Source organism: Lysinibacillus xylanilyticus (assembly GCF_001708185.1).
GTDB lineage: Bacteria > Bacillota > Bacilli > Bacillales_A > Planococcaceae > Lysinibacillus > Lysinibacillus xylanilyticus_A.
Genome location: NZ_MDDN01000001.1, coordinates 807,399 through 922,741 on the forward strand (window position 1 = coordinate 807,399; position 115,343 = coordinate 922,741).

General features: G+C 36.4%; 103 protein-coding genes and 1 riboswitch (2 of these 104 cut by a window edge). Of the genes, 28 read left to right on the plus strand and 75 right to left on the minus strand.

Translation table 11 applies throughout. The features are described from left to right. Positions 1-613, minus strand: partial view of an ATP-binding protein gene (locus BFJ97_RS03950; RefSeq protein ID WP_068983321.1) — the 5' portion only. It extends 989 nt beyond the left edge of the window; only the first 613 of its 1,602 coding nucleotides appear in the window; the start codon lies at positions 611-613; its stop codon lies off the left edge, out of view. Between the two features lie 407 nt (positions 614-1,020). Between BFJ97_RS03950 and BFJ97_RS03955 the strand changes: the two genes are divergently transcribed. Further along, complete coding sequence (locus BFJ97_RS03955; protein ID WP_068983322.1) at positions 1,021-2,283, plus strand: dicarboxylate/amino acid:cation symporter; 1,263 nt, start codon at positions 1,021-1,023, stop codon at positions 2,281-2,283. Between the two features lie 161 nt (positions 2,284-2,444). Here the strand turns inward: BFJ97_RS03955 and BFJ97_RS03960 are convergent, their stop codons facing one another. The 4 genes from BFJ97_RS03960 to BFJ97_RS03975 all read right to left on the minus strand — a co-directional run bounded on the left by BFJ97_RS03960 (position 2,445) and on the right by BFJ97_RS03975 (position 5,039). After that, the gene (locus tag BFJ97_RS03960) at positions 2,445-2,924 is read right to left on the minus strand and encodes a hypothetical protein (RefSeq protein ID WP_068983323.1); all 480 of its coding nucleotides are present in this window, start codon (positions 2,922-2,924) and stop codon (positions 2,445-2,447) included. Between the two features lie 6 nt (positions 2,925-2,930). Beyond that, entirely contained in the window at positions 2,931-3,593 is a 663-nt protein-coding gene (locus BFJ97_RS03965; protein ID WP_068983505.1) for a potassium channel family protein, read from the minus strand. A gap of 269 nt (positions 3,594-3,862) precedes the next feature. Continuing rightward, positions 3,863-4,315, minus strand: a complete 453-nt coding sequence (locus BFJ97_RS03970; protein ID WP_068983324.1) for a TlpA family protein disulfide reductase — start codon at positions 4,313-4,315, stop codon at positions 3,863-3,865. 181 nt (positions 4,316-4,496) lie between these two features. After that, positions 4,497-5,039, minus strand: a complete 543-nt coding sequence (locus BFJ97_RS03975) for a peroxiredoxin (RefSeq protein WP_068983325.1) — start codon at positions 5,037-5,039, stop codon at positions 4,497-4,499. 405 nt (positions 5,040-5,444) lie between these two features. Here BFJ97_RS03975 and BFJ97_RS03980 point away from each other — a divergent pair, with 405 nt between their 5' ends. The 7 genes from BFJ97_RS03980 to thiW all read left to right on the plus strand — a co-directional run bounded on the left by BFJ97_RS03980 (position 5,445) and on the right by thiW (position 12,842). Continuing rightward, positions 5,445-5,987: a helix-turn-helix domain-containing protein gene (locus BFJ97_RS03980; protein ID WP_068983326.1), complete on the plus strand. Its 543-nt coding sequence runs from the start codon at positions 5,445-5,447 to the stop codon at positions 5,985-5,987. 17 nt (positions 5,988-6,004) lie between these two features. Beyond that, a complete protein-coding gene (locus tag BFJ97_RS03985) occupies positions 6,005-7,111 on the plus strand; it encodes an ABC transporter ATP-binding protein (RefSeq protein ID WP_068983327.1) in 1,107 nt (368 codons plus the stop codon). After that, positions 7,101-7,910 carry an ABC transporter permease gene (locus BFJ97_RS03990; RefSeq protein WP_068983328.1) on the plus strand — a complete coding sequence of 270 codons (810 nt, stop codon included), beginning with the start codon at positions 7,101-7,103 and terminating at the stop codon, positions 7,908-7,910. Before BFJ97_RS03985 ends, BFJ97_RS03990 begins: the two co-directional genes overlap by 11 nt. Beyond that, positions 7,907-8,704 carry an ABC transporter permease gene (locus tag BFJ97_RS03995; protein WP_068983329.1) on the plus strand — a complete coding sequence of 266 codons (798 nt, stop codon included), beginning with the start codon at positions 7,907-7,909 and terminating at the stop codon, positions 8,702-8,704. Before BFJ97_RS03990 ends, BFJ97_RS03995 begins: the two co-directional genes overlap by 4 nt. Next, entirely contained in the window at positions 8,701-9,774 is a 1,074-nt protein-coding gene (locus BFJ97_RS04000; RefSeq protein WP_068983330.1) for an ABC transporter substrate-binding protein, read from the plus strand. Before BFJ97_RS03995 ends, BFJ97_RS04000 begins: the two co-directional genes overlap by 4 nt. Positions 9,775-10,285: 511 nt before the next feature. Further along, positions 10,286-11,482, plus strand: coding sequence for an MFS transporter (locus tag BFJ97_RS04005; protein ID WP_068983331.1), 1,197 nt, complete (start codon positions 10,286-10,288; stop codon positions 11,480-11,482). A 75-nt stretch (positions 11,483-11,557) separates the two neighbouring features. Continuing rightward, positions 11,558-11,665: riboswitch (TPP riboswitch) on the plus strand. 676 nt (positions 11,666-12,341) lie between these two features. Then, a complete protein-coding gene (gene thiW, locus BFJ97_RS04015) occupies positions 12,342-12,842 on the plus strand; it encodes an energy coupling factor transporter S component ThiW (protein WP_068983333.1) in 501 nt (166 codons plus the stop codon). A 70-nt stretch (positions 12,843-12,912) separates the two neighbouring features. Here thiW and BFJ97_RS04020 read toward each other — a convergent pair whose 3' ends face one another. The 19 genes from BFJ97_RS04020 to BFJ97_RS04110 form a co-directional block, all read right to left on the minus strand. Continuing rightward, positions 12,913-13,374, minus strand: coding sequence for an EVE domain-containing protein (locus BFJ97_RS04020; protein WP_068983334.1), 462 nt, complete (start codon positions 13,372-13,374; stop codon positions 12,913-12,915). 15 nt (positions 13,375-13,389) lie between these two features. Beyond that, entirely contained in the window at positions 13,390-13,818 is a 429-nt protein-coding gene (locus tag BFJ97_RS04025; protein ID WP_068983335.1) for a MarR family winged helix-turn-helix transcriptional regulator, read from the minus strand. Positions 13,819-13,999: 181 nt separating this feature from the next. Next, positions 14,000-16,597: a VWA domain-containing protein gene (locus BFJ97_RS04030; RefSeq protein ID WP_068983336.1), complete on the minus strand. Its 2,598-nt coding sequence runs from the start codon at positions 16,595-16,597 to the stop codon at positions 14,000-14,002. Next, on the minus strand, positions 16,581-18,326 hold the full coding sequence (locus BFJ97_RS04035) for a vWA domain-containing protein (RefSeq protein ID WP_068983337.1): 1,746 nt from the start codon (positions 18,324-18,326) through the stop codon (positions 16,581-16,583). The genes BFJ97_RS04030 and BFJ97_RS04035 overlap by 17 nt, the downstream gene beginning before the upstream one ends. Before the next feature lie 11 nt (positions 18,327-18,337). Then, positions 18,338-19,213, minus strand: a complete 876-nt coding sequence (locus BFJ97_RS04040) for a DUF58 domain-containing protein (protein WP_068983338.1) — start codon at positions 19,211-19,213, stop codon at positions 18,338-18,340. After that, positions 19,210-20,205, minus strand: coding sequence for an AAA family ATPase (locus BFJ97_RS04045; protein WP_068983339.1), 996 nt, complete (start codon positions 20,203-20,205; stop codon positions 19,210-19,212). The genes BFJ97_RS04040 and BFJ97_RS04045 overlap by 4 nt, the downstream gene beginning before the upstream one ends. 11 nt (positions 20,206-20,216) lie before the next feature. Continuing rightward, a complete protein-coding gene (locus tag BFJ97_RS04050; RefSeq protein ID WP_068983340.1) occupies positions 20,217-21,650 on the minus strand; it encodes a hypothetical protein in 1,434 nt (477 codons plus the stop codon). Between the two features lie 12 nt (positions 21,651-21,662). Then, on the minus strand, positions 21,663-22,505 hold the full coding sequence (locus tag BFJ97_RS04055) for an ABC transporter permease (protein WP_068983341.1): 843 nt from the start codon (positions 22,503-22,505) through the stop codon (positions 21,663-21,665). Then, positions 22,502-23,437 carry an ABC transporter ATP-binding protein gene (locus BFJ97_RS04060; RefSeq protein WP_068983342.1) on the minus strand — a complete coding sequence of 312 codons (936 nt, stop codon included), beginning with the start codon at positions 23,435-23,437 and terminating at the stop codon, positions 22,502-22,504. Before BFJ97_RS04060 ends, BFJ97_RS04055 begins: the two co-directional genes overlap by 4 nt. Beyond that, positions 23,437-25,830 (minus strand): hypothetical protein, encoded by a 2,394-nt coding sequence (locus BFJ97_RS04065; RefSeq protein WP_068983343.1) that lies wholly within the window; start codon positions 25,828-25,830, stop codon positions 23,437-23,439. The genes BFJ97_RS04060 and BFJ97_RS04065 overlap by 1 nt, the downstream gene beginning before the upstream one ends. A gap of 236 nt (positions 25,831-26,066) precedes the next feature. After that, positions 26,067-26,954: a LysR family transcriptional regulator gene (locus tag BFJ97_RS04070; protein ID WP_068983344.1), complete on the minus strand. Its 888-nt coding sequence runs from the start codon at positions 26,952-26,954 to the stop codon at positions 26,067-26,069. Between the two features lie 68 nt (positions 26,955-27,022). Then, on the minus strand, positions 27,023-27,463 hold the full coding sequence (gene cbpB, locus BFJ97_RS04075) for a cyclic-di-AMP-binding protein CbpB (RefSeq protein ID WP_068983345.1): 441 nt from the start codon (positions 27,461-27,463) through the stop codon (positions 27,023-27,025). 247 nt (positions 27,464-27,710) lie between these two features. After that, positions 27,711-27,950 (minus strand): short-chain dehydrogenase, encoded by a 240-nt coding sequence (locus BFJ97_RS04080; protein ID WP_068983346.1) that lies wholly within the window; start codon positions 27,948-27,950, stop codon positions 27,711-27,713. A 285-nt stretch (positions 27,951-28,235) separates the two neighbouring features. Beyond that, complete coding sequence (gene fadH, locus BFJ97_RS04085) at positions 28,236-29,003, minus strand: 2,4-dienoyl-CoA reductase (RefSeq protein ID WP_068983347.1); 768 nt, start codon at positions 29,001-29,003, stop codon at positions 28,236-28,238. Between the two features lie 303 nt (positions 29,004-29,306). After that, on the minus strand, positions 29,307-30,491 hold the full coding sequence (locus BFJ97_RS04090) for an iron-containing alcohol dehydrogenase (RefSeq protein ID WP_068983348.1): 1,185 nt from the start codon (positions 30,489-30,491) through the stop codon (positions 29,307-29,309). A 16-nt stretch (positions 30,492-30,507) separates the two neighbouring features. Next, a complete protein-coding gene (locus BFJ97_RS04095) occupies positions 30,508-31,269 on the minus strand; it encodes a 3-hydroxybutyrate dehydrogenase (protein WP_068983349.1) in 762 nt (253 codons plus the stop codon). A gap of 12 nt (positions 31,270-31,281) precedes the next feature. After that, complete coding sequence (locus tag BFJ97_RS04100) at positions 31,282-32,598, minus strand: GntP family permease (RefSeq protein WP_068983350.1); 1,317 nt, start codon at positions 32,596-32,598, stop codon at positions 31,282-31,284. A gap of 61 nt (positions 32,599-32,659) precedes the next feature. Then, positions 32,660-34,180, minus strand: a complete 1,521-nt coding sequence (locus BFJ97_RS04105; RefSeq protein WP_068983351.1) for a CoA-acylating methylmalonate-semialdehyde dehydrogenase — start codon at positions 34,178-34,180, stop codon at positions 32,660-32,662. 15 nt (positions 34,181-34,195) lie between these two features. Continuing rightward, positions 34,196-35,089 (minus strand): NAD(P)-dependent oxidoreductase, encoded by an 894-nt coding sequence (locus BFJ97_RS04110; protein WP_083226897.1) that lies wholly within the window; start codon positions 35,087-35,089, stop codon positions 34,196-34,198. Positions 35,090-35,312: 223 nt separating this feature from the next. On the opposite strand from BFJ97_RS04110, the gene BFJ97_RS04115 reads away from it, so the two are divergent. Then, complete coding sequence (locus BFJ97_RS04115) at positions 35,313-35,921, plus strand: TetR/AcrR family transcriptional regulator (protein ID WP_068983353.1); 609 nt, start codon at positions 35,313-35,315, stop codon at positions 35,919-35,921. 261 nt (positions 35,922-36,182) lie between these two features. On the opposite strand, the gene BFJ97_RS04120 is transcribed toward BFJ97_RS04115, so the two are convergent. The 6 genes from BFJ97_RS04120 to BFJ97_RS04145 all read right to left on the minus strand — a co-directional run bounded on the left by BFJ97_RS04120 (position 36,183) and on the right by BFJ97_RS04145 (position 45,170). After that, positions 36,183-38,189 (minus strand): GGDEF and EAL domain-containing protein, encoded by a 2,007-nt coding sequence (locus BFJ97_RS04120; RefSeq protein ID WP_068983354.1) that lies wholly within the window; start codon positions 38,187-38,189, stop codon positions 36,183-36,185. Between the two features lie 28 nt (positions 38,190-38,217). Beyond that, positions 38,218-40,374 (minus strand): RNA degradosome polyphosphate kinase, encoded by a 2,157-nt coding sequence (locus BFJ97_RS04125; protein ID WP_068983355.1) that lies wholly within the window; start codon positions 40,372-40,374, stop codon positions 38,218-38,220. After that, positions 40,364-41,917: a Ppx/GppA family phosphatase gene (locus tag BFJ97_RS04130; protein ID WP_068983356.1), complete on the minus strand. Its 1,554-nt coding sequence runs from the start codon at positions 41,915-41,917 to the stop codon at positions 40,364-40,366. The genes BFJ97_RS04125 and BFJ97_RS04130 overlap by 11 nt, the downstream gene beginning before the upstream one ends. Positions 41,918-42,298: 381 nt before the next feature. Further along, positions 42,299-43,201, minus strand: coding sequence for a chemotaxis protein (locus tag BFJ97_RS04135; RefSeq protein WP_068983357.1), 903 nt, complete (start codon positions 43,199-43,201; stop codon positions 42,299-42,301). A gap of 68 nt (positions 43,202-43,269) precedes the next feature. Then, entirely contained in the window at positions 43,270-44,592 is a 1,323-nt protein-coding gene (locus tag BFJ97_RS04140) for an MFS transporter (protein WP_068983358.1), read from the minus strand. A gap of 260 nt (positions 44,593-44,852) precedes the next feature. Next, positions 44,853-45,170, minus strand: a complete 318-nt coding sequence (locus tag BFJ97_RS04145; RefSeq protein WP_068983359.1) for a winged helix-turn-helix transcriptional regulator — start codon at positions 45,168-45,170, stop codon at positions 44,853-44,855. A 156-nt stretch (positions 45,171-45,326) separates the two neighbouring features. Here BFJ97_RS04145 and BFJ97_RS04150 point away from each other — a divergent pair, with 156 nt between their 5' ends. After that, positions 45,327-45,719, plus strand: coding sequence for a DoxX family protein (locus tag BFJ97_RS04150; RefSeq protein WP_068983360.1), 393 nt, complete (start codon positions 45,327-45,329; stop codon positions 45,717-45,719). A gap of 268 nt (positions 45,720-45,987) precedes the next feature. Here the strand turns inward: BFJ97_RS04150 and BFJ97_RS04155 are convergent, their stop codons facing one another. From BFJ97_RS04155 to BFJ97_RS04160, 3 genes are all read right to left on the minus strand, one after another. After that, on the minus strand, positions 45,988-46,854 hold the full coding sequence (locus tag BFJ97_RS04155) for an NAD(P)-dependent oxidoreductase (RefSeq protein ID WP_068983361.1): 867 nt from the start codon (positions 46,852-46,854) through the stop codon (positions 45,988-45,990). 493 nt (positions 46,855-47,347) lie between these two features. Further along, entirely contained in the window at positions 47,348-47,524 is a 177-nt protein-coding gene (locus BFJ97_RS23410) for an aspartyl-phosphate phosphatase Spo0E family protein (RefSeq protein WP_083226898.1), read from the minus strand. Positions 47,525-47,616: 92 nt separating this feature from the next. Then, entirely contained in the window at positions 47,617-47,805 is a 189-nt protein-coding gene (locus tag BFJ97_RS04160; protein ID WP_068983362.1) for a hypothetical protein, read from the minus strand. A 123-nt stretch (positions 47,806-47,928) separates the two neighbouring features. Between BFJ97_RS04160 and BFJ97_RS04165 the strand changes: the two genes are divergently transcribed. From BFJ97_RS04165 to BFJ97_RS04175, 3 genes are all read left to right on the plus strand, one after another. Continuing rightward, positions 47,929-48,117 carry a YkvS family protein gene (locus BFJ97_RS04165; RefSeq protein ID WP_053483503.1) on the plus strand — a complete coding sequence of 63 codons (189 nt, stop codon included), beginning with the start codon at positions 47,929-47,931 and terminating at the stop codon, positions 48,115-48,117. An 80-nt stretch (positions 48,118-48,197) separates the two neighbouring features. Beyond that, entirely contained in the window at positions 48,198-48,812 is a 615-nt protein-coding gene (locus BFJ97_RS04170) for a CPBP family intramembrane glutamic endopeptidase (RefSeq protein ID WP_068983363.1), read from the plus strand. A 64-nt stretch (positions 48,813-48,876) separates the two neighbouring features. Beyond that, positions 48,877-49,569 carry a hypothetical protein gene (locus BFJ97_RS04175; RefSeq protein ID WP_068983364.1) on the plus strand — a complete coding sequence of 231 codons (693 nt, stop codon included), beginning with the start codon at positions 48,877-48,879 and terminating at the stop codon, positions 49,567-49,569. A gap of 160 nt (positions 49,570-49,729) precedes the next feature. Here the strand turns inward: BFJ97_RS04175 and BFJ97_RS04180 are convergent, their stop codons facing one another. Together BFJ97_RS04180 and BFJ97_RS04185 are read right to left on the minus strand one after the other, a co-directional pair. Beyond that, positions 49,730-50,176 (minus strand): MarR family winged helix-turn-helix transcriptional regulator, encoded by a 447-nt coding sequence (locus BFJ97_RS04180; protein ID WP_068983365.1) that lies wholly within the window; start codon positions 50,174-50,176, stop codon positions 49,730-49,732. A gap of 119 nt (positions 50,177-50,295) precedes the next feature. After that, positions 50,296-51,657 (minus strand): ATP-binding protein, encoded by a 1,362-nt coding sequence (locus BFJ97_RS04185; protein ID WP_254660115.1) that lies wholly within the window; start codon positions 51,655-51,657, stop codon positions 50,296-50,298. A gap of 315 nt (positions 51,658-51,972) precedes the next feature. Here BFJ97_RS04185 and BFJ97_RS04190 point away from each other — a divergent pair, with 315 nt between their 5' ends. Beyond that, the gene (locus BFJ97_RS04190) at positions 51,973-53,712 is read left to right on the plus strand and encodes a B12-binding domain-containing radical SAM protein (RefSeq protein ID WP_068983367.1); all 1,740 of its coding nucleotides are present in this window, start codon (positions 51,973-51,975) and stop codon (positions 53,710-53,712) included. 622 nt (positions 53,713-54,334) lie between these two features. Here the strand turns inward: BFJ97_RS04190 and BFJ97_RS04195 are convergent. The 8 genes from BFJ97_RS04195 to BFJ97_RS04230 form a co-directional block, all read right to left on the minus strand. Then, positions 54,335-55,690: a TrkH family potassium uptake protein gene (locus tag BFJ97_RS04195; protein ID WP_068983368.1), complete on the minus strand. Its 1,356-nt coding sequence runs from the start codon at positions 55,688-55,690 to the stop codon at positions 54,335-54,337. 236 nt (positions 55,691-55,926) lie between these two features. Beyond that, the gene (locus BFJ97_RS04200; protein WP_068983369.1) at positions 55,927-56,691 is read right to left on the minus strand and encodes a TerC family protein; all 765 of its coding nucleotides are present in this window, start codon (positions 56,689-56,691) and stop codon (positions 55,927-55,929) included. A gap of 391 nt (positions 56,692-57,082) precedes the next feature. Next, positions 57,083-58,168, minus strand: coding sequence for an SDR family oxidoreductase (locus BFJ97_RS04205; RefSeq protein ID WP_068983370.1), 1,086 nt, complete (start codon positions 58,166-58,168; stop codon positions 57,083-57,085). 19 nt (positions 58,169-58,187) lie between these two features. Continuing rightward, a complete protein-coding gene (locus BFJ97_RS04210) occupies positions 58,188-61,241 on the minus strand; it encodes an efflux RND transporter permease subunit (RefSeq protein ID WP_068983371.1) in 3,054 nt (1,017 codons plus the stop codon). Positions 61,242-61,244: 3 nt separating this feature from the next. Further along, a complete protein-coding gene (locus BFJ97_RS04215) occupies positions 61,245-61,676 on the minus strand; it encodes a hypothetical protein (RefSeq protein ID WP_068983372.1) in 432 nt (143 codons plus the stop codon). 159 nt (positions 61,677-61,835) lie between these two features. Continuing rightward, on the minus strand, positions 61,836-63,413 hold the full coding sequence (locus tag BFJ97_RS04220) for a peptide chain release factor 3 (protein ID WP_068983373.1): 1,578 nt from the start codon (positions 63,411-63,413) through the stop codon (positions 61,836-61,838). 247 nt (positions 63,414-63,660) lie between these two features. Continuing rightward, on the minus strand, positions 63,661-65,127 hold the full coding sequence (locus BFJ97_RS04225) for a UDP-N-acetylmuramoyl-L-alanyl-D-glutamate--2,6-diaminopimelate ligase (RefSeq protein WP_068983374.1): 1,467 nt from the start codon (positions 65,125-65,127) through the stop codon (positions 63,661-63,663). Between the two features lie 335 nt (positions 65,128-65,462). Next, entirely contained in the window at positions 65,463-66,851 is a 1,389-nt protein-coding gene (locus BFJ97_RS04230; RefSeq protein WP_068983375.1) for an aldehyde dehydrogenase, read from the minus strand. Positions 66,852-67,066: 215 nt separating this feature from the next. Between BFJ97_RS04230 and BFJ97_RS24510 the strand changes: the two genes are divergently transcribed. Continuing rightward, positions 67,067-67,219 carry a hypothetical protein gene (locus BFJ97_RS24510; RefSeq protein ID WP_175401664.1) on the plus strand — a complete coding sequence of 51 codons (153 nt, stop codon included), beginning with the start codon at positions 67,067-67,069 and terminating at the stop codon, positions 67,217-67,219. 165 nt (positions 67,220-67,384) lie between these two features. On the opposite strand, the gene BFJ97_RS04235 is transcribed toward BFJ97_RS24510, so the two are convergent. From BFJ97_RS04235 to BFJ97_RS04335, 22 genes are all read right to left on the minus strand, one after another. Then, a complete protein-coding gene (locus tag BFJ97_RS04235) occupies positions 67,385-67,612 on the minus strand; it encodes an NAD(P)H-dependent oxidoreductase (protein ID WP_223552841.1) in 228 nt (75 codons plus the stop codon). Between the two features lie 21 nt (positions 67,613-67,633). Continuing rightward, positions 67,634-68,971: a dihydrolipoyl dehydrogenase gene (gene lpdA / locus BFJ97_RS04240; RefSeq protein WP_068983506.1), complete on the minus strand. Its 1,338-nt coding sequence runs from the start codon at positions 68,969-68,971 to the stop codon at positions 67,634-67,636. 401 nt (positions 68,972-69,372) lie between these two features. Continuing rightward, positions 69,373-71,454 carry a catalase gene (locus BFJ97_RS04245; protein ID WP_068983376.1) on the minus strand — a complete coding sequence of 694 codons (2,082 nt, stop codon included), beginning with the start codon at positions 71,452-71,454 and terminating at the stop codon, positions 69,373-69,375. Positions 71,455-71,780: 326 nt separating this feature from the next. After that, the gene (glpK, locus tag BFJ97_RS04250) at positions 71,781-73,277 is read right to left on the minus strand and encodes a glycerol kinase GlpK (RefSeq protein WP_068983377.1); all 1,497 of its coding nucleotides are present in this window, start codon (positions 73,275-73,277) and stop codon (positions 71,781-71,783) included. A 27-nt stretch (positions 73,278-73,304) separates the two neighbouring features. Then, a complete protein-coding gene (locus BFJ97_RS04255) occupies positions 73,305-74,108 on the minus strand; it encodes an MIP/aquaporin family protein (protein ID WP_068983378.1) in 804 nt (267 codons plus the stop codon). Between the two features lie 229 nt (positions 74,109-74,337). After that, positions 74,338-74,517 (minus strand): hypothetical protein, encoded by a 180-nt coding sequence (locus BFJ97_RS04260; RefSeq protein ID WP_068983379.1) that lies wholly within the window; start codon positions 74,515-74,517, stop codon positions 74,338-74,340. Positions 74,518-74,806: 289 nt separating this feature from the next. After that, entirely contained in the window at positions 74,807-76,450 is a 1,644-nt protein-coding gene (locus tag BFJ97_RS04265; protein ID WP_068983380.1) for a glycerol-3-phosphate dehydrogenase/oxidase, read from the minus strand. Between the two features lie 403 nt (positions 76,451-76,853). After that, complete coding sequence (locus BFJ97_RS04270; RefSeq protein WP_068983381.1) at positions 76,854-77,429, minus strand: RloB family protein; 576 nt, start codon at positions 77,427-77,429, stop codon at positions 76,854-76,856. A 233-nt stretch (positions 77,430-77,662) separates the two neighbouring features. After that, complete coding sequence (locus tag BFJ97_RS04275; protein ID WP_254660110.1) at positions 77,663-78,496, minus strand: AAA family ATPase; 834 nt, start codon at positions 78,494-78,496, stop codon at positions 77,663-77,665. Then, a complete protein-coding gene (locus tag BFJ97_RS25040; protein WP_254660111.1) occupies positions 78,466-78,945 on the minus strand; it encodes an AAA family ATPase in 480 nt (159 codons plus the stop codon). The genes BFJ97_RS04275 and BFJ97_RS25040 overlap by 31 nt, the downstream gene beginning before the upstream one ends. A gap of 339 nt (positions 78,946-79,284) precedes the next feature. Beyond that, positions 79,285-80,211 carry an NAD-dependent epimerase/dehydratase family protein gene (locus tag BFJ97_RS04280; RefSeq protein WP_068983382.1) on the minus strand — a complete coding sequence of 309 codons (927 nt, stop codon included), beginning with the start codon at positions 80,209-80,211 and terminating at the stop codon, positions 79,285-79,287. A gap of 197 nt (positions 80,212-80,408) precedes the next feature. Then, positions 80,409-80,936, minus strand: coding sequence for a YceI family protein (locus tag BFJ97_RS04285; protein WP_068983383.1), 528 nt, complete (start codon positions 80,934-80,936; stop codon positions 80,409-80,411). A 643-nt stretch (positions 80,937-81,579) separates the two neighbouring features. Beyond that, a complete protein-coding gene (locus BFJ97_RS04290; protein WP_068983384.1) occupies positions 81,580-82,149 on the minus strand; it encodes a manganese efflux pump in 570 nt (189 codons plus the stop codon). Between the two features lie 392 nt (positions 82,150-82,541). Beyond that, a complete protein-coding gene (locus BFJ97_RS04295) occupies positions 82,542-83,543 on the minus strand; it encodes an HD domain-containing phosphohydrolase (protein WP_068983385.1) in 1,002 nt (333 codons plus the stop codon). A gap of 15 nt (positions 83,544-83,558) precedes the next feature. Further along, positions 83,559-84,857 carry a globin-coupled sensor protein gene (locus BFJ97_RS04300; RefSeq protein WP_068983386.1) on the minus strand — a complete coding sequence of 433 codons (1,299 nt, stop codon included), beginning with the start codon at positions 84,855-84,857 and terminating at the stop codon, positions 83,559-83,561. 39 nt (positions 84,858-84,896) lie between these two features. Next, entirely contained in the window at positions 84,897-86,390 is a 1,494-nt protein-coding gene (locus BFJ97_RS04305; protein WP_068983387.1) for a helix-turn-helix domain-containing protein, read from the minus strand. Positions 86,391-87,676: 1,286 nt separating this feature from the next. Then, positions 87,677-89,056, minus strand: coding sequence for a sensor histidine kinase (locus BFJ97_RS04310; RefSeq protein WP_068983388.1), 1,380 nt, complete (start codon positions 89,054-89,056; stop codon positions 87,677-87,679). Further along, positions 89,057-89,770: a response regulator transcription factor gene (locus BFJ97_RS04315; protein WP_068983389.1), complete on the minus strand. Its 714-nt coding sequence runs from the start codon at positions 89,768-89,770 to the stop codon at positions 89,057-89,059. A gap of 78 nt (positions 89,771-89,848) precedes the next feature. After that, positions 89,849-90,199, minus strand: a complete 351-nt coding sequence (locus tag BFJ97_RS04320) for a YxeA family protein (protein ID WP_068983390.1) — start codon at positions 90,197-90,199, stop codon at positions 89,849-89,851. Between the two features lie 20 nt (positions 90,200-90,219). After that, positions 90,220-90,951: an ABC transporter permease gene (locus tag BFJ97_RS04325; protein WP_068983391.1), complete on the minus strand. Its 732-nt coding sequence runs from the start codon at positions 90,949-90,951 to the stop codon at positions 90,220-90,222. 12 nt (positions 90,952-90,963) lie between these two features. Further along, positions 90,964-91,716 (minus strand): ABC transporter permease, encoded by a 753-nt coding sequence (locus BFJ97_RS04330; RefSeq protein WP_068983392.1) that lies wholly within the window; start codon positions 91,714-91,716, stop codon positions 90,964-90,966. Further along, positions 91,713-92,630: an ABC transporter ATP-binding protein gene (locus BFJ97_RS04335; protein WP_068983393.1), complete on the minus strand. Its 918-nt coding sequence runs from the start codon at positions 92,628-92,630 to the stop codon at positions 91,713-91,715. The genes BFJ97_RS04330 and BFJ97_RS04335 overlap by 4 nt, the downstream gene beginning before the upstream one ends. 339 nt (positions 92,631-92,969) lie before the next feature. Between BFJ97_RS04335 and BFJ97_RS04340 the strand changes: the two genes are divergently transcribed. Beyond that, positions 92,970-93,842: a glycine betaine ABC transporter substrate-binding protein gene (locus BFJ97_RS04340; RefSeq protein WP_068983394.1), complete on the plus strand. Its 873-nt coding sequence runs from the start codon at positions 92,970-92,972 to the stop codon at positions 93,840-93,842. A 249-nt stretch (positions 93,843-94,091) separates the two neighbouring features. On the opposite strand, the gene BFJ97_RS04345 is transcribed toward BFJ97_RS04340, so the two are convergent. Beyond that, positions 94,092-94,940 (minus strand): CPBP family intramembrane glutamic endopeptidase, encoded by an 849-nt coding sequence (locus BFJ97_RS04345; protein WP_068983395.1) that lies wholly within the window; start codon positions 94,938-94,940, stop codon positions 94,092-94,094. A 756-nt stretch (positions 94,941-95,696) separates the two neighbouring features. Here BFJ97_RS04345 and BFJ97_RS04350 point away from each other — a divergent pair. The 5 genes from BFJ97_RS04350 to BFJ97_RS04370 all read left to right on the plus strand — a co-directional run bounded on the left by BFJ97_RS04350 (position 95,697) and on the right by BFJ97_RS04370 (position 99,953). Beyond that, positions 95,697-96,422, plus strand: a complete 726-nt coding sequence (locus BFJ97_RS04350) for a response regulator transcription factor (protein WP_139114372.1) — start codon at positions 95,697-95,699, stop codon at positions 96,420-96,422. Beyond that, the gene (locus tag BFJ97_RS04355) at positions 96,419-97,513 is read left to right on the plus strand and encodes a sensor histidine kinase (protein WP_068983397.1); all 1,095 of its coding nucleotides are present in this window, start codon (positions 96,419-96,421) and stop codon (positions 97,511-97,513) included. The genes BFJ97_RS04350 and BFJ97_RS04355 overlap by 4 nt, the downstream gene beginning before the upstream one ends. Positions 97,514-97,581: 68 nt before the next feature. Continuing rightward, complete coding sequence (locus BFJ97_RS04360) at positions 97,582-98,496, plus strand: ABC transporter ATP-binding protein (RefSeq protein WP_068983398.1); 915 nt, start codon at positions 97,582-97,584, stop codon at positions 98,494-98,496. Further along, the gene (locus BFJ97_RS04365; RefSeq protein WP_068983399.1) at positions 98,493-99,209 is read left to right on the plus strand and encodes an ABC transporter permease; all 717 of its coding nucleotides are present in this window, start codon (positions 98,493-98,495) and stop codon (positions 99,207-99,209) included. Before BFJ97_RS04360 ends, BFJ97_RS04365 begins: the two co-directional genes overlap by 4 nt. Positions 99,210-99,227: 18 nt before the next feature. Beyond that, positions 99,228-99,953: an ABC transporter permease gene (locus BFJ97_RS04370; RefSeq protein WP_068983400.1), complete on the plus strand. Its 726-nt coding sequence runs from the start codon at positions 99,228-99,230 to the stop codon at positions 99,951-99,953. A gap of 170 nt (positions 99,954-100,123) precedes the next feature. Here BFJ97_RS04370 and BFJ97_RS04375 read toward each other — a convergent pair whose 3' ends face one another. Genes BFJ97_RS04375 through BFJ97_RS04385 form a run of 3 tightly spaced genes read right to left on the minus strand, consistent with a single transcriptional unit; the run spans position 100,124 to position 101,667 of the window. Continuing rightward, on the minus strand, positions 100,124-100,903 hold the full coding sequence (locus tag BFJ97_RS04375) for an aminoglycoside adenylyltransferase domain-containing protein (protein ID WP_068983401.1): 780 nt from the start codon (positions 100,901-100,903) through the stop codon (positions 100,124-100,126). A gap of 15 nt (positions 100,904-100,918) precedes the next feature. Further along, entirely contained in the window at positions 100,919-101,503 is a 585-nt protein-coding gene (locus BFJ97_RS04380; RefSeq protein WP_068983402.1) for a TetR/AcrR family transcriptional regulator, read from the minus strand. Then, positions 101,470-101,667, minus strand: coding sequence for a hypothetical protein (locus tag BFJ97_RS04385; RefSeq protein ID WP_068983403.1), 198 nt, complete (start codon positions 101,665-101,667; stop codon positions 101,470-101,472). Before BFJ97_RS04385 ends, BFJ97_RS04380 begins: the two co-directional genes overlap by 34 nt. A gap of 403 nt (positions 101,668-102,070) precedes the next feature. Here BFJ97_RS04385 and BFJ97_RS04390 point away from each other — a divergent pair, with 403 nt between their 5' ends. The 5 genes from BFJ97_RS04390 to BFJ97_RS04410 all read left to right on the plus strand — a co-directional run bounded on the left by BFJ97_RS04390 (position 102,071) and on the right by BFJ97_RS04410 (position 106,686). Beyond that, positions 102,071-102,793, plus strand: coding sequence for a response regulator transcription factor (locus BFJ97_RS04390; protein ID WP_068983404.1), 723 nt, complete (start codon positions 102,071-102,073; stop codon positions 102,791-102,793). Next, positions 102,790-104,187 (plus strand): sensor histidine kinase, encoded by a 1,398-nt coding sequence (locus BFJ97_RS04395; RefSeq protein ID WP_068983405.1) that lies wholly within the window; start codon positions 102,790-102,792, stop codon positions 104,185-104,187. The genes BFJ97_RS04390 and BFJ97_RS04395 overlap by 4 nt, the downstream gene beginning before the upstream one ends. Positions 104,188-104,271: 84 nt before the next feature. Continuing rightward, positions 104,272-105,186 carry an ABC transporter ATP-binding protein gene (locus tag BFJ97_RS04400; RefSeq protein ID WP_068983406.1) on the plus strand — a complete coding sequence of 305 codons (915 nt, stop codon included), beginning with the start codon at positions 104,272-104,274 and terminating at the stop codon, positions 105,184-105,186. Beyond that, entirely contained in the window at positions 105,187-105,927 is a 741-nt protein-coding gene (locus BFJ97_RS04405) for an ABC transporter permease (RefSeq protein ID WP_068983407.1), read from the plus strand. A gap of 12 nt (positions 105,928-105,939) precedes the next feature. Then, positions 105,940-106,686 (plus strand): ABC transporter permease, encoded by a 747-nt coding sequence (locus tag BFJ97_RS04410; RefSeq protein WP_068983408.1) that lies wholly within the window; start codon positions 105,940-105,942, stop codon positions 106,684-106,686. 1,186 nt (positions 106,687-107,872) lie between these two features. On the opposite strand, the gene BFJ97_RS04420 is transcribed toward BFJ97_RS04410, so the two are convergent. From BFJ97_RS04420 to BFJ97_RS04435, 5 genes are all read right to left on the minus strand, one after another. Next, the gene (locus BFJ97_RS04420) at positions 107,873-109,561 is read right to left on the minus strand and encodes an amidohydrolase (protein ID WP_068983410.1); all 1,689 of its coding nucleotides are present in this window, start codon (positions 109,559-109,561) and stop codon (positions 107,873-107,875) included. Positions 109,562-110,082: 521 nt separating this feature from the next. Continuing rightward, complete coding sequence (locus BFJ97_RS24515; protein ID WP_175401665.1) at positions 110,083-110,238, minus strand: hypothetical protein; 156 nt, start codon at positions 110,236-110,238, stop codon at positions 110,083-110,085. Positions 110,239-110,341: 103 nt separating this feature from the next. Then, entirely contained in the window at positions 110,342-111,496 is a 1,155-nt protein-coding gene (locus BFJ97_RS04425) for a PepSY-associated TM helix domain-containing protein (RefSeq protein ID WP_317853377.1), read from the minus strand. A gap of 637 nt (positions 111,497-112,133) precedes the next feature. After that, positions 112,134-112,592 carry a hypothetical protein gene (locus BFJ97_RS04430; RefSeq protein WP_068983412.1) on the minus strand — a complete coding sequence of 153 codons (459 nt, stop codon included), beginning with the start codon at positions 112,590-112,592 and terminating at the stop codon, positions 112,134-112,136. A gap of 95 nt (positions 112,593-112,687) precedes the next feature. Then, complete coding sequence (locus tag BFJ97_RS04435; RefSeq protein ID WP_068983413.1) at positions 112,688-113,020, minus strand: hypothetical protein; 333 nt, start codon at positions 113,018-113,020, stop codon at positions 112,688-112,690. Positions 113,021-113,339: 319 nt separating this feature from the next. Between BFJ97_RS04435 and BFJ97_RS04440 the strand changes: the two genes are divergently transcribed. Together BFJ97_RS04440 and xerA are read left to right on the plus strand one after the other, a co-directional pair. Continuing rightward, on the plus strand, positions 113,340-113,891 hold the full coding sequence (locus BFJ97_RS04440; RefSeq protein WP_068983414.1) for a putative glycolipid-binding domain-containing protein: 552 nt from the start codon (positions 113,340-113,342) through the stop codon (positions 113,889-113,891). A gap of 195 nt (positions 113,892-114,086) precedes the next feature. After that, positions 114,087-114,926 carry a site-specific tyrosine recombinase/integron integrase gene (gene xerA / locus BFJ97_RS04445; RefSeq protein ID WP_068983415.1) on the plus strand — a complete coding sequence of 280 codons (840 nt, stop codon included), beginning with the start codon at positions 114,087-114,089 and terminating at the stop codon, positions 114,924-114,926. Positions 114,927-114,987: 61 nt separating this feature from the next. Here xerA and BFJ97_RS04450 read toward each other — a convergent pair whose 3' ends face one another. Continuing rightward, positions 114,988-115,343 carry the 3' portion of a GrpB family protein gene (locus tag BFJ97_RS04450; protein WP_068983416.1) on the minus strand. Its footprint extends 172 nt past the window's final position, so only the last 356 of its 528 coding nucleotides appear in the window; its start codon lies off the right edge, out of view; its stop codon occupies positions 114,988-114,990.

Sequence of the window (115,343 nt, forward strand, 5' to 3'; positions counted from 1 at the left end):
CTAGCCCAAACATTTGCTTTTTAATATGTCGACCAAGTGTGTATGCACCCCAAATACTAAAAACAAGCGATATGAGAATAGTAATACCAATGTCATGCTCATAATTTTGCAATATTTCCTTAAAAGTTGGTAGTGCATATCCTACAACAACAACGCCAACTTGTTCTTTGTGATCATCAATGACAGGGACAAAAGCTCGAATCATGACACCGGCTTCTCCTTGCGCCTTCGATACATAATAATGCTCACTAAAGGCAGCATTTAAATCCTGTGATTCACTACGTTTCCCTATTTCTTTACTGACGGGATGTGATAGTTTAATACGATCCATATTCATCACAACAATATACTCTGCTTTATTAACAACACGAATACCATCTACAATTTTATTGACATTTTTCGCCGCTTCTTTAATATTGTCATTTTTCAAATGTATACTAATCTCTGGCACATTCGATACAGTCCCTGCAACGAGCATAGCACGCTGACCATAATCCTTTTCTTGCTCAGTTAATAGATTACCAAGCACAAAAATGCCACCAAGTAAAAAGGAGAATACAATGATTAAAAATGTCACTAACAGTATTTTGCCGTTTACGGGCATTTTCATCATTTAAAGATTCCTTCCTTTCCCATCTACATTTGCACTAGCATACACACTTCTACTAATGATTGATATGCTTTTAAGATTATCTTCAAAAAATTCTTTTGACAACACTTTTAGTTGACATAAGTAAGTGAAAATCATGAACTTAATGAACAATATTACAAAAAAATGCTATAAAACAAAATTTTCTATCATTTATTTTTTTTGTATTATAACAATAATATATTATTTTAGGAGTACCATAACAGTTAAAATAATTGAGAACACTACATTTCTTTTAATTTATTGAAAAAATATACTTAATGAACGATATGTTTCTTATTTTCTAAATCTCTTTTTTTAAAAAAGATTCGCTATGATAATTCTAGTGAAAACGATATCAAAAAGAAAATTTAGAAAAGAGGTAGCATAAAATGAAATTACTGAAAAATTTGACTTTTCAAGTTATAGCTGCAATCATTTTAGGGATTATTGTCGGAGCTATCTTCCCTGAGTTTGGTGCAAGCCTTAAAATTTTAGCAGACTTATTCATTAAGTTAATAAAAATGTTAATTGCTCCAATTATCTTCTTAACAGTTGTAATCGGAATCGGTAGTATGGGAGATATGAAAAAAGTTGGGAAAATCGGAGGTAAGGCGTTGCTGTACTTCGAGATTGTCTCTACTATTGCCTTAGCGATCGGGATTGCTGTTGCAATGATTGTTAGCCCAGGTACAGGATTAGATACATCAGGTGCTGCCGAAACTGACATTTCAAAATATACTACGGCTGCCTCAGAGACTGAGCAAGGCTTAGGTGCTTTCATCTCTAGTATTATTCCTGAAAACGTAGTAGGTGCGCTTGCAACAGGACAATTACTTCCTGTGTTATTCTCCGCAATATTGTTCGGCTTAGCAGCTGCTTCTATTGGTGCACCTGCAAAACCTGTCATTACATTTTTTGAACAAGTGGCAGAAATTTTCTTCAAAATCGTAAGTATGGTAATGAAAATATCACCAATTGGTGCATTTGGCGCAATGGCCTATACGATTGGTAATTTTGGGTTGAAATCGTTAAGCAACTTAGGTCTATTAATGGCGGCAGTATATATTACAATGTTCTTATTCGTAGTCATTGTTTTAGGCACAATTGCAAAATTCTTCGGCTTTAACATTTTCAAATTCATCGCTTATATTAAAGAGGAAATTTTCTTAGTAATCGGTACATCATCATCTGAATCTGCTTTACCTTCGATGATGCGTAAATTGGAAAATTTCGGTTGTTCTAAGCAAGTAGTTGGATTAGTAGTACCAACAGGTTATTCCTTCAATCTTGATGGAACTTCCATCTATCTATCAATGGCTGCATTATTCATTGCACAAGCATACGGAATGGAATTGACATGGGTTCAAATCATTACACTTCTTGGGATATTAATGATTACATCTAAAGGTGCAGCTGGTGTAACAGGATCTGGTTTTATCACATTAGCAGCGACACTTGCTGCTTTCCCAATAATTCCAGTAGAAGGGATTGCGCTACTAATTGGTGTTGATCGCTTCATGTCAGAAGCACGTGCCGTAACAAACTTAATTGGTAACGGCGTAGCTTGTGTAGTCGTTTCAAAATCTGAAAAAGAGTTTGACGTAGAAATGCAAGAACGTGCACTTCAAGGAAAAACTACTATTGTTTCCTAGGCGCCTCACTACTTGTGCCAGTGGGATCAAGGCGCCTTCAAGGATGTAGCGTTTCAAGCCTAGACGATGCTCTAGGTTATCAACAGGTAAAAAATCTATAGTTTCCTTCACCATAAGAAAAGGTAGTGAAGACAGCTTGGTTGCTGTTCCACTACCCTTTTTTATTTTCCATATTGTTCAAGCAAGCGTTGCGTATTTGTTGATTGCTCAAGTGCTTTTTTCTCTTTTGTCCAGTATATTAAATATTGCTGATCTCCAACATTAAAAACCATCTGTTGTAATTCTTCACTTAGCTCCGAGCTAATCGCTACCTTTAAAATATCGACCTCATATAAAGGCTCACCTTTAATATCGTAGACGATATGATAGACTGGCTTTTCTTCAAATATCGCTCTTTCTTTTTTGCTTAGTTTTTTGACATGGCTTAGAGGATTTTTTTCACTATAAGCTGTTGCATCTTGACCTGTTGTCCTATATAAGGATTGCTCTCCTTTTAATAGCTCAATGGCATCAATTTCTGTTGCCTGATCTAAAATATTTGAAATAGCCTCTTCCTCATTTTTCTCACGAAACTGCAAAGTAAAAGACCCAATAAGTATAATCGCAGCAAATATGACTAATTTCCATCTTCTTTTATTCATTTTTTATTACCCATTCAATACCTTTTTGACAAAGCGATTAATATCTACATCAGCACCGATGACAAGCATAATATCTCCTAGCAAAATTTTATCACTCGCCTGCGGAGATACGATAATATCTGCACCACGCTTAATACCTACAATATTAATCCCGTACTTTGCACGAATATCTAAATCCATAACGGAGTAACCTGCAATCGTATCATTGGCCTTAATCTCCATAATTGAATGTTCATCTGAAAGCTCTAAATAATCAAGCACTGTATTGGACAACATATTATTGGCAATACGTATCCCCATATCACGCTCAGGATGAACGACAAAATCGGCACCTATTTTGCGTAGTACTTTTTCATGGTAGTCATTCTGAGCTTTTACAGTTATCTGCTGAACACCGATTTCTTTTAAAATAATGGTCGTCAAAATACTTGCCTGAATATTTTCACCAATCGCTACGATAACGTGCTCAAAATTACGAATACCTAATGAATTTAAAACCGATTCATCCGTCGAATCTGCGATAACGGCCTGTGTGGCAATTGAAGCAAACTCGTCCACCCGCTCTGAGGAATGATCGATCGCCATAACTTGTGCGCCTTGACTCATTAATTCCCGAACAATGCTTCCTCCGAAACGTCCAAGTCCAATGACAGCAAACTCTTTTTTCATCATTAAAAACCCCTCCGAAAATTACTATACCATTATTGTAACTTATTCTCTGCTATATGTATCGTCAAAGCAAACGACTATTCGTCAAGAAATGACATCTTTAACGGGATGCTCAGGTGACATCTGAATCCGATCGGCTTGATCCCTTTTTCGCTCAGATCACGCCTGGATCCGAGCGGTTCACATCACATCCATAATGGTCAGTGAAATTGTATTTTCACATAAAAAAGACGAGGAATTATTTCTCCCCGCCTCATAATCTGCTATTTTTATGCGTTGCGCATTTCATCTAAAACGCGATTCACACGTTTTTCTAGCATTTTCATACCGCTACCACCAGCTTGCATGTGACGAAGCTGACCATCTTTATCGAAAACGAAATACGCAGGTACGTATTGGTTTTCAAATGCATCTGTTAGCTTCAATTCGCTATCGACAAAGATTGGTTGTACGATATCATGCTCAGCTGCTACAGCTTTGATTGTCTCTAAATCTGTATCTTCCTCAGAGCGTGGCATATGCACAGCGATAACATTTAACTCGTCTTTATATTGATCACGGAAATTGTTCACATCTGGCATTGCTTCTTTACATAAATGGCAACTAACTGACCAAAAATGAATTAAAGTTGGTTTTTCACCTACAACGTCCGCTTTTGTTACTTCACCGTTTAGCCAAGTAGTTGCACCTACAAGTTCTGGCATTTGTTCACGAAGTTTCATAATAATATCCTCCTTTTCTGCTATGAAGTTTAAAAATCCCCACAAACTTGCTGTGGGGACTCTTTATTTTTGAATGATCAATTTCGCCAAGCCTCGAATTCAATTCAATGCCTGCCATAAAAAACTCTACATCAATTATGCCTCGGCATAATTGCGTCATTCAGTAACTGAAAGAAGTTAATTATAGAGTTGCTTGACCTGGACGCCAGTTTGCTGGGCAAAGACCACCAGTTTGTAAAGCTTGAAGTACACGTAAAGTTTCATCTACATCACGGCCGATGTTGTTATCGAATACAGTTTGGTATTTTAATTCGCCTTCTGGGTTGATGATGAATAAGCCGCGTAGTGCGATACCTTCTTCTTCAATTAATACACCATATTCCTTTGAAATTTGGTGATTTGTATCTGCTGCTAATGGATATTTTAACTCACCAAGACCATTTTTTGTGCGGTCAGTGTTAATCCAAGCTAAGTGTGTGTGGATTGTATCAGTAGAAACACCGATTACTTCTGCATCTAAGTCTTCGAACTCATCGTAACGATCGCTCATTGCAGTGATTTCTGTTGGACATACGAAAGTGAAGTCCATTGGATAGAAGAATAAAACTGTCCATTTGTCTTGTGCTTTCATGTCTTCTAATGATACTTTGCCAAAAGATTTGTCTGGAAGTACTGCTTCCATTGTAAAGTTAGGTGCTTGTTTACCTACCATGCGTTCTGCCATAATAAATCCCTCCGATTAAATATGTAGTGTATATATTCCATCCGCACCAGCGAACTCGTCTTCTACGATAGCAGAGTAATCGTAGTTTTTCAAACAAGTAAGCTTCACTAAAGTACAAGTTTGAAATTATCTGACAAATTTTCGTCAATTTCCCAAGTGGAATGGCTACTACAGCCTATTTATTAGCTATTATTAACAATTTTATTCTAGAATCAACAAAATTTTTGTACGCATCATTTATGTATAATTTCTAAAAATTTTATCTACTTTTTTTCATAAAAAACAATTGCAAATTCGTCATTATTATGTATAATTGTAATGGTTTTAGTAAACTAAAAGTTTCGTTAAAGTAAACTTCATATTTCAAAAGTTTATGATTGCTAAACTTCTTCTAGGAGGGAAAAGATGCAAATAGGAGCAAAAATTAAAGCGCTTCGTTTAAAAAAAGGTCTTACCCAAGAGGAACTTGGAGAACGTACAGATTTAAGTAAGGGGTATATTTCACAATTAGAACGTGATCTTAATTCTCCTTCCATTGAAACGCTATTTTCAATATTAGAGGTTTTAGGGTCAACACCAAAGGAATTTTTCGATGATGAAGCACCTGAACAAAAGGTTGTATATACAGAAGAAGATCAATCCACTTATACGGACGAAGAAAAAAAATATGAAATCCAATGGCTTATTCCGACATCAAACGAAAAAGAGATGGAGCCAATATTCTTGACACTTGCTGCTGATGGCGAGTTCAAACAGTTTGAGCCATCGCTCTCAGAAACATTTATTTATGTTGTGAAAGGGCGCATTCGACTCGTTTTGGGGAATGAACAGTATATAGCAAGCGAAGGCAATGCTCTCTATTTTGATGCGACAGATCATCACCAAATTTTTAACGCACATGCTGCGGAAACAAAAATTTTACTCGTCGCAACGGATTCATATTTATAGCTTAAGGAGGCGCATCTATGACAACGAATTCAATTATCCGCTTTGAAAATGTTTCAAAGTCCTATAATGACGGCACGGTCGTCTTAAAAAACATTAACTTGGAGCTAGAAAAAGGAAAATTCTACACATTACTAGGTCCTTCTGGTTGTGGTAAAACAACAATTTTACGTATTATTGCTGGTTTTACAGAACCGACGACAGGAGATATCTATTTTCACGATAAAAAAATCAACTTAGTGCCAGCAAATGAACGCCAAGTAAACACAGTTTTTCAGGATTATGCGCTGTTTCCTCATCTAAATGTTTTTGAAAATGTCGCATTTGGACTTCGCATTAAAAAACTTCCTGAAAGTGAAATTAAAGATCGTGTTGCTGAGGCATTAAAATTCGTAAACCTAGCAGGCTATGGTAATCGTGAAATTTCTGAGATGTCTGGTGGTCAACGTCAACGTGTTGCTATTGCTCGTGCGATTGTCAATGATCCTGAAGTAATTTTACTAGATGAGCCTCTTTCTGCATTAGATTTAAAGCTACGTACAGAAATGCAGTATGAGCTACGAGAATTACAGCAACGACTTGGGAAAACATTTGTGTTTGTTACACATGACCAAGAAGAAGCGCTTGCCATGAGTGATGAGATATTTGTCTTAAGCGAAGGTGAAATTCAACAATCAGGTACACCAGTAGATATTTATGATGAGCCAATTAACCGCTTCGTTGCTGATTTTATTGGAGAATCAAATATTGTTCCTGGCGTCATGATTGAAGATTTTAAAGTAGAATTTGCCGGTAAAGTTTTTGAATGTGTCGACCAAGGGATGAAACCAAACGAAAAAATTGATATTGTCATTCGCCCAGAAGATTTAGAAATGACAACAATCGAAAAAGGCAAACTTGTTGTAAAAGTTGATACTCAATTGTTCCGCGGGGTGCATTATGAATTATCCACGTACGACAAAGAAGGAAATGAGTGGCTCGTGCATTCATTGAAAAAAGCTGAAGTAGGGACAGAAATTGGCTTAGACTTTGATCCAGAAGCCATTCATGTTATGCGTTTAAATGAGACAGAAGAAGAGTTCGATAAACGTTTAGAAGCGTATGGAGACGACGAAGATGCAAACTAAGACATCTAAATCAGCTTTATTTCCATATGTTTTATGGATTGCATTGTTTGTTATCGCCCCGATTGCACTTGTTGTTTACTATTCCCTACTAGATATACATGGCAATTTCACGCTCGATAACTATAAAGCGTTCTTTACTTCAGTTTATTTAAAAATGACATTAAGCTCATTCTGGTATGCGTTTTTAATTACGTTCTTTACGTTACTTATTTCGTATCCAACAGCCTATTTTTTAACTAAAACAAAACATAAGCAGCTTTGGCTTTTACTAATTATTATTCCTTCTTGGATTAATCTTTTGTTAAAAACATATGCTTTTATCGGGATTTTCGGCTTGTACGGCCCGATCAACGCATTTATCGAAGTGTTTGGTTTTGATCCGAAGCAAATGCTATTTACTGACATTAGTTTTGTATTTGTATCGGTTTATATTTTTATTCCATTTATGATTTTACCGATTTTCAACTCATTAGATCGTTTAAATCCAACTCTTGTCTACGCGGCACGTGATTTAGGAGCATCTGCCTTTACTACATTCCGTCGTGTTGTGTTGCCTCTAACAATGGACGGTGTAAAATCAGGGATTCAAGTTGTATTTATCCCTGCATTATCACTCTTCATGATTACTCGTTTAATTGCAGGAAACCGTGTCATTACACTTGGTACAGCTATTGAACAACAATTCCTGGTTACCCAAAACTGGGGAATGGGTTCAACAATTGCCGTTTTCTTAATTTTATTCATGGTAATTATTATGTTAATTACAGGGCAAAAGGATAAAGGAGGTCGCGTACGATGAAAAAACTATCAGCATCAGCAAAAGTGTATTTAGCGATTGTTTTTATCGTCTTGTATGCACCTATCTTCTATTTAATCTTTTATTCATTCAATAGTGGCGGATCAATGAATAATTTTGAGTCCTTTACGTTAGAACATTATAAAGCTGTCTTTGAGGATTCTCGTCTACTTGTTATTCTAATTAATACAGTAATCGTGGCATTGCTTTCGGCATTGATTTCTACAATCATTGGGACGCTAGGAGCCATTGGCATTGTCACTGTTAAAAATTCAAGAATGCGTAATACATTACTTTCTTTAAACAATGTGTTAATTGTTAGCCCAGATGTTATTATTGGTGCAAGCTTTTTAATTTTATTTACAATGATTGGAGTTAAACTAGGCTTTGCTTCTGTGTTATTAGCACATGTAGCATTTAGTGTTCCAATTGTTGTATTGATGGTCTTACCTAAACTGTTAGAAATGAATAAATCATTAATCGACGCTGCATTAGATTTAGGGGCGACGAAAAAAGATGTCATGATGCGTGTTATTTTACCGTATATTAAGCCTGGTATTTTTGCAGGGTTCTTCCTTGCCTTAACGTATTCTCTAGATGATTTCGCGGTAACGTTTTTCGTGACAGGTAACGGCTTCAGCACATTATCTGTTGAAATTTACTCTATGGCTCGCGCCGGCATTTCCTTAACTATTAATGCACTTTCTGGTTTAGTATTCTTTGTTACAGTGATCGTCGTAATTGGCTATTATTTCATCACAAGCCGCGCTAGTAAAAGAACGGGGGGCCAACAATGAAGCAATTAATTCAAGCTACTATCGCTATACTTGTCGTTTCCGCCCTTTTATTTTACGCTGCCGATGCTTTGAGCGCTGGTGGTGGAAAAAGTGGAAAAAATACATTAACGATCTTTAACTGGGGAGAATATATTGATCCTGATTTGCTAAAGCAATTTGAAAAAGAAACAGGTATTCATGTCATTTACGAGACATTTGATTCCAATGAAGCGATGATGACAAAAATTAAACAAGGTGGTACGGCTTACGATATTGCAATACCTTCTGAATATATGATTGAAAAAATGAAGGAAGAAAACTTACTTATTCCTTTAGATAAAACAAAAATCCCGAATATAAAAAATATCGATCCTTATTTTTTAGACTTACCATTTGATGAAGATAACACATATTCCGTACCATATTTCTGGGGCACAGTTGGCGTTGTTTATAATCCTAAGCTTGTTGGCAATCTGGACTTCTCATCTTGGGATGACTTATGGGACCCTTCGTTAAAACGTAAAGTCTTTTTAGTAGACGGCGCACGTGAGGTAATCGGTATGGGCTTAAACAATCTTGGTTATTCACTTAATACTTTAAATGACCATGAGCTACGTGAAGCTACTGATAAACTCATTACGTTAGCACCAAATGTCAAAGCCATTATCGGGGATGAAATTACTCCGCTAATGATTAATAATGAAGCAGCTGTGGCACTCACTTGGTCTGGGCAAGCAGCCGACATGTTGTCAGAAAATGAAGAGCTAGACTTTGCTGTACCAAAGGAAGGTTCGAACTTATGGTTTGATAATATGGTCATTCCGAAAACTTCAAAAAATATTGATGGTGCACATGCCTTCATTAACTTTATGCTGAAAGCCGAAACAGGCGCTAAAAATGCTGATTTCGTAGGCTACTCTACTCCAAATATTGCAGCAATGAAATTAATGGATCCGGAAGTTGTATCTGATGAGCGTTTCTATCCTTCTGAAGAACAACGTAAAACATTAGAAGTTTATAAAAACTTAGGCCCTGATTATTTAGGTAAATACAATGAACTGTTTTTAGAATTTAAAATGAGTATTCGATAACCTCTATCAATTATGCCCCGGCATAATTGCGTTAGGAATCGGCTGGAGGCTTAACTTATTTCAGCAAATGTTTTCTGTAACGAAAGTGAAACGGCAGTTACAAATGTTTTCTGTAACGAAAGCGTAGCGATAGGTACAGATGTTTAGACACCCGCTGAAAAGTAACTTAAACCTCGTATTCATACCAACACCTATAAAAGTAGGCGACTCCTGCTGAAAGAAGTTAAAGCTGTTCTCACGTTACGAACGTTGAGAACAGCTTTTTGCTAATTTAGATGAAAATATATGCCTAACAGTCTTGCCCAAAAACTCGCTATTCCCCCATCAGTGTTTGCTTCAAAGCTTGGCAGTCAGTTGACTGTGAACGTTCAGGAAGCTACAAATACCTCCCAAGGCTAAAGTAGCGAGGGTGATCGGTAGCCAATTCCCTTATTTCAGACTTCTAGTCAATAGCAAAGGTACAAGCCTTGTGGTAGACTGTAGTATATTTGATTAAAGAAGGGGGTATTCGATGACCCAGCAGAAGTCCAATAAGGCGGCTTTGTATATTTTAATGTTTAATATGTTTATCGCAATGGGGAGTATTGGAATTATTATTCCTGTTATGCCTGAGTATTTAAAACTATTTGGTGCCGCTGGACAAATTCTTGGCATGTTGATTGCAACATTCGCCTTAGCTCAATTCGTATTTTCTCCAATTGCTGGGAATCTTTCGGATCGATATGGTCGTAAAAATCTCATTATTTTCGGTCTTATAGTAACAGGACTTGCCCAAATTGGTTTCGGGCTTTCTACAGATGTGTGGATGCTCTTCTTGGCACGCTTTTTAGGCGGCCTTGGTTCCGCATTTGTGGCACCTCCTATCATGGCATTTGTGGCAGACGTTACAACGTATGAAGAACGTGGTAAAGGAATGGGCATGTTAGGGGCATCCATGTCTCTAGGCTTTATGATCGGACCAGGGATTGGCGGATTCTTATCTCACGTTAGTTTACATTTCCCATTCTATACGGCTGGAACTGCAGCTATTTTAGCATCAATTTTATCGTTGTTTTTATTACCTTCTAAAAAGCCAAATACAACACAAAAAATGCAGAAGCAAGATAACCTTGGGAAGCAAATGGTACGTTCAGTACATATGCCTTACTTTGTAATGCTAATTATTATGATGGTATTTTCATTTGGAATTGCTAACTTCCAAACAACATTATCGTTATTTGTTACAGAAAAGTTCAATTACACACCTACAGATATCGCTATTATCTTAGTTGTAGGTGGTGCTTTTGGTGTTGTTGTACAAATGTTTGTTATTACACCACTGTTTAATCGCTTTGGCGAAATGAAAGTAGTGTTAGTCAATTTATTTATCGCAGCCATATCAATTTTCTTAATTTTATTTGTGTCTGGCTTTGCCCTTATTTTAGTTGTAGCGACAGTCTTCTCTACAGCTACGACATTGATTCGCCCAGCTGTCAACACATTGATTTCGAAGCTTGCTGAGACGGAACAAGGCTTTGCGGCTGGTCTGAACAATGCATATATGAGCCTCGGTAATATGATTGGTCCTGCATTAGCAGGTATATTATTCGATTGGAATATGAACAGTCCTTATATTTTCGGAGCTATTATTTTAATGGCCTGCTTCTTCCTTGCCCTTATCTGGACGATGAAAAAAGCACCACACCTGTTGCATCCTGATACAAAATAGACAGAAAAGTCATTGACTATTTTTGGTAGTATGCTACATTATTATGTAATAAGATAGAATTAAATTAAATTTTTTTATTACCACTAGGGGAGTCTTTAAAAGGCTGAGACGTATATGATCATATACGGACCCTTTGAACCTGATCTAGTTCATACTAGCGGAGGGAAGTGGCGACACTTGCTTTTTAATATGTAAATGCAAGGCCGCTTCCTATTGTTTTTTAGGAAGCGGCTTTTTTTGTAAGTTTACCTTAAGAATGCTCGCCAATCTAGCAACATTATATCCAAGGTTAGCGGTGGGGCTTATAGTTTTAGCGGCGCAGTTTTTCTTGATTACCGGCGCATCTCATGGTTTTAGCGGCGATGTTCTCTTGGTTACCGGCGCATTCATGGTTTTAGCGGCGCAGTTTTCTTGATTACCGGCGCATCTCGTGGTTTTAGCGGCGATGTTCTCTTGGTTACCGGCGCATCTCGTGGTTTTAGCGGCGATGTTCTCTTGGTTACCGGCGGAATTCACGGTTTTAGCGGCGCAGTTCTCTTGGTTACCGGCGCATCTCATGGTTTTAGCGGCGCAGTTCTCTTGGTTACCGGCGCATCTCATGGTTTTAGCGGCGCAGTTTTCTTGATTACCGGCGCATCTCATGGTTTTAGCGGCGCAGTTTTCTTGGTTACCGGCGCATCTCATGGTTTTAGCGGCGATGTTCTCTTGGTTACCGGCGCATCTCATGGTTTTAGCGGCGCAGTTTTCTTGATTACCAGCGCATCTCGCGGTTTTAGCGGCGCAGTTCTCTTCATTACCGGCGGAACTTCAAATTTACCGGTATTAACGATTAAATTCATATTTCAAAGGAGTGTAAATTATGTCAATTCGAAAACTAACAATCATGGCCCTACTAGTAGCAATTGCCGTAGCAGGTTCTACCTTCGTTTCAATACCAACGGGAATTGCGCGTGCCTATCCTGTACAGCATGCCATTAATGTTTTTGGCGCTATCATTCTTGGACCAGTACCTACTGTTATGGTCGCCTTTGTCACAGCAATTATTCGTATTTTAACAGGCACAGGTTCATTATTAGCTATACCTGGTAGTGTCATTGGCGCTTTGTTTGCATCTCTGGCCTATAAATATAGCGGCAAGATGTGGCTAGCTGGTGTCGGTGAAATATTCGGGACAGGAATTATTGCCTCACTCATTGCAGTGCCCTATGCACATTTATTAATGGGGACATCCGTGGCAGCATTATTTTTTATGCCAGCCTTTCTAACATCCAGTACGATTGGTGCTGTCTTAGGCATTGTCATTGCTAACAATTTACGTAAGACTGTATTGGTAACTAACCTTAACACCCTGCTTAAATAATGATTGGTTACAATTTAAAAATGTTACTTCTTAATGGCCATTAAGAAGTAACGCTTTGATCCAACTAAATTCATCCATACTTCAACGGCAATCCCATTTCATGAGCAATTAATAAGAAGTCTTTTTTGCTTATTTCAAAATGACCAAATCTGAATTTATAACCATATTTCGATTTATCTTCTACAAATTCTAAATAATCTAAGATCCTTTTTATCGGTACAGACTTTGCATCTTTATAAAAGTCTATATCTCTTCTAAAAGGAATAAAATTTTCTGTCATTTGGAACTCATATATTCGCTCGTCTTTTATTCTTCCAATTGCGGTAAAGGCTCTTACAGGTTCATTACCATCTAAACTGTTTTTAGGAGAATAATATATAATCCAGTCTCCTTTTTTCATTCGTTTCAAAGGTCTTTCTTTACCATGACACAACTGGCCGAATCCTCCCTCAACCCCTTTTTGCACATGATTAAGAGATACCACGCCAATCCAATATTTCGGTTCTCTTTCAGTCGTAGGATATAGTGACATAGCTTCCACCTCCTTTTATTTTGGCGAACGATTTTCATATACTTTTTTCAATATGTGTTTCAATTGCTCTTGTTCTTCCAATGAAAGTACGTCTAAAACATCATTCTCAGCAATTGAAAGGATCTTCAATAATTCTTCTGCCACATTTTCTCCCTGTTCTGTAAGGCATATTAGATTCTCTCTTCTATTTTCCTGATTTTTCTCTCTATAAACATATTGTCTTTCTTCTAGATCATCGATAAAAAAGCGGACACTGTTTTTGTCTATTTTTAAAATCTGCCCTATTTGAATTTGGCTAAGTTTTTTTTCTTTTACAAGAATCATTATTCCAACTTCTCTGGATTTCATTTGATATTTTTCGCTAATATATGTCTCGAGATTTTCCTCTAGAGCCTCCGCTAACTTAAAACTTAGAAAACCAAAAGAATTCATAATATTGGTCATGTCAACTCCTCCAAAATATATAATAGTATTTAAAAATGATAGTAATATTTCATTACTATCATTGATTATTACATTAAATCCCATTAATAACAAGATTAATTTTACTTTTCATGATTTTACAAGCAAAGCAAAACGAAACGATGGCTCATTGCTATAAAGCAATGAACCATCGTTTTGTTTGTTAGGATCGTTTTTTCATGCCCTTTAATAGCTGGGCAACGTTTGTATCTTCTGCCTGTATTGTTTTTTCCTCTACAATCTGCTCTTTCTTTCTTGGCCTTGTTAGGAAACTCCATCCAAAGCGTCGAATGGTAATATCGATGAAGAATAGTAGCATACCTGCTAATAGAAGCCATGTTGCAATATTTTGACGTTCCGCACCTTTTTTACTAAACTCACGGAATACTTCGTTCGGCTCTTTCAAAACGGAGCCGCCTGTTTGCTTCGTCAATTCTTCTACTAACTTATCATTCACTGGACGTAATTCATATTCAGCACTATAAGGGACACTTAGGCCCGCCTGGTAAATAGCCTTTTCTTCATCTGCAATACGGAAGAAAATCAGACCTGGTTCTGCTTGTACAACTGCTCGAACTTGTGATGCTGAAATTGTTTCAAGCTGTGTTTCAAGTTCTTCACCAGCTTCATTAACAGCAACAATATCTAAAAACGCCGCTTCATTTGTTGGATCCGTGATAACAAACGAGCCGTCTGACTCAAGACGAACATCATAGGCAACATCGTTATAGCTTGGTAGCATTTGTGAAATAAGCGTTTGCCAAAATGTGCCCCAATTCTGCCATCTTGCCCAGTCTCCTGTCCATTTTCCTGTCGAATCAGAAGTAAAGGCGAATGTTTTGCCAAGACCATATTGCCACTGTGCTAGCACCGGATCTTCCTTCTCACTTTCTGCAATAACTGTGGCTCCCTGCTTTGCTGTCGTGCCAATATAAGCATTCATTTGAGGTACACCATTCGCAAACAGCGTATTCCATCCGGATGCATTATAAATAGTTGGATAGAATGGGTTATCCTCAATATATGTGCGTGAAATCATTGCCGTTTCACGAGATAAAATAGATGGTATCGTCTGCTCATCAACAACATCGTAGAAACGTCCACTTCCCATCTCACTAAGTGCTTCCAGTAAATTAGCATCTGCATCCTGACCAATTGCAACCGTCGATAGTGTAATGCCTCTGTCTTTGCCTTCTGCAATTAAATCCTCATAATTTCCCGACTGTGACTGACCGTCTGTTAAGAGAATAATATGCTTACGTTGCAGCTTTAAATCAGCTAGGTTTTCATAGGCTTTAGCAAGTGATCCATATATTTCTGTACCACCACCTGGCGTTACAGATAAAATCGTGTCCACAGCTTCTTCCTTTTTGCCAAGTGGTCCTGTCTCAATAATTTCCCAAGGTCGGTCATCAAAAGCAATAAACCCGAGCGTATCCTCATCTCGTAGCATTTCTACTGAACGAGCGGCCGCCTCCTTAGCAAGCTCTAACTTCGCTCCAGACATACTTCCTGAGCGATCAAGCACAATCACAAGCCCTAATGATGGTAATTGCTCCTTACCTTTAATCTCCATTTCCACAGGTAGCAAAGTTTCGATTGGTGTTTTAAAATAGCCACCCAAGCCAAAGCTATTTTCACCACCGACCATTGTAAAGCCGACACCAAAGTTTTTTACCGCTTGTTCAATGACATTCATTTTCGCCTCGCCTACTAAATGCCCTGGCACATTATCAAAAATGATGGCATTGTATTGTAAATAACTAGAAAGTTCATTTGGCAAACTTTTAGCATCTACAACATCATAGTCGATTGATTGGTTGCCAAGTGCTGCAGCGATTGGTGAAGCTGTGTCATAACCATTGACAATTAATAAATGTGGTTCACTTTGCACCATTGTGACACTTGTTAATTTATTATTTTCAAAAATCGCATCTTGATCAACTTGAACCATTGCCTCATATTTCACAAGTCCTTCTCCAGTTGCCGCATGTTTATACGTAAACACGTTGGAACCTTCCGCAAGCTCTACTGCCTCACGATGAATAAGCTCATCATTTTCGTATAATAATAGCTCACCTTGCCCCGCCGCAGTTGCATTAATTTCAGTGACTAATTGCTGCTGCTCACCTACATAAGAAACTTGTGGGGTTACAAAACTTTTAAGTGATACATCGTTCGTAACAGATTTATTAAACGGCACTACATCGACACTTATATTTGACCCTTTGAACTTTGATGCAAACTCAAGGGCATCTCCTTTTGTTTCATTACCATCAGTTAAGAGTACAAGTCGTGTTGCCTTTTTCGGATCTACTATACCCGAAGCGAGTTGCAGACTTTGTTCAATATTTGTTTGGTCGGTCGCCTTTATAGCTGTAAACTTCGGCACTTCCTTTAAAGAATTAGATAAAATGGCTTCTGTTTGCAGTGTCGATGAAAAAGAATAAACCCCTGCAAGTTGTTCATCTTTTTTCGACTTCAAACTTTCGTCTATAAACTGAACCATCTCATCTTCTGTACCATTCATCGAAGCAGAACGGTCAACTAAATATACGATTTGTTCTTCCTTTACAGGTAATAAAATATAAGGTCCAGCAAGCGCAAAGACTAAGCAGAATATCGCCACAATACGAATACCTAGTACGACAATATGACTCTTTTTGAGTCGCTGACGCTCACGCCAATAGGTCCATCCAAAATACATAAGTAATGGAAGTAAAAGCAACAATACTAATGGCATATCAATTCGTAAATCCACGACGTCGTTGCACCTCCCACTCTAAAACAAGTAATACTAAAATAATAAGGATAAGCCAAGGCACCAACGAAGTTTTCGATATTTCTTCCTTACCATTATCCTGAAGCTCTCCAAGCGTATAGCTTGTCCCTTTTTCAATGACACGTTCTTGAGCTTGAAGCTGTACGATGAAGCGCTTTTCTTCATTATTTGAGCGTGCGGTATAAATTCCTGGCTTTATTGGAGCTGTTAATAAACCATTTGTAATAGACGATAAAAACTCATCATCCTGCGAATAAACACTCCAATCACCTTGCGCTAAAGCAACTGCTCGTTGCTCATTTGGTGCAAAAATACCGAGTGAACCAATTGATTCTGAAAGCTGCTGTTCAGCACTCCATAAAAATAATGGGAAAGAGGGATGTAGCGGCCAATCTGTATCAGCAATATCCGCTAAAATAACAATATCTCCTTCTGGTGAACGTTGTATAAATGGCTGATCACCAACTGATGCAATCGTTTTATAGCCCTCGAACCCTGGATATACAGCACTAATATAAATATCTTTTAGCTCACTAAAAGCAAACAATGCATCACTTGTAATTGTTACTTCTCCAGTTGCTTCAACCTTTTTAACATCATCACGTCCAAATAATACAATCGGCTTATCCATCTTTTCGAGTAGCGCCGTTTGATTTGTCACAACTGTGGCATCTTGATTGTCCGCTACTTGTAGAGATGGAACAATTTTCACTCCACTATTAATCGTTTGAAAACCTTTTTGAATGAGTTGATGCATACTTTGATCGACAACTACTTTTGAAGTGGCTGTTTGTAGCAATACAGTTTGTGAATTATCGACTACGTAATCATCATTAGCAGTTATCTTGGCAGTTAAAGTATTTTCTAACGGTAAGTCTTTAAATGTTTTCGTTACAGCTTCATTCGGCGGTAATGTGACACGCTCTGTAGTTATCTCATCCCCCTTAACAGTCTGTAGGGAAAGTGCTACCTTTTGCTCTCGATCAGTATCATTTTGTAACTGCACAAGCGCCATCGTAGATTGACCATCTGTAGTAGCAGCAAATCGTGTAATTGCGATATTTGTTAAATCCTTAGCAGACCCTTTTACTAACCACTTCACCGTATCCTTTTCCATCGGTAAATGCTTTTTATCAAGTGCATCTGTAAAAACATAAATAGATGTTGGTGTTTCACCAACAAAAGCCTGTGCCACATCAAGAGCCTTATTCATCTGATCCGTTTCATAGGTTACTTGCAACTCTTGAATAGCTTTTTCAATAACTTTGGTATTCGTTTCTTGCTGTAAAATAGCTTTCGGTGTATTTCCTGTTGTGATGAGCGTTACAGGTCTTCCATCAAGCTGATTGACCAAAGAGAGCATTTCCTCCTTATGTGTGTCAAATGTTGATTGCTCTTTCCCTGCTAACATCGTGGCAGACGTGTCCACAATGAAAATTGTTTGTGCCCCAGCAATGGTTGATTTTTTCACATAAGGATTCATTAGTGCAAGTACAAGTAAAATCAGTGCAAGCAGTTGTAAATAAAGCAGTGCATTTTTTTGTAAATGCTTTAAGTATGGTGATACACGTGTTTCTTGCATAATTTCCGACCAAAATAATGTCGAGGACACGGTTTGATCGGTATATTTTTTTCGAAAGAAATAATATAGTAGGACAATGACCGGGATGATGGCCGTCCAGCTAAAAAGTATTTGACTAAAGCCCAATACGGCTCACCTCACCTAATCCAATGTGCTTTTAATAATTGTTGAAAGATGGCATGCTGCAATCCATCCTCAACTTTAAGCTGTAATTTTCGAACACCGAAGCGCCGACAGATCGCCTCAAATTCCTCTTCATGTAATAAACGTCTTGCCAGGTATGTGTCCAGAACCTTTGAAGACATCGTAACATTCACATCTCTGCCAGTTTCACGATCGAGTAAGCGTACATCCCCAGTATATTCGGGTGATATTTCTTCCTGCGTAGCAATTTGCAAAATGCGCACATCCCCTGCAAATCGTGGTAGCCTTTTCAAGAGTTGCTCCCACTCCTCAATCGGCTCAAGCCCATCCGTGATAATAAATAGCACTGTACTATCCTTAGGCAATGCTTTTAAAGCTCCCTGTGCGAAGCTACTTGTATAAGTAGCTTCCTCAATCTCTGTTACCACCTGTAAAAAGGCACGACGATACATAGCACCTTTACGGCGAAATGGTGGCTTGACGTCATCCTGTACAAAAGAAAACGATAAACGATCATCGCGACCAAGCACCATTAGGCCAAGCGAGGCAACAATTTGCCGTGCGAAAGTCCATTTCGCTTGTTCACCCATAGATTTAGTCGTGTCTAGCAGAATGTGTACACGCATCTCTTGTTCATCTAAAAAACGTTTAATGAAGTATTTATCCGTTCTTGCAAAGACGTTCCAATCGACCTGACGCACATCATCACCTAAATGATATTCACGGAAATCTGAGAAATCGAGTGATGCTCCGAAACGTTGCGAACGGTGCGAGCCCTTATGCTGCCCACGTAATTTGGAGGCCGTCGCCACTTGGAAGCGACTGATTTTCGCTAACCAATCCTCTGGCAATAATAATTTTTGCGTCACCTGCTAACACCTTGTTGTACCTTATCTAAAATTACGTCAATCACATCGTCTGCTGTTTTACCTGAAGCCTCCCCTTCATAATTCAGCAGCATACGATGGCGTAATACTGGCTTTGCAACAGATTTAATATCTGCTACTGAAACATGGAAACGACCATTCATAAGCGCTCTTGCCTTCGCTAATTTGATTAAACTTTGTAAACCTCGAGGACCGCTACCATACATGGCATACTGTTTAACCTCGTCAATTGCATCGTCTCTATCAGGATGTGTAGCCACAACTAGATCTGTCGCAAATTCAAGCATTTCATCAGCAACAAGTATTTCCTTTACCATTTGCTGTGCTTCAATAAGTGTGTCCGTATTCATCATCTTTTGTAAATTAATTGCCATAGCACCTGTTGTACGCTTCATAATCTCCATTAGCTCACTTTTCTCTGGGTATGGTACAAGAATTTTACATAGAAAACGGTCCATTTGTGCCTCTGGTAATGGGTACGTTCCTTCCATCTCAATCGGATTTTGTGTTGCTAGCACGAAGAATGGTCTCGCCATCTTCTTTGTATCTCCCAAGATTGTTACCGTTTTTTCGCCCATAGCTTCCAGCAGTGCACTTTGTGTTTTTGGCGTTGCTCGGTTAATCTCATCCGCTAATACCATTTGGCTAAAAATCGGACCTGGCTGGAACGAAAACTGCTGTTTGCCGTCTGGTGTGCGCTCAATCATACTTGTCCCTGTAATATCCGCCGGCATTAAGTCTGGCGTAAATTGAATGCGCGAAAATGATAAATCTAGTACTTCAGAAATTGTACGAATTAACATCGTTTTCCCTAAACCCGGCAAGCCCTCTAATAATGCGTGCCCATCAGCAAGGACGGCGTACAATGTATAATCAATTGCTTCTTCTTGCCCAACGATAAAGCGATGAATTTCTTCCTTTACTTGTTGTAATTTCGTACTCATTTCAACATACTGTTGCTCTGTAAATGCCATTCCTTTTCCTCCTATTGCGACTCAATTGACGTGAAATAAGATTGCACGACATTTTGTAAATCCTTCGGTAATTGTAAACGCTCTGAGCTTTCTAAATAGCTATCTTTATAGGAGCCTATAACTTCCTCATAGGGGCGGATAGAACCTTTAGTAATCGGGCCATTTCCTTGTTGTTCCGAAATATTTGAGCCATCTCCTAATGCTCCGCCGTCAACTGAAGTCTGACTAGATCCACCAATCCTATTCGGTGTCGTTAACAAATCTCGCTTGCCCTGTCCTACGCCTGCACCTGCACCTTTACCTCCTGAAGCAGTACTTGAACTTAAACCTTTGCCATTTCCTTGCCCTTGTCCCTGACCATTGCCTTGTCCTTGTTGATTGCTTTTACTCGATCCTTGTCCCTGCCCTTTACTACTAGCCTGTTGTTGGGAACCATTTTGGGAATTATTTTGTCCTTGCTGTCCTGTTTGAGCTTGCTGATTGCTTTGCGATGAATTCCCCGAGGAATTTTGATTCGAATTCGTATTCGTATTGTTTTGCTGATTGTTTTTTGTACTATTGGCACTGGCAATAGCGTTTTGTAGTGTATTACTTGCGGGTTTTCCAAGCTTGCTCATAGCTGTTTGAGTAGCATTTGCATTTTGTGTTAGCTCCTCTTGCATTTGGGCAAGCTCCTTTAACTTCTCCGCTTCTTCCTTCGATAAGCCCGTCTCTTCACTAGCGCCATCCTTACTAGCAGTTTGCTTATCTTTTAATTGCTGTTCCTTTAAGGCCAGCTCCTTTTGCTTTTTCACAACTTCGCGTAATGCCTCCTCAGCTGTTTCTGCCTCTTTTAACGTATTTTGCAATTCCTTTAATTGCTCTTTCACTTCTTTTGTTTCTGCTTTTTTCTCTAGTTTAGCAACTTCCTTCTTTACGTCTTCAATAACAGCTTTTTCTTTTTCCACCTCAATAGCTTCAATTTGTGTAGCCGCTGGAAACATATAAAGTATTGCTAATACAACAGCTGTTACAAATAGACCAGCCAACGCCTTTGGCTGCAACAAATTTTTCTGTCGAGCCTTAAAATTAGCAAACGCAGATTCGACGCTTTGTATCGCTTTATTTAACAAAGATTGAACAAGTGGATCCTTATCGTCCTCAAACGATAAGGCTGTCACCAGTTCATTGTGAGAAAAATAATCATCCAGTGTATGCAACGCTTCCTTTTCTTTTACACGCTTCCACCACATAAAAAGTACCGTTGCTAGTATGACAGCGATAAAGGCAACAAGAGCTGTTTGGCGATAATAAGGCCATACAAACAATCTAGAGACGAGGACAAGTGAAGCACTCGAAAGCAATGCAAAAAACAAGCCGTACTGTGCAATTGGAATGCTTCTTTCTATTGTTAAACTCGTCTTTGCACGTTGAATATATTTTCGTAATTGCTTACGACGCCCCATAAAATTTCCTCCTCATCGGTTACTTTTCATATTGGCACGTAATTTTTTAATGGCAATTGTTAAACAAAGAACAATAATTAATGAATAAGCTATTAAATACGTAATCCATACAGGTAATTCTACTCCCGATAATCTCACTAATTCGTCTCCCAATTCTGGCGAAATCAGCGTAAGCATTAATGCACCTGGGTTAATAGAAGCCCAAAAATAAGACATAAAGGAAGTGCTACTAATGTTATTGCCCATCTGGTGGAAGGCCATCGTTAAAAAGAAGAAAAATGCCGTAATACCACCTAAAAAGATGATCGATCCGTACGTAGAAATCATTGCGACAATTGTGCGCTTTGTAATAGTTGAAAACATCACACCAATACTACCAATTGCTACAACTGTTAATAAGTAAAATAAAAATATTGAAATTAATTGAGACGGCGATACACCACCAAATAAAAATACTAAGCTATATAATGGCAGCCCAGCGATTAGCATTAATACTAAAAATGCTACCGAAGATAATAATTTTCCAATTATAATCTGTGTAGAGCTTTGTGTTGTTGTTAGTAAAATATTTAATGTTTGCTTTTCCCTTTCGCTACTTATTGCACCAGCCGTTAAGCTTGGTGTGATAAAAAGGACAAGAGCCATTTGTAATATTGTTAATACCGCAAACATCATGAAGCTTGTATCTGGTCTAAAGAATCCCTTGCCTGTGAATTCAGTTGTTAATAGTAAAAACCCTGCGATGAATAGACAAATAACCGCTAAATAAAACATTAAACCTGAAAAGCTTTTAAAAGAACGGAAGCGTAACTTCAATTCTTTTACGAGTACCGGATTATAAAATCGTTCCATCATTGATTGTCCGCTCCCTTCGTAATGGCCATAAAGACATCCTCTAAATCTTTTTCCTCTTCACTTAATGCATAAATAGGTAAATTTGCAAGTATCGCTTTCTTCAACAGCGCCACCTGATCAGCATTTGTTCCACGATAATTAAAGGCTATTTCTAAGCGATTATCCATCAAATCTATAGAAGATATTAGTGGATCTTCCTCTAAGAATGCACGCACCTCGTTTAACTGATCTGTTACCTTTATCACAATACGCTTTTCCCCCTGTAGCTGTGCTTGAATGGAAGCTACGTTGCCATGAGCGATTAATTTACCATTATCAATCACACCAATTTCATCACACATTTCTGCAAGCTCAGGCAAAATGTGTGAGGAGATTAAAATCGTTTTACCCATGGATTTTAAATTTCGTAAAATATCACGCATTTCTACACGTGCACGTGGGTCTAAACCTGATGCAGGCTCATCTAAAATTAATACCTTTGGATCATGGATAAGGGCACGAGCTAAACAAAGGCGCTGCTTCATTCCACGTGACAGTAAATCTACATAGTCATAACGTTTATGCGTTAAATTCACAAGCTCTAGTAATTGAGGAATCAATACTTTACGATCAGCCGCACCAATGCCATAACTTGCACCATAAAAATCTAAATATTCATCTACTTTTAACTGATCATATACACCAAAGAAATCGGGCATATAACCAATTTGCTTACGTACTTCTTTTGGTTCTTTAATAACGCTTTTTCCATTAATAAGCGCATCACCAGAGGTTGGAGACAGTAGAGTTGCTAATATTGAAAATGTAGTCGATTTACCAGCCCCATTAGCACCTACAAAACCAAATACAACCCCTTCCTCCAATGATAGATTTAATTGATCTAGTGCTGTAAAGGAGCCATATCTTTTTGTTAAATCACGAATTTCAATCATTATTTCGCCACTCCCTTCAGCTCTACATCTGGTAATTTTGTTGGCTCACCTGTTTGATCCGGTCCGAATTTAATTTCAATAAGTAACGCATCATTTTCATTGAAATATTTTGTAATGTTATCTGTAAACACCTGTTTTGTATCTACCAATGGCTCAAATTTTTTCGTTTCGTTATTCCAAATCGATAGCTCCATACGGTTAACGTCCTTATTTGAAATTGTTAGTTCGTTTAATGTTTGCACTGACTGCTTAAAATTATCTGGCAATGCAATTGATACTTCATATAAACCGTCAGACAAGGACCAATTGTTTAACTGCTCATCAATTATTTCGAAATGCGAATTAGGAGATAGTGGGTTTAGTGAATACGTAAAATTGTTACGTTTCATCGTAAACGGACCTGTTAGCTCTACTTTCCCGTCAAATGGCTGAACAAAATATGAAATAGGTGACAAATTGGCACTTGTATCTAGCTCAACCTTAGCAATTGCTTGGTCTGCCCAAGCAGTAATAACAGGTTTCTTTTCATTTTCTACAAGCGGTAGTGCCAAAGTTTTCATACGCTCGATACGTTGAGGGTCCACTTCTTCCTTCTTCGATGGATAATTATAATTGTAATTAGTAAACGTCGATGGCTTTTGAAGAACTGTTGCTATTAGCTCCTTGTCGACTTTAAGTATTCCATTCGCTTCAATGTCGCCAAGTTGAACTTCTTTAATGCCAGAGATTAACGTAACATCCTTTAAGGCAAATGGAAAATTGTTCTTAATTGTCCCAGTTAGCTTTTCATTTTTTAACGTAATATCGATATCCATCTTGCCAATATTTTGTGCCGCTGTCTTCCCCGCAAAGGATTGCACAGACCAATAGCTTAAGTCACGTAGTGTTAACGTCGATCCATTTGCATTTTCTTTAATATAGGATGACTCATGTAAGTCTCCTATTGTCCCTGAGAAGTTATTGTTACTTCGCAAAGCAATTGCACTAGTATCCTTATCTGCATTCACAACAAAATCACCGCTACGGTTTGTTAAAATAGACTCTACATAATAACCATTTAAGCTACTATCGTCATTGATTTTATAAAATGCCGATTGCTGTATTTGCGGTTGTACAATTCTATCTTTAGCACCAAAAATAAATAGAACAATAGAAAGCACAACTGATATTGCAGGAATAAGCCACCACGCATGTTCACGCTTGTCTATTTTCTTTAAGATAAAATACAAAATAGGCCCGATGATTAAAATATATAAAATGATAACAATGAGCATATAACTAACAGATACTTCAAACGAAGGGAATAATTCATTTACATTACGAAGTTCATACGAAAGTTGATCCATCATTGGCTGGCCATTTGCCATCATCCCCTGTTGCGAAAAGCTTTGAATATTCAGTATTTTCGAAATTAACGCTGCGTAGCCATCCATAGATGCAAGTGGTTGATCCCCTAAAGAAAACGCTGTTTGAATAATTTCCCCGCTGCCCACTTTTTTCTTAGACGCTAGTATTGTATTGCCATCTCTTAATACAGAAATACTTCCTCGGTTTTCAGTTGCTGTATAAACTGAAATTGGTTGTGTAAAAATTCCACCGCCTGCTAATTTCGATAGACTATCTGCAGAAACTGATGTCATTTGCTGAGATAATGCGAGTGGTAAATAATCTTTGAAAATACCTGCTGTTGCATTTACTTGATCAGCAGCACCCAACAATAATGTTCCGCCATCCTGTACCCATTTTAGTAAAGATTCTTGTTGCTTTTGCGATAAATCAGCAATAGCAATTTCATCAATGGCGATAACATCCGCCATTGCGTATCCTTGAGCATCCTCTGGTAATGTATAATCCTTGATTTGATTTAAATTGAAAACTTCAACATTACTTTGAGGAGCAGATTGAGATAAACGCAAAAATGCTGATAAACGATCACTTTTATCCGTTAATGTATAGATAAAAACAGATGAAGGATCTAAAAAATTACCTTGTAGCTGCTTTGTTCCTTTATAAGCAACCTTTTTCCCTTGTTCGATACTTCCTTCATAAAATGCAAACACATCTGCATTCGAATAATTATAGTCAGCTAAACCATCGAGATAAAAATCAAATGTCTTTTCTTCTCCTGCCGCTATATCGATTGGAAGCACTCGTGCTGATGCAGCCTCATAGGAACCTGAAGCATTTATGACCATATCTCCAGAAAAATCTGCACCATTATTTTTTACTGTTACTTGCAGTGGCACAACGGATTGGTATTTAGCTTTACCATTAATCCCTACCTTAGCTTGTACCTCTATAGTAGCCGCTGCACTTGCTTGCTCTACTGGTAGAATAAAGCTAATAACAAGTATGCATAATAGTATGAGTGCCGTTATATTCGTTTTTTTCAAAAGCTCAACCCCTTTTTTTGTAAATTAATCGTATAATTAATTATACGATTAATTTTGCATTTTGTTCCATTTCTTATGACATCTTCATGAATATTCATAAACTCTTAAGAATTAGCAAATTACTAAAGTGTGGCTTTGATCTCCGTTCCGATTGGGCGCTTTCCTAGGGGCGTCCCAATCCAGCGATAAAAAAAGCAGTCCCTAGTGAATCACTTGGGACTGCCTTCATATTATTCTTATTTCGTATAATCAAACAAACATCGCGCATGGTCTTGCACAACTTCTACAAAAGCCTCTACTTGTCGTAATTCAAATGAGGATTCATAGCCTATTAACCAAGTATCACGAGTCAAACCAAATTCTTTTTCATTATTTGTAAGCGCTATTTTATTAATACCATCATGGTCATTTAAAGTGATTGAAGGTAAAATAGCATAACCGATACCGTTCAATGCCATTTGCTTACAAATTTCAATCTGATCTACTAAAATTTGTTTACTCGGATTTGAAGCGAAATGCTGCTGCCACCATTGTTGAATTTCCTGATAATAGTTAGAATCACTTTTAAATTGAATAAAAGGTCGTTCTGTCGTGAGTACATCTTCAATCGTTTTTAGCTCTTTATCTACTAAATAAAGGGTGTCACGAAACAGGTGAATCTTTTCCCCTTTCCAATCAACTTGCCCACGTACAATTCCTACATGAGCCTCTCCCTCATATAGTGCTTTTACAATTTCAGAGCTCCAGCCGGTCATTAGAGAAATTTTTGCCTCAGGATATTTTGTTACAAAATCCTTTAAAATTTTAGGAAGCCAATTTTGACCAACAATGGATGCACAAGCAATTTTCAATGTCCCATTAACTTTCGTCGTTAATGATTGGATCGTTTCAAAAATCTCTTCTTTTTTGCTCAGCATTTCAGTTGCATAGGCAATAACTTGCTCTCCAGCAGGTGTCGCTGTCAGTCCTTTTTGAGAACGAATAAATAACTGTGCACCCCAGTCTTTTTCAATCGTTTGCAACCGTTGAGAAAGCGCGGGTTGAGATAAAAATAGTCGTTCTGCCGCTTTTCTCATATTGCGTTCCTCAGCAAGTACTTTTAAAATTTCTGCCTCTGTTGCCATCAATCAGTAAACCTCCGTTACAAGCAAAGAGGACCTCATGATTTTCATCCGAGTCCCCTCTTAAACTACTACTCTTTTTGATAAATATATTTTTTCAATTGCTTTAAAATAACACGTCTCGTTAAAATCCCAGCAAATGTTCCATCTTCATCCACAACGCATAAAAAGGCGTGGTTAATCACTAAGTCGAGAGCCCGCTGAAAAGTATCCGTCAACTTTAATACAGCGATGTCTTTCTCCATTATTGTATCTACTTTAATATCGGGTAGTTTTTCATATTCAATATGTTCGAGTCCAAGAATGGATTCGGTAATCATTTTCATGCTTAGTAAACCTTGAAGTCGATATTTCAAATCTAAAACAGGGATTGACGAATACCCTGTACGAGTAAGTACAAGGAGTGCATGTTCAGCACTATTTCCACTTTGTACATGTGCAACTTTTTCAGATGAAATAATAAAATCACTAATTGGCATTGCTAATAAGTCTTTGCTGTTAGTTGAAATCATGAACTTCTTCTCCTTTTCTGTCCTCGCTATGCAGAACAGGATGCTTCCCTTTTATCATATCATAACTATTCCTTTTATGACCACGACAAGGTCGAGAAGAGTTTTTTAAACGAAACGAATTATTTTAGGATTTTGAAGAAAACTAAGTATCGGAAACAGCATAAATAGGGGACATGTTGAGGTTTATCGAAGTGTCCTCATTCAGGCATATTTATGCAAATATGAACTGAATGAAGACAATATTTATTTAATAACCAGTTTTACTCCAGTAATAAAAAATCATTATACCTAAAAACAACAAAAAAATTCCATATACCCAAATGATTGGGTTTAACATAGTTGCATATTCTTCAACGGTTTCTGAAATTGGCGTATCTTTTTCTGACTCCCGTTCAGACGTCATTTTGGCAATTCTCAGCGTTGACACAAGCGAAATGGCAGCAATAATTGTAATGGCAATAAGAGCCGGTATTAACCACATACCCATAGGCAAAACTCCTTTCTTTACCCTTAGTATGCGCCAACCCAGCCCCCTGCTATGCAAAGATTTTTGTTATCAATTATGCCTCGGCATAATTGCGTCCTGAATCGAATTTGTGCTTAGGCTTGCAGATGTTTTTTATGCGAAAGCGCAGCGTCAGCAACACGGTTTTATCTGTGCGAAAGCGCAGCAACAACACGATGTTGGTCACCCAGACGTTTTCACAGGATGTGAAGTTCTTAGCCTGAGTTCTTCTATTTCAGCAGATGTTTGTACACCCGCTGAAATAAGTTAGAATGGATACTGATTTAACCATTGCCCGCCATCAAGTGTCACACATTCACCGTTCATGTACTTTGCCTTATCAGACATCATAAATGTTGCTAAATCAGCTATTTCTTCAGGAGTACCTGTACGGCCTAACGGGACAGAGTCTAACGTTCGAGCAGCAGCAGCCTCTGATTCCCAGAGCTTCTCTGCACCACCTGTACGTTCAATAGGACCAGGAGCAATTGCATTTACTCGAATGCCATATTGTTTTCCCCATTCAACAGCTAACGTTCTAGTCATTGACAATACACCTGCTTTCGCTGCTGCAGAATGAATCACACCAGCACCTGCATTCCATGCATAAGTAGCAACCATATTAAGAATAGATCCTTTAATATTTTGTTGAATCCAATACTTACCGACTGCTGAAGAACAGTAGAATGTCCCATTTAAAACAATATCAACAACAGCCTTCCAACCATTTGGTGATAAATCCTCCGCACGCACAATAAAATTACCAGCAGCATTATTCACTAGCCCATCAACCTGTCCAAACTTTTCAACAGCAAAGGCTAGCATCGCCTCTGCATGCTCGGGCACTCGAACATCCATTTGGAATGTTTCAATCGTTTGTCCAGCCTCTAAAATAAAGGCTTTCGCCTCTGCCAATCGCTCTTCGTTACGACCTGTAATAACTACATTTGCCCCTTCAGCAACAAATTGCTTTGCCATATAAAGCCCCATCCCATTCGATCCACCAGTAATAATAATTGTTTTCCCCTTCAACATACGATTTCCCCCTCCGCAAAAATGAATGATGATTCATATAAAATATTACTATATTTTCTCGCATATGTCATATTGATTCTATAAAAATCATCGAATTTATTTTTAAGCTAACTAAAAAAAGTGAAGTTTTTTGCGAGGGTATTCACCTGCTCCGCTCGAGTGTTTGCTCTTCCGCGGATATTCTCCCTGCTCGCCCCCACAAGTTTTAGTAGTGAGCCAAATACATTGAATTAATCAATAAAAATAGAGTTACAAAACAATTACGCTTTGTAACTCCATTTTAGACAGTTTCTTCTCAAATTCCTAAAACTCATAATGATAAGCAATTTTATAAAGCTCCATTAGTTCTTCCTGTGTTGGCACCTTAGGGTTATTTCCTGGGCTACCGCTGGCAGTTGCATCCGTTGCCATTTTAGGTATGGCTGCATAATAGGCTTCCTCATCAATTCCCCATTGTTTTAAATTACCAATATCCATTCTTTTGCACATTTCCTTAATCGAAACAATCGCTAAATCGGCAAGCTCTTCTTGCGATAACAGCTCTCGATCCTTATTAAAAAATTCTCCTATATCTGCTAGCCGGTCGATACAAGCATCCTTTGAAAATTCTAATACCGCTGGCAAGAGCATGGCATTAGAAATACCATGCGGCACATGGAATAGCGCGCCTATTGGACGAGACATGCCATGCACTAAAGCAACAGATGCGTTTGAAAATGCAAGACCTGCTTGCATTGAGCCAAGCGACATCGCTTCTCGAGCATCAATATCATTACCTTGTTCATAAACTTTTAAAATATTATGAACGATTAAATCCATTGCTGATAAGGCAAGTACATTCGAGTATGGGTGTGCTAAACGCGATAAATAGCTTTCAATAGCATGACTCAATGCATCAATACCCGTTGCCGCAGTAATGGCGGGAGGAGATGTAACCGTTAAAATTGGGTCGACGATCGCGATAGTTGGCATAAATGCAGGCTGCTTAATCATCATTTTCACTTCATTTGTCGAGTTTGTAATAACTGTTGCATCCGTTGCTTCTGAGCCAGTGCCTGCTGTCGTAGGTATCGCAATATGCGGAATCGGTGTGTGCTCAGCTATCTTTGCCATTTTCATATAATCACCAATGTAGCCACCATTTGTTGCAACTACCGCGATTGCTTTTCCTGTATCGATACAGCTCCCACCACCAACGGAAATGATGATATCACAGCCCTCAGATTGTAAAACATGAAGCCCCTCTGCTACATACCTATCGACTGGTTCTGTCGTTACCCCTAAATATGAAACCGCTTCCAATCCATAGGTTTTTAATAAAGTGCTACATTGATGAACAAAGCCTAAGCTATCCATTATCGGATCACTAATGATAAGAGCCTTAGCCCCTAACTTCTTAGCATATACACCTACTTCTTCAAAAGAATCTCGCCCATAAACGATAGTTCCTGGTGAATGAACTGTGAAGATTGTTTTAGTTTGAATCATATTTCAACCTCCTAAGCTATTGTGCTGTATAACCGCCATCCAAAATAACTGCTTGACCTGTTAAACCCTTTGCCATATCACTTGCTAAATAAAGCGCAAGTCCTGTAATTTCTGATACATCTAGTAAGCGTTTTTGAGGAACGAGTGGATAAAGCACTTGCTCAAGTACTTCCTCTACTTGAATCCCTCTTGTCTTTGCCAAATCCGTAAACTGATTACGCACTAATTCTGTATCGACATATCCCGGGCAAATTGCATTCACAGTGATCCCCTCATTCGCGACCTCCAATGCCGCCACTTTTGTTAAACCAATAACACCATGCTTGGCTGCATTATATCCGGCCTTCCCCGCAAACCCAATAACTCCGTTAATAGATGCCATATTAATAATGCGTCCAAACTTATTTTTCTTCATATGTGGTAACGCATATTTCATTGCGATAAAAGGTGCAACTAACATAACCTTTTGCATCGATTCGAAAATTTCTGTCGCAAAATCATCGATTAGAGAAACATGCTGAAACCCTGCGTTATTGATTAAAATATCGATTGTCTTAAACTTTTCAATAGTACAGTCAATAGCATCACCTATTGCCTGTTCATCCGTAACATCACATGTGTATGCAGTTAATTGAGGATTGTTTTGAATTGCCTCCGCTAAAAGCTGTTCATTTATATCTGTTATAACTACATTCGCACCCTGCTCAGCAAATGCTTGTGCCATAGAGAGACCGATACCTCGAGCTGCACCCGTAATGAAAACTGTTTTTCCTTTCACGCAATACCCCTCCTACATTCCTAGTGAAAATAATATGATTGCAATAATTGTACCTATGATAGGTATAATGACGGTTAAAGCACCAAATGGCATATAAGCATCTTTATGTTTTTCATTACATACCGAATTGATGGTTGTTACTACATAACCACCGTGTGGCAATGAATCGAGAGAACCTGATGCAATAGCAATTGTCCGGTGCAATGCCTCAGTATCTACTCCCATGTCAATATAGTGTGGAGCAAGTAAAGGTAATGCAATTGTTTGACCGCCCGAAGCCGAGCCTGTTAAACCTGCTATTACAGCGATGGCTAATGCACCGCCAATTAACGGACTTCCAGGAATATTAGTCATAACGTCAACAGTTGCCACAAATGACGGAGTAGCTTTTACCACACCTCCGAAGCCAACCACTGCTGCCGTATTCGCAATAGCTACAATGGCTCCCATAGCACCAGCTGCTAACGTCGCACCGACAGATTTTGAATATTTATAGCTCACCAAATATGCCGTAATACATCCACTCGTTAATGCCACGATTAAAGCTGAAGTTCCAAGAGAATCGTGGAACGCGAAGGAAATGCCTAAAACAACTAATAATGGTACAACACTTAAAATGGGACTTGGCAGCTTACGAGATTCATCAACAACCGGATCAGTAGACCGTTCAATAAAAACCTCCCCGTTTTTCACTGCACGTTTAATCATCCAATTTAGCCACAGTGATCCACCAATAGCCATAAAAATTGCAACAACTATACTCACTTCCCACCCTGCATATGGCGATGTATTAAGAAACGAAATAGGAATCCAGTTTTGTATTTCAGGTGAACCTGCCGAGGTCATCGTAAAGGTTACAGAACCTAAACCAAGTGCTGCAGGAATAAAGCGACGAGGAAAATTCGCTTGCTTGAATAAACTAATAGCCATTGGGTAAACCGAGAAAGCTACGATAAACACTGAAACCCCGCCATACGTTAGGACCGCTGCTTCAGCTACTATCGCATAAGCTGCATATTTGACTCCTATTTTTTCTACAATCCATTTAGAAACGCTATCAGCCGCGCCAGTATCCTCCATTACCTTTCCAAAAATTGCACCTGCCATGAACATTAAATACCATGAACCAACGAATCCCGTGAACCCATCCATATAGCTTGTTAAGAAGTTCGCTTGGTTCTCATCAGCAGTCTGTGGGAAAAATGCTAGGCCATTTGTTATGGCTGCGATCAAGGCAGTCAAAGGCGCAGAAATAAGTAAATTAACACCCCTCATCGTCAAATAAACAAGTAATGCTAAACTACCAAAAAGTCCAATGTATTCTACCATTCACTTGCCCCCTTTTATTTTTTAGAAAAAAGAGCTGTAAAAAAACAGCTCTCCGTTTGTATTAGTCGTTATTACTAGGGAATGCAAATGTAGATGCTGTCGATGCTTGTGCTTCCATCCAACGCTCTGATATTGTTTTTGTTTTTGTGAAGAAGCGTGCCTGATCCGGTCCAAACATATGCCCTTCACCAAAACGAGAACCTTTAAATCCAGCGAAATTATGGTATCCAACCGGAATTGGAATCGGCACATTGACACCTACCATGCCAACATCTATTTCTGTTGTGAATTTACGAGCTGCTAGGCCATCATTCGTAAAAATTGTGACACCATTCCCAAGTTCATGCTTATTAATAAGTTGGATTGCTTCATCCAATGAATCAACACGCACAACATTACGAGCTGGACCGAATATTTCTTGCTCATAAACTTCCATGCCTGGTTTTACGTTATCAAGCAATGTTGGTCCTACAAAAAATCCTTTTGATTCTTTCACAATATCAAGTTCACGTCCATCACAAATAACAGTTGCCCCTTCAGACTCACCTCGCTCGATAGCAGCAATAATCGCGTCCTTCGATTGCTGTGAAATGACAGGACCAAAATCAGTCTCTGGATTTGTATATGAACCTACCTTTAAGTTAGCAATTTTCTCCTTTAAAATTCCAACTAGACGATCTGCAGTCTCCTTACCAACAGGCATAATCGTAGAAATGGCCATACAACGTTGAGAGGCCGCGCCATACGCTGCACCAATGAAGGCGTTTGCTACCTGCTCAAGGTCTGCGTCAGGCATGACAACCATATTATTTTTTCCTCCACCAAGTGCAGTAACACGTTTGCCGTATTTTGAACCTGTTTCATAAATGTATTTAGCTACTGGTGTCGACCCTACAAATGAAATCGCTTCTACTATTGAGTTTTCTAAAAGTTCATTGACAGCATCTTTATCACCATTTACCACCGTCCAAATACCATCCGGCAATCCAGCCTTTTTCCAAAGCTCACTAACATATAAGGCTGTCATAGGAACACGTTCAGATGCTTTTAAAATAACAGCATTGCCGACAGCAATTGCCATACTCGTTTGCGCTAACGGCACCATAATCGGGAAGTTAAATGGCGAAATAGCCGCTACTACACCTAATGGATATTTTGCAGAATACGCATTAATTTGACCGCCAACATTAACTGAATATTCCCCTTTCATTAAGTGCGGGGCACCGATTGCTAGATCAACAGATTCTATTCCACGTGTAATTTCACCTTTTGCATCCTCAATTGTTTTACCGCTTTCTGTACAAATAATTTGTAAAAGTTCCTCCATATTTTCAGTAATAAGATTACGGAACTTTAATACAATCTCTGAACGTTTAGCCACTGATGTATCGCGCCATTTCGGAAATGCTGCCTGTGCCTTATTTATAGCCTCTCGAGTTTCTTCTACAGATGCAAGTGGCACTTTGGCAATAACCTCGCCCGTCGTTGGGTTGAATACTGAACCAAAACGATTGCTTTTCCCTTCAACTAATTCCCCACCAATAAAATGCGTTAAAGTTTTAACCTCTTGTGCTGTTGTCATATTTCTTGTCCTCCTTTAAATTTGTTCTATTTTACATTTTTCTTTTAAACTTAAATAAGCGGCAGACATATCATTTTCTCCATAACCCTGTTGAGAAATATCACTGTAAAGATCCACTAATTTTTCCCCGATTCGAAGTGGTACCCCTGCTTCCTCAGCCATATTTTTTGCTAGTTTCAAATCTTTTAATAAGAGATTTGTTGAAAAACCTGGCTGATAGTTTTCATTTTTCATATATTCTACGTAATTACGTTCATAAATACGACTTTGACCATAGCTATTTTTTAAAACTTCATATAGCATATCTGCATGGATGCCCATCTTTTCCCCAAGCACGATTGTTTCAGCGACTGCCTCTGTATAAAAACCAATCATTAAATTATTGAGTAATTTAATACGTGTACCTACACTTGGTGACGTGCCAAGGTGATAAATGTTCTTTCCGACTATTCCGAATATTTTAGACCCTTTTTGATAATCTGCCTCTTCACCACCGACCATTATCGTAAGAGTCGCATGAATTGCTCCAATGACGCCCCCACTAACAGGTGCTCCTAAATAACGTAATCCCAATGATTGTGCTACTTTATGTAAGGAGTCATTTAATTCAGGATTTACAGTACTAAAGTCTATTAATAAACTTCCTTTCTTAGCATGGTGAATGATCCCCTGTTCAGAGTGATATACTTGTTCCACTATTTGTGGTGTCGGTAAACTCGTCATAATGATATCACCTTGTTCAGCAACTTCCTTTGCTGTTGCAAGCCCGACTCCACCTTGGGCTATAAATTGTTCTATTGCCTGTGAATTAGTGTCAAAGCCATAAACCTTATAGCCTGCTTTTAATAAATTGATCGACATGGGTAACCCCATATTGCCTAATCCAATAAAACCCAGATTCTCCATCATTTTAACCTCCCCTGTTTCATGAAAATTCGATGAACACTAGCCAACTCTATTCTTTTGTCGTAACATTAATAACAAGATTCATTAATTGACCGTGGTCATTGACCTCGGTCAATTAAATCATAATAAAATCAAATCCATCTCGTCAATTAAAAATTTTATATTTTCAGAATAGTTTTCACAAAAAATATCCTGAAATATTTAAATTCGGAGGAATAATCGAAATATGAATTCATTAACTAGTCGACAAAAAAAAGCTTTAGAAACACGAGAAAAATTACTAAAAACATCATTAGAGCTATTTAATAAGCATGGATTTGAATATGTGTCTGTTGAACAAATTACTAAAGCATGTAACGTATCGAAGGGAACATTTTACACCCATTTCCCATCTAAATACGATGTTATTTTAGAAAAATTTAAAGAGCTTGATAGTTTTTATAGCACGGTGGAAAAAAATATTGATCGTACCTTACCAGCAAGTGAAAAAATTCTATTACTTTATCAAGAACAAATGAAGTACTTAACCAATGTTGTAGGAAAAGATTTATTGAGAACAATGTATACTGCCGCGATGACAAATCAAGTGGAACAAGATCATTATTTAATTAGTCCACAGCGAAAAATTTTCCAAATCATGGATAATTATATCGAGGAAGGTATTGAACTAGGGGAATTCCGTCAAGATTTGAAGGTTACTCAAATGCAAACAATTATTCGACGTTGTATGCGTGCAAATGTTTATGATTGGTTAATTCATAATGAAGACTTCGATTTAGCTACTGAAATGGCGCAATTTACAACTATTGTTTTAGATGGATTGAAAGTAAAATAAATAGCTATAGTAAAAGGGGTTGCATAGGTGGAAACTGCATGCGCTCTGGTAAAGCCATTATTCGATTGGGTAGCCGGGAAATATGATCCGGTTATGCCCTTTTTTGATCAGTTTGCCCGGAGATGTGATCTGGGTTAGTCCTTTTCCGATCGGGTGGGCACTTTAAGCTCTATTCTGCTCGAGTCCTTCCAGCTTTCCAAGCGTTACAAAAAAGTAGCACTTCATCCAATCCAAAATGAAGTGCTACTTAATCAATTTTCATTAGCTAACAAAATATTTCTCAACAACGGTTTCTACGGGTAGTGGTTTATTATATAAATAGCCTTGCCCTTTTTGACATCGATGGCGTTTTAGAAAATCAACTTGTGATGCTTCCTCAACCCCTTCAGCAACGACCTCTAATCCTAAATTATGAGACATAGAAATAATGGCCTTGATAATGGCTTCATTTTTATCATCTTTTGCAATATCAGCAATAAATGATTGATCAATTTTTATAATGTCTATTGGATAACGCTTTAAATAGCTCAAAGATGAATAGCCAGTTCCAAAATCATCAACCGATACATAAACACCTAGCTGCTTTAACTCAGTTAATATCGAAAAAGTTTCATGAACATTGGTCATAGAGCTTTCGGTAATTTCCACCTCTAATAATTCAGGTGGGACATTATACTTTTTCAAGGCAGTTTTTATTTTTCGAGCAAAGTTTTCTTTTCTAAATTGTTTTGGTGATATATTGATGGCAATTCGTACTGGTCGATAGCCCTTTAGCTGCCACTCTTTTTGATAGCGACACACCTCGTCAATAATCCAATCACCAATTTCAATTATTAAACCGGATGCCTCTGCAATAGGTATAAACTGCGCAGGTGACACAAAGCCAAATATACGATTTTTCCATCGTAATAATGCCTCAAAACTATTTATGCTGTTATTCGTTAAATCCATTTGTGGCTGTAAATGAATACTTAGCTCATTAAATTCGATGGCGCGGCGTAAATGTGCTTCCATTAATGCCTCATTTGGAAAAATAGTTGTCATGTCTTCACGATAGTAACGGTAATGTGAACGACCATGCTCTTTTACAGAAAATAATGCTTTATCTGCCTTGAGTACAAGTGTTTCTAAATCCTTGCCATCTGCTGGACTAAGTGAAATACCGATCGACACGCTAATAAAATACTCCTGCCCATCAATTATGAATGGCTGTTTTAATGCGTCTAAAATAGCGTTAGCAGTATGTTCAATATTATTGAAGGTTGCATCTTTTAAAACAAATATAAACTCATCACTATTATATCGATATAGCGAGCATGTAGAGCAACAGAGCTCACGAAGTCTATGACTAAACATCCGCATAAGTTCATCTCCCTTACTTTCACCAAGGGATTCATTAAACTTTTTAAAACGATCAATATCCACTAAAATAAGAGCTGTTTGCTTATTTTCATGCTCTTTATCATTTAAATGATGTAGCCAATGCTCCTTAAAAGCTTTACGATTCCAAATACCCGTTAATTCATCCATTAACGCTAGATAATAAAAGCCCTCATGATCATTCATAAATGAACTCGCGTCTTTCACAAATAGATGTACACCAATAATTTCACCATTAAAGTAGGTTGGATGCGCTCTTAAATAAAATGGTTCCTTACTTAGCAGTTTTCCCTTAAACAAGCATTTCGGCATACCAAATGCTGAACCCTCAATAGTTTTTGCAAATAGTAATTTAAATTCATCGAAATATTTACTGTCTAATAATGAAAAAATATTTTGTCCTATCAAGCACTGATATTCATTTGACAATAGAGAAGTGGCAACAGCGTTTTGATGAATAATACAACCTTGTAAATCAGTTGTTAATACCGGACTTACATGCTGTTTTACAAATTGCAAATACGGCTCCACTTCATTCTGTTTCTCACGCAGAATAACTGCTACAACTGATTCTTCTAAGTGTTGCACATGAACAATAAATGTTTTTACTTTGTGCTCCGTACATATCTCTAGCCTTTGGTCCATCTTCAATACTTGTTGCAATATATTCAATAATTGCAGCCAGCATTGCTCCGTAAAAAATTGTTCTGCGTTAGTAGCTTTCACATCCTGTAGCTCAATAAATGACGGTAGTTTATCGTTAAAGTTCATGACTTCAAACGTTTTTGTATCAACTTTTCTCAAACATACAACTGCATCGAATGGATTAAGTTGCATGACTTGATGATAGTCTGCAAATTGCGCTACGCTCTCTTTATTTTTTTCCATTGTATCCCTCACTAAATAGCGTGTTCCTTTATTCTTCGTCTAGCGTAGGCTTTAGTGAATCCTTTAGGAAAATTTCCTGACTATTAATTGGATCTTCACTACGATCAAACTCTTTATAATGATATTTTCCATTAGAGTCTTGAATACGTGCTTTTGCTGTATCCTCAAGTTGTTTATTCATGATGTCAATGATACGAGCTTTTGCTTCGGTTGCATATACAGGGAATAAAATTTCTACACGTTTAATCATATTACGAGTCATCATATCTGCAGAAGATAAGTATACTTTATTTTCCCCATTATGATGGAACCAATAAATACGAGAATGCTCAAGGAAACGACCAACAATACTAGTTACTGTTATGTTTTCACTAATTCCAGGGACGCCTGGTCTAAGACAACAAATACCTCGAATGATCAGCTCTACTTTGACACCTGCAATGGACGCCTCATACAGTTTCATCATTAAGTCTTTGTCTGTTAGTGAATTCATTTTAGCTCGAATAAAACCATTTCCATACTTCTTATGACAAGCAATTTCCTCATCCATTAACTTGATAAATTCATCTCGAATATCAAACGGTGCTACGACTAAATGATTGAATGTTGGTTTCTCTGTATAACCGCTTAAATAGTTAAAGAAGTTAGTGGCATCAATGCCAAATTCCTTATCTGTCGTTATGATCCCCATATCTGTATAAATTTTCGCAGTGGCATCATTATAATTTCCTGTTCCAAGATGTACAAAACGCTCAATTTTTCCATTTCGACGACTTACAACAAGCGTTATTTTCGAGTGTGTTTTTAAATTATTCATACCGTAAATAACAAGGCAGCCAGCTTGCTCAAGTTGCTTTGCCCAATGCACATTATTTTCTTCATCAAAACGTGCTTTCAATTCAACTAAAACCGTTACCTGTTTACCATTTTCCGCTGCGAACTTTAATGCTTGTATAATTGGTGAATTGCCACTTACTCGATATAATGTTTGTTTAATAGCTAAAACGTTCGGATTAACGGCTGCTTCCGAGATAAAATCTACGATTGGAACAAACGACTCATATGGGTGATGGAAAAAAATATCTTGTTGCAGAGCTTTTTCAAAAATATTTTCATCCGATTGCAAATCTAAAGGTGGCTGTGGAATAAAGCTTTCATATTCTAAATGTTCTCGACCAACAGATATGCCTTTTACAAACGAGAACATAAATGTTAAATCTAACGGTCCATCAATATGAAAGACATCTGTTTCTTCAATTTCAAATTCATCAAGTAAGTATTTAAGAACTTCCTCGCTCATCTCACCCTCACGAACTTCTAGACGACTGCCTACTCCCCATTTACGTTTTTTCAGCTCTTTTTCGATTTCTACAAGTAAATCCCTTGCGCCTTCCTCGTGAATTGTTAAATCAGCATTACGTGTTAAACGGAAAGCCTGTGCTGACTTAACACTGTAACCATAAAAGAGCTTTTCTATATGCGCTACAATCACGTCTTCTAATAAGACGATCACGGTCTCTCCGTCCGCTGATGGTACTTTAATGTAACGATCTAAAACAGATGGTACTTGGACAATGGCGACCTTTTCACGATTCTCTAAGTCTGCTTCATCTTGCTCTAATAAAACAAGTAAATTTAATGTTTTACCAAACAAAGTTGGGAAAGGACGATAAGCATCTACAGCTACGGGTGTTAAAACAGGGAAGATGGTTTCTGCAAACATTTCATTGACAAATGCTTTTTGTTTACTATTTAAGTCTTTGATGTCAGCAATATGTACATTATGTTGTGGCAATAAATCATATATTAAATGTCTGTATACTTCAGTTTGTCGGCGTACTAATGCCTGAGTTCGCTCTGCAATTTTCGCTAATTGCTCTTTTGGTGTTAAGCCTGACTTGTTTTCAGGTTTATGGAATCCTGCGCGCACTTGATCCTGTAGACCTGCAACACGCACCATGAAAAACTCATCTAAATTCGAACTGAATATTGCTAAAAATTTCAGACGTTCTAACAGAGGATTATTGACATCCTCTGCTTCCTCTAAAACCCGTTCATTAAAGGCTAGCCAGCTTAATTCACGATTATTATAGTATTGCGGCTTAGCAATTTCCTCTAGCAATCGACCTTGTATTTCTGTTAGTTCCTCTTTTTTTAACTGGTTGTTAGTAACTTCAGTTGTCATTATTATTCAACCCTTCTTCAATAAAGTTTATTTTTATAGGTATCTTTAGTGCACGTTCTAGATGTTTTTTATGTCGATTTGCTTGATATTTTTCAGCAGCAGCATTATTTTTCACGTAAATGCTAAGCTGCACATAATCTTCTTCTGTCTGTATCTCAATGGCATGTACAATCTTTCTTTTGGATACATTTAATGCATAGACAAATTTTAAAAGTGCGCCAAAGTCTCTTATTTTACGATACTCCTCACGACTCATCCATTCTGTAAACGGAGCAGCAAATCGTTGATAATAATCTTTATTTTTATACGAGGCTAACAGTGCTAATTTCACACGCTCCTTATGATTTAGCCCATCAATAGATTGATTTGCAATTAAATAAAAGGTATGCTGGCTAGCAGAACTTAACTCAATATACTCTCCAATATTAAAAACTTTCGACGCTCTCGTTAATAATTCCAAATCTTTTTGATTATATTGTGAATAGCCAAGATGGCAACATTCACGGTACAATTGATCCGTTAAATTCATCAAATAGTCCACTTCATCTTCAGTTCTACCATACTGACGAGCCAATCTTCTAGCGTTTCCCTCAAACACATTGTACTTATCAAATGCACTTTCATCTGTTTGTAAAATTCGCTGTATAATAAGTCCCTCACGCAATCCGTTCTTTGTTATCTGGAACGACTCACCGCCAACAACCTCCATTAATACACTGAACACCTCTAATGCAGGGACAATGATATCAGCACGATCCGCCGAAAGCCCATCTAACTGTTTCAATTCATTAAAGCTTAAATTACCTAAAAATATACTGAGCTCCTCTAAATTTTCCTTAGTCATTTCGTAACCATGTACACTTGCGATTGGATATGCATGCTTTTGTTGATGAATTTGAGCAACATTTCGGGCACTACCACCAATAGCGATAATTGGTAAACCGATATCCTGAATCCAAGGAAGTGATTGAAACTGCTCTTTTATAAATGCAATGAGTTCCTTTTTTTCACTGCCATTTATAATATCGCCCTTTACAAAACGTTGCTTTAAAGAAACTGTCCCAAAAGGAAAACTATGAGATGTCTGTAGTTCCTTATTTTTAAAAAGCGTTATTTCGGTACTACCACCACCGATATCAATCGTTACAGCAGACTTTGTGCCTATTGAATGTGCCACAGCAACAAAGCCATAATATGCCTCTTCTTCTTCAGTTAAAAGCTCTACTTGAATGCCTGTCCGTTCCTTCATTAAGGTAATAATTTCTGCTCTATTAGTTGCCTGGCGGATTGCAGCCGTTGCAGCGGCTTTCACATCAGTTACTTCAAAATCATCAAGCATTGCTTTAAAAGTCAATAACGTTTCTGTCAATACTTGTATACCTTCTTCAGACATTTCACCAGAGGGCTGTAAATATGTACGTAAACGTGCAACTGTTTTAATATTTCCAATCTCACGAAGTCCCTCTTCTTTATCGTATTGATACATTACTAATCGAATGGTATTTGAGCCAATATCAATGATAGCTGTTTTTAATTCGTTCAAATAATCACTTCCTTAATGTACATGCATATTATTATTGGTTCTACATCAAATGTTGAGGAGAAGTACAATATTTAGATCCCAAAACATTCCGGTAACTATCCATCCCTTCTACCGACTGACTGCCAAGCCTCCTCGATTTGTGACACAAATGATGTAGGTACTTGGCTAGCCAGTTTTTCTGCAGGAGAGTCGGAGTATTCATTCCATGTTAAATTATTTAGATACCCTTTATTTTACTCGTAGCACCAATATCTATACAAAAAAAGTCGGACCTACTATAGGTATCCGACTTTCTTAAAATTATTAATATACTTTCAGGATACCCATTATTATTATTGTGAAGTATCTTTTCTAACTTTTCCTATTCACGAGTTCGCCTTTTTATAGGATAAGCTGGTCTACTCGTAAAATAAGTTCTGCAATTTCTGGCTTACTAATTTGATCTTCTGCACCTACTTGGTCGCCTTTATGGCGAAGATCATCGGTAATTAAGCTTGAGAAAATAATGACAGGAAGCTTTTGGAGATCTGGATGCTCCTTGATTTTACGCGTTAAATGATGCCCATCCATTTGTGGCATTTCAATGTCCGTCACGACTAATTGAATATGCTCGGATACATCGCTACCAGCTTTAGTGATCGATTCTAAGTATTCATAAGCATCACGACCGTTTTCAAAGAATTCTACATTTTCGTAACCTGCTTCATTCATTGTATCGAATAATAGCTTACGTAATAATGGTGAATCTTCAGCAATTAAAATTCGTTTTTCAGAGCGCTCACGTTTCCCAAGCTTTTTAACAGCTTCTACACTAATACCTGAATCTGGATTAATGTCTACCATAATTCTTTCGAAATCTAGCAATAAAATCATTTGCTCATTTTGCTTAATAACACCAATTACTTGTGATGTTCCTCCTTGATACATATCAGAAGGTTTCTCGATTTGATCCCATGAAATACGATGAATCTGTGTAACGTTATCGACATGGAAGACTACCCGCTGTTTATTAAACTCAGCTACAATATATTTTTGTTGAGGATTACGCTCTGTACTTTGTATGCCTAAAACTCGAAGCATATCAACTACTGGTAAAACCTCACCTCGTAATTGAATAATCCCTTCTACATGCGGGTGCGCGTGTGGAATAAATGTTACTGGAATCGGTTGAATAATTTCTTTCACTTTAATAACGTTAATCCCGAATTTATTGTTAGCTACTTCAAATTCAACAATCTCTAGCTCATTTGTGCCACTTTCTAATAATATACCTTTATGTTCCAAAGCAACCCCGCTCCTTTCTTTTCATCTTCTATTTATAATTCAATTGTATCATAGGCAATACATTTCTCCTACTTGCTATTACCATTTTTATCATGAACTTTTAGATGTATCAATAGACCAATTACCGTCATCACAATTAATGTCGATAACGCAACACGACTTGCTAGCGTTCCGTAATCCTTCATCCATAATGTAACCGTTCCATAAACTGCTGGCCCAATTATGGATGATACTTTACCCGAAAATGCAAACATGCCAAAAAATTGACCACGTTTTTCTTCAGGAGACAACTCAATAATATATGTTCTCGATGTTACCCACATGGATCCTAATGATATACCAAACATACTACCAGCAATCCAGAACATCCATTGCTCTGTAGCAAAGACAGCAAATGCCAAAGCGATAATCATTAAAAGTGCTACCATCGTAATCGCACGTTTAGCTCCGACTGCTTTTGTAATATAGCCAAACGCAATCGAGCCAATAATTGTTGATACAGTAGACACTAAATACAGAACGATAAACTGACCTGAAGTAAAGCCTACAATCGTTGTAGCATATACGGCCATCATCGCAATCGTTGTTGCAATAGCATCATTTAAAAAGAAATAAGCAATCATAAAGGTGAAAATCGCTTTATACTGCTTCATATCCTTAAAGGTTTGAATGATTTCTTTATAGCCATCTAGAAACTTAGTAGATTTGCGTTGAGCCTTAGGAATCGGATGATCTTTATTAATAAAAAATAATGGCAATGAAAATAATAAATATAAAATAGCAGTTGGAATAAAAGCTCGATGAAAATCACTGTTTCCTACATACAAATAAACAAGTAGCCCAAAGAGTGTGCCTAAATAACCAATTGCTACTCCATAACCTGAAATAAGTGGCATTTCCTCTTTTGTCCCTAAATCACCCATCATCGAATCATAGAATACTAGACTTGAATTAAAGAAAAATTTCGCAATGACAAAACTAGCGACAACTAAAAATAAACTAAGTGGGACACCTGAATAATTCGTTGACGTCTGTAGATTCGCAAAAATACCCATAAGGAAGGTAAAAACTATTGAAATAGAGGCAAACCAAACAATAAATTTCTTTTTATAGCCCGTATTATCAATCCATACACCAAAAAGTGGAGAAAAAACGACAAGTAAAAAACTTGCAATGGCATTTGCATACGAGATAAAAGTGCTCGCCACCTGCTGCATGACCTCATTCTTTCCTAAAACCTCATCCATATAAAATGGGAAAAATATCGTATTAATATTTGAAGAAAATATTGTATTCGCAAAATCATAAAATGCCCACGATATAATTGGCAGTGATAAATAAAGAGCTAACTGACTTCGATGCTGTACATCTACTGCAGAACTTTTTTTCATAAAACCCTCCTCCCCATTCTCTATACTATTAAATTAATTTCTTCCTGCATTAAAATAGACCTGATGTTTAAAGAAAATTAATGTTATTTACAATATACACGCAATTCCACTTGACTAACACTTTAAAATGAACGATTCTTCTCCCCTTTTGTAAACTACAAAAGATTTATATGAATACTCATTAAATGATGACTATGGAACTTAGTGACTTTAGTCATCATAAAAAATATCCAAGCCCCCTCGCTTGGATATCCATTGTGCTATTCTTCCGTATTCACCCACACGGAAGACCATTGTTCAATTGCTTTTAGGACTGGTGCCAGTGCATGTCCTTTTTCTGTCAGCTCGTACTCAATCACGACTGGCGTTGATGGAATAACTGTACGTGCCACAATGTGCTCACTCTCTAATTCTTTTAATCTTTCCGTTAACACACGACTGCTAATCCCCAACTGATTTTTAATTGTTGAGTATCGCTGAGGACCTTCCAATAACTGATAAATAAGCAAGGTATTCCAACGATGATTTAATATTTTTAACGCCTTTTCAAATCGTGGACAAATATTTTTTTGCTCCAATTTACCTGCCTCCATAGTATTTCATTCTTATTTAACAGTATATCATTTTTTCGAAAAAACAGTTTTATAAATAAAATTTAGTTACTTGACAAAAGTTATTTTTAAAAATAAACTAAGTTACGAAATGTAAGTTAAAAACAAAAGGAGTTATTAATTATGCAAAATATTGGTTCAACTATTTTACGTGTCGTTCTTGGCTTTACCTTTGCCGTTCATGGTTTTCAAAAGTTTCAAAGTGGTATAAGCTATACAGCTGATTTTTTTAACGCTATTGGTATTCCAGGCTTTATGGCTTATATTGTTGCTATTATCGAACTAGTTGGAGGAATAGCAATTATTTTAGGCTTAGGTACAAGACTATTTGGGGCTTTATTGGCCGTGACAATGATTGTTGCCATTTTTACAGCGAAGCTTAGCGTTGGCTTTATCGGCGCAAATGGCTTAGCTGGATATGAACTAGATTTAGCTTTAGCTGCAATGGCTCTATACTTTGCACTCGCAGGGGCATCTAGCTTTTCTTTAGATGCCAAACTTTTTGCTAAAAAGTAATGCTTCGCAACTTGCTATCTTCTGTATGGTAGTGGGCAGCTAGATCAATCTCACATTGGCGTAATTGCGTCCGGAAGCTTTAGGCCAACAAATGTTTTTTGCGCGAAAGCGAAGCGTCAGCGGCAAATGTTTTTTGCGCGAATGTGCGGTGGGAGTCCTCTACTGAATGAAGATATATAAAAACCTGAAGTATCAATCCTTCCAAATGATACTTCAGGTCCCCTTAATTCTTTTTCAGTTTTCTGTAATGTGAAGCAACTTCTACTATTTATTTATAAGCCTTTAAAAGTGCCTGTGTACCATTTTCACCATAGCCCTCTTCAATAAGCTTTTCATACATTTCATAAGCAAGTGCTAAACCTGGTAATGTAATCCCCATTTTTGTAGATTCATCTAAAGCAATTTTCATGTCTTTTACAAAATGCTTAATATAAAAACCCGGGGCATAATCATTTTTAATCATACGGGGTGCTAAATTACTTAACGACCAAGAACCCGCTGCACCTGAAGAAATAGATTGCAATACCGTTGATAAATCAAGCCCTGCCTTTAAACCGTAAGCCAGTGACTCGCATACACCAATCATACCTGAAGCAATAACGATCTGATTACACATTTTAGCGTGCTGTCCTGCACCAGCTTCACCTTGATAAACAATATTTTCACCGAAATGATTCATGACGGGTAGGACTTTATTGAATGTAGCTCGATTGCCTCCCACCATAATTGATAATGTACCATTTTGAGCACCGATATCTCCTCCAGAAACAGGTGCATCTAACGCTTCTACTCCAAGTCTTTGGGCATGATCAGAAATTTTCTTTGCCAATGTTGGCTCTGAAGTAGTCATATCAATAACGGTATTGCCAGATTCAGCCGTTTGAAATAATCCGTTATCTCCAAAATAAACCTCCTCTACATCTGCAGGGTATCCAACCATTGTAAAGGCTATTTCCTTATTTTTAAATGCTTCTGCTGGTGAACTTGCCCAGGTTGCACCTAGTGCCATAAGTGGCTCTGCTTTCTCCTTTGTACGTGTATAAACGCTTACTTCATGACCATTTTCTAATAAATGCTTGATAATGCTAGCGCCCATAACACCTGTGCCGATAAATGCAATTCGCTCTTTTTTCATATGTAAAATACTCCTTTGTGTTATAAAGGCTATTGATTGATTCTTTGTACCATTGACAGCCGCCAGAGGCTTTAGGCCAGCACGATGCTGGTCACTTAAGCGTTTTCACAGGATGTGAAGTACTTAGCCTGAGTCCCTCTTTTCAGCGGATATTTGAAACCTGCTGAAATAGTTTAGTAACCAATCATTAGCTCTTATTTTATCTTTTAGTGTAGTTGAATAAGTGTGGTAATTCAAACTTCTCTAATTAACTTGTACTAAAAACCTTATGCGCTACATATATACGAGTAAAGCAATTCCACTTTAGCGTAATTGCGTCCGGAGGCTTTAACTTCCTTCAATAGAATGAAGATAAAAAAAAGAGCAGTTGATGGGGTATCACTGCTCTAAAGGGGGAAATGAGAATGTTGCTGTGTTCAAATTAAGTATCCCCTATAGAATACTTTTTAAACATTTATTTAAAAGTTTATACTCTGAATATCGGAACATTCTTTCAACCTCTTTGATTTTCTTCTTCTTCAAATGTCGTCTGTCTATAATAAGTATTCATTAACTGATCTAATCTGCGACTCAGTTGAATGGTTTTCGCATTTTGCAACCCGTTTTCTACACCTGAGCGAATCATCATCTCACGAGTTCGTTCCATTTGTTTCAAGAGTAGATTGACCATTCATACAACCCTCCACACACAAATAATCATACCATTATTATACATTTATATTTCATTTCTTACAGCATTAACTTACGACAATGTTCGACAAATTAACTTCTAGGAATTTCCTGATACGTGTAAATAACTCGTCCATTTTGTTTGGCCTCACCTCTAATATGTTTAAATAAAGGATGTTTTACAAGTACTTCTCGAAACTCATAAAATTGTTCCTTTTCTATTTCTATACTGCTTATTTCCCCGTTTTGTAATTGTTTAATCATATTTTCGTATTTTTCCATGTATTCTATCCCTTTCTTTTATCATTTTGTGTATTAAATTATGAATTATTCAAAAAAGGCTTTACGTTTCCCTTTTTTTCATGCAAACTGTATATTATTAGTCGATGAAGGAGCTGACTGTCTGTGAAAATAGCTGAGGTTGGAAATATTATCGAGTTTAAAGATGGCTTACAAGGTATAGTCGAAAAAGTAAATGAAAATTCGGTGATCGTTGATTTAACATATATGGAGAATTTTGATTCCCTTGAAATTGAAGAGAAAACGGTCGTCAACCATAAACGTTACAAAATTTTATATACAAATGAAGCTTAATAGTCTGAATAGTCCCTATTTGTCTTTATAGATGATATGGGACTTTTTTTTTGTTAAAATTAAAGTATGGAGGTTTAATTATGCTTACAAATTCGAAACAAACAATAATATTTCTCCTTTCTTTATTATTCGTTTATGGCATGCTAGCTTTTACCTTTGCTAACCAAGCTGTATTTTGGTACCTATATTCATTTACATTGCTTGTATGTATTGCAATTGCACTTATGGCTGGTGAAATTGAAGATCAGTTACCTACCTGGCAATTTTTACTCTTCGGCATTGGCTACGGTACAATAACATACGGTATTATACGCTTTGGCTATTGGCTTGCACCATTCATTAATGATTCTTTAGTACAAACAGTACAAAATTTCTTAAAAAACTATGGACCACACAATATTTGGCACTATATTTTACTGGTGTTCATTATAGCTATCGGTGAAGAGCTATTTTGGCGAGGCTATATTCAACAACAGTTGAAACGCTTTATGCGTCCTACTTTCGCTGTTATTGTAACAGCGGTTTTATGTGCAATCTCCATTGCACTAAGTGGTTTTATACTTGGTGTAATCGCTGCATTTATAACTGGCCTTATTTGGGGCTTTTTATATGAATGGCGTAAAAGTATGCCACTAATTATTGTAACCCATGTAGTTTTTGTACTATTATTATTTTTAGTGTTACCTTTACCATGATAACATTAAATTTTGGAAACATTTTATCTTTACCAACGTTTAATTAAGAAAAGGAGGGCTTTTCATGCAAAAAATGTTTTTTTCTCTATCCGCATTACTTCTAACAGCCGTTTTAGTCGCAGGATGTACTTCTGATAAAACAGAGGAATCTGATACTCAAAAAAATGAGCCATCAAATACACCGACTGAACAACAACAACAACCAGCAACTGAGGATAAAGCTGTAGATGAATCGCAAGAAACCCCTGCATCAAACGAAACAAATAAAGACAACACAGACACTTCAGCTAAGACAGAACAAGAAGTTAAATACAAACAAAAAGGCGAAGACAAAACTGAAAAAGCAACTGAATCTAAAAGTGTTGATCAAGGCTATAAAATGCAACAGCTACCTGGATTTACACTTTCTCCAGAAGAGCCAGGTAAAGACATGTTAGTTTCTAATGAAAATTCAGAAGTATTTATGCGTGTCGAAACAGTTGATGCATCACAATCAAGTTATGCTGATGCAAAAACATCTATGCAAGATCATATGAATGCTGTTGGTGCACCAGTAGCCTTATCTTCTGAGGAACTAGCTGCATTTAAAGATGCTAAAAACGTTGAGGGTTATGTTGTAGACTTTGATACTGAAAAAGTAGTCGGCGTTGTTTTTGAAAAAGACGGTTTAATTACAAAACTAACAATTCACGATAACGACGAACTAGATTTAACAGATGCTATGCTTAAAATGGCGTCAACTATTTCTAAAAAATAATTTTCAAAAAGACTGTAGACAAACTTGATTGCGCTACAGTCTTTTTATGTTTTTAAAAGCTTTCCTTGTGCTAATAGAAACAAAGGTGACGGATAGAACATCAAAATGGGAGGTTCTTACATTAAAAAAAGTTGCCTCAAATGCATTGAGACAACTCTTTTTAATAAGACAGATCCTTTATAGACAGCCCTAATTTTTTTAATAAAGTAATAGCTTGGTCTTTTTCTTCAAGCGACAGCACACTCATCAATTCATGTAATTGACGTTCATGTTCAGGAAATAGTTCTCCCATGAATTCTTCACCTTTATCTGTAATTTCCGCATAGGTAACACGGCGATCTGATGGGCAGGAGACACGTAATAAGTATCCTCTTTTTTCAAGCTTGTCAATGACATACGTAATAGACCCACTAGCCAGCAAAATTTTATTGCCAATTTGCTGTAATGGCTGTCTTCCTTTATGATAAAGAAGCTCTAATACAGCAAATTCAGTTGGGTTTAATCCATTCTCTTGAAAAAATTGATGTGTCGTTTCATTAATTGCTTTATGCGCACGTGACAATACAATATATAGTTTTAAAGATTGCTTTAAATCTTCTGACGTCATATCCTTTTCCTCTCATTCGCTCTCTATACAGCCATTATAGCGATTTTAGAAAAGCATTGTCAAAAGCAATATTTAATTTTGTCCAATCATGGAGATTTATGCAACCAGTATGACTCCTTTTATGTTACTAAATAAGCAGAATCTTTCGTGGATACATCCATTTTATCTATCTGGTTGAATGTGTAAATTGGGAATTGTAAGTGGAAGCATGTCCCCTTCTGTAATTCGCTATTCACACCTATTACACCCTCATGCTCTTCAATCACCTTTTTCACGAAAGCAAGGCCTAGTCCTGTCCCTGTTGATTTCGTCGTGTAAAAAGGTTGGAATAAGTTTTGAAGGGTAGTGCTATCCATGCCGGCACCTTCGTCTTTAATCATTAGTTCTACAATCGCACAGTCAATAACATTCATTTCTACTGTGATCGTTCCACCATTATTCATGGATTCCATCGCATTTTTAATAAGATTCATGAATACTTGCTTTAAGCGATTCTCATTGCCTCCAATATACACTTGGCTAGAAGGAGAGATATATTGAATCATAATATTTTTCATAAGCGCATCTGGTAGCATAAACTCAATCACTTGCTTCACAATGCTGTCTATCTCTAATAATTCCACCTTCATACTTGTAGGCTTGGACAATACTAAAAGCTCGGATAAAATTTGTTCCATCCTTTGGAGTTCACTATCGATAACAGATAAATACATGCGTGACTCTTCATCAGCTTTTAGCTTTAATAATTCGGTAAAGCCCTTTAAAGAAGTTAATGGATTACGAATCTCATGGGCAATACTCGCGGCCATTTGTCCGACAACATTTAAAGCTTGCTGATGTTCTACTTTATGTTGAAGTTGTTTCTTTTCTGTTTCATCGTTAATGACTGTGACAATAATATTGTTATATTCATCAAAAATACTCGATATTTCATAATAGCAAGTTCTGCTAACTTGAGTTTCATCAACTACATGAATGCTTGCATGTTTTTCACCCATCAGTTTAGAAAGGTATGTTGTAATTTGACCATTATTCAACGTAAATGTATCAAATATGTGTTGATGTGCCTTATGAAGTAGCTGTGATTTTTCTAGTTTTAAATACATTTCAGCATACTTATTTAGCCCAAGAATTATACCGCTAGCGTCACTTACAATAACAGCATATGGTAAGTAATCATAAGCATTGAAAAATTGTGATTTCTCTTGCTCTTGGCTAACATACAATTCATGAGCTATGTCATTATTTAACGTTGAAATTTGCGCAACAATTTCTTCTGTGTTCGGATCATAAAAACATTTGAAGGACATCATTTCGTATCCATTACTAGCTGTTTGAATATTGAAGATTTCTTCTGATCTCAAATCACTTTGTAATTGTTTGATGAACTTCGCCCAATTTAAATTTGATGGCTCGTCCATAGCTAAGTAGCCAATATATGTTGAATTAAGGTTAAAAAGTTTAATAGCAGCCTCATTCATGTTCAAAATTTTTCCTGCTTTATTAAGAATAAGTGTTGGTGACGAAGTACTTTTCATAAGATTTCCAAAACATTGATTAATATCATTTTGCTTCAACTTTCTCACCGAACCTTTCAAAAGAGTAAAAAACCTCTTAATCGAATTTTGAGCCTTTCTATACTTTATGACTGTACGATTCTATTATTACAAAATTTAGTAAATTTAAGTATTTAAAATTATTTCACGAACTGTTCACAAAATAAATAGGTAAAAAGAATTATATTGTACGACAGCTACTTGACTGTTACAATAAGAAATTGAAGGGAAGATTATTGCATGAATACTATTTTAACTACGTTAAACGCAAAGTATATTCACACAAATTTAGCTTTGCGTTATTTAAAAGGTGCTGCTTTACCAGAATTTAATCCAGTCATTGCAGAATATACTATTAAAGATCCTGCTTTTAATATTGTATCAGATTTGTTTCAAAAAAAACCTGATATTGTAGGATTTAGTTGCTACATTTGGAATATTGAAGAAACTATTCACGTTATTAAAATGTTAAAAATTGTCTGCCCAAATGTTAAAATTTTGCTCGGGGGTCCAGAAGTTTCTTACGATTCCCACCACTGGTTACGCAGAATTGAAGAGGTTGATTTCATTGTTATGGGCGAAGGAGAAACTTCCTTTAAACAATTACTACGCTATTTACATGGAGAAATTCCATTGGAGGATGTTCCAGGGATTTGCTACTTAGAGGATGGTAAAGTACGGATTCACGCACAGGCGCCAAAAATAGATTTGCGTGAGTTGCCAAGTCCATTTCGTTTTGAGGAGGACCTCCCTCATCTAAGCAAACGAATTCAATATATTGAAACAAGTCGAGGCTGTCCATTTAGCTGTCAATTTTGTTTATCTTCTATTGAAGTAGGCGTTCGTTATTTTAACCGAGAAAAAATAAAAGAAGATATTCGATTCTTAATGGACAACGGTGCGCGTACTATTAAATTTGTTGACCGTACATTTAATATAAGTCGCAGCTATGCCATGGAAATGTTCCAGTTTTTAATCGATGAACATAAGCCAGGCGTTGTATTCCAATTTGAAATTACCGCAGATATTATGCGTCCTGAGGTTATCCAGTTTTTAAATGATAACGCACCAAAAGGTCTTTTCCGTTTTGAAATAGGTGTTCAGTCAACGAATGATTTAACAAATACGCTTGTACAGCGCCGTCAAAACTTTGAAAAACTAACGCGTACAGTGACGATGGTCAAAGAAGGCGGAAAGATTGATCAGCATTTAGATTTAATTGCTGGTTTACCAGAGGAAGATTATACAAGCTTCCGTCAAACCTTTAATGATGTTTTCGCAATGCGACCAGAGGAATTACAGCTTGGATTCCTAAAACTTCTGCGTGGTACAGGCCTTCGTCTAGAGGCTGAAAAATTCGGCTATACGTATGTGGACCAATCTCCTTACGAGATTTTCTCAAACAATGTCTTAACATTTGATGATATAGTACGCATTAAACATGCAGAGGATGTACTGGAGAAATATTGGAACGATCACCGTATGGATTATACGATTGAATACTTAGTAACTGAAGTGTTTGAAACACCATTTGATTTCTTCCAAAATTTCGGTACTTATTGGGAAACAAAAGGTTGGTCGCGTATCGGTCATCAGCTCGAGGATTTATTCCGTCGTTTATTAATGTTTTTAGAAACTGTAGAAGGTGCCGATTTAACTATCATTCAAAGCCTAATGCAACTAGATTATTTAACGGCTCAGCAGTTCCAACCACGTAAATTATGGTGGAAAGAGCGCCCTACAGAGGAGCAACAAAAAGCACTTTATAATGCTTTACGTGAAAACCCTGCAATTGCAGGTGAGGAATTCGCCAGCTTCAATCTATCCGAAAAAGAGTTGTTTAAACATACGCTCATTATTCCACATCACGTTGATTACCAAAATTTCTCAAATGGCAAAATTGTACAAAAAAATGGTTATCTCTTAACTTACTTCCGTCACGGTCAAGCACCATACTTTGCATCAATCCACTCTATATAATAAGAAACGCTAGTCCATTAATAAATAGTTGGACTAGCGTTTTTGCATTCATAAAAAATTCTTAAATTTCTTAGTAACCTTAAAATGAAACTTAACAATTACTTTTTAATGCCCTCATTTTCAAGAAAAGCCATACTTTCTTATGGTCACCAGATGTGTAAGAAGGCATTACAATTATCCTAAAAAAGTTTAGAACTAATTTCTCAGTACACTAATGTAGACATCTTGTATATAATACCCATTATTTAGTCGTTACACTCAGGAAAAAACAATTTAAAATTTTTTGACAATTGTATGACAACAGCTATTTTTTTCAATTAAGCACTCTAAGTCACTTTTTATGAATAGTTTTTCTATTAAGGTAACCTTTAAAATCCTCAGTTTCATTTATGATATTTCAATAAACTTTAGCGTCTTTCGGACTTGCAAACAAAGGAGATTTACCATTTCCGATGATTCCAAGCACTTTATCTGAACCCTTAGTAAAATTAGCTATGAGAATAACAATGCCTCACAAAGAGTTAAATTAAAAAGAAATTACTCTATAAAAATTCATCTAACTAAAAATTACGAAGCCCAGGTACTCAATTTTGAGCCTGGGCTTTTTAAGATGTGTCCGTACTTAACCAATTATTACCCGCTCTTTAGGATAGTGATAGCTAGATTTTTTGCCTCTACCGCCACCACCGAGAGTGTACAGGAAGGAAATTAAACCGACACGACCAACAAACATTAAAATCATAATAATAATTTTACCAATTACTGATAAATCGGAAGTGATTCCTAAAGACATCCCACAGGTTCCGAATGCTGACGTAATTTCGAAAATTATTTGAATGAGTGTCGCGTTTGGCTCCGTAATGAGTAAAATAATTGTTGCGACTAATACCATAAAGAATGCCAATAAAATGACAACAAACGAGCGGAATACATCAATTAAATGTATTTCACGTCCGAATACTTGAATATCCTCTTTTCCTCGTGAAAAAGTAATTAAGAATAGAATGGCCATTGCAAACGTTGTTGTTCGTATCCCACCACCAACTGAACTTGGTGATGAACCAATAAACATTAAAAAGCTCATAAAAATATCTGTCGCTTCACTAAAAGTTGTTACATCATACGTCGTAAGTCCAGCTGATCGCGTTGAAACAGAATGGAACATCGCAGAAAACAGCGCCTCATGCCAAGGCATTCCCTTAAAGGAATGGAATGATTCGAGTAAAAAAATAACGACAGCCCCTACCACAAATAGAATGGCATATGTAGAGGTTGTTATTTTAGTAAATAAACTAAATCGAAAATTCTCATGGCGATGGAGTAAAAAAGTTTTCACTTCTATTAGTACAGGGAATCCTATAGCACCAAGTACAATGAGCACCATCGTTACCAGTTGAACAAAGTAATCGTTATGAAACGGTAGTAAACTCATCCCTGTAATATCAAAACCGCCATTTGTAGTTGCAGAAATGGAGGCAAAGACACCATGAATCAGGGCTTCTTCCCAAGTATCAAAATAATTGGTAAAGTGCAAAGTTAAGATAAACGCCCCCACTACTTCAATGCCAATTAAGATTTTCAATATTTCTCGAATTAATTGAACAACCCCTGACAAATTGTATTGGTTATGGTCAATCATTATTAATTGACGCTCGCGCATACCAATTTTTTTCCCAACAAGTAACCAAACAAAGGTACCAAGTGACATAATGCCAATTGCCCCTAGCTGTAAAATAACAAGGACCATCACGAGCCCAAATGTTGTATAACTCTCAGAAATATTGATTGTTGTTAAACCTGTTACACTAACTGCACTTACTGCAGTAAACAAGCTATCTAATAATGAAACTTCCACACCTTCTTGATGTACGCCTGGTAGCCGTAGTAACAGAAAGGAAATCGCTATAGCTATAAAATAATAAGAAACAAGTACCTGAAAAGGCGTTACAAGTCTATTTGATGTTTTTTTCCAGGGCACTTTAACAACTCCTTCTCACATAATGCTAAACCCGATAGATATTAGTATAGGAAAAATACATAAAAAAAGAAAGAGGAATAGATACGACTATTCCTCATCAATTACGCCTCGGCATAATTACGTCCGGAGGCATTAGGCCAAAACGATGTTGGTCACTCAGGCGTTTTCACAGGATGTGAGGTTCTTAGCCTGAGTTCCTTTTATTTCAGCGGATGTTGTTTGCTGAAATAAGTTAATTATTTATCTTGATTTTTATGACGTACACCTACAAGATAACCTCCTAGTGCGATGGCTAATAACACAATCCAGAAAGTTAACTCCCATGCAGTAGAATGTGGGAAATCTACAGGTAAAATGCCCACTTTCTCATGTGACAAAGTTAGCACAACAAGCTTAACACCTACCCAACCTACAATTAAAAACGCAGCGGTTTCAAGTGATGGGTAGTCATTTAATATTTTTACAAACCATTGTGCCGCAAATCGCATCATAATGACTCCGATAAATCCACCAAGTAACATGACAATAAATTGACCACCGTTGATGCCGCCAACCTCAAAGTTACCTACTTCAGGTAACGTTACAGCAATGGCAACTGCAGCAAGCATAGAATCGATAGCAAATGCAATATCCGCCGCTTCCACCTTAAGAACTGTCATCCAAAAACCAGAGCCCTTTTTCTTAACCTTTTCATTAGACTCCTCTGTTGAATCCTTTTTATAATGCAAATCATATATATTTTTGGCAGACATAAATAATAAATAAGCTGCTCCCAACGCTTGGATTTGCCAATAATTTACCAATATCGTGATAACAAAGAGTGCTGCGAATCGGAATATTAACGCTCCGAATAATCCATAAAATAACGCCTTTTTTTGTTGCTCTTGTGGTAAATGCTTCACCATCACAGCCATTACAACCGCATTATCTGCTGCTAATAGCCCTTCTAATACTACAAGTACAATAAGCACCCAACCGTATTGTAAAAAAATTGATTCCATTCAAGTGCCTCCCTCTAAAGCTCTGTATACTCAAAATAGTTTTTACTATTCGAGTACAAAAGAAAAGACCTCTGCCCTTTTAAAAAGGCAAAGGTCTCGCTAAGCAAATAAATACCTGACACTTCATGATCAGTACTTCTCTCTATTACGCATAGAGTTATTCGCCTATCACACCCGATGGTAAAAACCATGTCATGACGAATGTGAATCCAGATACATCGCTCGTATCAGTTAGCTACTCCCCTTTGACAACATGTCGAAGGATTTTCTTTTGTAAACTTATTATAGCACTATCATTTAAGGCTGGCAAAGTTATCTTGCCATTAATTCGTAGTTGAACCAATCGGGTGTTTACGGGCAGTTAATGACCCGTTTTCCACTGATTGAAGTTTCACTTTATCTCAATTTGATAGGTTTTATCTTCTTTATGCATTAAGTAAAAATCAATCATCCTAGGCATAGTCTGTATAAAATCGGGACATATAATACCTCCCTTTTTCAAAATCGCAACAGCTTCTGATGTATCGAACTTCGCATTCCAAGTTAAATAATCTAAAGATTCTTGCTCAACACCTAGATTTTTCCGAATAAGTGGCACTTGTAAAGATACTCTTGCCAGTGTTAACGGTAATCGTCCCTTAGGATAGCGGTTAGTTAATAATTTTACCATCGTCCGGTATACTTCCTGCATAGGATGTGGATTTGGATCCGTTAGATGCAAAGTTTTCCCTTCAGCACATTTTTCATCTACTAAATAAGTCGAGGCGTTTACAATATAATCTACTGGAACTACATTGATTTTTGATTGCGATCGGCCAATATACGGAATAAACGGGAGACATTTTAATTTATCTACCATATTTAAAAAGAAATAAGGTCCATCGAATTTAACTGTCTCACCTGTTTCAGAATGGCCTCGGACTATGCCAGGGCGAATAATTGTCAGTGGTACTTCTGCTTTTAAATCCTCTACTAGTTGCTCAGCTTCATATTTTGTTTCCTCATAATAGTTTTTAAATGCAGAAGGGCGAATTAGTTCGTTTTCACGTAAAACACCTTCACGTGTACCCGCCACATACGCTGTACTAAAATACATATAGCGTCTTAAGTTCGGAAGTGTTCGAACAAAATCATTGACCATATTCGTACCATGCACATTTATCTTCCACGCTACATCGCGTGGTACTGCTAAATCATAAATTGCGGCTAAATGCCAAAGCACCTCAATTTGAGATACAATTTCCTGGCCAACTTGATTTTCTAGACCAAGATTCGGTAATGTAATATCTCCCTCTACGATACGAATAGAACAGTTAGGAAACTCCGCTAATATATTATCTTTTTCTATATTTGCCTTTATTAATTCACCCGCTAAAGTAATTGCGATTACTTCCTGTGATTGATTTTTTCGAAATAACTCGCGTATTAACTGACCCGAAATAAACCCTGGAAAACCTGTAAAAAAATGAACTGCCATCTCTCATTCCCCCCTGAACTTAACGCATCTTCCTAGTTTCTTTATCCATTAAGCTGTAGACAATCGGTACAATATATAATGTAAGTAAAGTTGATGTGACAAGTCCTCCAATTACTGCAATCCCCATCGGTTGGTTCATCTCTGTTCCTTCTCCAATGCCAAGAGCAAGTGGTAATAAACCTAAAATTGTTGTTAGCGCAGTCATTAAAATTGGTCGAATTCGATCCTGTGTAGCAAGTAAAATCGCATCGTATGTTGCCATTCCATCGGCTTTTTGTTGATTAATGTAATCTACAAGTACAATCCCATTATTCACGACAATTCCAACTAATATTAAAATCCCTATAATAGATGTCACACCAATTAGCGTGTTCGTAACAAACATCGCAATTACGACGCCTATAATCATTAACGGTACCGTAAACATGATAATGAATGGATATTTGAATGATTCAAATTGTGCAGCCATCACGATATATACAAGCACTATTGCTAGTACGACTGCTAAAAGCAAATCTTTAATCGCACTATCATAAAGCTCACGATCTCCACTAAAGACAACTTGAGTTTCGGATGGTAAATCAGCTTTTTCCAATGCTCGATCCACTTTAGCTGAAATACCCCCTAATGATTCCTCCGTTTCATAATCGACAAAAAATGCAACAGCTGCTGCCTGATCAGAACGTCTAATCGATACAGGTCCTTCCTTTACAGAAACCGTAGCAATATCCTCTAGGTTTACAAATAAACCAGCAGGTGAACGAAGCTGCATCGATTTTAAGGATTCGATACTATCATTAAATACTTGTCCAAAACCTGTATAGACAGGTAATACAGCACCATCCTCTGCAATTATTTGCGTAGTGAGTTGTCCCTTTGTCATTTGATTGACCGTTTGAGCAATTTGCGCGGGTACAAATCCGTAGTCCTTCGCCTTTTCTCGGTCTACTTCTACTTGTATTTCTTTTACAACGTTATCTAAATCCGTAGTTACTTTTGTGACGGAATTTACTTTTAATAGCTCCTGCTGCACTTTATCAACAGAGCTATGAAGTCGTTGCTCATCAGAGTCAGTTAACCTAAACGTTAATGTATTCGGTGAAGAACCAGTTGACGTTGAGACACTGAAGGCGATTTCAACTTGTTCGCCAAGCTCCGCACGCAAATCTCGCTCAACCTCTTCTACAAACTCGAAAATAGAACGGTCCCTATCTGCTAAAGGGACAAGCTTTACATATAGCTCTGCTTGGTTTGCATTTGTCTGTCCTCGTGACTGTGTCTGCTGTGTACCACCGATAAAACTAACATATACGTCAACATCTTTCTCCTGTTTTAAGCGTTCTTCAATTTTCGCCACAACTTTTTCTGTTTCTGATACCGCTACACCTTCTTCAAGATTCACACTAATGGATGTAAATCCTTCATCGGTTGGCGGTAAAAACTCTGTACCAATTTTCGTAAGTCCAAACAACGCAAGTCCAAAACAAACAACGGCTGAGATCAGGACAAGCATACGGTGATGCAGTACCCAAATAACCGATGATTTGTAGCTCTTGTAGAAAAGTGACTCATTACGTTTTTCATAAATATTTGTAGATTTCATTTTCAAAAAACGACTTGCAAGCATTGGCACAACTGTTAACGCAACAACTAAAGAAGCAATTAGGCTAAAAGAAATAGTTAATGCAAATTCTGTAAAGATTTGTCCTATTAAACCTTCAATAAACATGACGGGAATGAATACTGCAATAGTTGTGAGAGTGGAAGCAGTAATCGCAAGTGCCACTTCCTTTGTCCCTTCCTTAGCTGCTACTATCGGATCCTTGCCAAGACCTAAATGTCGTTCAATGTTTTCAATAACAACAATCGCATTATCAACAAGCATACCGATGCCAAGCGCTAACGCTCCTAACGTCATAATATTGAGCGAGAAATTTGCAAAAAACATTAAAACAAATGTAACAATAACTGAATATGGAATCGCAATTCCAATGATAATAGGGCTTTTCACACTACGAAGAAAGACGAATAGCACGAACATTGCGAATAACCCACCTAAAAGTAAAGAAGATCCAATATTGCTAATCGCTGAATCCACATAATTACCTTGATCCACTAACACATCCGCAACGATTCCTTCATATTCCTTTTTCGTTAATAGGTCATTTAAAACTTCTTTAAAAGCTTTTGATACTTCTGCCGTATTTGCGCCCGATTCCTGTAATACAGACATTAAAACTGCAGGATGCTCATTTGCTCTTGTTGTAGTTATTGATTTCTGCTCCACGCGCTCAACAGACGCTACTTCTCCAACCGTTAAAGCTTTACCATCTATCGGATTTACTGAAATAATTAAATCAGCAATGCTTTCTGGCGAAGTTAATGTACTAACAATACGAGTAGTTAACATCTTCCCATCAGCTGTTAACACTGGTTCACCAGGAAGAGAAACATTGTTCGATTGGATAATTTGAATAATATCCGCTTGGGTTATTCCTTTCTCAACTAGCTTCGGCTCATCTAAAGTTATTTGAACTTCTTCTATAAGCTTACCGGAAACATTTACACTTGCGACACCTGCTGTTCGACGAAGTTCTTTTTCTAAGTCTTCTGCGAGTAATCGCACGTCTACATTGTCATTTTCCGCACGTAGGGAAAGCTGTATTATAGGAAATTGCGATGGATCAAATTTTAAAAAACTAGGTTTCTCAGCATCATTTGGTAAAGGGGTCATATCGATTCGTTGTAATATATCAAGCTGAACATCTTCAATATTGGTTGCCCAATCAAACTCGAGAATAATTAAATTGGATCCTTCTTGCGAGGTAGACTGTAATTTTTTTATCCCTGGCAAGGTTGCAAGTGATGTTTCTAATGGCTTCGTTATTTTCTCATTAACCTCTGTAGGGCTTGCACCAGGATAAGAGGTAACGACGACACCTATTGGTGGACGTAAGTCTGGAATAAGCGTAATAGGTATTTTTAATAATGACACGCCACCTAAAATAATGACCAATAACATCGTAACAATTGTAAAAACAGGTCTTTTAATAGAAAAATTACTAATGTTCACTTTTTACAAGCTCCTTTTCTTTCTTGTCCTTTCTATGATAGCCGAAAAGGATAATATTTTATAAATTTGGTAAATACCATAACGTGTGGTTGATTTCCGTTCCGACTGGGCGCTTTGTAGCTGTCGCTTTGCTTTCGCTACAGATAAAACATTTGCCGCTGACGCTTCGCTTTCGCGCAGATAAAACATTGCCGCTGACGCTTCGCTTTCGCGCAGAGCAGAGCTTCCTGGGGGCGTCCGATGAGCCGCTTTTGTTGCTGCCGCTACGTTAGCACTACGCTTTCGCACAGAAAACATCCGCTTCGCTCCAGGGTCTCGGGCCAACAGATGTTTTTTGCGCGAAAGCGTAGCGGCAGTAGCACCGATGTTGGTCACGAAGGCGTTATCACAGGATGTGATGCTCTTAGTCTTCGTTCCTCTATCGCTAATCCCCAAGGAGTCGCCCAGTCTCCACTCCAATCAACGTTTAGTGATGAGTCTATATATTTGTAAACAATCAAATTTGAATTTCCCAATACTGTATATATTCTACATATAGCGTCATTTTTCCTTGTAAAAAAACACGAATCGCAACATGTCGATTCGTGTTTTTTCTTATAAAAGGCTATATAGTTTAATGTTTTCGTTTTTATCAGCAAACCAACGCATGGCAAATTCGTTTTCAAATAAGAAAACAAGATTATCAAAACGGTCTTTAACAAGCATTGAACGCCCTGATGACATTGATTCTTTAACATCTTCTTCGTTTTCAATCCAGCGTGCAATTTTTGAACCAATTGGCTCCATCTTCACTTCAACATTGTATTCATTTTTCATACGATGCTCAAAAACCTCAAATTGTAATTGACCAACTGCTCCCAGAATAACTTCTTCTGTATGCAATGTTTTATAATATTGAATGGCGCCTTCTTGCACTAGTTGTAAAATCCCTTTATGGAATTGCTTAGATTTCATTACGTTTTTAGCAGTTACTCGAACGAATAGCTCTGGTGTGAACTGCGGCAATTTTTCAAATTGGAATGTCTTTTTACCACCTACAACTGTGTCACCAATCTGATAAGTACCTGTGTCATATAAACCAATAATATCACCAGCAACAGCTTCATCTACAGTTTCACGGTCATCAGCAAGGAATTGTGTAGATTGTGTCACTTTGAATGATTTACCTGTACGGGATAAAGTCATGTTCATACCACGCTCAAATTTACCAGATACGATACGCACAAAGGCAATACGGTCACGGTGAGCAGGATTCATATTCGCTTGAATTTTAAAGATGAAGCCTGAAAACTCATCATGCTCAACTGGATCAATAAATTGTTCATCCTCAGTAATACGAGGCTGTGGTGTTGGTGCAAATTGTAAATATGTTTCAAGGAATGTTTGCACACCAAAGTTTGTTAAAGCTGAACCGAAGAAAACAGGTGTTAATTCACCACGACGAATTTTTTCTTCAGAATACGCATTACCCGCTTCATCGAGCAACATTATGTCGTCCATCGCTTGTGAATAATAAGAAGTCACCTTCATTGGGTGCTCGATTGCAAGTTCCCCATTATCATCAATTGGCAAGAAACGTTCTTCTTCTTCAGTACGGAATTGCTCAATACGTTTATTGTAACGATCATAAATACCTAAAAATTCTTTACCCATACCGATTGGCCAGTTCATTGGGTAAGCGTTAATGCCAAGTACTTCCTCAAGCTCTTCAATCAGCTCAAGCGGCTCTTTCCCTTGACGGTCTAGTTTATTGATAAAAGTAAATATCGGAATACCACGCATTTTACAAACTTTGAACAGTTTTAAAGTTTGTGCTTCAATACCTTTTGCAGCATCGACTACCATGACAGCACTATCTACAGCCATTAATGTACGATACGTATCCTCTGAGAAATCTTGGTGACCAGGTGTGTCCAAAATATTGACACGTGATCCGTTATAATCGAATTGCATAACTGAAGAAGTTACAGAAATCCCACGTTGCTTTTCAATTTCCATCCAGTCAGAAGTTGCGAACTTACCTGTTTTTTTCCCTTTTACTGTACCGGCATCACGAATCGCACCACCAAATAGTAAAAGTTTTTCTGTAATCGTCGTTTTCCCAGCATCAGGGTGACTGATAATGGCAAAAGTTCGACGCGATAATATATCTTGTTCTAAATTTGAATTCATCTCGTCATTCTCCTTTTTTCATACTTAATAATAATAAAAGAAGACTCGCCTTTCGCACAACCTTTTTACATGAAATCTCCAAAAAAGAGGTTCTACTTAAAATAGAACCCAAAAGAAAACCCTTTAGTTATTACTAAAAGGGTTCTGAATGTCTTGAATTTATCACATTGTTGCATGTATGGCGGTCTCACATTCAAGTAGGCTCTACATACGGCACTAAGAGCAGCTTAATTGCAGATAATAGCTATTATACGAATTTTAAACGGCCCGCTTCTATTGCAATTTCCGCATCACTATGAGGATATTTTGTATTCTCAATAATTTGATAATCTTCATGACCTTTACCAGCAAAAATAATCATATCTCCTGGTTCAGCAACTTCTATCGCATGGCGTACTGCCTCAGCACGATCTCCTATACATGCATAATTTTCATGTAACATCCCTTTGGCAAGATCACCTGTTATACTATCGTAGTCTTCATAACGTGGGTCATCTGTCGTCAAAATAACGTATTCGGCAGCTGATGCCTTTTCTGCCATTGCTGGACGTTTCGATTTATCACGATTGCCACCTGTGCCAACTAGGAAAATAAGCTTGCCTTTTTTATATGGTTGAGCTGAAGAAATCGCTTTTTCAATTGCGTCAGGTGTATGTGCATAATCAACAAAAATCTGCACTGGTAAATCTGAGCAAACTTTTTCCATACGTCCCTTTACTGATGGCAATTGCTCAATTTGTTCAATGATTGTTTCCATTGAATAACCACGGCCATAAAAAGCAACCATAGCAGCAAGTACATTGTATATATTAAATTCCCCGAGTAAATTCATTTGTACATGAAATATTCCCTCTGACATTTCAACGTCAAAAGATGTCTTATAATCATGATACTCACAGTTAATAGCACGGAAATCAGCTGTTTCATTATTTAAACCATATGTCCATACTGGAAATGGTGTCATCGCCGCATAACGCTCTGACCAAGCATCATCAGCATTTAACACAACAAATTTATTCTTTTCTAAGTCTTGTCCAAGTTGAGAGAATAATAAGCCCTTCGCATGACCATATTCCTCCATCGTACCATGGAAATCTAAATGATCATGTGTAAGATTTGTAAAAATAGCTACATCATAATCTACACCAGCCAGACGTCCAAGTGATAAACCGTGCGAAGATACTTCCATAGTCATTAAACGGCAACCTTCCATTTTTGCACGGAATATCATTTGTTGTGTCGACAATGCATCACTCGTAGTATTTGCAGATTCATATAAAATACCATTTAAATTAAAGCCGATTGTTCCTGTTAGTGCTGATTTCTCGCCCATACCATGCATGATGTTTTGAATAATACCAGTTACTGATGTTTTTCCATTTGTCCCTGTTACACCAATCATGGTCATATCCTTAGATGGATAATCAAAAAACTTTGCTGCTAGCAGGCCTACTGCTCGGTCCGTATCTTTCACAATTACCTGTGCAATAGTTTCTCCTAATGGTAATTTTCGTTCAGTCACAACGATTGTTGCGCCACCTTCAACAGCTTTCTGTGCATAGTCATGACCATCCACTGTATAACCTTTTATACAAACAAACATACTATTTGGTTGCACACTTCGTGAATCAATGACAATATCACTTACTTGGTCAGGTAATACTCCAATTATTTTTTTCAAAGGTAATGCACTTAACAATTCCTCTGCATACATTTCATAGTCCTCCAATCAATCTCTACACTCATTTCATCATTTATTGTTTTTCGACAAAAATTGACAATATGAATACCCCCACATTCTATTGAATTTATTTTACTACTTATTCATCCATAAATAAAATGCCTCTTAGGACGTTTTTTCGATGAAAACGCTATCATTTTGATCTATCTTAAATATTTCACTGAAATGTACCTAATTTATCAAAAATCGGCATTTATCGACAACTGTATTTTTTAATTGAAAGCTATATATCTGAGAGAGCTTGTTTAAATGTCACTACTAAAAGTAAGGTGTCGAAGACCTTTTGTGTCCCGACACCTCATTCTTTACTATTTCATAATAGTTCGTACAAGCTTAACTTTTTGTTTATACGGAGGAAATAGAATATTCGTCTCTACCTTTGAAGATTTTTTTAATATAGATTTTGGGTGAGTAAAGTTATCAAAACTTGCCTTCCCGTGATACGCTTTTACCCCTGATGAACCAACACCGCCAAATGGTAAATGTAAATTTCCAACATGTGTAATCGTGTCATTAATACATCCTCCACCAAATGGTAATTCCTCTAAAAAGTACTGAATAGCTTTCTCATGCTCTGAGAAAAAATATGCCGCTAAAGGCTTTGGTAACTGACGAATTTGGTGAATAGCAAGTGGCAAATCATCATACATCATCACAGGTAAAATCGGACCAAATAGTTCATCCTGCATTGAAGGATTTGACCATTTCACATATTCAATAATTGTAGGCTCAATATATAAATCATCTCGATCTGTTCTACCACCAAACGTAATTGCATCACGTTCTTCCGTTATTATTTGCTGTAATCGATCAAATTGTCTTAAATTCACAATACGACCATAGTCAGGGCTTTTTAATGCATTTTTACCGTAGAAGGCACGAAGCGCTTCTTTCAATAATTTCATAAATCGGTCATAGATATCTTTATGGACAAGGACATAATCTGGTGCCACACAAGTTTGTCCAGTATTTGAGAATTTACCCCAAGCAATTCTTTTCGCCGCTACTTCTAAATTGGCTGTTTGATCGACAATTGCGGGACTTTTCCCACCAAGTTCTAAGGCAATCGGTGTTAATCGTTCTGCAGCTGCCTTTGCAACAACCTTTCCAACTGCCACACTTCCTGTGAAAAATATATAGTCAAAGGATGCATGAATAAGTGCCGTCACTTCTTCTTTTTCCCCTTCTACAACACGCACATAGGAAGGATTAAACGTTTCTTCAATTATTTTTTTAACAATTACTGCTGTATGCACAGATGTTTCGGATGGTTTTACAATAGCCGTATTGCCACCAATAATTGCACCGATTAATGGCTCCATTACGAGCTGGAATGGATAATTGAATGGGCCAATAATTAATGTCACGCCATATGGCTCTCGAACAATAAAGCTTTTCCCCATCTGAAATTGAATTGGTGTTTTTACAACTTCTGGTTTCATCCATTCTTCAACATGCTTTACCATATAAGAAATACTATCTAAAACAATACCAACTTCTGTTGCATATGCCTCAAACTCACTCTTTCGTAAATCTAAATGTAAAGCATTCAAAATTTCTTTTTCATATTTTAAAATTGATTTCTTCAGATTTATTAATTGCTCTTTTCGAAATTTTGTACTCTTAGTCGCTCGTGAAAAATAAAATTGACGCTGTTCTGTAATCATATTCTCTACGTCTTGTGGCGTAAAATTCATCATAAAGCACCCCTTTTTTTAAAATGGCATACATAGTTTTTTCATTTTGAAACAAACTATCTTTGTCTATACGATACAACATTGAAAGCAAAAATTCCTCTTTCTTATATTAGTTATGAGGTGATGAGGTGATGAGGTAATGAATGTAGCTAAGATGGTTGTGTTTTTTTGAAATTTACAACTACATATTGAAAAAGAAACGGGGGCGTAGATGAATGACAACAACAGGAACTTGGTGGGAATCTATTTTTTCTGGACCTTTAGCGCACGGTATTTGTGAAGAAAAATTATTGCTATTGCAAGATGAGGCTTTCTTATATCTCTCTACAACACCAGTTGAGAAAAACCAAGAACTTGATACAAATTAAAAATAGCGCATTATAGGCGGTTATTTCCTATAATGCGCTATTTTGTAGACTTAATACTTATTTCAATCTCCTACTGTGCTCGCTCTATTGTCTCATTTGCGACAACGATTCCCAACTTTAGTGATGAATCCTTTTAGTTTACTAATACATTTTGTTGTAACTGCTTTAATTCTCGTCAAGTCGATTGATCGCTTCATCCTCGACGGCAGAGCTTCCATCTTCAAGCCGAATGATTTGTTTATCCACAATATATACAGAATGCGAAACAGTGGTAGCTCCTAGTACAGCTAAAATTGGTTTCAATGCATATTCTAACGCAAGTAAATGTCCGATAGAACCTCCTACAGCAATTGGTAAGATTATCTTTCGATACAATGCTTTTTGTGGCAACAAACTAAATATGTTTTCAAAATCCTATTGATGAATGGCTTTGTCAAAAAAAGCTTTTGCAGCATCCCCTATATGCTCTGAAACTGTAGGGTGTGGGAAAATCATATTTGCGAGCGTATGGACAGTGCCTCCAGCATTTTTAGTAGCTAAAATAGCATTTAACATTTCTGTTGCCCCATCAGCAACAACACATGCTCCTAAAATACGTCCTTCCTTTTTCGTTGCAATAAGCTTAATAAAACCTACTGTATTCCCTTCCATTAATGCTTTAGGATTTGTCTGTAAAGGCATTTGAGTCACCGTATAAGGTTCTTCAACCTGCTCTTCCAGTAAACCGAATGTCGCAATTTCAGGATGTGTATAAACACAACGAGGAATCAACGTTTGATCAATCAGTTCCGGTTTATTTCCTAAAATATGGTCCACAACATGAATTCCCTCTGCGCTCGCTGAGTGAGCTAGCTGGTAACCACCAACTAAGTCGCCTATTGCATATATATGCGGCTGACTTGTTTCAAGATGCTCATTGACAGCAATCAATCGACCATCGAATGCTAGACCAAGCTGCTGAGCGATTTCTGTATTTGGGCGTCGACCTGTTGCAAACAAGAGATTTTTATATGTATAAATGCCTTTAGATGTATGAATATCATTACCATTAAAATGCTCGAATTGAAAATCTGTCACAAGCTCAATACCCAGCTTTTTCATCTTTTCACGAATAACCGGTCGTGCATCCGGTTCTTCTGTCTGTAAAATATCCTCACTATGATTTAGCATCGTCACCTTCGTTCCTAGTGGTGCCAGGCTAAATGCTATCTCCACAGCAATAACGCCACCACCAATTATTGTTAACTGCTTTGGCAACTCATCAATATCAAAAAACGTATCCGTTGTAAAATATGAAGACGTCTCTAAACCTTTAAATGGCGGGACAAATGGTTTACTTCCTGTTGCTAAAATGATATCCGTTGCCGTAAAGGACTCACTTCCAACAGTTACAGTTAAATCCTTAGCCACTGCTGCTTCTCCTCGATAAAAGGTAATTTGATTGTTAAAAATATAACCCTCAATATTCGTTAAAAGCTCATCAATAATAGCATCTTTACGTTTCATTAATCGCGGGAAATTCACATGTACTGTAGGAGTTTCAATGCCCCAGTCATTACCACGTTTTATTTCCTGAATAAGCTTACTATGCTCCAATAAAATTTTCGAAGGAATACAGCCGACATTATAGCATGCTCCCCCTACTTTATCGCGCTCCACTAAGGCGACCTTCTTGCCGCATTTTGCTGCATGAATGGCTGCCACATATCCCCCTGGACCTGCGCCAACAATTGCAATATCAAATTTTTCCACGAAATTCACCTCATTTACCACCATATCATTTACAAAATTTGAATGCAATTCCATATAACTAGAAGAAAATTTAGCAATATTTTGTTTACTTCAAGATGTTATTGTAAAAGGAAAATTTGTATGGCCTCAGATATTTTTTATTGCCAATCAATCATACCTCTGCATAATTATGTCTGAAATCGGCTGAAGGTATGAGTCCAACAGATGTTTTTTGTTAAACATTAAGGTACAACATTCAAAAATCTCTCATTATTCTTTATTGAACAACGAGAGACTTAAATTTTCACTATGATGGATGAAGTATTTCATAGAAAATCTAAAGCAAAGGTTTTCTAGAGGTTATCGTTCCTTTTCATGGATATTCTCTTGCTCCACGGGTATTATCCCAAAAACAATGTAAGTTAATAAATATTACGTTGCCAAAAGCGTTGCTGGGCAATGGCATCTACAAATTTTTTAGCGAAATCTTTGTTGCCAGTTGCCAACACAATTCCTGGTCCTACATTAGCATTGGACATATTAAAAAATATAGTACCGGATGTGGCAATGCCGATCGGTTTATAATGCCTATACGCTTCATTAATATAACTTACAATAAACGAATTAAACTTTGCCTGATTGTTTGCCTTTACCCCTACAACATATAATGAATCAAATAGTACCGCATCCGTCGTAATAAATGTGTCACTTGCTGTTAACTGTACGCCATCACTGCTAGTAACAACCCCTAATCTGTCAGAAATAATATTGTACCGAACACCTTGTCTTGTTAAATATTTCAGCACTTCTCCGACTTCATTTGCGTCAAACCCATCACCTATTAGTACACCTACTTTAAGTGTTTGTGGCACTTTTACTGTATTAGCTTGGCTAAGTGCAGGTGATGATAACGTGACATTTATTTGCTCCCCTTTTGGCCGATTAACACCAATATTATCAGCTACAGTTGTTGCCATTGCTTTATCCACTCGAACGAACATATCAACAACCTGTTGGCGTACTGACTTACTTTTCACCTTCCCTACCTCAAAGCTGAAGGCATCGATGATATGTTGTTTTTCAGGAGGTGACATACTATTCCAAAAAAGCCTTGCCTGTGAGAAATGATTATCAAAAGATTTACTTCGTGCTCGTGTAATCCGTCCTTCAACCTTTTCTTCATAATGGACATAGCCGCCCTCCTTTGCAGTAGAGGTAGAAGGTGTATTATTTGCGAGAGAATTTTTATGGTAGCTTACTCTCCCAACATTAATGGTTTGTCGACTGAAGCCATTGCGTTGATTATTATGAATTGGACACACTGGTCGGTTAATTGGTATTTCACTAAAGTTTGGTCCACCTAATCGTATGAGCTGTGTATCTAAATAAGAAAATAGCCGCCCTTGTAGAAGTGGGTCATTTGTAAAATCGATGCCTGGCACAACATTTCCAGGATGGAAGGCGACTTGCTCTGTTTCAGCAAAAACATTATCTACATTGCGATTCAAGGTCATTTTCCCAATCTTTTTAACTGGCACTATCTCTTCAGGCCAAAGCTTTGTTGCATCCAATACATCAAAATCAAATTTAAATTCGTCCTCTGGCTCAAGCATCTGAACACCAAGCTCATATTCTGGATAATCGCCAATTTCAATTGATTCCCACAAATCACGTCGGTGAAAATCTGGATCCTTTCCAGCAATAATTTGCGCTTCATCCCAAACAAGTGAATGAACACCTAGCACAGGCTTCCAATGAAATTTCACAAATCTGGACTTTCCTTTATCATTGACGAAACGGAAAGCATGAACACCGAAGCCTTCTATCATTCGAAAACTTCTAGGTATTGCTCGATCAGACATATGCCACATAATCATATGTGCAATTTCCTGATTGTTCGCCACAAAATCCCAAAATGTATCGTGCGCTGAAGCTGCTTGTGGCATTTCATTGTGAGGCTCAGGCTTTACCGCATGAATTAAATCAGGAAATTTAATGGCGTCTTGAATAAAAAAGACAGGTATATTATTACCAACTAAATCATAATTACCTTCATCCGTGTAGAATTTCGTCGCAAACCCACGTACATCTCGTGCAGTATCCATCGATCCTAAGCTGCCAACTACAGTCGAAAATCTGACAAAAACTGGTGTTTTCTTATTTGGATCCTGTAAAAAGCCCGCCTTTGTATATTCTTTCATCGACTCATACAGCTCAAATTCCCCATGTGCAGCGAAGCCCCTCGCATGTACAACACGCTCTGGAATACGTTCATGGTCAAAGTGTGTCATTTTTTCTCGGAAATGAAAATCCTCCATAATGGTTGGCCCACGAACTCCAGCCTTCAACGAATCCTCATCATTCGAAACTTTTAGCCCCTGATTCGTTGTCATCTTTTTTCCTTCATTATCGACACGAAACGGCTCCAGCTGCTGATCCTTTACATTCTCATCTGAATTTTTGCGCTGATTCGACTTAGAATTATCCACGCAATCCCCTTTCATTCGAATACTCATAATTCTCAATATACACTATATGTTTTTTTGGAATAAACATGCTTCAAGATTGTTGCTATAGCAGAGATACGACCGACACTAAGGGCATGCCGAAAAGTGGAGGTTTCAAAAAAAGTCCGCTAAACAGTGACTTAAAGTTAATATCGAAGTGGTTATAGAATAATTTCCTATTCATAAATAAAACCTTGATTGGCAAATGAAGTAACCCCAAAAGTTAAATTGTTTGTCTAACAATCCGGGATCTGCGTCAAATTAGCCTATCAAGGTTTTTTATCACTATTCAGCTCTCTTTTAAATCCATCCTATTAATCTAATTATTTAAACGCTTGAGCAGCTGTCACAGCTTTTTTCCAGCCTGCATAAATTTCTCCACGAAGTGATTCATCCATATCAGGTGTGAATTGACGTTCTAAATTCCAATACTCACTAATTTCATCTGTTGATTTCCAGAAGCCAACTGCTATCCCTGCTAAATATGCAGCACCTAAAGCAGTTGTTTCGTTAATAACCGGACGATCAACGGGAACATTTAATAAGTCTGCTTGGAATTGCATTAAGAAATTGTTTGCAACAGCGCCACCATCTACACGTAATTTTGTTAGTGGAATATTTGCATCTGCTTCCATTGCGCTAAGTACGTCTTTTGTTTGATAAGCTAATGATTCTAATGTTGCACGTACAAAATGTTCTTTAGATGTACCACGAGTTAAACCGAAGACAGCACCTCGTACATCAGAATCCCAATAAGGCGTTCCTAAACCAACAAATGCAGGGACTACATAAACGCCATCAGTTGACTCCACACGTTCAGCATATTGCTCAGAATCAGCAGCAGAGCGGAACATTCGTAAGCCATCGCGTAACCATTGAATAGCAGAGCCAGCTACGAAAATACTTCCTTCTAAAGCATAAGTTACCTTACCATTTAAGCCCCAAGCAAGCGTAGTTAATAAGCCATTCTCTGATTTTACTGCCTTTTCACCAGTGTTCATCAACATAAAGCAGCCTGTACCATAAGTGTTTTTTACCATGCCTTCATCAAAGCAAGCCTGACCAAATAGAGCAGCTTGTTGATCACCCGCAGCCCCAGCAATCGGAACAGCAGAGCCGAAGAACAGAGCTTCTTCAGTATAACCATATACTTCTGAAGAAGGGCGAACCTCTGGAAGCATGGAAGCAGGAACGCCTAAAATATTTAATAATTCCTCATCCCATTTTAAATCATAAATGTTATACATTAATGTACGAGAAGCATTTGAATAATCCGTTACATGTACTTTACCACCAGTCAACTTCCATATTAACCATGTATCAATTGTGCCGAATAGTAAGACCCCTGCTTCTGCTTTTTCACGAGCATCTTCAACATTGTCTAAAATCCACTTTACTTTTGTGCCTGAGAAATATGCATCGATTAATAAACCTGTTTTATCACGGAATAAGTCATTATAACCGTTTGCTTTCAAATCTTCACAAATACCGTTCGTTTGGCGTGATTGCCATACAATCGCATTATAAATTGGTTTCCCTGTATTTTTATCCCAAACAACTGTTGTTTCGCGTTGGTTTGTAATACCGATCCCAGCAATTTGATTTGAATCAATATTTTTTGCAGAAAGCACTGTAGCGATACAAGAAAGAATAGAGGACCAAATTTCTTCCGCGTGATGTTCAACCCATCCAGATTGCGGGAAATGTTGTTTGAACTCTTGTTGTGCGCTATGGAGAATACTCCCTTTTTGATCAAACAAAATAGCACGTGAACTTGTTGTACCTTGGTCTAAAGCTAAAATATATTTCTTTTCTGACATCGGACATACCTCCAAATAAATTTTTTATTACATTTCACTCTCAACATTTTTCACTGTTAATTGAGCACAAATAAAAATAATTACGACGATAATAGCTAACACCCAAAATGCGATACTATTTTCCCCCTCAAAAATTTGTTGGAAAAATAGGGCACCGAATGTACCACCGATCATTGGACCAACAATTGGAACCCATGCATATGACCACCCTGAGTCACGTTTACCTGGTATTGGTAAGAAAAAGTGAGCAATACGTGGGCCAAGGTCACGAGCAGGATTAATTGCATAACCAGTCGGTCCTCCTAAAGCCATTCCAATGGCTACAATTAGCATACCAACTAGAAACGGGTTTAGCCCATCTGTAATTGTGTTTGTACCTAATGCTAGAATACCTAAAACAAGTATAAATGTACCAATCATTTCGGAAATTAAATTTGATAATGGATGTTTAATGGCAGGCATTGTAGAAAATACAGCCAGTTTTGCATCTGGATCTTTCGTACCTTTCCAATGTGGTAAATACATAAAATAAACAAGTACCCCACCTAAAAAACCACCAATCAATTGTGCAACAACATAAGCAGGTACGTCTTCCCATGGGAAATTGCCAATTGAAGCAAGCGCGATTGTTAACGCAGGATTCAAGTGAGCGCCACTAATACCGCCTACAGCATATGCAGCCATCGCCACACCTAGACCCCAGGCGAAGGTAATCACTACCCATCCACCGCCAAAACCTTTCGATTTGTGCAGTGATACACCCGCAACAACTCCCCCACCGAATAAAATAAGAATCATCGTGCCGACAAGTTCCGCTGTTAATACAGACATATAAAAGCCCCCTTTGTTTTTAAGTACACCTAAAAAAACAAACCCACACTTAAACAAACTGCATACTAGCAGTTGAATAAATGTGGGTTCCTTTTCCTAACCACGCGCTTGAACTTACGTACATTCTAGAAAAAGTAACCCACATAATCAACCTATTGTTTATCGAGTGGAAATAATGCCTGCTAGACGGATAGGATTGTAAAAAAATCTGCTGTAAAATTATCTGTTTTTAATTAAATCTGCATGAATATAACTTTTTAGCGTTACGATCTGCCCCGTGCTTGATTGACATTAGTAAACTAATATGCACTTCTAGTAGAACAATGTATTCGAATCGACTATATAATATTTCCTCAAATTGCTTTACTGTACGTGCAGCGGGAATAATTTGTTGATTATTAAAATTCATTTGATTACCCCTTTGCTAAAAAGTCCGTTATAAAATATCTAGCATATTTGTATACGGGAAAACCCTTCTTACTTTCCGCAGCAAGGCAAAAGTACATCGCTGTGCTCCTGCCGCTACGTTTCTCTCATGCTTCGTCGCAAAAATGTGCTCCTGTCGCTACGTTTCTCTCACGCTTCGTCGCAAAAATGTGCTCCTGTCGCTTCGTTTCTCTCATGCTTCGTCGCACATACAAAAGTCTACGTGGATATTCACCAGAATATATCTATTTTTAGGACAGCTCCTCATTTTTTTATAATGCAGTTGTGGCTCTTGTTATTTCTGTATTTAAATCTTTTTCATATTGCTCACGTTGCTCAGTAGACCAATTTAATTGTTTTGCCATTTCATCTATTACTGCATCTTTGTACTTCTTCACAAGCGCAATATTAAAGAACATATAGGCTGTACGACGAATTATAAAATCGTTTGGATGAACAACCATTTCATGATGAATCCCATATAGTAACTGAGCATAGAGCGTTTGAGGTAAAACAGCATGTTTTTCTTTTGCATATTCAAAAACAAGGTCAACATTTGACCCGTAATGATGTGCTAAATGTTTTGCTTCCGCTTCAGATAATCCCAGATCGATGCCCATTTTTGTTCGTTTAGACACGAAGGCATGTAAGTTTTGAGAGCCGCCAATTTCCCCGCCAGAAATACGCATATGTTTTGTTTTACATGGTGTAGATGTTATGCCAAATTGTTGTTCTAAATCTTGCGTAATCTTATTTAAGACAGTTTCTGCCATTTTACGATAACCTGTTAATTTACCGCCAGCGATTGTCACAAGTCCTGAAGAAGATTCCCATACTTCGTCCTTACGGGAAATTTCAGAAGGGTTTTTACCGTCCTCATGAATTAATGGACGAACACCTGCCCAGCTTGATTCGATATCTTCATCCGTGACATGAACTTTTGGAAACATGTAATGAATTGCCTTCATCATATAATCACGATCTTCTTGCTGAATATTCATCTCACGTGCATCGCCTTGATAAAATGTATCTGTCGTTCCAACATATGTTTTCCCATCACGAGGAATCGCAAATACCATGCGGCCATCAGGCGTATCAAAATATACAGCTTGGTGTAATGGGAATTTGGATTCATCAAAAACGATATGCACACCTTTCGATAAAATTAAATGTTTACCATTTTGTTTCCCTTCGATATGACGAACATCGTCTACCCACGGACCAGCAGCATTAACTACCTTTTTAGCACGAATCGTAAACATGTTATAGGCAATCAAATCTTGTGCTACGATTCCATTAATTTTCTTCTGGTCACTGTATAAAAAGTTCTCTGCCTTTGTATAGTTTATAAGTGTAGCCCCTTTTTCGATGGCAGCTTTAGCAACTTCGACTGTCAGACGCGCATCATCTGTACGATATTCTACGTATACTCCTCCACCACGTAATTCCTCAACTTTGACCAAAGGTTCTTTTTCAATGGTTTTTGCAGCATTTAACATATAACGACGTTCAGAACGTTTAACACCTGCTAAAAAGTCATAAACACGTAAGCCAATATTCGTTGAGAATTTGCCAAATGTGCCTCCTTTATGGAACGGGAGTAGCATCCATACAGGAGTTGTTACATGAGGTCCATTTTCATAAACAATCGCACGCTCTTTACCTAAATCTGCAACCTCTTTTATCTCAAATTGTTTTAAATAACGAAGCCCCCCGTGTACTAATTTTGTCGAGCGACTAGAAGTACCCGCGGCGAAATCTTGCATTTCAACTAATGCTACAGATAAACCGCGGGCAACTGCATCAAGTGCAATACCACATCCTGTAATACCGCCACCGATGACCAATAAATCGTATTCTTTACTTTGTAATTCCTCAATTGATTGTTGACGTTGTATTGCTGAAGCTGTGCTCATAATGAATTTCCTCCTTATTAAGAACGAAAAAAGAAACCATTAAAAGCATATGCACGAAATGTACAAATGTTTTTAATGGTCTCTCAGTCACTCAAACCTTTTATTAACTTGTAGTGTGTATAAATAGGAAAGGCAAGTTAGGTAATCGGAAGAAAACGACTAAAAAATATACTTTTCAATCATTTATGGGGGGCAAGATGTATCATATGTTCAGTTCAATTGTCATAGCTTTCTGATCTTATTTATTCCGAAACACTAAAAATTCATGTTAAAAATTTCAGAGGTTGTTAATCCACAGGATGATCAATATTAGAGGACTATAAAAAGACTCCCTCCAGCTTTTGATGAAAATCTACAAAACGGCAAGTTCTCTATTAGATCCCCAGAAAATCTGCTGTTGACATTAAAATATGTATTGAATCATTTCATGTATGTTGCAATATGGGTTGTCACGGTTTTCTGTCTTGCGAAGTGCCATCATTTCCGTGCAGTTTTTTATAGCGACCTCATGCCGTAATGCGATGGGTGCAATGACTGACTCATCCGCTTTATGTCGGAAATAACGTGTTATCCCTAGATGTTGCTCCATCTTATCATTTAAAACAGCCCGAGGATATTTTTCCGAAATATCGACCTCTTCAAAATGTAACAGTAACCATAATTCAAATGCCTCATTTGAGTAAGCAATATGAATATTTTTCTCCTCACAAAAGTCATTCACTTCTTCTAACTGCTTTTCAGTTAAATCATCCTTATCAAATACAATCCAAACTTCATCAAAATATTGATAGCTCGAATCTCGATAGGCATGCTGAGCTAGCTTAATAGCTGAGCGTTTCACGTTTTTAATTTTGACACTTACCAATTTTGAGCGCTTTAAAATACGCATTTGCTCAAAATAAATACGCTCAGTTTCACCTTCACAATAAATTAAAATAGTTTTACGTAGTGTTCTGTTTCCTTGTTGACGTACTCTCACAGCTCAGATACCTCCACTTCCTATTAATTATGCCTCGGCATAATTGCGTCCGGAATCGGCTTTGTGCTTAGGCCTGCACGAGGGCCGACACGATGTCGGTCATTTCGGTAATGCCACAGGACGTGGCGTTATTACCGATGCAGGTCTGTTAGCCGTTATCGCATGGATGCGATGATTTTAGGTTAACATCCTTTGTGAACTCCTTTCTGATTCCGTGACATCCGCCAGAGGCTTTAACTTCTGGGTGTTTGGAACCCGCTGAAAGAAGTTAAATATTGATTGGATAAGTATTCATTAATAACCGGTGTTGCACCAAACTCGCCCTTTAAGTAACGCTTGGCATAGGAAATATCGCCTCGTTTCTTCTGCAAATCTACAAAATCAAATAAGGAGTATAACTCGGATTCATTTTTAAAGCTTTTATTGACAAACCAAATTTGATCGGAACGTAATGGCTGATCCAATAAATCAATTTCATGACTTGTTACAACAAATTGATTACTGGCGTTACGTTTGCTGTTCATTATAGCCATTAAAAATTCACAAATCGATACATGAAATGCAGTATCAAATTCATCTATAAAGATCGTTTTTCCTTTATTATATGCATCTACCATAACACATGCTAAATGTAGCATCCGTACTGTTCCCTTTGAATCCATCGTCCAATTAATCGTCTCTGTACCGATTGGCGCACCTGCTTCATCAAACGATAAATAGTGCAAATCAATATCCACCTCTTGAATAACCTCCGAAGTGTCAAACTCATAAATAGTATTTTTCTCTCTGCGCTCAACACGTCTTGCTGTCACATTTTGAATAGAAAAGTCTGCAATTTTAAGTAGTTTAATGACTTCATTCTTAAAGGGTTCCTCTTCAAGTTTACGAATCAGTGGATGACTTGATAACCGGTTTGCTTCATCAAGGAACAGAATTTTATGTAAAAACCAATCAAATATTTTCGTAGCATCGGGGTCATTAAAGACATTTAATACTGATAAGAAAGCCGTATTATTACGCGTATATTTTGTCAGCTCTAGCGCTGTGTTTTGGGCAGTTTCATACAAATATTCTGTCCCATCCCACTGTCGGTAAAGAGCTTTTCTTTCATGGACGTTGTCGTTTTAGTGAGGCATTCATAAAGAACCTGCGATGCATTATACTGTATCTCATAATCATACAGTATCCCATCTAGTAATAATGAAATCATAAATTCTGTCGGTTGCCCTTGCTGACCTCCTAGCTTAAACGGTTGGTAGGGCAAGCGCAGTTGTTTGACATTATTAAGGTTTTCAAAGTTAAACAACAAAGAACGTAACACTTTAATAGCTGTGAATAAGTTCGATTTTCCACTTCCATTTGGTCCAAAAATAAAAGCACTTTTCACGAGACGAAACGATTCAAAATTCATTGTATGTGTGTCTTTTAGTTTTCGAATACGGTTTCCCGCAACCATAGAAAATAATGTTTCATTTTTATAACTTAAGCAATTTTTCACTCTAAAATCTACTAACATGTGTAAGCCCCCCGTTCAATTCCACAGCATTCCTTAAAAAAATAATCAGGTGTGTTGAAAAACAATTATACTATAGACATAAGAAAACACTATTTCTAACCCGTGTAATACCAATTATAAAATATGCAAATTTACTAAATAGCATTGAAAGATAAACCATGGTTTTGACGCTTGAACGAGGGTCTGTATTTATTTGCTGATGAATGATTAGTTTCCCTCTCTCAATAAGTAATTGAAAATATAAAAAGACGATTTTCCCTTTAGAATAGGGTAAATCGTCAAATATTACACTGACAAATCTTCATCTTCATATTTAAAGAACTAAGCGGGGTTCTATACTTAAATTTCAACGATTTTTTCATTTTGTAATGCTTGCAATGTGCGCTCTATGCCTTCCGCAAAAGAAGTTTTTGGTCTCCACCCGATTGCTTTTGCCAACTTGGCATTATTTAAAAACGAATGCTCAATATCTCCCTCTCTTGCAGGAGCATATTGAATTTCTAAAGGATGATTTAAATGCTGTAATAATAAAATGACTTGATGAATCGACCACGCCTCATTCGTTGATACATTATAAATGCCTTGTAATTTAGCTTGCACACCGGCATAAATAGCATCTGCAATGTCATCTACATAAATGAAATCTCGTGTCTGTTCTCCATCTCCATAAATCGTAAAGGGCTTTCCTTCAATACTGCTTTTTAGCATGCTAGGAATAACCGCCGCTTCCCCCTGCATATATTGTCTTGGGCCGAATACATTAGCAAATCTGTAAATTAATGTTGGTAAACGATAATCCTTTTGCCATTTTTCACAGTATGTTTCACCAATGCTTTTATTTAATCCATACATTGAAATGGGCTCACTAACATCCGTTTCTTCTAGTGGTGGATAGTGACTATCACCATAAACGGCCGCAGACGAGGCAAAAACAAAATGCTTTACTTTATATTTTGACGATAAGAAGAGCATCTGACTAAGCCCTACAATATTCGTTAAAACGTCCTTCACTGGCTCTTGTATCGACTTTTGGACACTTGTTTGCGCAGCACAATGGACTACCACATCAAATGATATTTCCTTAAAGAGATGCTCACAAACCTCATCTTCTACATTCAAAAGATACGATTTATGCTCAAAGTCGACATTACGTAAATGGCCTGTGCTTAAATTATCAATAATATAAACATTTGAACCTTCCTTAAAGAAACGCCTTGCCACTGCACTGCCAATAAAACCATAACCACCTGTCACTAATACATTCATCCCATCGCCCCCAAAAACAATATGATGATTTATATGCATTAATTACTAAAATTATGCAAGTAACTTAGTTATTGGGTTATTTTTATACACTTGGGCCGATTAACAAATGTCATCCACAACTTTTGGTGATGAACCATAGTTTTACTTTATTAATAAAAAACTGTGCCCGACTATATTTTCGAGCACAGTTTGCAAGGTTAAGCTGGATTTACTTCAAGTTCTACTGTAATTTTAATGTCTTTACCAACAAGAACACCACCAGTTTCCAAAGCAGCATTCCAAGTCAAGCCAAATTCTTCACGATTGATTGTCGTTTCAGCTTCAAAGCCATAAACTTCTTGGCCCCATGGATTTGTCCCTTTCCCATTAAATTCAGTATCAAATGTTACTGATTTTGTTACATCTTTAATTGTTAAATCGCCTGTAATGGCAAATTCATTATCTAATTTTTTTGTAATGTTCGTTGATTTAAAAGTGATTGTTGGATATGTTTCGGCATCGAAGAAATCTGCTGCTTTTAAGTGATTGTCACGATCTTCGCTACGTGTGTTAATGCTTGCTGCATCGATTGTAAAGTCAATATTGGCTGTTGTTAAATCTCCAAGATCCGCCGCTTCTATATCTGCTGAATAAGTATCGAACACACCTTTTACCTTTGATACCATCATGTGTTTTACTTGAAAGTTAACTGATGAATGTCCTAAATCAATATTCCATTTTGCCATTTTAAATTCCTCCATTTAAATTTTTTATTTATCTCGAATTCGAGATATATGTTAAAATATGAAGTAACTACATTAATTATGTTCAAGATAAACATAAGTAGTTACTTTGAATACACAAGTTACCAAAAGTAATTAATTACTTTGTGTAACTTACTATATATTAATAATCATTTTGCGTCAAGTAATAAATTAAAACTTTGCTAATCTTAGCAGTTTCCCCACACTGCCAGCCGGACTTTCTCGGTTTTTAAAATTACAATATAAATAAAACTCATTATTGTCCGTTTGCAAAATTGAATGATTAAGCGTTGTGCCATCGATTGAAACTTAACCAAATTCACCCTTAATATTCCGAAATTCCCTATCAAAAAGGAATATCACGGATCATCACCATAACGTGTGGTTGATTTCCGTTCCGACTGGGCGCTTTCCTGGGGGCGTCCGATGAGCCGCTTCACTCGCGTTGCTCGCTCCAGGGTCTCATCTGTGACGCTAATCCCCAAGGAGTCGCCCAGTCTCCACTCCAATCAACTAATATACAAAGCATACGTCTTAACAAATGTCATCCACAACTTTTGGTGATGAGCCAATATCACGGAAAAATTCCTGATATCCCCTGAATTCTATTAACAACGCCACTTATTTAACTAAACATTTCCAATATACCAATAATTAGAAGTAACAAACCAGATATAGCTGCAGAATATTTTCCAATAAATGTTTTTGTTAGTAAGCTTCCAAAATGACTACCTATACCAACTGTTATAAATGAAAAAATGCCGATAGAGATTACTGTCCATATGACGGATATCCCGTTTGCGCCAATAGCAATGCCGCCAGCTAGACAGTTGGCAGATAAGACAAAACCAAGTGTCATTGATTCTCTGAAAGAGATAATGTAATTTTTATCTTCATCAAATAATTCAGGTTTTTCTGCAATGCCTTGCTGAGAAAAACGATTTGACACTAAAGTCCACAATCCTATAGTAACTAACAGTAAACTACCTAACAAATTAGCTGTATGTGGAGAAATGAATTCATCAATCGTACTCCCGGCTGTAACTGCAACATATGTGACGATCATGGAAATGACCGCTATAGCTGCGTTCGATAAAACGGGGATCTTTACACGTTTTATCCCATAGGCAAGACCTATACCTAAATTATCTAAGTTTGCGGCTATGCCTATAAGAATGATGGTTACCCAATGCATACTTTTCCTCCTCAAAATATTTGAAGCATTTGCACATATCATATGAGGAAAAAAATATTTTGTTCAGCCATCTTTGTATGGAATTGAATCGTGAAAAACTTGAGTTCTTTAAGATTCAATGTCATTTACAAGCAAAGCACTGATGAATACTAATGTTGTCACTTCAGTTATTAAAGTATTAAAGTACTGGACATCTTCTTCATATTGAATTCCACTTTTTTGAAATAATTCATAATCAGGTGTTACTTTTATTTTTATAAAATTTCAATTTGCTCCTCACGTAAATTGCACTTTTTAGAATTATAAAATCCATTGAGTAATCATCGTTAAGAAGTCTAAAATGAGGTCGTTTCAGTATTATTTCATACATTATTTAGCTGAATACTCGACATTTATTTTAAAATAATACTATTTTCACCTATTACTTTTTCTATAAATACTTTTACTAAATTAGGATCAAACTTAATGCCCTTCTGTTCTTTTAAATATGAAAGTGCCTCTTCTTTTGTCCAAGATTTTTTATAAGCTCTACTACTAACTAAAGCGTCATATACATCTACTATTGATATAACTCTCGCTTCAAATGGAATTTCTTCTCCTTTTAATCCCATTGGATATCCTGATCCATCCCAATTCTCATGATGAGATTTAATAATATTCCTTGCTATTTCCATATCTTCAAAGAGTTTATTGTTCATTTCATCAGATATTTTATTTAATACATCGATACCGATAAGAGGATGCATCTCCATGATTTTTCTTTCATGAATTGTTAATGTACCCGTTTTATACAGTATCGACTCTGGAATTCCGGATTTACCAATGTCATGCAATACACTGTATTGAATAATTTTATTAATATACTCTACAGATAAATTATATGATCTATCTTCAAAGAGGCTTAGCAAGAGTTTCTCTGAAAGCTTTTGCACATTTAAAAGATGTTCCGCGATATCTACATCACGCATTTCACTTGATAGAGCTAACAATTTAAATAATTCCTTTTGATCTATTTGTTTCTGATTCACTTCTTCTATCAATAGTTGTTCTGCCATGCGCATTACTCCTACATAATAAACAATTCCTTTTATTTCAATTGGAGTAATCGTTATAAATGAGTACCTTTGCTCTAATGATTTGTTGACATTAACCATTGCCCCTGACCACGTTTTTCCATTTCTCAATGTACTTTCTATCGATTTATACATAACAAATGGTGTTGCACTCGATTTTAAACACCCTACTGGTAATCCAATTAGAAATTCTCTTTTATAGCCAGTGCTAATTTCATATTGTTGATTCACATCAATGATAAATTGATCTTCATCAACAATTACAACAGCATCACCCAGTTTTAAAAAATACGTTAATTCTTTTGGTATTTTTTTGCTCATTCGGAAAACTCCTCATCAATTGTTTAATTCATTAGCAAAACTAGCAGGTCGGTTAGCCGACAATGCAACTTCATCAAATGCTTTACCCAATTCTTTCACGACATCAACAAAAATCCCCAATTCTTCCTGTGAATATTTATTATGTTCTTGTATTTCCTTCATAGATTGTAAGATTTGCTCAAAAAATATGTCTGTTTGTTTCATAATTTCATGCCCGTCATGAACGGATTGGTTTATCATGTCAAGTGAAGATGATAACTTTTCCACATTAGTTACGGTGGATAAAATTAAATGAGCTACATTTGAGACTGATTTTTTCGTTACTTCTGATAGTTTCTTAACTTCTTCTGCTACAACTGCAAATCCTCTGCCATGTTCGCCAGCCCTTGCTGCTTCAATTGCTGCATTAAAAGATAATAATTTTGTTTGATCGGCTATTTCCGTTACAATATCTATAATGCCTTGGACTTCCTCTGTTATCTTTAACAATTCTTTTATATCATTGGAGATTATTTGGACAGCCTCATAAACTTCCATCATATTACTATTTTGTTTACTTATTTGAACTTTTTCATTTTCAGCCCTCTCTTCTGCTAAAGCAGATAACTCTTTTCCGGCATTGACGATCTCCATCATTTCTGTGCAAAGAATATGTAATTCCTTAAATGTCGCATTAGTTTGTTCTGAAATAAATACTAGATTTTCAGTTGAATTGACAACTTGAAATCCAGTTTTTGCTGCCTGTTTATTTGATTTTTCTTTAATTTTACTTGTCTCTTTATCGTATTCTTCAAGAACTATTTGTTGCTCTAAGTTAAATAATTTTGAAAGTGCTTTTACATTAGAATAATAAAGCTCTTTATCAGAAAAATTCTTTTCGATCATCTCAATAACTGTTATAAACAAATTTTGAAAGGCGCATAAATACCATTTTGTCTGTAGACCAATTTTCACATGCATTTGCGCTATTCTAGCTCTTTTTAAAAAATATTCATCATCAATTATTCCCGAAAACATTTCTAAAATATGTAATTTTAAAGTTTTCTTTAAATCATCCACTGAACTATTTTTTTTAATAAGAGTCAATAAAGAATCTTCCAATTCTAGATTATTGTAAAAGCGATCAACAATGTCATCTATTGCTTCTTCAATAAATGGCTGCAAGTTTTTAATTACTTGTAAGTCTTCTAGTGAAAATTTAATCATTTTTATTTGTTTCTCTATTTCACTGCCATTTTGAATATTCATCATTATATTACTTTTGAGTAATATAATGTCGTGATCTATCTGTATATTTTTATTTTTCCAGCGCATGAATCAACCTCCATTTCTCAAAAAAGCGAATATTTTTCTTTAAACATCACTTAGTAAAGTTTTCAATAGTAACTTATTTGGCTGTTGATACTTTTTAAAATAGATCTCCTGTAGCCTTTTTCCTAACCTTTCATAGTCTCCTCTCGAAGGAACTGAATTCCAAACAAATATATCTTCTGGTTTTTTTTGAATATTTAAGTAAAAGCGGTCTGCTATGATTAACTCTGCTTCTTCATCTTCAGAACATAACTCAACATGGACAAAAACACGTTTTACTTGATTGAATAGATAAGGTATATCATTTATCATCGAAAATATTTTTATTTTTATGGTATCTCTATTAATAATACTTAATGTTTGCTTTAGTAATTTATGATATCGACCGATTAATACTTCTCTACGTTTAAATACGATAGCAAAGTCTTTATTATCTAATAGACGATCATAAAACTGATTCATGATTTCGATTTGAGCAGTTTCATGCATTTCTAATCGCTTCTTATAAAGATCTTCTTTAAATAAACTAGCTGGACCTGAAAATGTTAATATAAAATAATGAAGATGTAGTAAATTTATAAAAAGTGCCCCATATTCTTCTACATCTAAAGTAACGGAAAAATGTTCCATAAATATTTCCATCCAATATAGAGTTACTTGTATAAATAGCTCCTGATTATGGTGCTGGGCAAAATTCATCAATAAACTTGCGTCATTATCTTTCTTTTGATAATGACGCATGCAACAAATTATGGAAAATGAAAACATTGTTTCTAATTCAATTTCTTCTTCTGATAAAGTTGTAAATTCTTCGAAGATATACTTGATTTTTTCCGATAATTGCTCATAGTTATGATGATGTTTTGTAAAGTTTGCATACATTGGATGATATTCAATTAAGCAATCTAATTTTGCACGTGTTAGGCAAATGGCAAGCCAGTATAAAACAGGTTCGGAGTATTCTATATTTACTTCCTTCATTCTTTCTAGAATTTCTTCTCTTGATACGAGAGTAAATGGCCATACTTCCCCCCAACACGAGTTCCAATAGAACAAGAAGTAGAAATAACGAATTTGTTTTTCCGTACCTTCTAAAATGACCGTTTCAAGGGATGTATACTTCAAATGAAATTGACTTAACAAAGGTTTAACTTTTTTTATACGTCGATATATGGAGGGTACACTGGTGAAATTTTCCAAAGCAAACATATTAATATCATTAAAATCATTGTAAAAAATCTGATCAAAAGCTCTATAAGTTAATGACTTTTGTAAATAATACCTTTCAATCGTTTTAATAGAGAAATTGTCTTTGTAGTCTAATTGAAAATACTTATGCTCTACTTTTTGGATAACCGCAGATTCTGTAATAGATCCCAAATCATTCGAAATTTCCTCAATTATTTTTATAATTGTTCTTTCTGACAGAGACATCTTTTGAGCTAACTCTAAACTTGAATACAGTCTCTGTTCTTTATAAATATGATGTAAAACCTTTATTTTTTGTAAAGCTAAACGATCTAAAAAATTATACATAAAAACACCTCAATGTCTTACGCTAACACCTTCTAGCTGTGTCAATAATAAACTATTAAAATTAGATAAGTTTATATAGCTCTTATCAATAAATTCTATTCCCGTTTTTCACGACACTAAACATCAAAAAGGATTTTTATCAATACTTTTTGACTACCACAGAGTATAAACTCGACAACAGAACGGATGTTTCGTGTATATTTCACTCCCATCAAATACTCTTTTAACCAACAAAAAATCTTATTTTAATCAAATTCACTCATTTTGAGCAACCATGTATAAAGTCTCTTGTTTTTCAGGATAATAGGTAAACTATAACAAGTATTTTATAATATGCAAAATCACTATTTGTTCGATTTTATGCATGATTTGATAATCCTAATATCCTTTCACAACACAACATCTTTTTCCGGGACATTTTTAATACGATAAAATTTTTATCTGTTTATAGGTAAATCTAATTTCCTATGTGATTTTTCAACAACAATACTTCATTTTCTTCCTTGAATAATACTTGCTAATGGCATAGCTACTTAAATAGAAAAAGAGATGTATCAAATTACGATACATCTCCTTAACAGTCATACTTTATAAACCGAGCACTCGATACATTAACGCCTTAAATTATGCCGGTGGTAAGTTTTTATTTGGTCTGAAAATGCTATCTGCATAGCCTTTAATAATACATCGCTTGGCAATCTCCTCATTCATAAAGCCCCTCTTTATCCATTGGTAGTACAATGGTAGGTCTTCTATTACTATATCTTTCACTAAATCCCTTGCTTTTATATTTGATACCAGTTAGTAAATGTATAACCTTCCTTCTTACTCTTAAACACTTTGGTCCTTATTTCTACACTGGTTGTCATTAATCTCATTTATCCTTTGATTCACCTTTATAACCTATAAGGGCAACAACGTCATCCACACTCTCTGTTATCTATTCATCTTCAGCGTAAGCAGGCACAATACTTGTGATAATTAAGAAAATATATATAACAGTCAATAGCAACCTTTATTTTTACACAATTCCCCAAAATAAGTTTATACATCACCCAAAATATAGTAATTGATAGCGGAATTATAGCATTATAAATGAATTTAATAAAATCAATTTTTGTTGTTTTTCTTGCATATTTTGATAATCGTTACAGAGCTAGGGGCAAATATAGCGATGTAAGTACCTATACTCACGGAAGGAAAACAATAAGCGAGACACATTCATCTGTAGTCGCGGCGTGCTTCCAGTTGCCTCTTAGCTTTTTCTATTGTTCTTCCTTTTGGTACTAGATAGGAAATTCCATAACTGCTTTTAAACCTCTTTGATCTTCACCGTTCTCAAGAATTAGGCGTCCATGATGTGCCTGCACAATTCTTGCAACCATCGGAAGCCCCAGACCGTGACCTTGCTTGATAGTCCCCTTTCTCTTTGATGAGTAAGGTAACTCGGTAATATTCTTTAATTGTTCTTGCGGAATGCCTTGTCCATTATCCGTTACGATAAAGCGATACTTGGAGCCTCCCTCAGACAAGTTGGTTTCCAGTATGATTTTGCATCCCTCTGGGTTGTGATGCATACTGTTTTGGACGAGGTTGTTAATTGCTCTAAGTAGTAATTTTTCATCTCCAATGATGTGAATCGCTTCGGTGGACAGTTTTAAATCAATGGCATGGCGATCATCTATTCCGTTATTTAAAAAATCTGTGGCAACCTGTCTTGCCAAAACCGATAGTCGAATGTTCTTCAAATGTAAAGGTTGCATTTCATACTCAAGCATGGAGACCAAATTCAGGTCACTTACAAGGGATCGTAGCTTCTCGCCTTGGCGCCGGATAATGCTGGCCTGATGTCTTTGCTCGTCTAGCAGGTCCGAATTTTCTTCCATTTCACTTGCGTAGCCGAGAACTAGCGACAGGGGCGTTCGAATATCATGCGAAATCCCAGCAATCCAATTGGAGCGAGCTTCATCCCGAGCCTTTAACGCATCCGTTTTATTTTGAAGCATAGTAGACGTGGAATTAATGCTCTGGGCCAAATCATCGAATATCCCATCGGCATCCAACTGAACCACTTCCTCCTTGGCAAGGTTGTGAACTCCATCCACAAGAGGACGTATTTTTCTTATTAGTCGTGTCCCAATCATAATAGATATTAGCAAAGCGAGTATCACATTAGAAATCAGTAATAATATAAGCCGCAAAGGCAATGACTCTAACCAATCTGAGAGATAGTCAAATTGATACCTCCAGTGGCTTTTCTTTGGATATCCTACTACAATCAGACCGTCCTGATGCTCCCAAGTATAAACAGGATATTCCATAAGATAATAACGTGAAAACTTGGCTACTTCTACTAGATTGTAGGATTGCGGAACATCATTAGGTAAATGGTAGTTCCATCGCACATGGCCATCTTCACCGATTAACATAGCCCATGCATTGTTTTGCTGCAGCAGCTCGGCAGTGTTCTCGTTCAATCGGTAGCTGTCACCCTGTTTGTCCATACTTTGGGCCACTTGCTTCACCACGTTTTTTGGGGACGGAGACTGATTATTTTCTGTGAACACTAGCACGCATAACATTACTAAGTTAAAAATAAGCAGAAATATCGAGATTATAATAGTAGCGGCGACAAATCGTCGTAATATGCGAATAACTCCTTCCACTTAACGCGTCTCTTTCACTAACAGTTTATATCCCAGTCCCCTGACAGTAAGAAGATAAAGTGGTTTGGATGGATCCACCTCGATTTTTTCACGAACCCGCCTTATGTGGACCATCAATGTATTTTCGTAACCGTAGCTGTCATCTCCCCAGACGGCCTGGCATAAGGCATCGCTTGTAACGATTCTCCCTTGATTTTCATACAATTTCACAAGTATAGCGTGCTCCTTTGCCGTCAATGGTAACTCCTTTTGATTCCCGTATACGACAGCACTTTCTAGATTAATAGTCTGTTCGCCTAATTGAAAAACAGACAATTGTTCCAAAATATGAGAGGAGTAGACCCTTTTCAGAATGGCCATAAGCCTTAAAACTAGTTCACGCGGTAGGAACGGTTTCACAATATAATCATCTGCCCCCAAGCCAAGTCCGAGTAAACGATCTTCATCCTCGCCCCGTGCAGAAAGGAAAAGGACTGGCATTTCTGAGAACTGTCTGATGGAAGACAAAAGTGAGAATCCATCGCCATCAGGTAACATGACGTCGAGAATAGCTATATCAGGCTTATCTGTTTGGCAGATTGACAGGGCAGAACTGCAGTCAGTTGCATTATATATACGGAAAAAGCCCTCTTTTCTTAAAAAGCTTTCAATCATTTTTCTAATTTCCGGTTCATCATCTACTATTAATATTTTTTTGTCTTTTAAATTTACCATGCTGCATCACCTGACTTTTATTATACATGAATAGGAGATTCATCAGTATTTTCCCAATTTCATTCGAAGGCTTTCTTTTTATTTTTGATATTTCTGTTGCACCGCTTCTGGTAACTCCTCGAAGTCAACTTCTTCCCAATAAGTGACGCCTCGAATCCGTGTGTAATTAAGTCGGATATACGCTCCTTCTCTCAATTGCTTTCCAGCCGAAAATTCAAGCTTTTGTTCCTTCCCTTTCTTATTGTAGACAGTTAATTCATAGTCGTAACGTCCATTGTTATCCTGAATACCAGAGTCGGATATCATTGTATAATAGATAGTTTTTCCCGCAGGATTTTCAGGTGTTAGCTTCTCTGGGGTTAAGAAGAAAAACCACATGCATGCACCAAGCACGATGAAAAGCCCCAGCATCAACAATATTTTTTTCATCTAAATTCCTCCAAGTGTAATTAGGATGAGACAATATCTTTATTCTTCAAGCGGTGAATAGATATCGACACAAAAATAATTACAAAAGTTAAATTTACTATCCAAAATAAAATATTCTGTAAGTCAGTAAGCCGATCCTGATTTAAAACACTCATGCCAATTGTGAGTAGTGAAAACGGGAAAAACATACCTACATTAGCAGCATACATACCCAAACCGATAATCACTGCACATAGACTAATGCCAATAGGTGTTGCAAAGCTTCGCATTCGCAACGATATTCCTAATTGCAGAGCACTAATGGAGAGAGTGGCAAACCAAGCACGGACCGTCCAGCCTATAGTCTCTACAGGAAAAGGACCTGGTAAGGAGAACAGGGTACCTGCTAACCAGTACAACCCTAGGAAAAATGTTTGTGTGAACATAACTAATATGCTAACGACAAACAATTTGGCAAGAAAAACACTTGCAACCGATACTGGAGCGGTCAAAATAATATTCCAATTTCGGTTCAAATGCTCCAGCCTACATACATAGGAACAACAAATGGCAATTAAAATAGGTAGAAAAAACTCGCCGTAAAACAAGGAAACTTGGCTCCATAAGCTATACCATCCATTTCCCAAGACGCCCTTGTTTAAATAATAATTTGTACATCCAAACAGCAGACTTATGATAGGAAGTACAGCTAGTACAAGACCGATACGAGAATGTCGTAGCTTGAGCAATTCAGCAAAGATACTTTGTTTCATCAATTTCTCACCTCAGATTTCCTGCCGGGATACATGAATACTCCCGGCAATATAAAATAGAACAGTCATCGTTAGTACAATCAATACAAGACCGACCCCAACAGACTGTGCCATATAAAAACTCGCAGACTCAGCGAAATGAAAAGTTACCGGGCTGAGGTCCAAATAATACGACCATATAAAAATATATCTAACTGCAGCAGGGAAAAATCCTGCGGTCATACCGATGAAGCCCCCCAGCATGCCTAAGCACAGCGCAAATGCTTGGTTTTTAATGGCTAAAGAAATCCATTGCTGAAGTGCCGTAACAGCAAGGGTCGTCATCAAGTTACCAACAATAAACTTGAATAAAAAATCGGTAGGAGGTGCTCCAGGAAAATCTTTTATCAGTCCGAATATAATCATCAGTACGGTCTGCGCAAGAATGCCAAACAGGAGCAAACTATTAGCGCAAATATACTTCGCCGCATAAAGAGAGCCGCGGCTCACGTTAGTAGCAATAAGCATTTTCCAGGTGGCGCCTTTATGCTCCATATCACAAATACGAGAAACAACGATAGCCGAAATAATTGGCATAAAAAGCCCATTCATAGAAGATATATCAAAAAAGATAGATTCCCACACTGCGTAAACCGGATTTTTAGCAATAGAATGGTTGATGGAATTACAAGCCCACAGCATCTCCACCCCAAGCATTAAGGTAATCATAATCCATATTTTTTTGCGGCGTATTTTGTAATATTCTAGTCCTAATGTTTTAATCACAAGCTCCTCCCCCTCCCTGTCAGCTCCAGGAAAATGTTCTCCAGGCTTTTCTTATGCTCTTCAATCCTAGTGACAGGAATGTTATGTTTAACAAGAAATCGGTTCATTTCTGCCACTTCTTTGTCCTGAAGATTATCGAACTCAAGACGGTTACCGCTTCTTGTTAGACTGTAGCCTTGCGTGTGAAGGAGCTGCTCCGCCTTAGTATTGTCTTCAGTTTTAAGAAGGATGGCGCTTTTGCCTTTTTCCCTTAAACTTTCTACACTCCCCTGAAACAGTAGATTCCCATCACTGATAATACCTACTGAAGTAGCAATCTGTTCAATTTCAGAGAGCAAGTGGCTAGAGAGCAATACCGTTATCCCATAGCTTTTAGGCAATGATTTAATGAGCTCCCGTATTTCACCGATACCAGCTGGGTCTAAACCGTTCGTCGGCTCATCAAGAATCAGTAGCTTTGGAAAGGCAAGCAAAGCCATTGCAATACCCAATCGTTGCTTCATTCCTAGCGAATATTGCTCAGCTCTTTTGTCTTTCTGATTTTCTAGACGTACAATACGAAGTGCCTCATTCACATTTTTATCAGGTACATTTCGCAGCCGTTGCATGACCCTCATATTTTCGAGTCCTGTCAAATGCCCATAGTAAGAAGGTGATTCGATTAAGGATCCAGTACGTTGCAAAATGGAAGACCGATGTTTGCTTAAACTGTCCCCAAATATATTGATTGTCCCTTTCGAAGGCTTGATAAGTCCGAGAAGCATTTTTAGTGTGGTTGTTTTTCCAGCACCATTCGGACCCAAAAACCCATAGATCTCTCCTTCCTGAACATGAAGATCAACTTTATTTACAGAATTAATAGATCCATACTTTTTGGTCAGGTTTTGTGTTTGCACAATAGCTGATGTTTTCATAAGAAAAATCATCTCCATTCAAGTCTTTTTTCTCTACAGCTTAGACTTTAATGAATTCACCTTTCCCAAATCTAAAGCGAGCCTTACGACAGCCTTAAATTACTAGCCTGGAATTCGATCTAAAAGGGAAAACTATACATCACAAAATAAAAATAATTAAAGCCGGTTCGTCCTAGGCTAAACATGAGCTTTTTTACTTGCACGATCTCGGACTTCCCCTTTAGATTTGCGCATTTTTTCTTAAAAACCCAGTTTGACAAAAGTAACAACCTTTTGTTAACGTTAAGTTGTTACTTGTTAATTTCTAGGTATTTTTTAATCCTAAGAAAGGGAGATTTTATGAGATTCAGTAATCTATTGAAGCTAGGATTAGCTTTAGGATTGAGTTTAATAGTAAGTGCTTGTGACTCAGATGGTGAAGGTACACAAAATAACAAAAAAAAAGAAGTGAACTTAGCCTATGTCGAATGGGACACTGAAATTGCCTCTACGAACATAGTAGGACAAGTTCTAGAGGATTTAGGATATGATGTAACACTAACACCACTCGATAATGGAATTATGTGGGAAGCTCTTGCAAACGGAGAGGTCGATGGTATGGTGTCAGCTTGGCTACCACAAACACATGCCCCACAAGTTGAGAAGTACAAGGAGAAAATAGTCGATTTGGGTGAAAATCTAACAGGCGCAAAAATTGGCTTAGTTGTCCCTAGTTATATGGATGTAAACTCTATCGAAGATTTAACAAATGAAGCAAATAAGACGATAACAGGTATTGAACCAGGAGCAAATATGACGGCAACAACAGAAAATGCTTATAAGGAATACAGTAACCTAAAAGGCTGGAATGTACTTACCTCATCTGCAGGCGCGATGACAGCAGCTCTTAGTCAAGCAATTGAAAAAAAAGAAGAAATCATTGTTACAGGTTGGTCTCCTCACTGGAAATTCAATGCTTTCGATTTAAAATATTTAGACGATCCTAAAGGTATATATGGAGCTGAAGAATATATTGGCACATTTGCACGTAAAGGATTGAAAGAAGATGATCCAGAAGCATATAGTGTTCTTGATAACTTCCATTGGACTGCAGAAGATATAGAAAGTGTTATGTTTGACATTATGGAAGGCACTGATCCTAAAGAAGCAGCTAAAAAATGGATTAAAGAAAATGAAGATAAAATTTCAGAGTGGACAAAGGATGTAAAATAACACGAATGATAAGTTTTATATACTCAGCTAGCAGTTTTACATACCGAGAAGCATTTCATAATAATTGGTAAAAAATCTGTCTTTAGAGATCCTATCAAAAAACGTGAAAAACATAAGCTAAGCGGTTTTTACCTAAATAGTCGATTCCTAGTACAATAAGGAATCGACTTTTATAATTTTTTTATGCGACAATCAGGCCCAACTGTTGAACAATGAATCAAATAATTTATGAAAGCGATATGGTTCAAACTATGTACTTTTCCTTATAAAACGCTTCGCACCTAGTATAACGAGTGATACAATGATGCCCCCAATAATCATCATACCAATAGAGATTAAGACACCTAGCCCAGGTACTGATTCATGGTAGATTATGATTGGCGGTACTCCATATTGATTTGGCGAGACGACAAACCTCATGATTTCTAAATATGCAAGGTGAAAACCTATTGTTGTCCAAAGACTACCCGTCCATAGACGGAGTAACTGCAAACATATTCCAAAGCATAGAATTAACATGATATAAAAGATATTTATAGATACTCCGGGAGTAAGGCCAACAAGCGCTTGAATAAAGGCAACTGCAATAGTGACAGATACAAATAGTAAGGTTTGAAATAATACCGATAACCAAGCTGAGAATCTATGGCGTAATGCATCATATAACATACCTCGCAATCCAAATTCCTCTGGCATAGCTTCATAAAAAATAGCAAATAAAATATTGATTAGTAGCGCACCAAACCACTGATCAGGGGTTTGCCAGTCTTCAATGACTATCCACCCTTGAAGACTGGCTATAATGAATCCCAATGAAGCCAGTGCAGTTGCCAAGAGAACCCCGGTAATAAAGTGATTTAGCCTTTTCCAAGAATACACCGGCACCTTAGGTTTAACTCCTGTCATCTGATAGACATGCTTATATAAGTACAAAATAATAGGAACAACTAGCCCGCTCATCACAAGACCCTGAATAAAATATTGAGAATATCTTGATGAATCGAACAACTGTGCAGAAACTTCACCGGAAAGAGAAGCTAGGAACAAACTGGCGACTAATGTTGACCATCCAGCGAGCATAAGACTTATCCATTTCATATATTCATTTCCTCCCATAAGCTTTTTAATTGAATCTTTAAGTGTGTCTTTAAACTTTTGACGTCATCGTACTGTTTTACGAACGATATCTCGCTAAAGAAAATGATACTCTTTTGTGAGTTTGCGTATAGAAGGAAGCAACTGACCTTCTTGTAATTCACCTATTTAGAGTAGCTTTCTAACTTGAGTAAAAATTGGATCTTTTATGCTATTGAAACAATAATTTGTATGTAAACACCTCCCCACCCAATATTGTATATACTCTTTATATACAATATATACAAAAGGCATAAGTTTTGCAAGCTCAACTATTATTGAAATTTGCCACCTGCTTCCTTCTTATTTAGGTCACCGCGGACACCCATGTACTTGGCTACCATTACTTCTGTCTTCGTGGTTTGGGACTTGCACCCTATAGATTACGTCCACGCCGGGCGCACACGAAAAAATCCATTCACTCAGTAATGAGTAAGTGGATCTTTTCATGTTATTTTAAGACTTCCAGATGGAAATCCTCTTTTCAGAAGCGATTTTATGTGACCAAATATGTACTTTTGCTTTTTCCGCACCTTGCTGAATTTTTCTAAATTCAACCACAAATGAATCCATTATTAATGTTCGTACTTCTTTTCCATACAATACTTTCTTTGTATTTAATATTACATTTCCATTCCCATTTATTGAAAAATACGTGCTTTTTTTGTATGTTCGATATAATATCAGTAGAAAATATTATTATTTTAGGAAAGAAGGGGCATTATGAATTATTCCTTACTATTAGTAGATGATGAAAGAGGCTTATTAGATGTACTAGAGTTAGCACTAAGAAAAGATGGGTTTCAAAATATACATACAGCTACAACTGGAATAGAAGCTCTAAATAAAATTAAAAAGCAATCTTTCGATCTTATTATTTTAGACATTATGCTACCCGATATAGACGGTTTAGAAGTATGTAGGCAAATGAGGACACAAATAAATACGCCTATTATATTTCTAACTGCTAAAGGAACTGACATGGATAAAATTTTGGGGTTAACTATTGGAGGCGATGATTACATAACAAAACCTTTCAATTCTTTAGAGGTCATTGCACGTGTAAAAGCAAACTTAAGAAGGCAAGAATTCATAGCTAATGAACCAAAAAAGTTTGAAGAAAAAAGATTTCACCTAAACAATAACGTTCAAGTATTAGAAGAATCTGGTGAAATTTATGTTGATGAAAACCTTATTGAATGTCCTGCTAAAGAATTTGAGCTCCTAATTTTTTTATGTAAGCATCCTAATCGTATTTTTAGCGTTCGGCAATTATATCAAAAAGTTTGGGGAGATTTTTACCTTGGTGACGAGAAGACAGTGGCCATTCATATTTCTAGATTGAGAAAAAAGATTGAAGCAGATCCTAGAAAGCCCTCTACCATAGTAAATGTGCGGGGATTAGGCTATAAGTTAATTTTAAAAGACAAGGAGCAAAAAGATTGAAAATATTTTTGCGTTTTATTTTTCACTTCATAAGTATCATTAGTTTATTAGCATTCTTTATGCTTTTTATCTATATTTTATTAGCGCAACTAATAACTAACTTTATGATATCACCACATAATTTCCATATTTACGCTGCTATAATATTTGGTATTTCATTCGTCATTTTTGCAGGTTTGTATAGTTGGTATGTAATTCAACCTATGATTTATTTAATTTCTTGGATTAAACATCTATCTCAAGGAAAGTTAGAAAAACCGTACAAAAAAACTTATTTGCCTTCCTTAAAAAAAGTCATACCCAAATGGCTGAGGAAGTCAACTCAATACTTTGAAGAGTTGGAAGATCATATGGAACAACTAACCTATACTTTAGAGCAGAACAAAAGGTTGCAAAAGCAATTAGATCAATCTAAAAGAGAATGGTTATCCGGTGTATCTCATGATTTAAAAACCCCCCTTTCTTATCTTAAAGCTTATTCTAGTTTATTATTATCATCTGATTACAAATGGTCAGAGGAAGAAAAGTCCAATTCATTAAAAATTATTTATGAAAAATCTCTCAATATAGAATCACTTATTGAGGATATGAATCTTTTATTTCAATCTGAGAATGGGGATTTATTAGTTTCATTAAAGGATGTTAATATCATAGATTTTGTTGAAAATATTGTAATTGATATGGCCAACAGCCCCCTCGCAGAAGGTTATAATCTAAGCTTTGAAACAAACATTTTTTCCTTACATATGAAGATAGATAAAAAACTGATGAATAGAGCATTATCTAACCTTATATTAAATGCAATAGTTCATAATCCTCCAGGTACAGATATATCAATTAGTATTTCTTACAATGAGGACATGAATATATATATAAAAGATAATGGAATCGGAATGGATGAAGATACTTTAGAACATTTATTTGAAAAGTATTATAGAAATTCTAAATACAATCGTTCCCATAGCAGTGGTTTAGGCATGAGTATCGCTCAATCCTTCATAGTTTCTAATGGAGGTAAAATTAGTGTTAAAAGTAAAATCAACGAAGGAACAACAATCAAAATTAATTTGCAGGATACTAATAATTATTAGTATCCTATTTATTTTGTGTTTACCTCCTGTTTACTTACGTTTAGTAGTATATACGCGAGGTGAAAGATATGGATGAATATATTATTAAAACAAGAAACCTAACAAAAAAGCATGGAAATGTAACTTCAGTTAACAGCTTGAACTTAGAGGTACCTGAAAGAAGTATATACGGATTTCTAGGACCTAATGGAGCAGGTAAAACAACCACCATTAAAATGCTACTGGGTTTAATTAAACCTTCTAATGGCAATATAGAGATTTTTAATAGGGATTTATTAAAGAATAGATCTTCTATTTTATCTAAAGTTGGATCTCTAGTTGAATCTCCTTCATACTATGGACACTTAAGTGGATACAAAAACCTAGAAGTACTAGCTACTATGTTGGACATAAAAAAAAGCAGAATTGATGAAGTGCTGAGATTAGTGCGCTTAACAAAGGAAGCACATAAACCTGTCAAACATTACTCTCTAGGTATGAAACAGCGATTAGGTATTGCCTCTGCATTAATTGGTGAACCAAAATTACTAATATTAGATGAACCAACTAACGGTCTAGATCCTTCAGGAATTCAGGAAATAAGAGAATTAATTATTGAAATGCCTAAGCAGTTTGGTATTACCGTGATGGTTTCTAGTCATTTATTAAGTGAAATTGATGCCATGGCTACACATGTTGGAATTATAAATGAAGGGAAATTAGTCTTTCAGGATAAATTAGATGTTTTACAAAATAAAAATAAATCTCAACTTTATCTTGAAGTCGGTAACTCTAAATCGGCTTATTCACAATTAAGAAATCAAGGTTGGGAAGTAGATCATAACTCTAATGGTCTGTTAGTAAATTCCATTTGCCGTGAAGATATCGCTAAAATTGTTGAATCTTTAGTATTGGAGAAGAATCTCATTTATAAAGTTAATGAACACAAACGTTCATTAGAAGATATTTTTCTAAATTTAACTAAAAAGGGGCAAAGTTTATGATGCTTCGCCTTTTATTAGCAGATTGGCAAAAACTAAAAAAGATACCTGTATTAGGAACTATATTAATAGGAATTATAGGCTTATGTGGTGTAGTATCTGTTCAATCGTATTTTTGGAGCGATAAAGTAAGCGAATCAAAAGGCATTTTTATAATCGCTATTTTAAACTTATTCCTCCATTTTACTCTAATGGTTATAGCTACTCTTTTACCATCAATTATTGCAGGAAATGAACATGATTCTAATAATTGGAAAAAGATTTTCTCACTTCCAATATCTAAAATCCAAATATTTTTTAGTAAAGCCATTTTAGTAATTTCTTTATTAGCGATTACAAGCCTCTTAATAGTATTGGGTTCTATTGTTATCTGGTCAACCTTTGTAGGCTTCGATCAAATAATTTGGACTTTACTCTTGAAACAAATCGCTTTTTCATTTTTAGCTTCTCTACCTACTATTGCTATTCAATTATGGTTGTCACTAAGTATTAAAAATCAAGCCGTACCAATTTTAATCGGGATCATTGGAGCAGTTTCAAGTTTATTCTTAGCACGTTCTTCTTCAACTATGATTAATTTTTTACCTTGGTCATATCCTCCTTTATCCACTCCATTATTACCAAATTCTATAGATTGGGTTTGGAAAGGATTATTAGTAGGATTATTAATTTTTATTTTAGGAGCAGTAAAGTTTTCAAAACAAGAAACTCATTAAGAAAAAGGGAGTAAATAAATGTTTATACGCAGCCTTAATTCAGAAAAAATAAAAATTCAATGGTATTTTTTCTTTCTATTAATCATTTGTGAAACATTAATAAATAGCTTCTTGTCTTTTATTGCCGTAGGTCAAGACTTCGCATTAAATTGGAATAATTTCTATACTTATGCAGCTAATTTTCACTCAATGTTTTTCTTTCCTTTATTAGCTGGTTTATTCACGACATTGTTATATCGTTATGAACATAACAATAGTAATTGGAAAAACATTCTAACAGGATCTATACCTAAACATTATATTTATTTATCAAAAATGATATGGGTCTTTTTATTTTTAATCATTACTCAATTGTTCTTCTTTCTGAGTTATTTCCTAATTGGCCAAATTTTAGGAGCAGAAGGAACGTTACCTTTATTTTCTATTTTCAAAAGTTTAATTGGAGGCATTATAGCTATTATCCCCTTGTTAGCATTACAATCATGGATTTCTATATATATTAAAAACTTTGGTGCATCCTTGGTAATTGTACTAGGTTTAATAATTCCAAATTTATTATTAACAGGAATGCACTCTAATTTAGGCGGTTGGTTTCCTTCTACAATACCTTTTTACACAATGATGCCACAAGGCACACAATTTTCTCCTAGAGTTGATTTATTTAGCCTTTATATAATTGTTGCTATAACTTCAACTGTTTATATACTAAGTGGCTCAATTTCTTTTCGGAAAAGGGAATGGTAATAATCGATTAAAGGAGTACAAACAAATGTTATAGAAAACTTTTCACATTAAATAATAGGTATTTTAAGAATGAACGTAATTATTTGAAATACCTATTATTCATATAATATTTGCACTTCTAACTTAATATTTTTCGAATTCTCCTTTTGAAGAATTAATCTAATGGAACATTATCTAGATAAAAAAGCCTGATTACAATACGCTCTCAAAGAGTTTATAAAATGGATTGTTGCATTTTTTCGTTCCCATCGATTTTTATAATTGGACTTGGCTTGGTTTCTACCTCTAATTCTAAGTGCCTCTTGAAGAATGTCAGAATAGGTTAAATCGAAGTCCTTGATTACTTCTTCACAGGCCCGTTCCTTTGACGTAATCTTTCCTGTTTTCAATGTATAATACACTCGACATAAGGTTAAGACAATGAACTCAATCCAAGAATCGAATAAAAACAAATAGCTTCGGGAAGCTTTGTTCGCTATATAGTGGTTAAGATTGTACTCCATCTCCTGCATAATATCCTGCCAATCTATGCTTGAGTAGTATGTAGAAAAGTTAGGGCCGTAAACAGCATATGAATCATGAACGAGCTGATAAACCGCAACTTTCATAAGCCTTCTTTCCCCCTTACACTTTGTACCCTCAAAAAAAGGGAAAGATTTATCTAAATCCAATTGGTTCTGCTCATTCAAGGATAAGTACTCACATTCAAATTTTTGGACTAACGGATTTCCAGCTCTAACATTCTTATGAAGATACGATAATTTTTTTAACTCTTCGCCCGTCATTTCTCGACTAAAAACCGTCACAAAATCAATATCACTGCTCTCAGGATGAAAGGCATCTAAAACGGATGAGCCATATAAATAGACACCTAGAACTTGATTAGGGAACATTTCATTCAAACTGCTACTATAGAGCATCATTACTTTCTTGACTTCATTATTGATCATGTTTCTTTAACCCCTTTATGTTTCGAGTAGCTTAACTCCTTGTTTTACGATTCCTTCCCATAATGGATATTTTTCAGGTTCAAGCATAATCATTGTAAATCCACTTAAGAAAGATAGATAAGCCCACGTTTTATCGCGAAGTTCTTGTTCGGTTTCATTTAAATTAGAGCGCTCCTTCAACAATCCAGTCATTCTCTCCACAAACTCATATGTGATGGAAACGGCTTCTTGCTCTAGCTCTGGAAATCTCCCAGCTTGGGAAAACAGGTATTGTAAAATTCGTAGGTTTGTTGGATCTTCACGATACTGCCCCACATGATGCCTCACCATCTGCTCTAATTGCTCTGATCGTTTTAAGCTATCTGGTAAATAAAGTTGTCCTTCTCTAGTTTCTTGAAATGCTTCTTTGACGGTATTCTCAAACAAATCCTCTTTGCTAGGAAAATAAAGTAAAATTGTAGCAGGATTAATTCCTATTGTCTTCCCTATACTAGAAAGAGTAGTCTTAGAAAAACCCTCTCTAGGAAATTGCCTTTTTGCTTCTTTTAATATGGCATTTCGTTTTTCTAATCTCTGTTGATTGTTGATTGTTCTTGCCATTCATCATCCCTCACTATCAATTTAGCCTTGGCGTAATTGCGTCCGGATTTTGAATTGTGCACACACAATTCATTCCTTTCAAAATTCGTGACATCCGCCGGGGCTTTATCTTCATTCAGTATGCGTTTGAACACCCACTGAAAAGAAACCACTTCCGCTTCCATCTCACCGCCTCCAGAGGTAGGAGTCTTCCGTAGCTGACGAGCTTTGCTTTCGCTACAAAAATATTTGCTGAATGAAAATAAATAAATAAACGTTTATTTATTTATTGTAAATGAATCGTACTTGGAAGTAAATACCTTTTAAACACACAGATTTATTGCCTGCAATAATTGTACCATTTGAATCCATCCATTCATCTTTGTGTATTTTTACACTATGTCTAATCTCTACTATTAATAGCTGGACATTTCCCTTTGTAAAGTGATAGATCATTTAGGTATATCGGAAAATAATAATTCTTCCCTACAATTGGTAAGAAAAACCTCAAATTACTATTCTACTGTGGAATGAAAATGGTACATTAATTATTAAAAGTAATATTAGAAAGATATTGAGGTGCAATAAATGATACATAATATACCGGATCTTCATACAAAGAAAATTCTTATAGTAGATGATGAAGAAGAAATTTTGAATTTGCTAGAGGATGTTTTAAGGAAAGAGGGATTTCAACATATTTATACGTATACAACAGGAGAAGATGGCGTACGGATGTGTAGGCAAATACAGCCAGATCTTATTTTATTAGATATTATGCTTCCAGATATAGATGGATTTACTGTTTGTCAGCAAATTCGACAGTTTACATTCGTTCCAATATTTTTCTTATCGGCGAAAAATGAAGATTTAGATAAAATACTTGGATTAAGTATAGGTGGCGATGATTATATTACAAAACCTTTTAGTCCAAAAGAAGTAGCATATAAGATGAAAGCGTTTTTTAGACGTAATCAATATCAAGAAAAGGTTCAGTCTATATATCAGTTTGGAGACGTTACGATTGATGAAGCACAAGGGACAGTGTTGAAGGGGGATACATTACTAACTTTAACAGCAAAAGAATTTAACATCTTACTATTTTTAGTAAAGAATCCAAATCAAATTTTCAGTAAAGCCCGATTATACGAAGCTATCTGGGGAGAATCATACTTAGGCAATGATAATATTCTGATGGTGCATATGAGGCATTTAAGAGAAAAAATTGAAGATAATCCTTCCAAACCACTTTATCTTGTAACAGTAAGGGGACTAGGATATAAACTTCATACAAAAGGTGAACTTAGATGAAGTGGAAAGTCACAGGGCTCTATATCGCATCATTAATTGGATTAACTATGTTTACCCTAATCGCTCTATTTTTTGCTTTTAGTTATTTAGTATTTTCTTATAACCCTGAAGGAATGGACGATCCAGAAGGCTTAGTAGTGGATTTTCGAAAAGAAATAATTGTAGAAGATGAAAATGTTTCTATAACGAATACAGGTAAAAAATTTTTACAAGAGCATGGCGCATGGTTACAAGTATTAAATCATCATAGCGATGAAGTATTTCAAATGTATAAACCAGAAAATACACCTACCCACTATTCCCCTAGTGAGCTGATTTTCCGCTATAAATACGCTGTTGGAGATTATACAACGTTTGTGGCTAAATTAGATAACAGTACACACGCTGAAAGTTATATTGTCGCTTTTCCGTCAAAACAAGCATTGCGAAAATCTGTCTATTTGAACTTCAGTAATTTATCTAGCCTCTATCCATTTGGGATTTTAATGTTACTAGGCGTAACAGTCCTTTGCATTTTATTATTTGCTTATATTGTGGCAAGGTATATGTCAAATCCTGTTGTTACGATAATTGACCATATTAATAGACTAAAACAAGGTCACTATCAACAAGTATCCGCAAAAAAAGGGATTTATGCAGAGGTATATGCAAATCTGAATCAGTTATCACATCAATTAGAGGATATTAATGTTCAAAGAAAAAAGCTAGATACAATGCGAGAAGAATGGATTGTCAACATCTCTCATGATTTAAAGACGCCACTTTCTTCTATTAAAGGTTATAGTGAAGTTATAGCGAATCAAGACTATAAAATAACGGCACAAGAAATGTATAAATATGCTGATGTAATTCAAAATAAAGCCATTTATATTGAAAAACTAGTTAATGATTTAAAACTAACGTATCAATTAAAGAATGCGTTGTTGCCTATCGAAAAAACTACAGTAGATATTGTAGATCTTACTCGAGAAACGATTATTGAATTTATGAATATGCCTTATTATAAAAATCAGCTGATTGAGTTTGAATGCTCTCTGAAACAACTACTTATAAAAGCAGATCAGGGATTAATTCATCGTGTACTAGTAAACTTATTGAATAATGCACTCATTCATACTGATATTGACACATTCATACAAGTTCATATAAAACAAACGTCCACACACGCCATAGTTACAATTGAGGACAATGGTGACGGAATAAATAAAAATGAATTACCACATATTTTTGATCGCTATTACCGTGGTACAAATACTGATCCAAAAAATAGTTCAGGTTTAGGAATGGCGATAGTAAAGGAAATCATTGTAGCTCATAGTGGAGAAATTGTAGTTGAAAGCAGCAAAGGAGACGGTACTAAAATTACATTTCAGCTTCCATTAGAAGAAAATTAAGCGAAACTTAAGGTCATCTCAATTGAGGATTAAGCAAGAGCTTTCATAATAATTGATAGCTTAATCAAAAAAGAGGTGCCGATAATGGGAACTTATATTGTTGAAACAGAAAATCTGACAAAGTCATATGGGGCTGGAAATAGTGTGAGTCAGCTACATATGAGAGTCCGTGAAGGTGAAATTTATGGATTTCTAGGACCAAATGGAGCTGGAAAAACGACGACAATTAGAATGTTACTAGGATTAATAAAGCCGACTACCGGTAATATTAAAATATTCAATAAAGATTTGAAAACAAATCGATTAGATATTTTAAGAGATGTTGGTTCTCTTGTTGAATCACCATCTTATTATGGACACTTAACAGGTTATGAAAACCTAGAAGTAATTCGGCAAATGTTACAAGTACCGAAAAAGAATATTGACGAGGTATTGCGTATCGTCCGATTAGAGAAACAAAAAGATAAACTAGTTAAACAGTACTCACTTGGCATGAAGCAACGTCTTGGCATAGCAATGGCGCTACTTGGAAATCCCAAATTATTAATTTTAGATGAACCTACAAACGGGTTAGACCCTGCCGGAATTCAAGAAATCCGTGAGCTCATCAAACAACTACCAAAGCAATATGGTATGAGCATTATTATTTCTAGCCACTTGTTAAATGAGATGGATCAAATTGCAACACAAGTAGGCATTATTAACAGTGGACAGCTTATTTTTCAAGATAAAATTGAAGTATTACGTCAAAAAAGTCAGGCATTAATGAAGATACGTGTAAATGACGTAGTAAGAGCACATCAGCTTTTAGAACAGCATCAAATTCATCTTAGAATAGATGGTGATTATCTTATTACGCATCAACAAGAAGATCACTTTATTTCCCACATAAATCATTTATTAGTCCAGCAAAATTTATCAGTGTATCGGATTGAAGAAGAAAAACATACGTTGGAAGAAATATTTCTAAATTTAACGGAAAAAGGTGGTGTTCTATAAATGATCGCTACCTTAAAAAGTGAATTATTGAAATATAAAAGGAAGAAATTACTTTTAGTAGTATTTTTAATACAGTCATTGGCATTACTTTGGTTATTTGCCATTGTGTCACAAGAAAAAAAGGAATTTCTAAATTGGGAATCGCTTCTTTCAAGAGTAAGTATGATAAATGCTTTATTTTTACCTATAATGATTGCAATCATTACTTCCCGAATAATTGATTTTGAAAACAAAGGGAATACATGGAAGCTATTGTGTGCAATTCCCACATCAAGACAGCAAGTATATATGTCTAAAATTATTTTTAGTATCGTTTTTCTTATCTATGCAGGTGTAATTTCTATTTCTGCACTTATAGTAATAGGAAAAATCTTCAATTTTGAAAGTGGAGTCCCAGTAATTTTATTGCTGAAATACGGTCTTTTTACCATTATAGGATGTATTCCTATGGTTATTTTGCAACTCTGGATATCTTTGATCGTGAAAAATCAAGTATTTGCTTTAACAGCAGGCGTAATAGGCTCATTTCTCGGATATTTCGGGCAGATGTTTCCTTGGAAAGCATGGATAATTTGGACTTATTCCTCAATGACAAATCCTATCTCTTGGGCGTTTTCCAATGGAAAAATAGTATTTTTCCCAAACCAAGAAGTCATGATGAGTCTTTCGTTAAGTTTAGGAGTTAGTTTATTACTTATCATTCTTAGCACTGTTCATTTTTCACACAAAGATATTCATTAGGAGGATGCAAATATGTTATTAAACTCATTTCGATGTGAACTAATAAAATTAAAACGTTCTAAAATATGGATTGTAATGACACTCCTTCCGCTTTTTTGTATTACGCTTGGACTCATAAACTTTCGAGTAAACTATGATGTCTTAATGGACAGCTCAACAAATGAGTGGGAGCAAGCTTGGACACAAGTTGGTTTAATCTATGGATTATTTTTATTTCCTGTCATAGTAAGCATTTATTGTGCATTTGTATGCCGCTTTGAACATAGTGAAGGAAATTGGAAAAAAATTATCTCTTTACCCGTTCCATTTCGAAACGTCTACCTTGCAAAGCTATTAGTCATCTTTTTGTTAACTTTCTTGACTCAAATATTTTTTTTAATTGCATATATCGTAATTGGTAAGCTACTAGGTATTACAAGTCCTATCCCTTGGCTTTCATTATTAAATTGGTCATTTAATGGATGGATTGGCACATTTTCAATTGCTGCTCTACAATTATCTCTTTCGTCATCAATAAAAAGTTTTGCAATTCCAGTTGGAATAAGTTTTGGTTTAACGTGTATCGGAATGATATTTCATTACTTAAATATTCCGTATATATGGCCATTCGCGCAACCAGGATTTGCAATGGATCCAATTCATTTAGAAGGCTTGCAAACTTTCCTTCAGTTCAGTGGATTTTATTTGTTAAGTTTCTTATTTGTTATGATCTTTACTTTTGTTGGCGTTCGAAGATTTACGATAAAAGATATTATTTAAATATGAGGACATGAATAAAAAGAGCCGACTTTAACTTTTGATTGGTCAGATTTGGCTCTTTTTATCGTCGCTTAAAACGGACTCATAATCGGTAATTGCCGATTAAAGCTTGGCACTGGTTGATAGGTTGGGTTGGTTTCTTTAGTTGATAAATTAAGGATAATAAACGTCGTTTCCTCTACTTCGTCGGTACGAATGTAACCTTCAATAATCTGAATAGTATTTTCACTAATTTCACTAATTTATTTATTGGCGAATAGTAGAATCGAGTTGAACACTTTAGAATAATAAAAACATCGTACGCGAAATCGTTTATTAGGAGGTTCCTAGACCAACCAATAAAAAGGGATTTCGAGTACGATGCTTGAACGAAATAAGAAACCTCGCCTTACACAGTTTCAACGTGTAGAACTTCAAGACTACTTAAAAGTTGGAATTACAAAAATAAGAGCGAACTTGCGTGAAAACTCAAGGTTTCGCGCGGTAACGCTCGTAAAGTTAGCCCGGTTTTTTTCGCAAATTGACCAATTGAATACATATTTTCAACTCCCTTTTCTTCAGTATAAAATCTACCGTCAGATACAACTACTTTCATTCACTTAACAAAAAAGAACACAACCTATCGCGTCTTTAATAAATGAAAATCTACTATAATTATTACGACGATTTTTATTTCTGTGAAATTATGAACCACACTTACTTACGTTAAGGTTCACCGAATAGTGGCTTACTCAGGTTTTTATTCTTCAAAGAAATCCAAATATTTTTTTTTGTAACAAAGAATTCCTCATTCCTTCTCCCCATTATTTAAAAATTAAATCTGTTAGCTGATTACCATCAATCAGTGACGTAATTATTTCAGAAGCGATAATTGCATTCTTTAATGAATCAATACACAGTTAAAAGGAAAAAAATAAATAGAACAAAGCAATAGGCCACTTCCTGTTCAAAATCGAACAAAAAGTGGTCTATAATCATTACAAATTTAAAAATTTTTTATTATCCCTGAAAAATACCGAAGTCACCCTGCTTGTAGCATAAGCTACAGATCTATCTTGTATTAAACTGTCCATTAATAAGGACCAAAGCACGCACAGCTATAACTGCCAGTTACTTACCTATAATGACATCATTCTGGTCAATTTAGTAATATCCTTATTTGATTAAAGGGTATCCTTAGATTCTTTTACTCTGCTAACCTTTGAAGAGGTCCTTTAACAGAATTTATTTTGCCTGGTGGTTTTGTACCAGAATCAAATGAAGGATTACGGAACACCTCTTGCCCCTCAAAGAAAGTCATTAAGATCTTCGTATCGTTAATCTCCTCAACTGGAATTTCGAAGAGATTTTTCTCTAAAACAACTAGATCTGCTTTCTTACCTACCTCAATAGATCCAATTTCATCTTCTTTGAACAATAAATGGGCGCCATTTAATGTATAGCTAGTAATCATTTGTTCAAGAGAGGCACTTTCTTCGGGTATAAGTTTCCCTTCCTCATCCTTTGCTATCATACCTCCTTGAATGCCATCCATAGGCCAGAAATCATTTACAGGAAAGTCACTCGATGCGGAAACTGGAATTCCCATATCAAAATAACTTTTCATTCGTGTAACTCCCCAGTAAGAACCAGGCTGTGGAGATGGTATTACACCTAATTCCTTCATCCGTTGCAATTCTTCATCACTAGGATTAGGCAGATGAGTAATCACATGTCGAGAATCCCTTTTTCCATTTTGTGCAGCTGCCTTTTCAAACGCATCTAGAGACGCGTTCACCCCAGGACCAAAAGCGTGAACAAAAAATCTAAAACCCTCTTTATCCGCAGCAGCTACAACCTTCTCTAAATGATCTTGCTCCCAAGTCGATTTAAAGTCTTCGCCATCTGCAAATATTTTCACGGAATTTGCATTATACAACCTTCCTTGATGTCCATCACGTAATTTTTTAAATCTCTCAACTTGCTCTGGACCTTTCGATTCATTTACCCATAACGCGATTTCGTATCGCAGAGTCAATTTACCCTCTTTTTCTAATTCTTTTAATGCATCCAGCAAAGTTTCGTGTGGCGATTCTCCAGCAAGGGGGACGAAAACAGAGGTTGTCCCTCTTTCAGCAGCCATTTCCTGAAAAGCAAGAATTCCCATTTTATTTTGTTCTACTGTAAAGTAAGGTTCTGGAAGACCTTCAACCAAAAGGGCAATACCAGTAAATTCGCGTATAATTCCAGTCGGTTCTCCAGTTACAGGGTCGCGTTCAATAACTCCTCCTTGTGGGTTAGGAGTATCTTTATCAATTCCTGCTAATTCAAGGGCTTTTGAGTTAACCCAAATCGTATGATGGTCGTTATCAATCATGACAACAGGTATATCGGAAGCGACTTCATCAAGCAATTTTTTAGGAGCTAATTTTCTACTTTCACTCTCTTTTTTGACTAAGCTCTTATTCCAGCCAACACCGCGTAATTGTTCTAAGTTAGGATTTTTTTTACGGAACTCCTTAATTGATTTTGAATACTTTTTCATTGTTTTGTACGGATTAAGATCTAACCAAAAAAGTTCTTCCGATTTAGCGTACATATGACTGTGGGAGTCGATAATTCCAGGTATCAGCATTTTATCCTTTATGTCAATCACTTTCGTGTCGGTTCCTTTGAAAGCTTTCACGCCTTCATTGTCACCAACATAAACAATTTCTCCATCCTTTATAGCAACTGCTTTTGCCATACTTCGATTTTCATCTACTGTATACACAAAACCGTTTTTAAAAATTAAATCGGCTTTGAGAGCGCTTTCAGAAGCGAAAACTGATTGGCTCCCCACAAAACTTGAACACAACAGCAAAAATATAAGAAAATAACTAAACTTTTTTTTCAAAAACGATCACTCCTTATTTGCTTAGTATAAAGTTTCATATCCGATAATTAACGAATGAGCATTCCTATGTGGATACCATCATCACATGGAAAAATACATGAAAGCCTTTCGGGTAACAATGTCATGGACTTAAATGATTACTACTAGTCAATTGTCATCAAGCACCTCCCTGCAAATAAAACGATTGCAATTTCTTCAAAATACAAACCTGACTCCTACCTCCTTTCTGAATATTAATAGTTAATTATATTTATCTGTAACAATGAACGGTACCTACAGAAAGAAGGGAAATCATTCATGCATTCTATCATTTTGTTGGAAGGATTTAAGCAACATCGATGTAAGCAGTTGCACAAAATTGCATGATGATTTCATAGAGGCCGGGACATAACTGGTCAAAACCTTAAAAAGCGCAAGAAATCAATTTTGAAACGTTGATTTCTTGCGCTTTTCTTATGTAAAATTTTTAAATTTTGCTTTGAAAATATACTTATAGCCCAGCCTCAAACGAATAATATAGCTTATGATAGCAATACCCTCTCGCAAAAAGCAATGTATGCTTCAGGTAGTTCGAATCCTTCTTGGATTAGTGTCCCCATTACTTCAATAGGATTGTAATATTTATCATCGGAACTTTCTTCAAAGCTACAAAAAATAGGAAAAAGCCCTTTTTTCATTAAGGGCTTTTTCCTGTTTACAAACGTATCAACTATCAATATTTATTGAATAAACAACATCTTCGAAACTCTCCAAGTTAAGAGATTTCTCATCGCCGTGTGTTTATGCTACGACTTTCGAGTCGATTTTCTGTTTCCGTTTATTCTTGTTCTTTTTCTTATACCACCACATATAGACACCTGTGAACATCAATACAGATGGCGTAAGACCGCCGATAGCATACAAAATTTTAGTAAATAAACCACCAAAACTACCTGTATGTAATGGAAGGTGCCATGTTTGATACACAAGTCCACTATCAACATGTGGATCTAACTTGCCCACTACTTTTCCACTATACTGATCTAACCAGACTTTTACATTTCCATTCCCTGGATCGAATGAATCGCTGAGACGAAATTCTACTGCGCCTTCTGGAGTTCCTTTTTCCGCCTCTCCAGGCATTCGAATTTGCATAACTGTTCCCTGAGGTACTTCTTTTTCAGCCATACTTATCAATTCATCAAGTGGAAGCTTACCACTAGGAAGGGCTGTTGAAATAAGCTGCTCTTCTGGAGGCATCACCTTTGCTTTTGCACCAAACCAACCAAAAATCACTTCATCATATACAAAAAGGGCTCCTGTTAACGAAACAACCAATAAAAACGGAATGGACACTCCACCAATGACTTTATGTAAATCATATTGTCGTATAAAAGGGTTGGCATTTCGTCTTAAAGTAAACCCACGTGCCAATTTTTTTATCCCCGGCCACCATAAATATAATCCTGATAATGTAATGAAGAAGAAAATAAATCCGATTATACCGATGATTTGCTCACCATTGAAATCTTTTAATAGCAGCTTTTCGTGAAACTCCGCTATTAGACTAAATAATGCTTGATCCCCTAATGTTCCATTTATGTTTCCTGTTCCTGGATCGACGAATATCTTTTTTTGTTCTTCGCCTTCTTTAAGACGGAATAGGTAAACTCCTCTAGCTTTAGGTTCACTTGGCGTGTATACACGGTCAATTTGACCATTTGGATATGCTTCTGATACAACTTCTATGGCTTGCTGGTATGTAACTTTTTCTCCTTCTGTTACTTTATACAAATTAGGATGCAGCAAGTTGTTTAGTTCAGGTTCAAAGACTAGCAAACTTCCTGTTAAGCCAATCAGTACTATAAAAATTCCCGCTAGCATACTAAGCCATAAATGAATTTTTGAGATGATTCTACGTGTTTTAATAAAAATTGCCTTCTTTCCAAAAATAATATGAAATTATAACGTAGTTTACTATAGAGAGAATGATTATCATTGTCAATATAAAACTACTAAAATTATGTTAATATATTTATCTTCAATCACATTTAATGATTATAAATACCTAAATAACCAATTGACGAATCGGTAAAATAGTTTCATTCATCGTTTCTTAAGGTTGGATGTGCTTAGTCATGGAAATCGTTTTCTAAGTACATTTCTTTTTCTTCAAGTTATAGTTTATATAGATTGAGGGAGTTTGATCTTTTGTTAAGTGGTTATAAATGTGATACTGACCTTTCCAATTTCGATTAGCCATATCTATCTAATCGATTAAGTAAAGGTCAAATGTTTATGAAGGATTTTCATGTTAATAGCTACTGTTAGATATGTGTGAGGGTATAGCGAGGAATGCGAGAGAAGGTTATGTAGCGAGTGGATTAACACTAGGTATATCTTATAGCAAGCATGCCAAAGAAAGGCTTTAATGTTATGCCTTTTTCTTGGCTTAAGTTTCATGTGGCAATTAACTTCTTTATAAAAAAATTTGATTATTTTTGAAATCCTTATTGCAATAATGGCTCCCGTTTTAGTACATTTATTCACAAACTTTTCCATTCATTGGATTGTTTATAAAAGGCTGTTTTCTTTATTTTACAGCTTCTTTAAAAATGTTTAAAAAGTTGTTATCGTCCTCGAAAACATAGTTTTTCGTATTGTGGTTTACATAAACTACGCCATCGTCTATATTTAGCCAAAATGAACTCAATGAATCAACAGTGAAGCTTACATAATATTGATATTTAAAGGTAGCTCCATTGTACTTTTTAAATGTTGCATTTTTAAAACTATTTATAAGCTCTTGCTCTATTTCTTTTGAAATTAAAATGTCTGAAGCTGTTGGTAATGGATTTTCCCTTTTGGGTGTCTGGTCCGTTGTTCTAATTGCTACGGATGCATTTTCTGAGCTTAAATTCCCATTTTCAAAACCTAATATTTCATTTGAAGAATAATCCCTATATTCATCATACAAGTCTTTCCCTTTTATTAAACCAACAAGGCAAACTATGACGATTAAAATGGTGTAAAAAATTTTCTTTACGTTCAAATACACACCCCCATCTTTTTTTATTTATTATAGATTATACATTGCAACTCTTCTGCCCCATTAGCACAACAAGAAAAAAGAGCTGCATATGCAACTCATTGTTCTTCAAGTAAAGCTCCTGTTATTAAATCAACATTGACTACCTCAAGTTTATAACTTTCCATATCAAGAGAATCTAAAATGTCTCTAAAGTATTCCTCTGTTTGTTCTTTGTATTGTGTTTTTCCAATTCTAACTGTAAGGACGTTTTCTTCTGGGCTTAATCCCATAGAGTGTACAGTAAATTTCTCTTGTGCAACATCAAAAATTTGACCAGAAAACATTTTTTCAATACCATTTGCAGTATCGTTCCCTTCAAATTCATCTTGTGCGATAAAGAGGATAAATCCAGTTACAACTATACATAGCCCAATAATAACCTTCTTCAAAAAAATCACCTCCAACTTCTTTATCACAACTTCCTTATTTGGTAATATATTCTATCGAAACAATTCGCCATTCACTTAAAAATTTCCTTCTTTAACTAAACTGTCCGTTACTTTAAGTACCATTCTTTCTATTATATTTCAAGTGTGTTTTTCCACAATCTGAACCTTAGCATAAAAAAGAGCACCATTCCTGATACGGAATTTCGCCCGATTATGTAACAAGAGTATTATATTGCTTTTTGTGCTTTTTTTAAATATATCCAATTCTATGTTTTTTTGATAAAATTTTTTATTATATTAGTAAAGGCGTTGATAGATTATGAACAAGGTTGCAATATGGGAAAACCTAAAGTCCTTTGGTACGGAATTTTTAGAAATTATTACCTCAGATACTTTGTCGAAAGTAAACAGTACAGTTATTTCTACGGAAAATGGTATTCCTTATAAAATCGACTACAATATAGAAATAAATGATTGGTTCATTAAAAATCTTAATATTGAAATACCTAACAAAAAAAAATCTCTTTATATTGAAACTAATTCTGATCTACAATGGTTTGACCAAAAAGGGAACGAAATTAAAGAACTTTACGGAGCAATAGATATCGATATTTCCTGTACCCCTTTTACAAACTCATTGCCAATTAATCGGACAAAATGGATAATAAATGAACCTCAGATTTTCAAAATGGTTTTTATTACAATCCCTGAACTGAACATTAAGAAAGTAGAGCAAATCTACACACTTATTGATGTGGGAAATGATTATCGAATGTTCCATTATAAAAGCGGTTCATTCGAGTCTATGATCAAAGTCGATAGTGATGGTTTAGTAATTAATTACCCAAAACTATTCAATCGAAAGTATTGACCTCAAAGCTCGGATAATCGTCCGAGCTTTTTTACATAACTATCATTGTGTTTCGTACTTTTGTTTCAATTACGAGGTTAATATACCCCTTCTTATTCAACTAACCTGCTCCGTTAGTAAAATCACTCCTTATGTTTAGAATTCTATTAAGTTGGCAATAATCCCTTTTATATTACTATTTTAGGGGGAATGGAATTGTTACTGTCAAAAGCATGGACTTTGTTTGAAGCTGATAAACGAATAGAGGGCTTTTCGCCACAAACGCTGAAGGCCTACCAGTTACAGTCTTTTCTATTAATTGGTTATTTTAAGGATATAGAGATGGAATTGCTTGACACTAATCAACTGAAGGAGTATCTTGCTATATCCGGCAAGCACTTAAAACCAGCCAGTCTTGCACACCGTATCCGCTTTATGAAATCATTTTTTCGTTGGTCTCATGAAGAAGGATACCTGAGTAAGAATCCAACTTCCAAAATTAAAGAACCGAAAGTAGGAAAGCGTATACCCAAGTATTTAACCGAACGGGAGATTGAACACCTTCGTGAATCCTGTCATTCCGCAATGGAAAAAGCAATTTTCGAATTCATGTTTTCTACTGGTTGCCGAATTGGAGAAATAGTTGCGTTAGAAAAGAACCATATTAATTGGTCCAATCAATCCGCAATCGTTAGAGGAAAAGGTGATAAAGAAAGGGAGGTTTATTTTAATACGCGTTGTGACATATGGCTTAAACGATATATTGAAAACCGTACTGACAATAATCCTGCCATCTTTGTGACAGTAAGGCAGCCACATAAAATGAGTGTTGCCCAAATGCGATACATCATCAAGCGGATATCAAATCGTGCTGAAATCAATAAAGAAATTCATCCACACCAACTTAGACACAGCTATGCAACTCATTTGTTGAACAATGGAGCTCCAATAGAAGTCATACAAAGTCTTATGGGGCATGAGAAAAGCGAAACAACTAGGATCTACGCTCAATTAAGCGGGAGGCTAAGGAAAGAGTATTATCAGAAGTGTTTTTAAATGTAAAAGGAGCAGTGTCTTAAAAGACATTGCTCCTTTTGACTAAATCGCACCCGTTAGTTCAACAAGAGGTTCTTTTTAAACTCCAGTTTATAGCTTTTTTTACTAATTCGTTAACAAAAAATTCTTTACCTTCTTGATACTTATAAATATCATTTGGAAACTGTTTTGCTAATTTTATTTTTAAATCCCCGTAACTTCTTGCGTCCTCTGGATTATTAATTAAGTATTCCTTGAAATCTAAATGTATCCTAATATTTTCATTTCCCTCTTGATAGATATGTACGTGGTGGGTTCTTCTTTCCTTATTCTTCGGAAAATACCTTCTACCTGGTATGCCATTTTCACCTCTAGGGTCATACCCTATTGAAGACATTTTTTCGTTGTATAAATCAACTTTCTCAATATCATTCACAA

Bases quoted from the DNA above. Each gene is read 5' to 3' on its own strand.
- BFJ97_RS25040 (WP_254660111.1), bottom strand. From the start codon at position 78,945: ATGTTAGTAGATTTTAGAGTGAAAAATTGCTTAAGTTATAAAAATGAA.
- BFJ97_RS04255 (WP_068983378.1), bottom strand. From the start codon at position 74,108: ATGTCTGTATTAACAGCGGAACTTGTCGGCACGATGATTCTTATTTTA.
- BFJ97_RS23410 (WP_083226898.1), bottom strand. From the start codon at position 47,524: ATGGTCAATCTACTCTTGAAACAAATGGAACGAACTCGTGAGATGATG.
- BFJ97_RS04385 (WP_068983403.1), bottom strand. From the start codon at position 101,667: ATGGAAGCGGAAGTGGTTTCTTTTCAGTGGGTGTTCAAACGCATACTG.
- BFJ97_RS04080 (WP_068983346.1), bottom strand. From the start codon at position 27,950: ATGGGTATGTGGTTAATACCGGCTCTTATTGCCATTACAATTATTGCT.
- BFJ97_RS04230 (WP_068983375.1), bottom strand. From the start codon at position 66,851: ATGAATTTTACGCCACAAGACGTAGAGAATATGATTACAGAACAGCGT.
- BFJ97_RS03960 (WP_068983323.1), bottom strand. From the start codon at position 2,924: ATGAATAAAAGAAGATGGAAATTAGTCATATTTGCTGCGATTATACTT.
- BFJ97_RS04365 (WP_068983399.1), top strand. From the start codon at position 98,493: ATGATGCTTCGCCTTTTATTAGCAGATTGGCAAAAACTAAAAAAGATA.
- BFJ97_RS03965 (WP_068983505.1), bottom strand. From the start codon at position 3,593: ATGAAAAAAGAGTTTGCTGTCATTGGACTTGGACGTTTCGGAGGAAGC.
- BFJ97_RS04400 (WP_068983406.1), top strand. From the start codon at position 104,272: ATGGGAACTTATATTGTTGAAACAGAAAATCTGACAAAGTCATATGGG.
- BFJ97_RS04305 (WP_068983387.1), bottom strand. From the start codon at position 86,390: ATGTATAATTTTTTAGATCGTTTAGCTTTACAAAAAATAAAGGTTTTA.
- BFJ97_RS04220 (WP_068983373.1), bottom strand. From the start codon at position 63,413: ATGAATTCAAATTTAGAACAAGATATATTATCGCGTCGAACTTTTGCC.
- BFJ97_RS04375 (WP_068983401.1), bottom strand. From the start codon at position 100,903: ATGATCAATAATGAAGTCAAGAAAGTAATGATGCTCTATAGTAGCAGT.
- cbpB (WP_068983345.1), bottom strand. From the start codon at position 27,463: ATGATTTCAACTAACAGCAAAGACTTATTAGCAATGCCAATTAGTGAT.
- BFJ97_RS04160 (WP_068983362.1), bottom strand. From the start codon at position 47,805: ATGGAAAAATACGAAAATATGATTAAACAATTACAAAACGGGGAAATA.
- BFJ97_RS04070 (WP_068983344.1), bottom strand. From the start codon at position 26,954: ATGGCAACAGAGGCAGAAATTTTAAAAGTACTTGCTGAGGAACGCAAT.
- BFJ97_RS04245 (WP_068983376.1), bottom strand. From the start codon at position 71,454: ATGAAAGGGGATTGCGTGGATAATTCTAAGTCGAATCAGCGCAAAAAT.
- BFJ97_RS04120 (WP_068983354.1), bottom strand. From the start codon at position 38,189: ATGGAAAAAAATAAAGAGAGCGTAGCGCAATTTGCAGACTATCATCAA.
- BFJ97_RS04170 (WP_068983363.1), top strand. From the start codon at position 48,198: ATGCTTACAAATTCGAAACAAACAATAATATTTCTCCTTTCTTTATTA.
- BFJ97_RS04060 (WP_068983342.1), bottom strand. From the start codon at position 23,437: ATGATTGAAATTCGTGATTTAACAAAAAGATATGGCTCCTTTACAGCA.
- BFJ97_RS04115 (WP_068983353.1), top strand. From the start codon at position 35,313: ATGAATTCATTAACTAGTCGACAAAAAAAAGCTTTAGAAACACGAGAA.
- BFJ97_RS03975 (WP_068983325.1), bottom strand. From the start codon at position 5,039: ATGGCAGAACGCATGGTAGGTAAACAAGCACCTAACTTTACAATGGAA.
- BFJ97_RS04345 (WP_068983395.1), bottom strand. From the start codon at position 94,940: ATGAAATGGATAAGTCTTATGCTCGCTGGATGGTCAACATTAGTCGCC.
- BFJ97_RS04325 (WP_068983391.1), bottom strand. From the start codon at position 90,951: ATGAAACAAAGTATCTTTGCTGAATTGCTCAAGCTACGACATTCTCGT.
- BFJ97_RS03990 (WP_068983328.1), top strand. From the start codon at position 7,101: ATGCAAACTAAGACATCTAAATCAGCTTTATTTCCATATGTTTTATGG.
- BFJ97_RS04050 (WP_068983340.1), bottom strand. From the start codon at position 21,650: ATGGGGCGTCGTAAGCAATTACGAAAATATATTCAACGTGCAAAGACG.
- BFJ97_RS03955 (WP_068983322.1), top strand. From the start codon at position 1,021: ATGAAATTACTGAAAAATTTGACTTTTCAAGTTATAGCTGCAATCATT.
- BFJ97_RS04190 (WP_068983367.1), top strand. From the start codon at position 51,973: ATGAATACTATTTTAACTACGTTAAACGCAAAGTATATTCACACAAAT.
- BFJ97_RS04290 (WP_068983384.1), bottom strand. From the start codon at position 82,149: ATGCATTGGGTAACCATCATTCTTATAGGCATAGCCGCAAACTTAGAT.
- BFJ97_RS04200 (WP_068983369.1), bottom strand. From the start codon at position 56,691: ATGGAATCAATTTTTTTACAATACGGTTGGGTGCTTATTGTACTTGTA.
- BFJ97_RS04125 (WP_068983355.1), bottom strand. From the start codon at position 40,374: ATGACAACTGAAGTTACTAACAACCAGTTAAAAAAAGAGGAACTAACA.
- BFJ97_RS04395 (WP_068983405.1), top strand. From the start codon at position 102,790: ATGAAGTGGAAAGTCACAGGGCTCTATATCGCATCATTAATTGGATTA.
- BFJ97_RS04285 (WP_068983383.1), bottom strand. From the start codon at position 80,936: ATGGCAAAATGGAATATTGATTTAGGACATTCATCAGTTAACTTTCAA.
- BFJ97_RS04265 (WP_068983380.1), bottom strand. From the start codon at position 76,450: ATGAGCACAGCTTCAGCAATACAACGTCAACAATCAATTGAGGAATTA.
- BFJ97_RS03995 (WP_068983329.1), top strand. From the start codon at position 7,907: ATGAAAAAACTATCAGCATCAGCAAAAGTGTATTTAGCGATTGTTTTT.
- BFJ97_RS04140 (WP_068983358.1), bottom strand. From the start codon at position 44,592: ATGAAAAAAAGTTCTGCAGTAGATGTACAGCATCGAAGTCAGTTAGCT.
- BFJ97_RS03980 (WP_068983326.1), top strand. From the start codon at position 5,445: ATGCAAATAGGAGCAAAAATTAAAGCGCTTCGTTTAAAAAAAGGTCTT.
- BFJ97_RS04225 (WP_068983374.1), bottom strand. From the start codon at position 65,127: ATGTATGCAGAGGAATTGTTAAGTGCATTACCTTTGAAAAAAATAATT.
- BFJ97_RS04360 (WP_068983398.1), top strand. From the start codon at position 97,582: ATGGATGAATATATTATTAAAACAAGAAACCTAACAAAAAAGCATGGA.
- BFJ97_RS04335 (WP_068983393.1), bottom strand. From the start codon at position 92,630: ATGAAAACATCAGCTATTGTGCAAACACAAAACCTGACCAAAAAGTAT.
- BFJ97_RS04150 (WP_068983360.1), top strand. From the start codon at position 45,327: ATGCAAAATATTGGTTCAACTATTTTACGTGTCGTTCTTGGCTTTACC.
- BFJ97_RS04110 (WP_083226897.1), bottom strand. From the start codon at position 35,089: ATGATGGAGAATCTGGGTTTTATTGGATTAGGCAATATGGGGTTACCC.
- BFJ97_RS04045 (WP_068983339.1), bottom strand. From the start codon at position 20,205: ATGGCATTTACAGAGCAACAGTATGTTGAAATGAGTACGAAATTACAA.
- BFJ97_RS04185 (WP_254660115.1), bottom strand. From the start codon at position 51,657: ATGAATGAGGCTGCTATTAAACTTTTTAACCTTAATTCAACATATATT.
- BFJ97_RS04315 (WP_068983389.1), bottom strand. From the start codon at position 89,770: ATGGTAAATTTAAAAGACAAAAAAATATTAATAGTAGATGATGAACCG.
- BFJ97_RS04000 (WP_068983330.1), top strand. From the start codon at position 8,701: ATGAAGCAATTAATTCAAGCTACTATCGCTATACTTGTCGTTTCCGCC.
- BFJ97_RS04320 (WP_068983390.1), bottom strand. From the start codon at position 90,199: ATGAAAAAAATATTGTTGATGCTGGGGCTTTTCATCGTGCTTGGTGCA.
- BFJ97_RS04370 (WP_068983400.1), top strand. From the start codon at position 99,228: ATGTTTATACGCAGCCTTAATTCAGAAAAAATAAAAATTCAATGGTAT.
- BFJ97_RS04180 (WP_068983365.1), bottom strand. From the start codon at position 50,176: ATGACGTCAGAAGATTTAAAGCAATCTTTAAAACTATATATTGTATTG.
- BFJ97_RS04280 (WP_068983382.1), bottom strand. From the start codon at position 80,211: ATGAATGTATTAGTGACAGGTGGTTATGGTTTTATTGGCAGTGCAGTG.
- BFJ97_RS04440 (WP_068983414.1), top strand. From the start codon at position 113,340: ATGAACAAGGTTGCAATATGGGAAAACCTAAAGTCCTTTGGTACGGAA.
- BFJ97_RS24515 (WP_175401665.1), bottom strand. From the start codon at position 110,238: ATGAAAAAAGGGCTTTTTCCTATTTTTTGTAGCTTTGAAGAAAGTTCC.
- BFJ97_RS04300 (WP_068983386.1), bottom strand. From the start codon at position 84,857: ATGCGCTGGAAAAATAAAAATATACAGATAGATCACGACATTATATTA.
- BFJ97_RS04260 (WP_068983379.1), bottom strand. From the start codon at position 74,517: ATGAATTTTAATAATCAACAAATTATTCCCGCTGCACGTACAGTAAAG.
- BFJ97_RS04055 (WP_068983341.1), bottom strand. From the start codon at position 22,505: ATGATGGAACGATTTTATAATCCGGTACTCGTAAAAGAATTGAAGTTA.
- BFJ97_RS24510 (WP_175401664.1), top strand. From the start codon at position 67,067: ATGACAACAACAGGAACTTGGTGGGAATCTATTTTTTCTGGACCTTTA.
- BFJ97_RS04025 (WP_068983335.1), bottom strand. From the start codon at position 13,818: ATGACCAATATTATGAATTCTTTTGGTTTTCTAAGTTTTAAGTTAGCG.
- BFJ97_RS04005 (WP_068983331.1), top strand. From the start codon at position 10,286: ATGACCCAGCAGAAGTCCAATAAGGCGGCTTTGTATATTTTAATGTTT.
- BFJ97_RS04105 (WP_068983351.1), bottom strand. From the start codon at position 34,180: ATGACAACAGCACAAGAGGTTAAAACTTTAACGCATTTTATTGGTGGG.
- BFJ97_RS03985 (WP_068983327.1), top strand. From the start codon at position 6,005: ATGACAACGAATTCAATTATCCGCTTTGAAAATGTTTCAAAGTCCTAT.
- BFJ97_RS04175 (WP_068983364.1), top strand. From the start codon at position 48,877: ATGCAAAAAATGTTTTTTTCTCTATCCGCATTACTTCTAACAGCCGTT.
- BFJ97_RS04155 (WP_068983361.1), bottom strand. From the start codon at position 46,854: ATGAAAAAAGAGCGAATTGCATTTATCGGCACAGGTGTTATGGGCGCT.
- BFJ97_RS04410 (WP_068983408.1), top strand. From the start codon at position 105,940: ATGTTATTAAACTCATTTCGATGTGAACTAATAAAATTAAAACGTTCT.
- BFJ97_RS04090 (WP_068983348.1), bottom strand. From the start codon at position 30,491: ATGATTCAAACTAAAACAATCTTCACAGTTCATTCACCAGGAACTATC.
- BFJ97_RS03970 (WP_068983324.1), bottom strand. From the start codon at position 4,315: ATGAAACTTCGTGAACAAATGCCAGAACTTGTAGGTGCAACTACTTGG.
- BFJ97_RS04340 (WP_068983394.1), top strand. From the start codon at position 92,970: ATGAGATTCAGTAATCTATTGAAGCTAGGATTAGCTTTAGGATTGAGT.
- BFJ97_RS04380 (WP_068983402.1), bottom strand. From the start codon at position 101,503: ATGGCAAGAACAATCAACAATCAACAGAGATTAGAAAAACGAAATGCC.
- thiW (WP_068983333.1), top strand. From the start codon at position 12,342: ATGTCAATTCGAAAACTAACAATCATGGCCCTACTAGTAGCAATTGCC.
- BFJ97_RS04020 (WP_068983334.1), bottom strand. From the start codon at position 13,374: ATGTCACTATATCCTACGACTGAAAGAGAACCGAAATATTGGATTGGC.
- BFJ97_RS04205 (WP_068983370.1), bottom strand. From the start codon at position 58,168: ATGGCAGTTCATTTTTTTACAGGTTTTCCAGGGTTTATTTCGGGTCAG.
- BFJ97_RS04405 (WP_068983407.1), top strand. From the start codon at position 105,187: ATGATCGCTACCTTAAAAAGTGAATTATTGAAATATAAAAGGAAGAAA.
- glpK (WP_068983377.1), bottom strand. From the start codon at position 73,277: ATGTCAGAAAAGAAATATATTTTAGCTTTAGACCAAGGTACAACAAGT.
- fadH (WP_068983347.1), bottom strand. From the start codon at position 29,003: ATGTTGAAGGGGAAAACAATTATTATTACTGGTGGATCGAATGGGATG.
- BFJ97_RS04390 (WP_068983404.1), top strand. From the start codon at position 102,071: ATGATACATAATATACCGGATCTTCATACAAAGAAAATTCTTATAGTA.
- BFJ97_RS04100 (WP_068983350.1), bottom strand. From the start codon at position 32,598: ATGGTAGAATACATTGGACTTTTTGGTAGTTTAGCATTACTTGTTTAT.
- BFJ97_RS04295 (WP_068983385.1), bottom strand. From the start codon at position 83,543: ATGAGCAAAAAAATACCAAAAGAATTAACGTATTTTTTAAAACTGGGT.